At 43.0% G+C, this 115,343-nt stretch carries 88 protein-coding genes and 1 tRNA gene (1 of these 89 running past the window's edge); 41 read left to right on the top strand and 48 right to left on the bottom strand.

Annotated features, from left to right (window positions below; genetic code table 11):
• The 7 genes from lpxK to rsmG form a co-directional block, all read right to left on the bottom strand.
• A protein-coding gene (gene lpxK, locus PG901_RS00445; RefSeq protein WP_271133078.1) for a tetraacyldisaccharide 4'-kinase crosses the window boundary here: on the bottom strand, nucleotides 1–36 show its 5' end (the start). 1,083 nt of this gene lie to the left of the window's left edge; 36 of the gene's 1,119 nt are visible here — the first part of the coding sequence; it begins with the start codon at nucleotides 34–36; its stop codon lies beyond the left edge, outside the window.
• A 48-nt stretch (nucleotides 37–84) separates the two neighbouring features.
• Nucleotides 85–1,872, bottom strand: coding sequence for a lipid A export permease/ATP-binding protein MsbA (gene msbA / locus PG901_RS00440; RefSeq protein WP_201564904.1), 1,788 nt, complete (start codon nucleotides 1,870–1,872; stop codon nucleotides 85–87).
• A 144-nt stretch (nucleotides 1,873–2,016) separates the two neighbouring features.
• Nucleotides 2,017–2,460, bottom strand: a complete 444-nt coding sequence (locus tag PG901_RS00435; protein WP_183617733.1) for an ExbD/TolR family protein — start codon at nucleotides 2,458–2,460, stop codon at nucleotides 2,017–2,019.
• A 144-nt stretch (nucleotides 2,461–2,604) separates the two neighbouring features.
• Nucleotides 2,605–3,345 carry a MotA/TolQ/ExbB proton channel family protein gene (locus PG901_RS00430; RefSeq protein WP_271133077.1) on the bottom strand — a complete coding sequence of 247 codons (741 nt, stop codon included), beginning with the start codon at nucleotides 3,343–3,345 and terminating at the stop codon, nucleotides 2,605–2,607.
• Between the two features lie 80 nt (nucleotides 3,346–3,425).
• Entirely contained in the window at nucleotides 3,426–4,586 is a 1,161-nt protein-coding gene (locus PG901_RS00425; RefSeq protein WP_271133076.1) for a ParB/RepB/Spo0J family partition protein, read from the bottom strand.
• A 140-nt stretch (nucleotides 4,587–4,726) separates the two neighbouring features.
• Nucleotides 4,727–5,506, bottom strand: coding sequence for a ParA family protein (locus tag PG901_RS00420; protein ID WP_271133075.1), 780 nt, complete (start codon nucleotides 5,504–5,506; stop codon nucleotides 4,727–4,729).
• Between the two features lie 191 nt (nucleotides 5,507–5,697).
• Complete coding sequence (rsmG, locus tag PG901_RS00415; RefSeq protein ID WP_271133074.1) at nucleotides 5,698–6,414, bottom strand: 16S rRNA (guanine(527)-N(7))-methyltransferase RsmG; 717 nt, start codon at nucleotides 6,412–6,414, stop codon at nucleotides 5,698–5,700.
• Between the two features lie 387 nt (nucleotides 6,415–6,801).
• Between rsmG and PG901_RS00410 the strand changes: the two genes are divergently transcribed.
• From PG901_RS00410 to PG901_RS00400, 3 genes are all read left to right on the top strand, one after another.
• On the top strand, nucleotides 6,802–9,735 hold the full coding sequence (locus tag PG901_RS00410; RefSeq protein ID WP_271133073.1) for an ATP-binding protein: 2,934 nt from the start codon (nucleotides 6,802–6,804) through the stop codon (nucleotides 9,733–9,735).
• A gap of 113 nt (nucleotides 9,736–9,848) precedes the next feature.
• Nucleotides 9,849–11,003, top strand: coding sequence for a helix-turn-helix transcriptional regulator (locus PG901_RS00405; protein WP_271133072.1), 1,155 nt, complete (start codon nucleotides 9,849–9,851; stop codon nucleotides 11,001–11,003).
• Between the two features lie 123 nt (nucleotides 11,004–11,126).
• A complete protein-coding gene (locus PG901_RS00400; RefSeq protein ID WP_271133071.1) occupies nucleotides 11,127–11,786 on the top strand; it encodes a TerD family protein in 660 nt (219 codons plus the stop codon).
• Between the two features lie 193 nt (nucleotides 11,787–11,979).
• On the opposite strand, the gene PG901_RS00395 is transcribed toward PG901_RS00400, so the two are convergent.
• The gene (locus PG901_RS00395; RefSeq protein ID WP_271133070.1) at nucleotides 11,980–12,960 is read right to left on the bottom strand and encodes an ion transporter; all 981 of its coding nucleotides are present in this window, start codon (nucleotides 12,958–12,960) and stop codon (nucleotides 11,980–11,982) included.
• Between the two features lie 659 nt (nucleotides 12,961–13,619).
• On the opposite strand from PG901_RS00395, the gene PG901_RS00390 reads away from it, so the two are divergent.
• A complete protein-coding gene (locus PG901_RS00390) occupies nucleotides 13,620–14,282 on the top strand; it encodes an OmpW/AlkL family protein (RefSeq protein WP_271133069.1) in 663 nt (220 codons plus the stop codon).
• Between the two features lie 163 nt (nucleotides 14,283–14,445).
• On the opposite strand, the gene PG901_RS00385 is transcribed toward PG901_RS00390, so the two are convergent.
• Nucleotides 14,446–16,221, bottom strand: a complete 1,776-nt coding sequence (locus PG901_RS00385) for a 2-oxo acid dehydrogenase subunit E2 (protein ID WP_271133068.1) — start codon at nucleotides 16,219–16,221, stop codon at nucleotides 14,446–14,448.
• Between the two features lie 39 nt (nucleotides 16,222–16,260).
• On the bottom strand, nucleotides 16,261–19,074 hold the full coding sequence (gene aceE / locus PG901_RS00380; protein ID WP_271133067.1) for a pyruvate dehydrogenase (acetyl-transferring), homodimeric type: 2,814 nt from the start codon (nucleotides 19,072–19,074) through the stop codon (nucleotides 16,261–16,263).
• Between the two features lie 587 nt (nucleotides 19,075–19,661).
• Here aceE and PG901_RS00375 point away from each other — a divergent pair.
• From PG901_RS00375 to PG901_RS00355, 5 genes are all read left to right on the top strand, one after another.
• Nucleotides 19,662–21,734, top strand: coding sequence for a hypothetical protein (locus tag PG901_RS00375; protein ID WP_271133066.1), 2,073 nt, complete (start codon nucleotides 19,662–19,664; stop codon nucleotides 21,732–21,734).
• Between the two features lie 269 nt (nucleotides 21,735–22,003).
• The gene (locus PG901_RS00370) at nucleotides 22,004–22,468 is read left to right on the top strand and encodes a hypothetical protein (RefSeq protein WP_271133065.1); all 465 of its coding nucleotides are present in this window, start codon (nucleotides 22,004–22,006) and stop codon (nucleotides 22,466–22,468) included.
• Between the two features lie 70 nt (nucleotides 22,469–22,538).
• Nucleotides 22,539–24,635, top strand: coding sequence for a hypothetical protein (locus PG901_RS00365; RefSeq protein WP_271133064.1), 2,097 nt, complete (start codon nucleotides 22,539–22,541; stop codon nucleotides 24,633–24,635).
• Between the two features lie 142 nt (nucleotides 24,636–24,777).
• Nucleotides 24,778–30,102 carry an SdrD B-like domain-containing protein gene (locus tag PG901_RS00360; protein WP_271133063.1) on the top strand — a complete coding sequence of 1,775 codons (5,325 nt, stop codon included), beginning with the start codon at nucleotides 24,778–24,780 and terminating at the stop codon, nucleotides 30,100–30,102.
• A 153-nt stretch (nucleotides 30,103–30,255) separates the two neighbouring features.
• A complete protein-coding gene (locus PG901_RS00355; protein ID WP_271133062.1) occupies nucleotides 30,256–31,056 on the top strand; it encodes a hypothetical protein in 801 nt (266 codons plus the stop codon).
• Between the two features lie 120 nt (nucleotides 31,057–31,176).
• Here PG901_RS00355 and PG901_RS00350 read toward each other — a convergent pair whose 3' ends face one another.
• The 4 genes from PG901_RS00350 to glpK all read right to left on the bottom strand — a co-directional run bounded on the left by PG901_RS00350 (nucleotide 31,177) and on the right by glpK (nucleotide 36,087).
• Nucleotides 31,177–31,869 carry a TetR/AcrR family transcriptional regulator gene (locus PG901_RS00350; RefSeq protein WP_201619525.1) on the bottom strand — a complete coding sequence of 231 codons (693 nt, stop codon included), beginning with the start codon at nucleotides 31,867–31,869 and terminating at the stop codon, nucleotides 31,177–31,179.
• Nucleotides 31,870–32,082: 213 nt separating this feature from the next.
• Entirely contained in the window at nucleotides 32,083–33,111 is a 1,029-nt protein-coding gene (locus PG901_RS00345) for an endonuclease/exonuclease/phosphatase family protein (RefSeq protein WP_271133061.1), read from the bottom strand.
• A gap of 334 nt (nucleotides 33,112–33,445) precedes the next feature.
• Complete coding sequence (locus tag PG901_RS00340) at nucleotides 33,446–33,916, bottom strand: hypothetical protein (protein ID WP_201564951.1); 471 nt, start codon at nucleotides 33,914–33,916, stop codon at nucleotides 33,446–33,448.
• 578 nt (nucleotides 33,917–34,494) lie between these two features.
• Complete coding sequence (gene glpK, locus PG901_RS00335; RefSeq protein WP_271133060.1) at nucleotides 34,495–36,087, bottom strand: glycerol kinase GlpK; 1,593 nt, start codon at nucleotides 36,085–36,087, stop codon at nucleotides 34,495–34,497.
• Between the two features lie 414 nt (nucleotides 36,088–36,501).
• Here glpK and PG901_RS00330 point away from each other — a divergent pair, with 414 nt between their 5' ends.
• The 4 genes from PG901_RS00330 to PG901_RS00315 all read left to right on the top strand — a co-directional run bounded on the left by PG901_RS00330 (nucleotide 36,502) and on the right by PG901_RS00315 (nucleotide 42,123).
• Entirely contained in the window at nucleotides 36,502–38,172 is a 1,671-nt protein-coding gene (locus PG901_RS00330) for a TolC family protein (RefSeq protein WP_442966832.1), read from the top strand.
• A gap of 106 nt (nucleotides 38,173–38,278) precedes the next feature.
• On the top strand, nucleotides 38,279–39,559 hold the full coding sequence (locus PG901_RS00325; protein ID WP_271133058.1) for an HlyD family secretion protein: 1,281 nt from the start codon (nucleotides 38,279–38,281) through the stop codon (nucleotides 39,557–39,559).
• 3 nt (nucleotides 39,560–39,562) lie between these two features.
• A complete protein-coding gene (locus PG901_RS00320; RefSeq protein WP_271133057.1) occupies nucleotides 39,563–40,912 on the top strand; it encodes an ABC transporter permease in 1,350 nt (449 codons plus the stop codon).
• The gene (locus PG901_RS00315; RefSeq protein ID WP_271133056.1) at nucleotides 40,912–42,123 is read left to right on the top strand and encodes an ABC transporter permease; all 1,212 of its coding nucleotides are present in this window, start codon (nucleotides 40,912–40,914) and stop codon (nucleotides 42,121–42,123) included. Before PG901_RS00320 ends, PG901_RS00315 begins: the two co-directional genes overlap by 1 nt.
• A gap of 121 nt (nucleotides 42,124–42,244) precedes the next feature.
• On the opposite strand, the gene sthA is transcribed toward PG901_RS00315, so the two are convergent.
• Together sthA and ppsR are read right to left on the bottom strand one after the other, a co-directional pair.
• A complete protein-coding gene (gene sthA, locus PG901_RS00310) occupies nucleotides 42,245–43,888 on the bottom strand; it encodes a Si-specific NAD(P)(+) transhydrogenase (protein ID WP_271133055.1) in 1,644 nt (547 codons plus the stop codon).
• A 185-nt stretch (nucleotides 43,889–44,073) separates the two neighbouring features.
• Nucleotides 44,074–44,970, bottom strand: a complete 897-nt coding sequence (gene ppsR / locus PG901_RS00305; RefSeq protein WP_271133054.1) for a posphoenolpyruvate synthetase regulatory kinase/phosphorylase PpsR — start codon at nucleotides 44,968–44,970, stop codon at nucleotides 44,074–44,076.
• A 636-nt stretch (nucleotides 44,971–45,606) separates the two neighbouring features.
• On the opposite strand from ppsR, the gene ppsA reads away from it, so the two are divergent.
• From ppsA to PG901_RS00275, 6 genes are all read left to right on the top strand, one after another.
• Nucleotides 45,607–47,991, top strand: coding sequence for a phosphoenolpyruvate synthase (gene ppsA, locus PG901_RS00300; RefSeq protein WP_201564929.1), 2,385 nt, complete (start codon nucleotides 45,607–45,609; stop codon nucleotides 47,989–47,991).
• A gap of 256 nt (nucleotides 47,992–48,247) precedes the next feature.
• Nucleotides 48,248–49,231, top strand: a complete 984-nt coding sequence (locus PG901_RS00295; RefSeq protein WP_271133053.1) for an RDD family protein — start codon at nucleotides 48,248–48,250, stop codon at nucleotides 49,229–49,231.
• Nucleotides 49,232–49,541: 310 nt separating this feature from the next.
• Complete coding sequence (gene rpsF, locus PG901_RS00290; RefSeq protein ID WP_193012851.1) at nucleotides 49,542–49,946, top strand: 30S ribosomal protein S6; 405 nt, start codon at nucleotides 49,542–49,544, stop codon at nucleotides 49,944–49,946.
• Between the two features lie 16 nt (nucleotides 49,947–49,962).
• Complete coding sequence (gene rpsR / locus PG901_RS00285) at nucleotides 49,963–50,193, top strand: 30S ribosomal protein S18 (protein WP_010198808.1); 231 nt, start codon at nucleotides 49,963–49,965, stop codon at nucleotides 50,191–50,193.
• Nucleotides 50,194–50,219: 26 nt separating this feature from the next.
• On the top strand, nucleotides 50,220–50,729 hold the full coding sequence (gene rplI, locus PG901_RS00280) for a 50S ribosomal protein L9 (protein WP_183617694.1): 510 nt from the start codon (nucleotides 50,220–50,222) through the stop codon (nucleotides 50,727–50,729).
• Nucleotides 50,730–51,044: 315 nt separating this feature from the next.
• Nucleotides 51,045–51,269 carry a hypothetical protein gene (locus tag PG901_RS00275; protein WP_201619516.1) on the top strand — a complete coding sequence of 75 codons (225 nt, stop codon included), beginning with the start codon at nucleotides 51,045–51,047 and terminating at the stop codon, nucleotides 51,267–51,269.
• 141 nt (nucleotides 51,270–51,410) lie between these two features.
• Here PG901_RS00275 and PG901_RS00270 read toward each other — a convergent pair whose 3' ends face one another.
• The 3 genes from PG901_RS00270 to cobT are packed head-to-tail and all read right to left on the bottom strand — an operon-like array spanning nucleotide 51,411 to nucleotide 53,960.
• Nucleotides 51,411–51,965: a histidine phosphatase family protein gene (locus tag PG901_RS00270; RefSeq protein ID WP_271133052.1), complete on the bottom strand. Its 555-nt coding sequence runs from the start codon at nucleotides 51,963–51,965 to the stop codon at nucleotides 51,411–51,413.
• Nucleotides 51,966–52,002: 37 nt separating this feature from the next.
• A complete protein-coding gene (cobS, locus tag PG901_RS00265) occupies nucleotides 52,003–52,902 on the bottom strand; it encodes an adenosylcobinamide-GDP ribazoletransferase (protein WP_271133051.1) in 900 nt (299 codons plus the stop codon).
• Nucleotides 52,902–53,960, bottom strand: coding sequence for a nicotinate-nucleotide--dimethylbenzimidazole phosphoribosyltransferase (gene cobT, locus PG901_RS00260; protein WP_442966831.1), 1,059 nt, complete (start codon nucleotides 53,958–53,960; stop codon nucleotides 52,902–52,904). The genes cobS and cobT overlap by 1 nt, the downstream gene beginning before the upstream one ends.
• A 118-nt stretch (nucleotides 53,961–54,078) precedes the next feature.
• On the opposite strand from cobT, the gene PG901_RS00255 reads away from it, so the two are divergent.
• The gene (locus PG901_RS00255) at nucleotides 54,079–55,215 is read left to right on the top strand and encodes a glycerate kinase (protein ID WP_271133049.1); all 1,137 of its coding nucleotides are present in this window, start codon (nucleotides 54,079–54,081) and stop codon (nucleotides 55,213–55,215) included.
• A 240-nt stretch (nucleotides 55,216–55,455) separates the two neighbouring features.
• Nucleotides 55,456–56,283 carry an enoyl-CoA hydratase gene (locus PG901_RS00250; RefSeq protein WP_271133048.1) on the top strand — a complete coding sequence of 276 codons (828 nt, stop codon included), beginning with the start codon at nucleotides 55,456–55,458 and terminating at the stop codon, nucleotides 56,281–56,283.
• A 103-nt stretch (nucleotides 56,284–56,386) separates the two neighbouring features.
• On the opposite strand, the gene PG901_RS00245 is transcribed toward PG901_RS00250, so the two are convergent.
• The 4 genes from PG901_RS00245 to PG901_RS00230 form a co-directional block, all read right to left on the bottom strand.
• Nucleotides 56,387–56,809 carry a tetratricopeptide repeat protein gene (locus PG901_RS00245; protein WP_201564935.1) on the bottom strand — a complete coding sequence of 141 codons (423 nt, stop codon included), beginning with the start codon at nucleotides 56,807–56,809 and terminating at the stop codon, nucleotides 56,387–56,389.
• Nucleotides 56,810–56,974: 165 nt separating this feature from the next.
• Entirely contained in the window at nucleotides 56,975–57,313 is a 339-nt protein-coding gene (locus PG901_RS00240; protein ID WP_201628645.1) for a RidA family protein, read from the bottom strand.
• A 94-nt stretch (nucleotides 57,314–57,407) separates the two neighbouring features.
• Entirely contained in the window at nucleotides 57,408–58,655 is a 1,248-nt protein-coding gene (locus tag PG901_RS00235; protein ID WP_271133047.1) for an NAD(P)/FAD-dependent oxidoreductase, read from the bottom strand.
• Nucleotides 58,656–58,986: 331 nt separating this feature from the next.
• Nucleotides 58,987–61,176 (bottom strand): ATP-dependent helicase, encoded by a 2,190-nt coding sequence (locus PG901_RS00230; protein ID WP_333780644.1) that lies wholly within the window; start codon nucleotides 61,174–61,176, stop codon nucleotides 58,987–58,989.
• Nucleotides 61,177–61,484: 308 nt separating this feature from the next.
• On the opposite strand from PG901_RS00230, the gene ychF reads away from it, so the two are divergent.
• The 3 genes from ychF (at nucleotide 61,485) to PG901_RS00215 (ending at nucleotide 65,019) form a co-directional block, all read left to right on the top strand.
• A complete protein-coding gene (gene ychF / locus PG901_RS00225) occupies nucleotides 61,485–62,576 on the top strand; it encodes a redox-regulated ATPase YchF (RefSeq protein WP_201564938.1) in 1,092 nt (363 codons plus the stop codon).
• Between the two features lie 166 nt (nucleotides 62,577–62,742).
• Nucleotides 62,743–64,161, top strand: coding sequence for a deoxyguanosinetriphosphate triphosphohydrolase (locus PG901_RS00220; protein WP_271133045.1), 1,419 nt, complete (start codon nucleotides 62,743–62,745; stop codon nucleotides 64,159–64,161).
• A 177-nt stretch (nucleotides 64,162–64,338) separates the two neighbouring features.
• The gene (locus PG901_RS00215; protein ID WP_201564940.1) at nucleotides 64,339–65,019 is read left to right on the top strand and encodes a TetR family transcriptional regulator; all 681 of its coding nucleotides are present in this window, start codon (nucleotides 64,339–64,341) and stop codon (nucleotides 65,017–65,019) included.
• Nucleotides 65,020–65,066: 47 nt separating this feature from the next.
• On the opposite strand, the gene gspK is transcribed toward PG901_RS00215, so the two are convergent.
• The 8 genes from gspK to PG901_RS00175 all read right to left on the bottom strand — a co-directional run bounded on the left by gspK (nucleotide 65,067) and on the right by PG901_RS00175 (nucleotide 73,207).
• On the bottom strand, nucleotides 65,067–66,170 hold the full coding sequence (gspK, locus tag PG901_RS00210) for a type II secretion system minor pseudopilin GspK (protein ID WP_271133044.1): 1,104 nt from the start codon (nucleotides 66,168–66,170) through the stop codon (nucleotides 65,067–65,069).
• Nucleotides 66,171–66,209: 39 nt separating this feature from the next.
• Nucleotides 66,210–67,130, bottom strand: coding sequence for a type II secretion system minor pseudopilin GspJ (gene gspJ, locus PG901_RS00205; RefSeq protein WP_271133043.1), 921 nt, complete (start codon nucleotides 67,128–67,130; stop codon nucleotides 66,210–66,212).
• Nucleotides 67,127–67,606 carry a type II secretion system minor pseudopilin GspI gene (gene gspI / locus PG901_RS00200; protein ID WP_271133042.1) on the bottom strand — a complete coding sequence of 160 codons (480 nt, stop codon included), beginning with the start codon at nucleotides 67,604–67,606 and terminating at the stop codon, nucleotides 67,127–67,129. The genes gspJ and gspI overlap by 4 nt, the downstream gene beginning before the upstream one ends.
• 3 nt (nucleotides 67,607–67,609) lie before the next feature.
• Nucleotides 67,610–68,317, bottom strand: a complete 708-nt coding sequence (locus tag PG901_RS00195; RefSeq protein WP_271133041.1) for a prepilin-type N-terminal cleavage/methylation domain-containing protein — start codon at nucleotides 68,315–68,317, stop codon at nucleotides 67,610–67,612.
• 209 nt (nucleotides 68,318–68,526) lie between these two features.
• Entirely contained in the window at nucleotides 68,527–69,210 is a 684-nt protein-coding gene (locus tag PG901_RS00190) for a TetR/AcrR family transcriptional regulator (protein WP_068405549.1), read from the bottom strand.
• A gap of 232 nt (nucleotides 69,211–69,442) precedes the next feature.
• Nucleotides 69,443–70,231 (bottom strand): TatD family hydrolase, encoded by a 789-nt coding sequence (locus PG901_RS00185; protein ID WP_271133040.1) that lies wholly within the window; start codon nucleotides 70,229–70,231, stop codon nucleotides 69,443–69,445.
• A gap of 218 nt (nucleotides 70,232–70,449) precedes the next feature.
• On the bottom strand, nucleotides 70,450–72,237 hold the full coding sequence (locus PG901_RS00180; protein WP_271133039.1) for a GspE/PulE family protein: 1,788 nt from the start codon (nucleotides 72,235–72,237) through the stop codon (nucleotides 70,450–70,452).
• Between the two features lie 88 nt (nucleotides 72,238–72,325).
• The gene (locus tag PG901_RS00175) at nucleotides 72,326–73,207 is read right to left on the bottom strand and encodes an SAM-dependent methyltransferase (RefSeq protein ID WP_271133038.1); all 882 of its coding nucleotides are present in this window, start codon (nucleotides 73,205–73,207) and stop codon (nucleotides 72,326–72,328) included.
• Between the two features lie 454 nt (nucleotides 73,208–73,661).
• Here PG901_RS00175 and PG901_RS00170 point away from each other — a divergent pair, with 454 nt between their 5' ends.
• Together PG901_RS00170 and PG901_RS00165 are read left to right on the top strand one after the other, a co-directional pair.
• The gene (locus PG901_RS00170) at nucleotides 73,662–74,435 is read left to right on the top strand and encodes a ferredoxin--NADP reductase (RefSeq protein WP_201564947.1); all 774 of its coding nucleotides are present in this window, start codon (nucleotides 73,662–73,664) and stop codon (nucleotides 74,433–74,435) included.
• 137 nt (nucleotides 74,436–74,572) lie between these two features.
• Nucleotides 74,573–74,659 (top strand) — tRNA-Leu (locus PG901_RS00165).
• 355 nt (nucleotides 74,660–75,014) lie between these two features.
• Here PG901_RS00165 and PG901_RS00160 read toward each other — a convergent pair.
• Complete coding sequence (locus PG901_RS00160) at nucleotides 75,015–77,069, bottom strand: alkyl/aryl-sulfatase (protein WP_271133037.1); 2,055 nt, start codon at nucleotides 77,067–77,069, stop codon at nucleotides 75,015–75,017.
• Nucleotides 77,070–77,356: 287 nt separating this feature from the next.
• On the opposite strand from PG901_RS00160, the gene PG901_RS00155 reads away from it, so the two are divergent.
• A complete protein-coding gene (locus tag PG901_RS00155) occupies nucleotides 77,357–78,442 on the top strand; it encodes a helix-turn-helix transcriptional regulator (protein ID WP_271133036.1) in 1,086 nt (361 codons plus the stop codon).
• Between the two features lie 11 nt (nucleotides 78,443–78,453).
• Here PG901_RS00155 and PG901_RS00150 read toward each other — a convergent pair whose 3' ends face one another.
• The 8 genes from PG901_RS00150 to hppD form a co-directional block, all read right to left on the bottom strand.
• Entirely contained in the window at nucleotides 78,454–79,806 is a 1,353-nt protein-coding gene (locus PG901_RS00150; protein WP_271133035.1) for a hypothetical protein, read from the bottom strand.
• Between the two features lie 901 nt (nucleotides 79,807–80,707).
• Complete coding sequence (locus tag PG901_RS00145; RefSeq protein ID WP_271133034.1) at nucleotides 80,708–81,508, bottom strand: nuclear transport factor 2 family protein; 801 nt, start codon at nucleotides 81,506–81,508, stop codon at nucleotides 80,708–80,710.
• A gap of 44 nt (nucleotides 81,509–81,552) precedes the next feature.
• A complete protein-coding gene (locus PG901_RS00140) occupies nucleotides 81,553–82,980 on the bottom strand; it encodes an aminobutyraldehyde dehydrogenase (protein WP_271133033.1) in 1,428 nt (475 codons plus the stop codon).
• A gap of 842 nt (nucleotides 82,981–83,822) precedes the next feature.
• Nucleotides 83,823–84,527 (bottom strand): hypothetical protein, encoded by a 705-nt coding sequence (locus PG901_RS00135; RefSeq protein WP_271133032.1) that lies wholly within the window; start codon nucleotides 84,525–84,527, stop codon nucleotides 83,823–83,825.
• A 249-nt stretch (nucleotides 84,528–84,776) separates the two neighbouring features.
• Nucleotides 84,777–86,201 (bottom strand): Na+/H+ antiporter NhaC, encoded by a 1,425-nt coding sequence (gene nhaC / locus PG901_RS00130; RefSeq protein WP_201624175.1) that lies wholly within the window; start codon nucleotides 86,199–86,201, stop codon nucleotides 84,777–84,779.
• Between the two features lie 92 nt (nucleotides 86,202–86,293).
• Entirely contained in the window at nucleotides 86,294–86,635 is a 342-nt protein-coding gene (locus tag PG901_RS00125; protein ID WP_201565875.1) for a 4a-hydroxytetrahydrobiopterin dehydratase, read from the bottom strand.
• A 141-nt stretch (nucleotides 86,636–86,776) separates the two neighbouring features.
• A complete protein-coding gene (locus PG901_RS00120; RefSeq protein WP_271133031.1) occupies nucleotides 86,777–87,757 on the bottom strand; it encodes a phenylalanine 4-monooxygenase in 981 nt (326 codons plus the stop codon).
• 290 nt (nucleotides 87,758–88,047) lie between these two features.
• Nucleotides 88,048–89,148: a 4-hydroxyphenylpyruvate dioxygenase gene (gene hppD / locus PG901_RS00115; protein ID WP_271133030.1), complete on the bottom strand. Its 1,101-nt coding sequence runs from the start codon at nucleotides 89,146–89,148 to the stop codon at nucleotides 88,048–88,050.
• A gap of 160 nt (nucleotides 89,149–89,308) precedes the next feature.
• Between hppD and PG901_RS00110 the strand changes: the two genes are divergently transcribed.
• The 4 genes from PG901_RS00110 (at nucleotide 89,309) to PG901_RS00095 (ending at nucleotide 93,834) form a co-directional block, all read left to right on the top strand.
• Complete coding sequence (locus PG901_RS00110) at nucleotides 89,309–90,238, top strand: LysR family transcriptional regulator (RefSeq protein WP_271133029.1); 930 nt, start codon at nucleotides 89,309–89,311, stop codon at nucleotides 90,236–90,238.
• Between the two features lie 188 nt (nucleotides 90,239–90,426).
• Nucleotides 90,427–91,623, top strand: coding sequence for an amino acid aminotransferase (locus tag PG901_RS00105; protein WP_271133028.1), 1,197 nt, complete (start codon nucleotides 90,427–90,429; stop codon nucleotides 91,621–91,623).
• Nucleotides 91,624–91,822: 199 nt separating this feature from the next.
• On the top strand, nucleotides 91,823–93,124 hold the full coding sequence (gene fahA / locus PG901_RS00100; RefSeq protein ID WP_442966830.1) for a fumarylacetoacetase: 1,302 nt from the start codon (nucleotides 91,823–91,825) through the stop codon (nucleotides 93,122–93,124).
• Between the two features lie 134 nt (nucleotides 93,125–93,258).
• Complete coding sequence (locus tag PG901_RS00095) at nucleotides 93,259–93,834, top strand: VOC family protein (RefSeq protein ID WP_193007454.1); 576 nt, start codon at nucleotides 93,259–93,261, stop codon at nucleotides 93,832–93,834.
• A 62-nt stretch (nucleotides 93,835–93,896) separates the two neighbouring features.
• Here PG901_RS00095 and PG901_RS00090 read toward each other — a convergent pair whose 3' ends face one another.
• Nucleotides 93,897–94,769, bottom strand: coding sequence for an IclR family transcriptional regulator (locus PG901_RS00090; RefSeq protein WP_271133027.1), 873 nt, complete (start codon nucleotides 94,767–94,769; stop codon nucleotides 93,897–93,899).
• 196 nt (nucleotides 94,770–94,965) lie between these two features.
• Here PG901_RS00090 and maiA point away from each other — a divergent pair, with 196 nt between their 5' ends.
• On the top strand, nucleotides 94,966–95,604 hold the full coding sequence (maiA, locus tag PG901_RS00085) for a maleylacetoacetate isomerase (RefSeq protein ID WP_271133367.1): 639 nt from the start codon (nucleotides 94,966–94,968) through the stop codon (nucleotides 95,602–95,604).
• An 85-nt stretch (nucleotides 95,605–95,689) separates the two neighbouring features.
• Here the strand turns inward: maiA and PG901_RS00080 are convergent, their stop codons facing one another.
• Complete coding sequence (locus tag PG901_RS00080; RefSeq protein WP_271133026.1) at nucleotides 95,690–95,935, bottom strand: hypothetical protein; 246 nt, start codon at nucleotides 95,933–95,935, stop codon at nucleotides 95,690–95,692.
• 424 nt (nucleotides 95,936–96,359) lie between these two features.
• Here PG901_RS00080 and dinB point away from each other — a divergent pair, with 424 nt between their 5' ends.
• The 7 genes from dinB (at nucleotide 96,360) to infA (ending at nucleotide 104,954) form a co-directional block, all read left to right on the top strand.
• Nucleotides 96,360–97,445 (top strand): DNA polymerase IV, encoded by a 1,086-nt coding sequence (gene dinB / locus PG901_RS00075; RefSeq protein WP_271133025.1) that lies wholly within the window; start codon nucleotides 96,360–96,362, stop codon nucleotides 97,443–97,445.
• Nucleotides 97,446–97,633: 188 nt separating this feature from the next.
• Nucleotides 97,634–98,908, top strand: coding sequence for a tRNA preQ1(34) S-adenosylmethionine ribosyltransferase-isomerase QueA (gene queA, locus PG901_RS00070; RefSeq protein WP_271133024.1), 1,275 nt, complete (start codon nucleotides 97,634–97,636; stop codon nucleotides 98,906–98,908).
• A 111-nt stretch (nucleotides 98,909–99,019) separates the two neighbouring features.
• Nucleotides 99,020–100,681, top strand: coding sequence for a type IV pilus assembly protein FimV (locus PG901_RS00065; protein ID WP_271133023.1), 1,662 nt, complete (start codon nucleotides 99,020–99,022; stop codon nucleotides 100,679–100,681).
• A 51-nt stretch (nucleotides 100,682–100,732) separates the two neighbouring features.
• The gene (locus PG901_RS00060; RefSeq protein ID WP_271133022.1) at nucleotides 100,733–102,352 is read left to right on the top strand and encodes a FimV/HubP family polar landmark protein; all 1,620 of its coding nucleotides are present in this window, start codon (nucleotides 100,733–100,735) and stop codon (nucleotides 102,350–102,352) included.
• A 206-nt stretch (nucleotides 102,353–102,558) separates the two neighbouring features.
• The gene (locus tag PG901_RS00055; RefSeq protein WP_271133021.1) at nucleotides 102,559–103,644 is read left to right on the top strand and encodes an asparaginase; all 1,086 of its coding nucleotides are present in this window, start codon (nucleotides 102,559–102,561) and stop codon (nucleotides 103,642–103,644) included.
• A gap of 88 nt (nucleotides 103,645–103,732) precedes the next feature.
• The gene (gene truA / locus PG901_RS00050; RefSeq protein ID WP_271133020.1) at nucleotides 103,733–104,572 is read left to right on the top strand and encodes a tRNA pseudouridine(38-40) synthase TruA; all 840 of its coding nucleotides are present in this window, start codon (nucleotides 103,733–103,735) and stop codon (nucleotides 104,570–104,572) included.
• A gap of 160 nt (nucleotides 104,573–104,732) precedes the next feature.
• Complete coding sequence (infA, locus tag PG901_RS00045) at nucleotides 104,733–104,954, top strand: translation initiation factor IF-1 (protein WP_021814850.1); 222 nt, start codon at nucleotides 104,733–104,735, stop codon at nucleotides 104,952–104,954.
• Between the two features lie 434 nt (nucleotides 104,955–105,388).
• Here the strand turns inward: infA and PG901_RS00040 are convergent, their stop codons facing one another.
• From PG901_RS00040 to leuC, 6 genes are all read right to left on the bottom strand, one after another.
• Entirely contained in the window at nucleotides 105,389–106,594 is a 1,206-nt protein-coding gene (locus PG901_RS00040) for a L,D-transpeptidase family protein (RefSeq protein WP_271133019.1), read from the bottom strand.
• A gap of 483 nt (nucleotides 106,595–107,077) precedes the next feature.
• Complete coding sequence (gene leuB, locus PG901_RS00035; RefSeq protein WP_271133018.1) at nucleotides 107,078–108,181, bottom strand: 3-isopropylmalate dehydrogenase; 1,104 nt, start codon at nucleotides 108,179–108,181, stop codon at nucleotides 107,078–107,080.
• Nucleotides 108,182–108,420: 239 nt separating this feature from the next.
• Nucleotides 108,421–109,191: a hypothetical protein gene (locus PG901_RS00030; protein ID WP_271133017.1), complete on the bottom strand. Its 771-nt coding sequence runs from the start codon at nucleotides 109,189–109,191 to the stop codon at nucleotides 108,421–108,423.
• 199 nt (nucleotides 109,192–109,390) lie between these two features.
• Nucleotides 109,391–110,041, bottom strand: a complete 651-nt coding sequence (gene leuD / locus PG901_RS00025) for a 3-isopropylmalate dehydratase small subunit (protein WP_201564702.1) — start codon at nucleotides 110,039–110,041, stop codon at nucleotides 109,391–109,393.
• A 47-nt stretch (nucleotides 110,042–110,088) separates the two neighbouring features.
• Nucleotides 110,089–110,553, bottom strand: coding sequence for a hypothetical protein (locus PG901_RS00020; RefSeq protein WP_271133016.1), 465 nt, complete (start codon nucleotides 110,551–110,553; stop codon nucleotides 110,089–110,091).
• A gap of 25 nt (nucleotides 110,554–110,578) precedes the next feature.
• Entirely contained in the window at nucleotides 110,579–111,997 is a 1,419-nt protein-coding gene (gene leuC, locus PG901_RS00015; RefSeq protein ID WP_271133015.1) for a 3-isopropylmalate dehydratase large subunit, read from the bottom strand.
• Nucleotides 111,998–112,414: 417 nt separating this feature from the next.
• Here leuC and PG901_RS00010 point away from each other — a divergent pair, with 417 nt between their 5' ends.
• Both PG901_RS00010 and putP read left to right on the top strand, forming a co-directional pair.
• Nucleotides 112,415–113,287 (top strand): LysR family transcriptional regulator, encoded by an 873-nt coding sequence (locus PG901_RS00010; protein ID WP_271133014.1) that lies wholly within the window; start codon nucleotides 112,415–112,417, stop codon nucleotides 113,285–113,287.
• Nucleotides 113,288–113,798: 511 nt separating this feature from the next.
• Nucleotides 113,799–115,298 (top strand): sodium/proline symporter PutP, encoded by a 1,500-nt coding sequence (gene putP / locus PG901_RS00005; protein ID WP_201564710.1) that lies wholly within the window; start codon nucleotides 113,799–113,801, stop codon nucleotides 115,296–115,298.
• Nucleotides 115,299–115,343: the final 45 nt, after the last annotated feature.

Raw genomic sequence — 115,343 nt, 5'->3', positions numbered from 1 at the left:
TTGCCATGCACGCGTCATTGTGGTTTCAATACTCATGATGATTTGTTACTTATCCTATTTATACAGCAAATTTATTCAGTACATTTACTCAAAGTCACGCGCATACATTTGCGCATAATGACCCTGCAATTGCATCAGCTCAGCATGCGTGCCTAGCTCAACAATCTGACCACCATCTAGTACAGCAATACGGTCAGCGGACTCAATCGTCGTTAAACGATGCGCAATCACTAGCGTCGTGCGGTCTTTCATAACATTATCAAGTGCTTGCTGAATGTAATATTCTGACTCATTATCTAGAGCACTGGTGGCTTCATCTAAAATCAAAATCGGCGCATCTTTTAGTAATGCTCGAGCAATAGAGAGGCGCTGGCGTTGACCACCAGACAGCTGCAAACCTTCAGCGCCTATTTCACTTTGATAGCCATTTGGCATTTTCATAATAAAATCATGGGCAAAAGCGTCTTTTGCAGCCCGCTCGACCTCAGCCTGCGTCTTATCAGCCAGACTGCCATAGGCAATATTATTAAACACCGTAGTATTAAACAGCACTACTTGCTGATTGACCATCGCAATCTGCGCACGCAAGCTTTCAAGCTTAATATCTTCAATCGGCATACCATCAAGGGTAATTTGCCCAGAAGAAGTATTTAAGGTACGGGTAAGTAAATTGACTAAAGAAGATTTACCAGCGCCGCTACGTCCAACCAATGCCACGGTCTCGCCTGCACGCACATCTAAAGTAAAATCACGCAGCGCCACAGTTGAATCAGGATAAACCAAACTGACATTATCCAGTTTAATCTCACCTGCCAAAGTAGGACTAAGTACACCGGTATCTGCTTCTTCCGGCTCATCTAGTAAAGCAAATATTGATTCACCGGCCGCGAGCCCTCTTTGCAACTGTTGATTGACATCAGTCAATGAACGCACAGGCTTACTTAGTAATCCTGCGGCAGCAATATAGGAGATAAACTCACCTGCTGAGATATTATCTATCACTGCAGGGCGCAGCGCGAGCCACACCACCACCGCCATGGCTATTGCCATCAGCAGCTGTACAGCAGGAGTATTGATGCTATTGGTGACAACGACCTTCATCCCTTGGCGCAGGTTTTTCTTCGACGTTGTATCAAAGCGCTTAGATTCATAGGCTTGTCCGCCGTAATTTTTCACCACTTGATAGCCATTAATCACTTCATTAGTAATATGGCTGACATCGCCCATGGTTTCTTGAATACCCTTTGAAAGCTTTAAATAACGCTTTGAGGCTACCCTTATGAGCCATAAAATCGGTGGTAGCACGACAAACAAAATCAAGGTCAAACGCCAGTTGCTATAAAGTAAAAAACCTATCAAAGCCACGACCGTCAAGCCATCGCGTAATAGAGTCTTCATCGAATCGGTGCTGGCTGCAGTTACCTGCTCAACATCAAAAATAAGCTTGGACGAAATCGTCCCTGCTGGATTCGCTAAATAAAACGAGCTTGGCAAACGCAGTAACTTATTAAACACCTGCACACGTAGCTCATACACAAGATTGCGCGAGACCAACGCCGTATAGTAGTTACCTAAAAAGCTTCCTACACCTCGCACGAAAAACAACAGGACAATAATAAACGGAAATAAATCCTGCTTACTTTGATCATTTTGATTGATGGCATCAGTGATATATTGTAATAATTTTGCAATCCAAATCTCTGTCGCCGCATTAATAGCAAAGCCTATTATGACTAATATTAACGCCCACCAATAGGGTTTAAGGTAGCTTAATAGACGTAATAAAGTCTTATGTTTAGGCGTACTTGATGGCGCTGCTGATAGCTTTTTAGCAGAAGTTTTTTTAGAGTCAGGTTGATTAGCTTGGCTCATAAAAGCCTCAATTTAGGTATAAAGAAGGAATAAATGACACGGATGTAGCAGTAGCGCTTGGTTATAAGATAAAGCATCAAGGGCTTTTAGTTTAATGGTGGTAATGCTTAATACGCTTTACCACCTTATCAAATATCATAAAAATTATTGTGGTGATGATTGCGGTAAAGGCTGACCAAGGGGCACCACCGTACTGATATTTAAATTTAAAAAACCCAATTTACCAGCGATATCCATAACGCGTACCACGGATTGATGCGTGGCATTCGCATCGGCAGCAATCACAAATAGCATATCACGATTACTTCCCGCCTCTTGCTGTAGCATACTGGTCAATTCAGCCTCGTTGCTACTGGCAAGCGTAATTCCGTTAACTAGATAACTGCCATCTTCTTGCACGGCCACTTCAATACTGTTTTTCTCTTCTGTCAGCGCCACACCTTCAGCTTCGGGAAGAATGATATTTAAACGACTGAAATGATTAAACGAGGTCGCCAAAAGTAAAAATACAATTAAAAACAATAAGCAATCAATCATTGGCGTGAGATTGATTTCAAGCGGCTCAACGGTCGGTTTTCTAAAGCGCATATCAGTCTCTTTAATGTGCTTAAAGGTATATATTTAATAAGCAGTGATTCATACTATTATTTTTATCATTAATTAGGGCGTGTCCTCATTTTTATCACCATTTTTAAAATGAGGACACGCCCTACCATAATACAAACAATAGAATTAAGTCGCTGCCGCCGTATGATTTAAATCTGAGGTGTCAATCGAAAGCTCATTACTTACATGACTCGATTTATCATCTACTGCTGCATGAGTCGTCAACTGAGACATAGCGGAACTGTTGATATTATCTAACAATTGATAGTCATATAACTCTTGAATCATTAGTCCCGCTTGCGTTTCAAACTGCGCATTGATATCGATAATACGGCGCTGAAAATAACGATAAGCAACCAGAGCTGGGATAGCCACAATCATACCAGCAGCAGTGGTAATCAAAGCCTGTGACACGCCAGCCGCCAACATCGTTGGGTCTTGCATCGCGCCATCCGTAATCGCCAAAAACGACGAGATAATACCCAACACCGTACCCAACAGACCAAGCAATGGCGCAATCGCACCAATGGTGCCAAGCATATTGATATTTTTCTCTAACTGATGCACCTGCACACTTGCGCGGTTTTCCATATGCATTGTCATCGAGTCTAAGCCGTATTGGCGGTAAAGCAGGCCGGTCGCTAGAATATCACCCAAAGGGGTTTTTTCTTTGACATTCATCAACTGCGTACGACCAATATCACCGTTTTCACGTAGGCGGGTTATCAGCTGTTCGCGCAATCTATTGGGCGCAATCTTATTAAATTGTAAAGTATGACTACGCTCGATAATAATAACCAATGCCAATATTGAGCACACCACGATAGGTGTCATCAGCCAACCACCTGCTTTTACCAGCTCCCACATACGGACTCTCTTCTATGTTTTTATTAATTATTAAAAGATGATTTAATATTTGTATGGTTAGTACAAAACACTTAAATAAGCTAAGCCTGAGCTTCTATATGCTTAATTAAGGCTGCTAGCTGATCTTGGCTATGGAAGAATATCTCAACACTACCCTGCCCGTCTTTTTTGTGTTTGAGCTTGACTTCCGCGCCTAACATATCGGTTAAACGCTGGGTTAAGCGCTCAACATCGCGAGACTGTACTTGCTCAGGGCGACTGGTTTTTGGCGCTGGTTGTAAAATGGATTTGACTAACTTTTCAGCTTCGCGCACTGTCATACCAGCATCGATGATTTTTTGCGCAATGATAGGCTGCTGTTCTGATGATAACGCTAACAATGTACGGGCATGCCCCATATCTAAAGCACTGTTTGCCAAATGGTCTTTGACCGTATCATGGAGCTGATTGAGACGTAGCAAGTTTGAGACCGTGGTACGCGCCTTACCAACGACTTCGGCAATCATGGCGTGACTCATACCAAACTCTGTATGGAAACGCTGCAGGGCAGCCGCCTGCTCAATCACCGATAAGTCTTCACGCTGGATATTTTCAATCAAGGCCAGCGCAATTGCCAGCTCATCAGATAACGCGCGCTCAATCGCTGGTATAACCGATTTACCCGCCATTTTTGCCGCACGCCAGCGGCGCTCACCGGCGATAATTTCATGCGTAACCAAGGCCTCACTTTTGTCTTCATTCGCCAATAATGGACGAATAACAATCGGCTGCATGACGCCATGTTGTTCAATAGAAGAGGCCAATTCTGCCAGCGCCGTTTCACTCATATCACGGCGCGGTTGATACTTACCGGCTTGCAGACGCGTGACATCGATTTGCACCAAACTTATTTGGTCTTCAGAGGCGCTATTGTCTATCACATTGGTACGGGTTTTATTAGCAGGGCTTTTCTTAATCGTCCGCGCTTTACGATTATGACTGTCAGTAGATTGCTCTGTCACTGGCGAGGCAGAAGGCTTTTTAGTCGCTTGTGTATCAGCAGCTTTGCCTGCCACGCGGGCATCCTGCTCTTGTTTTTTAGCTTCAGATATGTCAGTTTCTAGCATTGCAGCTGACGCAGTAGGCTCGCGCACCACCGTATCATCTTGTAAGGCAGAGGCGGCAATTTGTTTTTCTTTTTTGATTGACCCTAATAAGGCATCTAAGCCTCTATTGGCAGCCAACCCTCTTTTCTTTGCCATGATTACCTATCCTCTAACGCTAAAATAAAAAGCCCAATGCTTACTACTGCCGGCTTACTGATAAATATAATTTGCTGTTTTTAATGTTTACACTAAACAAGCTAATTGATGACTAGCAGCTTATGACTAGTAACTTATGATTATTCACTTTGCTTCATCACTTCAGCGGCCAGTTTTTGATACGCGCGCGCACCTTTTGACCATCTTTCGTACGCAATAACTGGTAAGCCATGTGCCGGCGCTTCTGCTAGACGAATATTTCTTGGAATATGAGTCTTGTACATAATCTCGCCAAAGTGCGCCTCTAATTCAGCAGACACATCACGCGCTAAAGTATTACGCGCATCAAATAAGGTTCTGACCACACCGCGAATATAGAGCTTAGGGTTGAGTTCAGTGAGGCGCTCAATCGTCTGTGACAAGTCCGCCAAGCCTTCTAGCGCATAATATTCACATTGCATCGGAATAATAACGCTGTCGGTGGCAACCAAGGCATTAATCGTTAGCAAGTTTAAGCTCGGCGCACAATCGATAATCACATAATCATAAGCAGGTTTTTCGGCGGCGATTTGATCGTTGACCAACTGCGCCATCGCCGTTTTAAACAACTCATGGCTGTTGGTCTTACTCATCAAAGTGATGTCCATACCCGCCAAATCACGATTGGCACCGATGACATCAAAGCCAGCTGGACTATTCACAATCGCCTCAGACAGCGATACACCATCGAGCAGCACATCAGCGATGGTCAGCTCTAATTGGTTCTTATCCACGCCCGTGCCACTGGTGGCATTACCCTGTGGGTCTAAGTCAATCAGCAGTACGTGCTTGCGCTTGGCCGCTAAGCTGGCGGTCAAATTCACTGCCGTCGTGGTTTTACCCACGCCGCCTTTTTGATTCGCAATTGCTATGATTTCCATACACTCACTCAATTTAATTAGGATCTGTTACTGATTTTTACTGAAGCATTTTTGCTGCTTTTACTTATTATATTACTCAAATACCTGACGCTTACCTATAAGGGTGTTTAAACACCTGCGTACAAATGAAAAGACCACTTACTCATATTATAGAACAATTGTTGCCTTATGGTGCGTCGCGTGCTCATAGCTTAGACATTTTTATAAGATAATTCAATTAAATGACGACTATCTTGTAAACGCGGCACATTTAAGGGAATCGTCTTTATCTGCCAAGCGTCATTTAGCGCTTGCAACTCTTCGTAGCTTGGGGCTTTACCCTTCATCGCGCATAAATAACCATTATCGGCCAAGCGTGGCTGAGCCACTTCGACAAAATCAATCAGACTGGCAAAAGCTCTCGATGTTACCACCTCATAGCTGGCTTCATGCGCTTCAATACGCGAGGCGATTGGGTGCATGTTACTCAAACCAAGCTCGCTACTGATTTGCTTAATAAAACGAATTTTTTTCTGATTGCTATCAAGGGCGGTACATTGGCGCTCAGGCTGACAAATAGCGATAATCACCGCTGGCAAGCCCGCTCCCGTACCAATATCTAGCAGTGACCCTGACGGTAAATGCGTTATAATAGCCAAACAATCGATGATATGTTTGATAAGTGCTTCGATTGGATCGGTAATAGCGGTCAGATTATACGCTTTATTCCATAATAAAAGCTGGTCTAAATACAATAATAACGTGCGCTGCTGCGTCGCGCTTAATGCAAGACCCAGCTCATCTATTGATTGCGCCAAGATATTTGCAAGTGTTGGCAATTGCGCACCGAGCTTTACAAAACCTGTCGGGTCAATATGAATTTTACCCGTGCTAGCAGATGATGAAGAGGTTTTAGTAGAATCTGACATACGGGTTATCCAGTTTTGACATGTGAACCGTCTATTTTATCATGCAGGCTGCCCATTGAATAGTTGCAGATTGCGCCAATGTACGCCATCTTATACTATCTACGCCTATATTGAAGGCTTATCTTCTTGGACCGTCAGCAATTTAACGTAGCAAAATGAATATTGCCTCAACCTAATTAGTAAAAACCCCCATCTCTCTATGATACAAAACTGCGCCTAATGTCTTATCTAAAACGCGCCTATATCTTGTAAGATGTCCTGATACATTATTAAAAAGATTCATTATTAAAAATGATTGATTGTTAGAAGCGCATCCTTACACTTAGCGCTCAAACAACAAAAGCTCAATAACCATTCCGCCCTCTTAAAACGACTTACTATATAACTATGACCGAACCGCAAAACACACCTATGAATAAAGACCCAAAAGATACCAATCCTATGGTAAGCCCTGTCAATAAAGTAACAGAGACAAAACCATTAGCAACGAATCTGCCTAAAAAAAGGCCATCTAAAACCAAGCTACCCAAAAAAGAGCTGGCACGCAAAAAGCCGTCAGAAAAAGCTCAGCCAGATAGCACAGTAGATGTGCCTAACACGCCTCATCCGATATTTATCGATGTTAATGAGCGCTGCCTTATCGGTGCCGAGCAGCTTAAGCGTTATACTGATCTGGATGAGCTACCGAGCGATACCCGCACTGCCCCCGATTTAGATGTCGGCTTTGGACAACAGCGCGCCCTTAAAGCGTTGCATACAGCACTGGATATTCATGCCAGTGGCTATCACGTATTTGCCGCTGGAGAAAATGGCTTAGGTAAACGCACCGTTATAAGTCGTTTATTGCAACGAATTGCCGCCGATGCACCAACGCCCGATGATTGGGTTTATGTGTATAATTTTGCCGATCCACGTACACCGCAAGCATTACGTCTACCTTCTGGGCAGGCGACCATACTACAACAGCAGGTCAATCAATTATGGCAGCAAGCCAAAAAACGACTTAGCCAACGCTTTCGTAGCGACCAGTATCAAAGCAAAATCGAAGCCATCAAAAATGATACCCATCAAAAAGAAAGTCAGGCTTACGACGACCTAAATACCGAAGGCAAACAATACGATTTAGCACTAACGTTTCGCGCATTTGACAATAAAGCGGTATTTGTACATCCTAGCCAGCTACCAAAAGAAGAGAGCAATAGTGAAGTTAAAGATGACAAAATCTCTAATAGCCAGAAAAATAAGTCAATAAAAGAGGAAGGTCAAAGAGCCAGTATTCCTAATGACAATATTCCTAATGACAATATTTCTAGTTCCAGTATTTCTAGTGCTGATGATAGCGTTAGCAAAGATGCTAACCACGACTACGGCAAGAGCGAATATGAAGCTGAGCTGAATAATTTTGCACAAAAAAACCATATGCAAAAGCGCCTAAGTCAGCTGACCATCGCCTTAGAGCAATTAGAAGACGAAGCCAATGATGCCATTGAAGCTCTGCATCGCAATATTGCACGCCGAGCGCTGCAGCCTTTATTTGCGCCTATTTATGAGCAGTTTTCTGATCATCCATTGGTCGTCGAGTATTTAAAAACCGTATTTGCCGATATGGTTACGCATGTCGAGCGCATCGTCAATGGCGATGATGAGGAGTTTGTGACGGCAGTGCTTGCCACAACGCCGAGCCGCTATGCAGTCAACGTCATTGTCAGTCACGCGCCCGATAGTGGCGCACCGGTCATCTTTGAAGATTTGCCGACGCATTTAAACCTATTGGGTCATGTCGAGCAAATCACCCAATTGGGCACAGTAACCACCGATGTCAGTATGATTCGAGCAGGCGCCCTGCACCGTGCCAATGGCGGCTATCTATTGTTAGAAGCCAGTCACCTGCTTGAGCATCCTTACGCGTGGCAAGGTCTTAAGCGCGCCTTGCAATCTCGCAAAATCAAACTCTCAAGCCTTGAGCAGATGCTAACCTTAACGGGTAGCTTATCGCTCGCGCCCGCACCCATTGACCTTGATATCAAAGTCATCTTGCTTGGCGAAGCGGATTTATATTACGAACTACTAGAGCTGGAGCCGGAGTTTGATGCAGTATTTAAAGTACGTGCCGATTTTCACGACGATGTAACTCGTAGCCCTGAGCACGAATTGGCATTGGTAGCAAAAATGGCAGACATCATTGATTATGCCAACCTTTATCCTTTTGATAGTAGCGCCCAAGCCGCTCTACTTGAGCATTTAAGCTTACAAGCAGAAGACCAAGACCGTTTAAGTTTGCATAGTGATTTATTGATTAAGCTCTTACATGAATCCAACCGCCATGCACGTTTGAGCGGTAAAAATATTGTTAGCGCCATTCACGTCACCCACGCTATTGACGATATGGACGAGCGCTCAGGATACTTGCGCGACCTTTATTGGGATGAGCTAAAAAATGGCCAACAGCTTATTCAGACCCAAGGCGATGCTGTCGGGCAAGTAAATGCGCTCACCGTCGTCAGTTACGCCGATAGCGAGTTTGGTATGCCCGCTCGTCTGACCGCAGTCATTCAGCCAAATATTGGCGCGGGCGAAATTCTCGATATCGAGCGCGATGTGGATTTGGGCGGTAGCTTACACGCCAAAGGCATGCTGATTATGACCAGCTATTTGCGCGCCTTATTTAGTCAGCATCATGCGCTAAACTTTAGTGCCTCACTCGCTTTTGAGCAAAGTTACGCCCATATCGATGGTGATAGTGCGACGGTCAGTGAAGGCTGTGCGCTACTCTCCGCCCTAGCAAACGTTCCTATCAATCAATCTTTTGCGATTACCGGCTCGATGAATCAGTTAGGCGAAGTCCAAGCAGTTGGCGGTATCAATTCTAAAATCGCTGGTTTCTTTGACGCTTGCCGTGAGCAAGAGCTGACGGGACAACAAGGCGTGGTTATCCCAATGGCCAACGTCAAACAATTAATGCTACGTGACGACATCATTGCCGCCGTTCAAGCAGGGCAATTTCATATTTATGGTGTGCATACATTAAGTGAAGCCTTGACCTTAATGACCGGCTTACCTGTCGACACCATGAATAAAAAAGGTCGCTACCGTAAAGAAACCTTATTTGGCAAAGTACTAAGCCGTTTGATGCTTTGGGATGAGAATCAGAATACTGATGACGAAGTCGATGATAAAAAGTCGAAAAAGAAAGCCAAGGAAAAGCGCCAAGCCAAACGTCAGAAAAAACAAGATAAACAAAAAAAAGCCAAGAAAGAGAAAGGTGACATAGATACAAGCCCAGACGCAAATATAGAGGCAAATACAGAAGTGCATCCCTAGACGTTGTCATGCTTTTCTGCGATGATTGGCTTTTTATGATGCGCTATGTTAATTAATAAAATGCTAATAAACAGCTAGCAACCAAACCCGTGACTGAATAAAGGTTATCTTTAATGACTGCACATTCTACTGACGCCGATAGTATTCAAGCTCAAGCAGCTGTTGATAAATCAGCAACTGCGCTAGTGACTGAAGAAGTTACTGAGCAAAATGAAGAAATTACTGCAGATAATAAAGCGTCTGAGGAAGCAGCAGATAATCGTCATGGGGCAGCGACGACAGCGCGTCAATGGCAAGTGTTGTCGCAGTTGCAGCGCAATCGCTGGGTAGGTACAACCCATGTTTACGAGCAGCTTATATTGGCAGGCTTTGATATCAGCTTGCGTACGGTGCAACGCGATTTAAATGCTCTTGCCAAACGCTTTCCTATCGAAAAAAACAATGCCAATCCACAAGGCTGGCGCTGGAAAGATGATGCGCCGCTGCAAAGCTTACCACATATGAACTTATCACAAGCGGTTGCCTTTAATATGGTCGAAGCCAATCTAAGCCAGCTGCTACCGCCGGTTATTTTAGATGAGCTATTTCCGTGGTTTGACTTGGCACGCAGGCAGCTCAAAAACAGTAAAGTCACCCATTCCTGGATTGACAGAGTGCGTATCGAGCCTGCAACTCAGCCTTTAATTGCACCGCATATTGATTTAGAAAGCAAAGACAACATTTATCATGCCTTATTTTATCAATTACAAATACAAGCCAGCTATACCCGCAGTGATAAATCACAAGCCAGCGAATATACCTTAAACCCTATTGCTATCGTCCAGCGTGGGGTAATTATTTACCTACTGGCAACGCGCACTGATGATCCAGAAGTGATTATTCGTACCTTTGCTTTGCATCGCTTTACCAGCGTTGAGATACTAGAAAGCGCGGCTAAAACCCCAGACAATTTCCAACTAGATACCTATTTAGATGCAGGCGGCATGGGCTTTAGCCATCCTTTATTTAGCCAGTTACCTGATCATGGCAAACATACTGCGGTTGAGCTACAATTTACCAAACAAGCGGGCAAAAGCTTAACGGAAAGTAAGCTTAGTGACGACCAAACCGTTACTATTAATAGTGATGAAACTCTAACCATACAAGCGACCGTTAACTTAACCTCGCAGCTGGTTTGGTGGTTACGTGGTTTTGGTAGCGGTTTATTAGACGCCAAACCCGCGCTACTGTATCAAGCCGTATTAGACAAACCAATAAATGATGAATAGCGACAATAAAGAAAAACAGCTCATTATTAATGATGATAAAAATCTAATAGCCATACTCAAACGCACCAATGCTTATACTATTTAAAATAACCATTGAAAAAATTAAAATCCAAAAGGAATATTATGTCGACCACTATCCCATCACCACTACTTTCAGACAGTTTAAGAGGGCTGGGTTTAGATACGGGGACGTTATTCTTTGCGCTAAATTATGAATTTACCAAGATTGAGCAAAAAGGCTTATTTAAAAATTTAAAGAAGCGCTTCAAGAAAAATGAAGGCGCGATTGATATCGATTTGGCCTGCGTGCTGTATGACGATAACTGTACCATCAGCGATATTGTTTGGTTTAAGCAGTTACGTGATAAAGCAGAATCGGTCAAACATCAAGGCGATAGCCTCAATGGCAAAGACCGCGGTGAGCAAGCCATGTATCTTGCGCCGCTTGACCAAGAGCAAATCCGGCTTTATTTGGATAAAATACCCGCGCACATCACGCATATCGCTTTGATTGCCAATTCTTATCATGGGCAGCCTTTTAGCAGAGTCAAAAAAGGGGAGATTCATTTAAGCGATGATGAAGGCAATCGCTCTTTTGAAGTTAATTTAAAGCAGCTGCCGCGTGACTGCGTTACACTTTGGGTCGCACACTTGCGCCGAGAGGTGGACGATTGGCATCTGACTTTACAAAATCTGCCACTGCCAGCGACAGATTTATCGACAGCCGCGCAAGAAGTGGCGCATGAATTGGCACGCGCCCTGCCTGTTCCGCAAGGAATTTAACATTAATGTAGAAAGCTAAGATTGGTTTTTACCTATAAATAAAAAGGGTGAGACGCTATTTAATAACGTCTCACCCTTTTTTTACACTAAAAACTTTTGATTTAAGAATCACCTTTAAGAACTGCCTTTAAGAACTGCCTTTAAAAACTGCTCTTAAGAATCACCTTTAGGAAAAAAAGCTTAAATGACAGCTTTACTCTAACGGCTCACCGCAATGCGGGCAAAAATTCTTTTGCCGCACTTCCCTTTCACGGCGTTCTAGCTCTTGCTCACGCAATACTTGCAGCACAATCTCTTGTGCCTGCTCCTTATCCAATCCAAGCTCGCGGCGTATTTTCTCAATCATCATCTGATTCTGTACCAAATCAAAATCGCTATCGACCAATTGCCCGCGGAAATCTTGCTCAAGCTCTTCACGGCGCTGACTGAGCTCATTTGCCAAGCCCGTCGCCAAAATACCGGCCGGTAATGCAGCTAGACCGACGCCCAATATGGTGATAATCGCCCCCAATATTTTACCGGCATTGGTGATAGGCGTTACATCACCATAACCGACCGTCGTTAGCGTAACCACCGCCCACCACATGGCCTTGGGTATCGACTCAAACTCCTCTGGCTGCGCGTGGTTTTCGACCAAATAAATCCCACTCGATGCCGTCACAATCATAATAATTAAGATAAAAAGGACCGCTTGAAACGAGCCCTTCTCCTTACTGATAACCACCAATAAAATACGTAAGGAGGCAAAATAACGGGTAAGTTTAAGAATGCGAAATAAACGCAAAATACGTAAGAAACGCAAATCGATACTGACAAAGAAATTCAAGAATGCGGGCGCAATCGCAATGATATCAATCAACGCCGACGGACTTTTTAGCCACTCCCAGCGCTGACGCCACGTGGTATTGTCAGGCTTCGCTTCAGCGACACTCCATAATCTGAGCAAATACTCGATAGAAAATATGATAATCGAGAAATTTTCAAACCAAGTAAAATACTCTTGATACGGATAGTACCAGTTATCTACAGACTCAGCGATGACCGCCGTGACATTCGCCATGATTAAAAAAATGAGAAAGTAGTCAACACAGCGACTAAAGAGCGTATCATGCTCATCGTTTTGTAGAATATTATAGACGAAAAGACGCAAGCGCCGTATAGATTGGAGTAGCATGGCGTCCCTATATACGGTGCGATGTAACACCGGTCTTATATTAATAAACAGTCTTCTAAAAAGCGCTTATGCCTAAATTCAGACCAACAAAGTTGATGGGCATATTTAGTTTATGCATCAGTAATAATGATTATACAAAATTTAGGTAATAAATGTAGGTCACTGCCAACAATATCACGGCAATCGCCAAGAAAACGAAGCGTAAAAATTGCTCATCAGCCCGTAATTGATTGCTTAAGTTTTGCGCCGGTAATAAGAACAAACCACATTTAGGGCAACAAGAATCTATTTGGTTTAAGAGCTTGATGGAACGGGCATTTTCACAACGAAGCGGAGAATTACTACAATAACCGAGCATAATGTCTAACCGTCCCCTTTGATAAATAGCAGCAAAAACCGCTGAAAATTGCAAATTAAAATAACAAGCGTAATTAAAAAATTATTCCTAATTTAGTCTATCTATTCAAGTAGATGGGTAACTTAAGATATAAACATTACCGCTTTCTATTTAAAACCTTACTTTTATTAGGGTTTTTGTATTATAATAGAGAGATAATGTTACAATTTAACCATAACCATAACATTGTGTAATCAGTCACTACTGTCATCCCTCATTAGCGACTGACCAATAATCATCTATTATGTTGAGGAATCAAACGATGAAACTACAATCCCTAGTTTTAGCTGCTGCAACTGCACTTACCATGACCACTGCTTTCGCTGTACCTGCTGGTACTTGGTCTGTGGCTGCTGGTGCTCACTATGTTGATCCAAAAAGTGATAACGGTACTCTAGCAAACAGTGATCTTAATTTAGTTGCTAATGTCGATGTTGATGGCGATGTACGTCCAACCATCAGTGGTGAATACTTTATCGCCAATAACGTTGGTATTGAACTACTAGCAGCGATTCCATTTCATCATGATTTCACTTTAAATGATGCTGATGGTAAAGAGATTTTTACAGGCAAGACTCAACATTTACCTCCTACTCTTTCTCTACAATACCACTTCGACGGCTACAACCTGCCTATGAATGTGAAACCTTTTGTTGGTGTTGGTGTGAACTATACAACTTTCTTTAAAGAAAAACTTAATAACAACTTAGGTCTTGAGTTAAAACTTGATGATAGCGTTGGTGTTGCTGGTCATATCGGTCTTGATATTCCATTCGCTCCTACTGAGTCTTTGCGTATTGATGCCCGCTATATGGACATCAAAACTGATGCTACCGTAGTAAATGGTGCGGGCGTTAATTATGAGCTTGGTGAAATTGATATCAGCCCTTGGGTATATGGTGTTGCTTTTGTAAAACAGTTCTAATATAGCCCATTGCTATAAACTGAACACCATAAATAAAAGAAGCCAGCTTAATAGCTGGCTTCTTTGTGTCTATGAATAGATATTTTTGTAATAAAGGATATAAAAAAGACCATCCGTAGATAGTCTTTTCTATTAACCATGCTATTTTTACTTAACCCTACAACTATAGCAAAATACGGCGTGGATCCGCCAATAAAGTTGCGATATAACGGGTAAATACCGCAGCATCAGCGCCATTAATCACCCGATGATCATAAGATAACGATAACGGCAGCATCAAACGCGGCTCAAAGGTTTGCTTACTAGCATTCCAACGCGGCTGCATACTGGCTTCTGATACCCCTAAGATACCCACTTGTGGCCAATTTACCAGTGGCGTAAATGCGGTACCACCTAAGTTACCTTGGCTTGATATCGTAAAGCTTGCGCCTTGCAATTCTTTAGTCGTCAGCTTCTTATCACGCGCTTTAACCGCAAGCTCACCAATCTCAATAGCAATCTGCTTAAGCCCTTTATCTTGCACACTTTTGATAACAGGTACAATGAGGCCGTCATCAGTCGCTACCGCAATACCCATATTGACGCTCTTACGTAAAATAACTTGGGTATTATCGTCGCTCAAATGACTGTTAAAACGCGGATGCTGGGTTAACGCATAAGCAGTCGCTTTGACAACAAAGGCTAAAATAGTAAAGCCGATACCTTCCGCTTTCATAGCACCTTTGAGCTCACCACGTAACTTTTCAGTTTCTGTGATGTCAGACAAGTCAAACTGCGTCACTTGCGGCAACAAGGTATTATAATTAAGCTGCGGTATTGACACTTTTTGTAGGCGGCTTAAGTCTTGTACTTCGGTCTCACCCCATATTTCAGTATTACTCATATCAGGTAAGCTTGGTAGGCCTGAGCTAACTCCATTGCTACTTGCAGGTGCTACTTTTTGCGTATTCAAGCTATCTTTTACATGCGCAAATAAATCTTCTTTTAAGATACGATCATTAAGCGCCGAACCCGTCACTTGGGAGATATCAACCCCTAGCTGACGCGCAAGCTTACGCACAGCAGGACCGGCATAGATATCGACCATTTTTTCGTTGACTTGTGCTTCGCTCAGCTTGGCATTTGCAGCGCCAGTATCTGTTGTAGATTTAGCGGCTTGTTTAGGCTCGGCTGTTGGTTGCGACTTGTCAGACTGCTCAGCTGATTCCGTTTTGCTAGTTGATTCAGCTGGCTTTGATGCTTGCGATTCAGAAGTATCGGCCTTAGACTCACTAGCATTATTGCTGGCGCTATCTGAACCCTCACCAATAATGACAATAAAGTCTTGACCATTGGCAACCATATCGCCCGCTTGCACCAATATTTTTTCAACCTTGCCCGCTTCTGGCGCCGGCACTTCAACCGACGCTTTATCAGATTCAATCAGCAAAATGGATTGATCAGCAGTAACCATATCACCGACACTGACCATAATCTCAGACACTTGCGCTTCATCAACACCTAGGTCTGGCAAGGCATGAGTGGTTGCCTTTCCTACTTGTTCGCCTGCTTGCTCACTTGCTTGTTTGGCAGGCTGAGAAGTATTTTCCTCAGCTGCGTTAGTATCACTTTGCTTCTCTTCTTGCTGATTATCCTGCGGCTCATTTTTTTTGTCAGCGCCAGATTCTGTTTTGTTTTCTGTATCAGTGCTTTGCTTATCGTCTTTAGCATCGGCTTCGCTTTCAAGCTCAATAAGCACCATACCTTCGCTCACTTGGTCGCCGACTGCCACGCTTATTTTAGTTACTTTACCAGCAGCCGAGCTTGGTACTTCTACTGACGCTTTATCAGATTCTAATAAAATAATATTGTCGTCTTTTGCAATAACGTCGCCAACTTCGACCATAATCTCACTGACTTCGGCGCTATCGACACCCAAATCGGGGGCTTTAATGTCCATCCGTAATTCTCCTTGTATTATGATTGCCTTGTCTTTTGGCTATTCTTTGACGTCATCATCATTGAGTAAGGCGGCGTCAGCTGGGTCTTCTGCGCGACCTTCGCTACTTATTTCATCATCATCTTCATCGACAAACTCTGGTACAGGGCTCGGATTAACATTGTCAGGGGCTGGCGCGTCTGGGAAATGATCATAATGAGGCTGTTGTTGCCATGCAGGCGGTTGATCCGCTTCGATACCAAAGCTTGAAATCGCATCTTTTACCAGACGCATCTCAACTTCACCTTCATCGGCTAAGCGTTTAAGCGTGGCGACCACGATGTGCGCGGCATCAACATGGAAGAAGCTACGTAGATTCTCACGGGTGTCCGAGCGACCATAGCCATCAGTACCAAGCGTGGTATAAGGACGGTTATCCGGTAACCATGCGCGGATTTGTTCTGAGTAGTTACGCATATAATCTGTTGCAGCAACTACGATACCTTCGTGCGGAGCCAACTGTTCAGTAACCCAAGGTACTATTTCTTCTTCCATCGGATGCAGGCGGTTATAATCATCACAAGCCATACCATCGCGAGTCAGCTCGTTAAAGCTGGTCACGCTCCAGACGTTGGAGCTGATGTTAAACTCGTCGTGTAATATTTGTGCCGCTTTTTGAACTTCACGTAAAATAACACCTGAACCGAGCAGCTGAACTTGGCTTGAGCCATTGTCTTCTAGTAAGTACATGCCGCGCTTAATGCCTTCTTCCACGCCTTCTGGCATGGCAGGCTGTTCGTAGTTTTCATTCATTAAAGTTAAGTAATAATAAACGCGCTCGCCCTCTCCATACATGCGGCGCAGACCATCATGCATAATCACTGCCAGCTCATAACCAAAGCAAGGATCATAAGTCACACAGTTAGGTACGACGTTAAATAGAATTTGTGAATGACCGTCTTGATGCTGCAAGCCTTCGCCATTGAGCGTAGTACGACCAGCCGTTGCGCCGAGTAAGAAGCCTTGCGCCTGACAGTCACCTGCCGCCCATGCAAGGTCACCAATACGTTGGAAACCAAACATCGAGTAGTAAATATACATCGGAATCATCGGTAACGCGTTGACAGAATAACTGGTTGCCAATGCAATCCAAGTACTCATCGCGCCCGCTTCGTTAATCCCTTCCTCTAACATGTGACCATCGATGGCTTCTTTATAACCCATCAATGCTTCACTGTCCTCAGGCGTATATTTTTGCCCAGAAGCTGAGTAAATACCCAATTGACGGAACATACCTTCTAGACCAAAAGTACGCGCTTCATCAGGAACGATAGGCACAACGCGGTCTTGAATGTCTTTATTTTTTAGCATGGCTGATAGCAGGCGTACAAACACCATGGTAGTCGATTGCTCTTTACCATTACTGCCTTTAAGCACACGATCAAAAATAGACAAATCTGGAATATTTAATGGAATATGACCACTACGGCGATTGGGCAGATGACCACCTAAGGCTTCACGGCGACCTTTTAGGTACTTCATCTCCAGTGAATCTTCTTTTGGACGATAAAACGGTAACGTCTGTAACTCGTCATCGGTAAATGGCAAGTCAAAGCGGTCACGGAAATACATCAAAGCTTCATGGTCGAGTTTTTTGATTTGATGCGATTTATTTACCGCTTGTGCTTGGGTAGATAAACCATAGCCTTTAACAGTTTTGACCAAGACAACAGTCGGTTGGCCTTTGGTTTTCATGGCTTCACTAAAGGCGGCATAGACCTTCATCGGATCATGGCCACCACGGTTTAGGCGCGAGATATCATGGTCAGACAGCTCGTTTGCCATTTCCTCTAGCTCAGGATACTTGCCAAAGAACTCTTTACGCGTAAACTCAGGGGTACGGGCTTCATATAACTGGTACTCACCGTCAACCGCTTCTTCCATACGATGTTTGAGCACGCCTGTTACATCTTTATCAAGCAAGGTATCCCAGTTACCGCCCCAAATCACCTTAATCACGCGCCAGCCAGCACCGCGGAAGACGGATTCAAGCTCTTGAATAATCTTGCCGTTACCACGCACTGGGCCATCAAGCCGCTGTAAGTTACAGTTGACCACCCAAATTAAATTGTCCAGTTTCTCACGACCGGCAAGCGAAATAGCACCCAAGCTTTCTGGCTCATCGGTTTCGCCATCACCCAAGAACGTCCAAATCTTGCGATCTTCTTTTTCTAATAAACCGCGGTTTTCCATATAACGATGCACGTGCGCATGATAAATGGACATAATCGGACCCAAGCCCATCGACACGGTTGGGAACTGCCAATAATCTGGCATTAAGTACGGATGCGGATAGCTCGAAAGCCCTTTGCCGCCCACTTCACGGCGGAAGTTTTCTAGCTGTTCTTCGGTCAGACGACCTTCTAAATAAGAGCGCGCATAAATACCAGGCGCTGAGTGACCTTGATAATAAATCATGTCACCGCCGAAATGGTCGCTCGCCGCACGGAAGAAATGGTTAAATCCTGTCTCATAAAGCGTCGCACTTGAGGCAAAAGTCGCTAAGTGACCGCCTAAATCATCATCGTTCTTATTGGCGCGCATAACCATTGCCAACGCATTGTAGCGAATCAAAGCCCGAATTTTACGCTCAATCGTCAAGTCGCCTGGATACATTGGCTCATCTTCAACCGCGATTGTATTGATATAAGCCGTATCGAGACGGTTAAATGGCAGTCCTTCTTGTACCGCCATGTTGTATAACGCTTTTAATAAAAACTGCGCCCGATCCTTATCGGCATGTTTGATAACGGACTCAAAGGCTTCCAGCCATTCTTGGGTTTCGGTGCTATCAGCATCCTTATAATAATTCATCTTTCTTAATCCTTTTTATCAGTCAGCCCTGCGCAATGACAGGGTGTTATTAAATCAGAGTGTGGTACGTATTTTAATGAGCAATCACTTTACTTGATGCTTTCCTTATAACGTCCTTGCTGCATCTAAGCATTGCATTGTATTTTGTGGTGATGACAGAGAATTCTAAATAAATCGTATCACTGTAGATTAGCATAGGAGCAAATAAACATCGTTGTAAAATTAAACGATATCCGCTACGCGATTCTCACTATCAAATGATAATGACACTCTATTATAGGTACTTATTGAGGGTTTGTTTATAGCTATGGAGAAATGCCAATATGACAAGTATTTTTGAAATAAATAGTGATTATTTTTTTAGGGGTATCGAAGCTTCTGTTTATTTTATTACGCTCATCAATTTTAAACTTCTAACAGAAAATTATTTTTACTGAATATCTTTATATAATTAAATAAAGATATGAAACTAACCATCCATACCATTAAAAGTGACGTTCGTCGTGCTTTTGTATATTAATTGTGATTTAAATACTAATATTACATTAAAGTCTTATTAAGATTTTGCGATCACTATTGGAGTCAAGATGAGCTTATTTACTAAACTATCAGATACGGAGTCTAAAATGATAGAGAAATGCTGGATAATAGTATTTTCACTATTAATGGTCTTTTATAGTTATGAAGCACTGGCTGCAGTAACCTGTGACGCTGGATTCGAAACTGATAGTTTCTTAGCAGATGATTATAATAAATTAGCACCCAGCGCATCCCCACCTTCCCTTAAAATTGACCAAATTATTAGTGGGACTGGTAATGAAAGTTATTTAATTGCTTCTAATAGTTGGAATCTAAATGGCTCTTTGACTCCTAACGGAACTAATATTTATAGATCAACTGATGTTGCAGGCTCTCAAGTATTCCAGCTCTCTCAAGATTATGCTGATAGAACTAGTTTCCGTACAGTTTCTTACAACTTCAAAAATAAATTTACTCAGCAAGCTCAGCCACTGAATAAATTGAGTTTGAGTATTTATGATATTGATACTAGTATTGCAGGATCCTTACAAGGTACACGTTATTTTAGATGGTTTGATCAAGTTACAATAAATGGATTTACTAGTGATGGCAGTTTAGTTACTCCTATTGTCGAATTCAAAGGGCCAGGAATAACCAGTAATGCGCCTTACCGTCAAAACACTGTTACAAGTGCGGTTGCTTGCTCCGGTCTAGATGATAATTGTAAAGTTTCAGTTGCTTTCACAGACCCTGTAGTCCGAGTAGATGTAGTTTATGGTAATGATCCAACTCTAAATTATTCATCTAACAATTTAACTAACAATGACCCTAGCAGTCAAATTATCAACATAAAGTTTGATAGTTACTGCTATAAACCACAACCACGACTAACTTATAAAAAAGAGCTTTCAGATCCTCGTAAAGCAAATACTGATCAGTTTACTGTACAGATAAAAGATAATGCCGATAATTCATTAGTTACTAACAACATTACAACCACCACAACTACAGGTGTAGGTAGCACGGTCACAAATGGTACAGGGACTACTGGAACGTTTAAGATTAATCCTACCAAAACTTATACATTGACTGAAGCTGCTTCGGCAACTAGTATCTTATCGAACTATATGCCTATTTATGCTTGTAAAAAATCAGGGCTAAATGGCGCAACCATTACCACATTGAATCCTAATAGCTTACAGCTTACTTATGGTGACGACTGGACTTGTACAGTAACGAATGGTCTGAAGCCTTATACTTTCACTGGCTTTGTCTTCAACGATAACGGTGGAATTACTGCTAGAGAGAGTACCAGACAGGATACTTCTTCGACGTTTACTAATAACGTAAACTATTTCAACGGTATTTTTAACATCAGCGGTAACAACACAGAGTCAGGTATTGGTGCCAACGACCTTCAAGTACGCTTGACAAACTGTGGTCCTAATGGAGGTACTGACATTGCAGGCACTGTCGCACAAAGTATTCCAACATCAGCACCTCAAGGTCTGCTTTTAGGCCAATATAGATTTACTGTCCCTGCAAGTGTGGTAGCGACATTATCACCTCAAAAAGTTTGTGTCGTGCAAGTAGAGCCAAGAGATTGGGAATATAGCGTTGACACTACGCCAAATTTTCGAGAAGTTTCTTTAACACCCAATAGATTCGATTATAAAACTGATAGTACACTCAATCTAGACTTCGGTGAAGTTCAAGCCAATAACGCTTCTCTTGTGTTAGTTAAATCACAGTACGTCAATAACTGTGATATCAACGCAAACTATGACGGTACTAATGGTACTCCTTCTCAAACCCCTATCTTTAGTAGGGATTCGATCACAAATATAGAGCCTGGTAAATGTATCGCTTATAGAATTGAAGCCTATAACCGAGGTCATGTTGATTTAAAAGACATTAGAATTAGTGATGAATTGCAGACTAAAGCACAGGGTGGCTTAGTGAATTCTGTTTTCGCTTTGCCAGTTCCTAAGGGAGATCCTGCCTCTCTCTATACTGGTACAACTCTACCAACAGGTACAATTACCTCTGAGCCGTTTAAATTAGATAAGCTTACTGGAACAGTTCCTACTAAAGCCACGCTATATTTCAACACCAAATACGGAACAACCGTAGACCCTTAATATCAATTACCTCTTGCATTATTCTTAATATTCAAAACTCAATTATTTCCAACAAAAGCCCTATCTTCTCAGATAGGGCTTTTACCGTTCAGCCACCTCAAATACCCTTTTGTCGCATTTGTAGTGACAATATGTAATTAGTTTGTAAAAATCCATTCTAAGAGTTCAGTCGATATTTTTCTGCTTATCGAAAGTCCAAGAACTATCCAGTTTGTAGTCATAACAAGTAAAAACATCTCTGATAGTGATGATTTAATAAAGGATTTCATATGAAAGGTTCTAATTTTTTACGCAACACCTTATTAGCTAGCTTAGCATCGGTATTCTTATTAGGTACGGCCAATGCCGATGACGCCTTAAAGATGGATTTAACTGCCAACAAAGTCATCAAGAACGCTGAAGGTAAAACTACTTATCTGCCAGTCCGCAATGCGCCAGCTGGTACGGTTATTCAGTATAAAGCCACCTATAGCAATACGATTAATAAAGACATTCAAGACTTGGCGGTTGTACTGCCTATCCCTGCGAACATGACCTTCACTGGTGAAGCCATTCCTTCAACCGCGCAAGCCAGTATCGATGGTAAAAACTACGCTGATATGCCACTAATGCGTAAAGTCGATGGCAAAATGATAAAAATCCCTTTTTCTGAATACCGTACCCTGCGCTGGAATATCAAGCTGTTACCAGCACAGAAGTCAGCAGCTGTTGCTCTAAATACCACTGTTAATTAATCAAGCTATTTTAACCTTGCTTTCTTTTCAACCTTACACATAGTTTTTATCATCACTTTTGGAGCAATACATGAAATCAAACACTTTTAACTATAGCTTACTTGCTGTCGGCGTCGCCGCGGTGATGGGCGTCTCAACTGGCGCTAATGCTGGAGTTGATTCAGGAAATACTAGCAGTGGTGCAGCTGCTATTAACAACCAAGCTAAAGCAACTTACTTTGTTGGAACTGTTAAACAACCTGAAGTACAGTCTAATACAGTTAGCGTTAGTGTTACAGAGACAGCAAGATTTACGTTGCTTGCTATTGATGGTACAAGTCCTACTGATGACAAGAATGAACGCATAGCTACTACTCCAAAGGGTAGTGCTACGTTCCGTCATACTTTAAAGAATGATGGTAACGTTCGGGATACTTATACTATTACTACTACAGGTGATAACGATGGACCAATCACAACGGCAGATCCTTCATACGCCCTTGCCAGCGCTCCAATTTCATACACTATCGATGTAACTAATCTCACTTCAGAACAAAGAACTTCAATAATAGCTTCAAACTCAGGCATGGCCATTAATGGTAATTCAGCTACTGGTACTATAAATAGTGGTGCAACAATTACTTTATTACCACAGCTAATAGCCGTTCTTAACTATTCGGTAACCACACCTGATGCCATAGGTGGTTCTATTGGCGTTGGTACATTAACTGCTACTAGTGCTTTTATTACTACTGCAACTTCTACAGATACCAAGGTTCCTAAGCTAGTCAACGAAAACCAGACTATCGTTAGATTACCTGTATTTGCTATTACCAAAACCGCTGCTTGTCAAGGAAATACAGACTGTACTAACCTTAATTTAAACGGCACAAATACTGATATTACTTATAGTATCAAAGTAGAAAACGTCACCACTGATTATAGTGCAAATGCTACAAACGTTGTCTTTAAGGATCAATTACCTGCTGGTATGACCTTGGTTCCAGGCTCAGTTAAGGTTGGTACTGTAGCTGTAGCTGATAGTGCTCTTACGATAACTAAAGAGGCTGGTGAGGCTGGTCGTCAGACTCTTCAAGGTACCTTACCTTCTTTAAAAGTAGGCGAAAAAATTACTGCTGAATTTAGAGTCACTACCAACAAAACCATACTAAGTACAGCAGGTAGCGCTACTAACGACCTAACTCTGTATGATAATTATGATGACACAATACCAAATCCTAATGGTGCTTTCGACTTCGCTGATAGTACTAATGAAAATAGTCCTGATAACAAACCACAAGTTCCTGCTGACGGTCCAAATACTGTCGGTAAAGATACTCGTTCTACTATTACTTTCATTGATCGTAACTTAACTATCGTACAAGACGCTGCAAAAGAAATCGGTGTTAAGGGAGACACAGTTACATATACGCAAATGATAACCAATAAAGGTAACGCACCTGAAGGCGGGACGACTCGTCCAATTAATATAAAAATTACTGATCCAGCTGGCGATGTACTTAAAACTACAACTCCTTATTATGTTGCAGCTGATGGGTCTAAGATTCCTCTAACTGCTGGTACAAATGCTGGTGAATACATCATACCTCCAGCAGTCAGTCTTGAAAAAGATCAAAGTGTAGTTATAGGTTATACCGTAGTATCTGACGGTAAATCCGAAGGTTCTATAGGCAGCGCTAATAATGATATTGGTAAATTAGAAGCTAATGTAGTGACGTTGACCCCAGGCGGTACTACTGCACCTACTGCTAGCTCAATCACTAATACTACGACTATTCAAGGTCTTAAATTAGTCAAACTCGCAGCCGTAGTTCAAGCTAATGGTAATCAAAACCTCTCTTGTCCTATTGGCACTGCTGCCGATAGCTTAACATTCTCAGATGGTTCAACTACTGCCATTAACGCAAAACCTTTTGACTGCATCGTGTATAGAATCCAAGCGACTAATACTTTTAAGACTAAAGAATTAAGCACTATTGTTTTAACGGATGAAAAGGCACAGTGGGATAGTCGAGCGACTTACCAAACTGATGTTAGAGGTTTATCAAATGCAACCTCTACTGGCGTAACAAGCAATGATACGGGTAATTCAATTACCACAACTTTAGCTACTTTACCTGCAGAAAAAATCGGTACGATGACCTTCTCTATCAAAGTTAAACCATAATCGATAAAAAATATTTTTCTTAAATCTATAAGCAGTAAATGCTGCTTATAGACCGACGCTCTAGCTTGACCTAAGTACATCTAATTAGCCAAGCTAGAGCGTTACTACCCCACCCCTTTATGTTTTATTGGATAAGCGACATATGACTCTATCTCTCATGACACCGTCTAATCGTACCGCATTGCGTACAGCGAAGATCTCTGCGCTGTCATTGGCAATGTTGCTTATGCAATCGAATATGGCGTTTGCAGCGACTGATTCAAATTCAGCAGCAAATCCTAACCTACAAATTATCAATAACATTGCAAACGCTACCTATAACGTCAATAGCCAGTCTGACGCCACTATCTCTAGTACCTCGAACCAAGTACAAGTTAAAGCCTCTGCTCTACCTGAATACGGCATCAGCTTAAGCCAGCAGCCTTTACTTACTGTCATGCCAAACGCCTTAGTGAACTGGATCAATGTCTTAAATAATACCAGCTATAGTAATCAAACGATTGAGTTAACACTTAACATCGCGCCAACCCTCTCTAATATTAAGGTCTATCAAGATCTAAACAAAAACGGCATTATTGATGGCGCTGACAGCGAAGTTGTTTTTGATAATTTACGTGCCCAAATTAAACTTGGACACAGCGAAAGCATCCAACTTATTGTACAAGCATTGTCAGATTCCAATGGTAAGAGTGGCGATACTGCTAATATAAAAATCGGTGCCGTAGTCTTAGAAGATCCGTCAGTAGCAATGGTTAATGCCACTGATAAATTGATTATCGTTGAGCCTGAGATTAACTTTACCACTCCTAAGTTTGATGATAATAAAACCACTTCACAATTGAATGATAATGTTTATATCGAAGCCAGCTACGCGCAGTGTAATGTTCAGTTAGATAAGCCTGATCAAGTATGGGTCACGATTACCTCCTTATTGACTGGTGATAAGTATTCATTAAAAGGAATTGAAACCGGTAATAGCACAGGTAGGTATCAGCTTTCAGCACCGACGCAAAACAATGCCAATGCTATCAATGATAAAATCATTCAGACTTTAAAAAATGATACTTTGACCGCGAGTTTGGACGCTTGTATCGCGCCTTCTGTTGGTACTGGTGCTGAGCAGTTGCCAAGTAGCGATGCTGATCTTACTGTTCGTATCGATAATCTGGCCACGCAAATCAGTATCATCGATGACAGCGCAAGTTTAATAGTAACCAAAGAAGGCGATGTCAAAACTGCGGCTTTTGGCGATTATGTAAACTATACGATCAATATCAAAAATGACGGTGCTACAACCGCCTACGATGTGCAATTAAAAGACGCCCTCCCACGTGGCTTTGCCTATGTGGATAGCAGCGTGCGTATTGATAAAGCACAAACGACCGAATTTAAAACGGACGGCAAATACCAAGTTTTAAGTTTAGGTAATATGAATGCCGGCGAAACGAAAGACATTACTTATCGCGTTCTTATTGGCTCATCGGCATTAGGCGGTGACGGTATTAATCGCGCGACTGCCGTTGCTACTACTGAGCAAGGTCAGAGCCTAGTATCACGAGAAGCCCAATGGAAGATTGAGGTTGAGCGCGGTGTCATGAACACTGACGGCATCATCATTGGGAAGGTTTACCACGATATCAACCGTGACGGTATTCAACAAAAAGAAGATGGCGAGCTTGGCGTTGCAGGCGTGCGCATCTATATGGAAAACGGCAACTTCGTCGTCACCGATCCTGAAGGTAAATATAACTTCTATGGCGTCAGTGCAAAAACTCACGTCCTAAAAGTCGATCGCACCACTATCCCTAACGCCACCGAAATGGTTACTCAAAGCAACCGCAATGCTGGCGATGCGGGCAGCCGTTTCGTTGACTTAAAATATGGCGAGCTACATCGTGCTGACTTTGCTATCGTTGGCGGGTTGGGCGATAGCACTGAGCGCTTAAACGCAGAGCTGGTCGCGCGCAGCAAATCTGTCAGCGCTAAAAATGATAGTTTAGAACAAGCGGTAAAAACCGAGCTGGTGTTAGAGCCTGATTATAACCGCGACAATAAAGATAATGTCGATGCAAGTGGTTGTAAATCTAACGATGTCCTAGATGCCGGCATACAGTGCGACTCCGCCATCGTCAACGAAATGGTCAAGCCAGCTGCCAATTGTGTCGATATGACAGTGACGACTATTGCTCCTCCGCTAGAAAAAGAGCTTGAAGAATACTTAAAAGAAGTTTCTAGCAATGACGTTGCCTTTATTAATCTTAGCGAAGGTCAGCAGCTCAGCACCTACAAGCAAATGGTACAAGTACAAGCGCCACTAGGTTCTAACTTTACCCTATATACCAATGGCAAAGCCGTATCCGCAGAGCAAATCGGCAAAACCGCTGAGCAAGAAAAGCAAAAGGTGACGGCGTTTGATTATTATGCCATCGATTTACAACGTGGCACTAACACCTTACGCGGTGTCGCGACTGACATTAATGGTAAAGTCATCTCTGAGCAAACTATCAAAGTTCTAACACCCGATAGCTTGCAAGCCATTGATTATCGCACGCAAAAACAATTGGTCGCCGCAGACGGCATCAGCGAATATCAAGTGGTGATTAGCCTAAAAGACCGTGACGGTCGCCCTTATATCGCCTCAACGCCTATTACAATTGACACCAATATCGGTCGTATCAATCTTAGCGATAGCAGTAAGGATCAAGCTGGCACTCAAGTCACCGTCTCTGGCGGCGAGCTACTGATACCCATCACCGCTCCAAGCGTACCGGGTAAAGGTGAGCTAGTCATTAACACGGGCAGCAGCAAACAAGTGATTCCGCTACAGTTTACCGCTCAGTTGCGCCCTCTTATCGCTGTCGGCATCGTCGAGGGTGCCATCTCGCTTAAAGACTTCGATGGCAGTAATATTACTGATGCCCAAGGTGCTTTTGAGCAAGAACTGCGTGAAATCGCTGGCAATGATGACTATTCAGCAACGGGTCGCGCGGCGATGTTCCTAAAAGGTAAGGTGCGCGGCGATTATCTACTGACACTAGCTTATGACAGCGATAAAAAAGGCGAACGCCTATTCCGTGATATCGAGCCGGGTGAATACTATCCTGTCTATGGCGATTCTTCTGCTAAAGGTTTCGACGCCCAATCGACGAGCAAGCTTTATGTGCGCATCGATAAAGGTCGCTCATTTGCAATGTATGGCGATTTAAAAACTCAAATCGATAATGACGAAGGTATCAAGCTTGGTCAATACAACCGTACTTTAACGGGTTTAAAAGCGCAGTTTGAAGATAGTAACACTCGCATCACCGCGTTTGCCGCTGAGACCAGTACTTCACAGCGCGTTAACGAAACTCGTGGTCTTGGAATTTCAGGTCCCTACCCACTTGCCAATGATTTCGACGCGGTATTAGAAAATTCAGAAACCATCGAAGTCATCACCCGTGACGCCAATAACCCGGGGCGTATCGTGCGCCGTGAGACCTTGACGCGTTTTGCTGATTATGAAATCGACCCTATTAGCCGCAGCTTATATCTAAAGTCACCGATTGCCAGCCAAGATATCGATGGCAACCCTATCTATTTGCGCGTGACGGTCGAAGTCGACGAAGGCGGCGAGAAATATTGGGTTGGCGGTATCGCTGCCAAGCAGCAAGTGACGGATAAAGTCTCCATCGGTGGCAGCTATATCAATAGTGATGACCCATTAAATAAAGAAGAACTTGCCAGTGTCAATACGGTCGTTAAGTTTAATGACACGCTAAAATTGGTCGCAGAATATGCCAAAAATAAAGCAGAAAATCCAAACTCGCAGCCAAGCGATCAGATTAATACCAAAAAGCTAGACGGTAAAGATACTGAAGGCGATGCGCTACGCATCGAGCTTGACTATGACGATAAGAAAAACACGCGTGCCAAAGCCTATTATAATGATACCGATGAAGGCTTCGTTACCGGTGCTTCGCCTCAAACCGCTGGACGCACTGAATCTGGCATCGAAGTCACACATACGTTAAATGAGAAAAAAACCGCACTTAAATTGGAAGGTGTGCGTACAGAAGACCATACTACCGAGGCCAGTCGCCAAGGCCTACAAGCCAGTATTGAACAACGCTTAAGTCAAAATATCGTTGGCGAGATTGGCGTACGCTACTATAAGCAAGAGGCCACTGCCGCCTCACGCAATACTCAAGCTGCAACCGATGTCTTAGATATTACTAACGATACCATCTTTAATGACGACATCATTAACCAATCAGCGCTTAATGGCGTAAGTAGTGCTGAAAAAGACATCGAAGGCACCACTGCCCGCGCCCGTCTCACCGCGCGTTTGCCAAAGCTAAATAACTCATTGGTCTTTGCAGAATACGAGCAAGATATTGAGCATAGCTCGCGCAATGCCACTTCTATCGGTGGCGAAACGGCGCTTGGCAGCCTAGGTCGTTTATACGCCCGTCATGATTTAATCAATAGCTTGTCAGGCAGCTACGGTTTAGATGATTCTGAAGAGCGCCAACGTACCGTTATCGGCTTTGATGCCACTTATATGAAAGACGGCAAGGTCTATAGCGAATACCGTATGCGTGATGCAATCAGCGCCCGCGAAGCCGAAGCCGCTATTGGTTTAAAGAATAAATGGTATGTGCAACAAGGCTTAACGCTCAATACTTTGTTTGAGCGTGTCGAATCTTTAGAAGGTGAAAAAGACAATACCGCGACTGCTGCTGGTGTTGGCGTTGAATATCTTGCCAACGAAAACTATAAAGCCTCAGGGCGTCTAGAAAAACGCTGGGGCGATACCAGTGATACGCTGCTCGCTAGCGCAGGCGTTGCTTATCGTTATAGTGATGAGATTACCTTATTAGCCAAAGACATCTATTCACAAGTTGATTACGATGATGGTCATCGTACTATCAATCGCTTTCAGCTAGGCGCCGCTTACCGTGATTACGATAGCAATCAGCTCGATATGCTTGCCAAGCTTGAGTATCGCTTAGATGATAACGCAACAGGCAACGATCCGTATCAAAAAGATGCCATTGTATGGTCATGGAGCGGTAACTATCATCCAACACGCCCATTGACGCTATCAGGGCATTATGCCGGTAAATACACAGAATATGATGCCCAAGGAATTGCTAGCGACAACACCGCACATGCTGTTTATGCACGCGGATTGTATGATATCAGCGAGCGCTGGGATATCGGTTTGCAAGCAGGCACCTATTGGAATAAGCAGGCGGATGATTTATCTTACTTGGTTGGCGCTGAAGTTGGCTATAGCCCGATGACCAACCTTTGGCTGTCACTTGGCTATAACTTCATGGGCTTTGAAGATGAAGATATTGCCTATGACGATACGACGATAGAAGGTGCTTACTTTAGATTACGCTTCAAATTCGATGAAAACTTATTCAAACGCGAAGATTCACGCAAAAATAAGCCGCTCACCGCCCGTTCTACGCTATAATTTAGCCTTGTTATCATTTATCCTAGTTGTCGTAAGCCATGCTTACGGCATTTTTGTATTGACTGGGCGACGGTTTTTTATTGAATGATAAATTAACCTGCCTATTTACATACAAACTTTTCATACTTACTACCTTACTTTCAGGTTTATCTTATGCCTCATTCTGCCCTTCAAGCAGCTCCCTATAAAAAATCTCTATATGCTACGCTATCCGCTGTACTGCTTCTGTCCACCGTTTCTTGTGTATCGACTACTAGTCTTACGCCAAAAGACGCTACGCTAAAGACTACGGACTACTGCCTTAGCAGCAACCATACTGAATCTCAAGCCCAGACAGCTGATGATAAAGCCCAAAGCGTACAACAGCGCGCCATGAAATGCATGCTGAACGAATTGCAAACTTATCAGCAAAAAGACATGAGCGCCCGTCAACAATACTTTGCTTACAAAGCCCAAGCTTGGCTGAACTACGCCACTCATAAAGACAGTATGAATAGTCGTTCAGACGCTGCTGTACAAGCCGCCCAAGCGGCAGAAACCATCTTGCAGGCATTAAAAAATAATAAAGTCGAAGCGCTTGAGCTTATCGAAGATATCCCATCGACCTCGACGCTCATGAGACCTGATTTATGGGCAACTTTAAATGCCCTTAAAGATAGTGGCGGTATCGTGAATGCGCCGCGCGAAATGGCCTTTAGTGAAGTGGCATTAATATGGGCAGCTACCGACCACTGTGAACGTGGCGCAAAATCATCAAACAGTCATTTTCGGATGGCAGATCGCTGGCTTGAGCAAGCACGCGAAGCTTTCGTCAATGCCCATGACTCAAAAACCAATGTTGCTTTAGAAGCGCTTATCGTGCGTTATTATGAAGAATACGCGCCTTTAGATTCAAGCGATGACAGTTGTAATGGTCAAGTCCTAACAGCGATTGATAAAAAGCAGGCGCATTAACTACACAATAAAATTTCAATCAATGTTTAATAAACGTTTATTAAAAACGCGCAAAAAAAAGCCGACATCATGTCGGCTTTTTTACGTTTGGATTTGGCTCAAACTCTAGCTCAATAAAAATTAACGATTTTTACGCGGTAATTTTTCTGGCAAATAGCAGCGCAGATAAGCGATAGAAGCGGTATTGGCTTCTTGCAAATATTTATCAGTAATGCTCTGATGACGGCGATAAGAGACAGTAAAGATGGCGTTAATAATACTAAAGGTAATCAATAACACATCTTGGATATCTTCAAATTTTGGCACTTCATAACGCTCTGATAGGCGTTTATATACCAATTGCACCACTTGATTGTCCATATGCTCACCAAAACTGTCCCCTTCAAAATCAGGAGTATTGGTGTCATAAATCAATTTGGCTTTGGTTTGGTCTTCATCAAATATTTTTACACAGCGCTCAATCAGCGCGGTCAAATACGCTTGCCATCTATCATAATCAACTGTTTCGACAGTGGTCAGCACTTCTAAGATATCGATGGCATTTAAAAAGCGCAATGCTAAAAATATCGCTTCAATATTTGGAAAGAAATGATAGGCAGAAGCTCTTGGAATACCCGCTTCTTCGCAGACAGCAGCCAAGGTAATATCATTAATCGCTTGAGTTTCACTCAATTTTTTCGCGCCCATCAATAGCTTTTGACGGCGTGCGCGGCCTTGCTGACTGGTGAATTTAAATTTATTAGGGACCAGCTTTTTTGCCAGCTCCGAATCTACCAGTACATCTTCAATTTTGTCGTCTTTGTTTTCACTCATTATAAATCTCTTAATGTTACGCCCCATCTTTATAAATATAGTCTTCATCGGATAGCATCTGTCCTAAATCGAAGGACATTCTATCAACCGGTCATTTGGGCCAATAGCACCGCTACTATACTCAACGAAGAGGCATGATAAACGCTTGTACACAGTCAAGCAAGGGACATGAATAGGTTAAAAAATAATTCACCAATTAACCAAAAAACGGGGTTAATTATGAAGTTTTATTTTCGCTCGTATAATACCATGATCGATGACTCTATCGGCATAATCCCACTTTAAGTGGTCATTAAAATAGTCAACTCGTTCAACCTGACCAAGCGAAAACTTACTATCAGGTAAAAACTCTTCAGAAACAAATAACTGATCAATAACTTCTGGCATACCCTGATAAATATGGGTATAAGCAACATCTTTCATCCAACCATAACGGGCTTGGATACGAGCGGCATCAAACAATGCCACATCACGCATACTTTTATCGTAATTGACTTCGCCGGTTTCGGTCATCAATTGGGTGGTCACGCTACCGGTAACATCATTCATATCACCCAATAAAATCAGCGGCTCGCGCGTATGATGTAAGCGCTCAATGATAGACATACGAATAGAGGCGGCTTCTGCGGCGCGCATACATAAACTACGCAGTTTGGCACGAACACGAATATTCGGATCGTTCATATCCTCTAACAGATTGCCGTTTTCATCACGTAAGAAAAAAGCACGTTTGCTTTTAAGGTGGGCGGTAATAATCGTTATCGGCTGCCCATAAGCATTCACTCGTAATATGAGTGGTGGACGATTAAAACGCTCATAAGGTCCTATATCAGGAATATCGATGACCGCTTTTGGCTCTACGGCTTGTAGCAACGTGCTCTCTAACTGCTCAAAGCGCGTGATAATACCAACTGCGGGTGTATTCTGCGCACCTTTGCCTTGAGTATAAGGGCTTGCGCTGTCATTACTTGCTAGTGGAATCACCACATGCTCAGGCTTAAAACCCAACGATACCGCCAACGCTTCAAGCGCATGACTATCCCATACTTCTTGTACAGCGATAATATCGGCATGGGCTTTTGCTAATAAGTCGGTAATGCCACGCAGCTTATGTTCGTATTCTTTATTGGTATAAGCGGGCGCATTTTCGTAATAAATTCGATTAGGATTGGCAAAATTCAGTAAATTGGCAGTTGCTATATAAAACTGCTTTGGATCATTGCCTTCTGCATTATGAATCATAAATTACCTATTATTATTATTTTTGATAATTATGTCTTATCATTAAATATATTTATACATAACAATATTAAGTATATTCACACTTAACAATATACACTAAAAAAGCCTCCAAAGAAATCTTTGGAGGCTTTAAAGTAGCATAAAACTCGCTTATTTTGTCTGATAGCAGAGTAAAGTCTACAATCAGACTAATTCTAGTAATGAGAGAGTAAGCTTTTGTATTGTTTATTTACTTATATCAAATAAACGATTAGTTTATTTTAATGATGAAGCTTAACAAAGGAATCTTATCGATCATTACTTTAATCATCATAGCTTAAAAATATAACGGCTATTAAGACACACGGTTCCATGCATCACGTGTTGCACGACGAGCCTCTTCCCACTCTAGACGCGACTCACCCTTCACTTCATGCCATGAACGCTCTAAATCTGATTCATGATCTTCAAAACGGGCATCAGCCGGATAGCGGGCGCGATTGGCATAACCAACGGCATACGCTGGATGTAAATCACGATCAAACTCATGACCTTCGCGGTAATAATCCGCATTGGCATGTTGAGCACGCCAGTAGGCTTCTTCACGAGTTGGGTCAATGGCTTCTGCGGCTGCATGACCGGCACCGCCACCAACGATAGCACCAATAGCGCCACCGATTAAGGTTCCTAATGGACCTGCCATTGTTCCAATAGCCGCACCTGCTGCTGCGCCGCCAATACCACCAATACCTGTACCTAGTGGGTGTGAGCCTGGCTCACCTGTGATTGGATCAGCATTCAGATCTTCTCTGCTCTCTTTTGACATGTGCTTCACGGCATTACGATCAATGGCGTCGTGATCATCAATGATATTATCATTTTCATGTCTAACGACTCTATTACCATTGATATCAACATCGTTATCAGTTAATCGACGTGCATTGTCATCGATGATGCGCTCTCTATCGCCGACTTCAAGATAGTCATCAGCGATTACACGGTTATTAGGGTCTGTAATGCGTCCATCGTTATTCATAATATTATCCTTAAATTATTTGTTATATATTAGAGTTATTCATTGCTAATGTACTAATCGCTCATTTCTCAGCTGTAAATCTAAGCTATTAATTTAACGCCTATTAATGACATGATTATGAATTAATAATTATGGATTAATAGAAATTAAATAAGAGTGATTAGCGCTATGATTTAATTCATCTAAAGTATAGGAATTTATGGATACCAACAAATAGACAGGTTATGTAATTTGTGTCCAAATTACGATTGCCTTGCGTTACAGCCTGTATCTTTATCACCAATTTGCATGGATTTGTATGTCAGCAGAGCGCTTTAAGTAATCTTTGACTGAGTCGTTACAGCACTTAAATACCTCAAGTTAGACAATTACATGACTTTTAACGCTCTATCGACGGCTTGTTGCCATTTATTAAGATGCTGCTGCCGAATATCGGCGGACATTTCAGGCTCAAAAATCCGGTCGACTTGCCATGATGCTTGCATCGTTGCTTCATCGTATAGACCGGTTTTCAATCCCGCTAATAAAGCCGCACCTTTGGCAGTGATTTCTGTGTCTTTGGGGCGCAGTACCGGCACTCCCAATAAGTCAGCTTGAAATTGCATGAGTAAGTCATTATTAGCCGCGCCGCCATCGACTCTTAGCTCAGTCAATGGATGAGGACTGTCTTTTTGCATAGCGATGAGTACATCATAAGTCTGATATGCCACCGCTTCCAATGCGGCGCGCGCAATATGGGCTTTGGTCGTACCGCGGCTCATACCAGTGATACTGGCACTGATATCGGAGCGCCAGTAAGGAGCGCCAAGACCTGTAAATGCGGGCAATAAGACCACCTCTTCACTGCTATCTACTTGCCGCGCTAAACTCTCAACCTCAGCGCTTTGTTGAATCATACCGAGATTATCACGCAACCATTGCACGATAGCACCAGCCATAAAAACACTGCCCTCCAAGGCATAAGTGACTTCCTTTTTGGGCGGTTGTAGCATACGCCTGCCAGACTGCACGATTTGATCAAATGATAAATTGTCTGGACGCATTGGCGTTGATTTACGTTGCCAAGCAATGGTCGTCAGTAACTTATGCTCACTCAGTTTTGGCGTCTGACCGATATTCATCAGCATAAAACAGCCCGTGCCATAGGTATTTTTTGCCATGCCTGCATCAAGGCAGCCTTGCCCAAATAGCGCAGCCTGTTGGTCGCCCAATACCGCCTGAATAGGAATTTGTTTGGCAAATAGTCCTTTTTTAGTTTTACCAAAATCTCCATCAGATGCCAGAACCTTGGGCAATATATTCATGGGTATGGCAAAACAGGTACATAGCTCCTCTGACCATGCCAACTTATGGATATCGTATAACAAGGTACGACAAGCATTGGTCACATCGATGACGTGTTCGCCGCCGGTTAATTTATAGATAAGCCAGCTGTCTATGGTGCCGACAGCAATCTCCCCTTTATTGGCGCGTACTCTTAATTTAGGGTCGTTTTCTAACAACCACGCGATTTTACTGGCGCTAAAATATGGGTCTAAGCGTAAGCCTGTGATACGTTGTATCTCGCTTGCCATATCAACATGCTTATCATCAGTCTTACCGCTCGCGCTTTCTGCAGCAAGCGTTTTACAATAACTTGCGGTACGGCGGTCTTGCCAAATAATAGCAGGCGCTAAAGGTTTGCCCGTTTGCTTATCCCACATCACGATAGACTCACGCTGATTGGTAATCGCAATGCTAGTGACATCGGTCGCAAGCAACCCTGCCTGATTAATCACATCATGGGCACAGCTAATCTGTGTCTGCCAAATCTGCTGGGCATCTTGCTCGACAAAACCTGCTTGCGGCGTCTTTAAAGTTGTCGGCTGCTGTACCATTTTAATCGGACGGGCATGGTCATCGTACAAAATCGCGCGGCTCGATGTTGTACCTTGATCTAGCGCTAAAATATATCCTGCCATTACTCACATCCTATTTTAGATAGTGTTGTTTTTTATCTGCTAATTTTTATCTAGCTTTATAGCCATACCTTTATTAATTAAAGCTATTGCATGTACTACTAAAAGTTACTGCATGGTTTAGATTGTTATTTCAACGATCTTTTATCTTCAATGACTTTTTATCACTAACCCATAAATAATGCTATTATTTACCTTATAATGAGACACTTAACATAAAAACAGTGCGTATTCAATGTAAAACAAGCGAATAGTGAGCATTGACCCGTCACCATTGTGGCACTACAGTGTACGCTTTGTTATGAATAACCAATTTTTGCTTTCTATTAATAGTCTATAATATTGCCCAGTTTGGCTACCTTCTACACACTTTACGTTCTAAACACTTTGCATTCTAATTAATGGCTTACGTGACTTATGAAATTTGCTTTATCGACTCTGTCTACTGCTGTGATGACGGTTATGCTCATGAGCTTAGCCGCGTCTCACTCCGCAAACGCTAACGATGATATTATCACGTCACAAAATGAAGTAGCGCCAGTGGTAGTGACGCAAATTATTGATGCAGATAATCAAAGTGTCACTCAAGAAAGCAGTCTACAAAACAAGGCAGCAACGACAGAAAAACAGACAGCTAAAGCTGAGCCCAATACTGGCTTAAGCACCCTTATCGACCCCATCACCCATAAAAGCATTGATAATAGCTATCCCTTAGAAGTGTCTAGCCTGCTAAGTCTTGAGCAAGCGCAAAATATTTTATTGCAAGTTTCACCAAAAATTGCCGCCAATCAAGCCGCGATTGCTGCCAGTGAATACGAAACGGATGCGCTAAAAACAATCGACCATCCGTTAGTATTTGCGCGCGTCTCCGCCAATGCTTATAACTTGGATGCCGATGTTGACTTATCGTCGATTAAAACCGGCATTATCAACGATGTAAATAGTAGCGTTGATAGCATCGACCCGCCCATAGATATAGAAAATTTGCCGGATTTTGGTGAATTGGTCGGTGACCGTATCCCAGATAATTACGATTTAAAACGTTCAGGTTCAACGACGGGCGCAGGTCTGGGTGTAGTATGGCCCATTTATACCGCTGGACGCACAGCAGCATTAACAGGCGCTTCTACTGCTCGTACCCAAGAAGCCGTCGCAGATAGCATACTGGATACCAACGAGCTTTATAACACCTTAGTTGAGCGTTATTTTAAGGCACAATTGGCGATTATTGCCGCCTACTTACGCGAAGATGCTTATGATACGGTGCAGCAAGTTGACCATATGGCACAGCGCCTTTTTGAAGAAGGCTTTATCTCACGTGTCGATCGCTTAGAAGCCCAATCGGCGCTTGCCGATGCAAAAAGCGAATCGGTCAACGCCAACAATGATGCGCGTCTGGCGATGATGGCGCTACAGCGTCTCTTGCGTACCGATTATCGTATCAAGCCGACCACGCCCCTATTTGTTTCTAGTCGTCCTTTACCTGATGTCAACTATTTTCAAGATTTGGCACTGAGCAATCATCCAGGTCTGCAAAAAGTCGCCGCTAAACGAGCCCAAGCTCAGCAGCTACATGCGCTGTCAGATACGGGCTACAAACCTACGGTTATGCTTTATGGCTATGGACAACTTGAAAAAGACCCAAGCTGGGTCGCTGGTATTTCAGCAAGTTGGAAGCTTTGGGGTGGGCTCGATAAAACCGCTTCTCTAGCCTCTAGCAATGCCAAAATACGCCAAGCGGATTTGTCTGAGATTGAGGTTAGTGACAATCTATTATTGTTGGTCGAAAAAAACTGGCACGATGTCAATAACGCCCAATCTCGCTATCAGGCACTACAAAGTAATGTAGATTTGGCAGCAGAGGTATTGCGCTTGCGTCGCCTTGGACTACAAGAAGGATTAAATACGCCTATCGATGTGGTACAAGCACAGACACAATACCTCAAAGCGCGTACGGAACAGGCGCAAGCGGCGAATACTTATGTACAGTCGCTTGCCGCTCTAATGCAAAGCTGCGGTACGCCTCTCGCTTTTAATGCTTACCTAAACGCTGCTGATATTCGACTACCAACTTTATATGACAAATAGCCAGTTCAGTAGAAAATATTAAATAATAAGATTAAATGCCAAGATTAAATAACGCCAGACCTATTCTGCTTATTACCGACTTTATCGCTTTAGGAATCTCACTGTCATGACTGAATCTAATAACGAATCAGGCGACTCACGCAAATTAAATGCTTCAGACCAAACCGCTGAATCAAACAGCAGTCATCATGAGCAAACGCCCGTCGATGCTATTGATGCTATTAATGGCACTAAACCGACTGAAGCTTTCGTCGATAGCGCTGATAGCATCGATAACGCTGATAGCGTCGATAGCGCTGACATGGACCAAGAGCAAGCGGTGCCGCCTTATAAACGCGAGCCTGCAAAAGCGGATAAATCTGCCGTGATTAAAAAGGCGATTTTGGTACTCCTTGTGCTGCTTGTTTTAGGGGCAATTGCTTATGGTTTGTATAAAAGCAATCAACACAATGAGCCTGAAGTCATCACCTTACAAGGGCAGATGCAAATGCAGCAAACGTCCATCGCCGCAAAAGTACCAGGACGTATTGCACAAATCATGGTCACAGAAGGCGATGCCGTGACGGTTGGTCAGCAATTGATTGAGATGGACTCACCTGAGATTAACGCTAAGATTAATCAAGCTCGTGCTGGCAAACAAATGGCCCAAAGTCAGCTTGATAAAGCAGAAAATGGCGCCCGTCCACAAGAGATTGCGCAAGCAAAAGCGGCTTGGCAAGCCAATAAAGCGGCGTCTGATTTGGCAGAAAATACCTATCAGCGCGTCAATCGTCTTTATGAAGAAGGACTGATGGCGCGGCAAAAACGTGATGAAGCCTACGCGCAGTATTTGGCCACCCAAGATCAAACAGAAGCAGCGCGCTTACAGTATGACTTAGCAATGGAAGGCGCACGCAGTGAAGATAAATCTGCCGCGACGGCACAAGTTGCCCAAGTCGATGCGCAATTAGAAGAAGCACTGGTCGCAAAAGAAGAAGCCAATCTAAGAAGCCCGATTGCCGGTATCGTGGATAATGTCATCGTCAATGCTGGCGAAGTGATTGGTCAAGGTGTGCCGCTCCTTACCTTGGTGAATACCAATGATCAATGGGTGGTACTCAACGTCACTGAAACCTACTTAAATCAATTTGCGATTGGTCAGCGCTTTATGGGTACGATTCCTGCTTTATCATCGCCCGAAAAGCCTTATACCAAACAGTTTACCGTTTACGCCACCTCAACATTATCTGACTTTGCCACTTGGCGTCCGACCAATAATAACGATGGTTTTGATGTGCGCACCTTTGAGGTTAAAGCGCGACCATCGGCACCTGATCGACGTATTCGCTCGGGTATGAGCGTGATTGTCAGTATCAATCCAGCTCTTGCTAATCAGACCCAAGAGTAAGCCATGCGCTTGAATAAGCAAAAGAGGCTAAGTGGGCAAAAGGGGCTAATTGGCGCTTTTGTACGCAGTGCTGGCTATGAGCGACGTTTTTTAGCCAAAAATCCATGGGATTTGAGCATGGTACTGTGGATACCGCTTGCAACCGTGCTGTTAATTTGGTGGATTTTCTCACAAATACAAATCACCGATTTACCTATTGGGGTGATGGATAAAGACCGCGGTCCTATTGCCAATACTGCCGTGCGTTATTTGGAAGCCAATCCGAACCTGACGGTCAGGCAGCTGTATCATTCACCGGCAGCGGTAGAAGCAGCGCTCCTGCAACGTGATATTTATGCGGTGGTCATTATTCCTGAAGATTTCTCGCGCAATATCTCATCGAGTAAACCTGCGCCCATCGTGCTGCAAGTAAACGCTCAATACGGTACTCACTCTGGCATTATCCAAACCAGTGTCCAATCAGTGATTGGTACGCTATCGGCAGGCGTTGAGATACAGCGTTTGGTGAAACAAGGTATGGCACCATCACAAGCGGCGATTGCTTACTCGCCCATTGGTATCCAGCGTATTAGCTTATTTAATGCGGCTACCGATTATCAGCAGTTTTTAGCGTCAACGGTTATCCCGGCGCTGCTGCATATTTTAGCTATGGTCATAGGTGCTACGACCATTGGACGCGAGCTACGCGATAAGCAAATCGGTCGTTGGTATGATTTTATTGAAAGCGGTCATCCTGACTTAACCAGCATTGAAGCCAATATTAAAAACGACATTGAAAACGGCAACATCATAGCTGCTTCAACCTCTGCTGCAGACAATAAAACCTCTGTTATAGATAGTAAGCCTAGAAAAGCCAGTATTTCAGTCTTGCTCTTTGGTTTATTAGGTAAATATTTTTGGCCAACGCTGGCTTATAGCTTATGGTCAATTCTAGCACTCTGGCTTGCCACTCCACAGCAAGCAGTCGCTATTAGCTCTATCATGGCTACTTATGTCGGTCTTGTATTACTGATGATGTTGTCATTCTGGCTTGGCGCCATATTTACCCTAACCTCATTTTCATTACGTATGGGCTTATCGTCCACCGGTTTTATTTCAGCACCTTCTTATGCGTTTGCAGGGGTTACTTTTCCTTATATCGCCATCAGTGACAGCGCCAAGCATTGGTCAGATGCGCTACCACTTACCCATTATCTTAAGCTGCATATTGCCCAATTACAGATGCAAGCACCCGTTGCCATCTCATTACCGATAGTTTATGGACTGACGCTAGCAACCGTTATTGCTATGTTCTTAGCCGCATTATTGAGCAAACGCGCGCTCGCCCATCCTGAACGCTGGGGAGCACGCTAATGTCTATACTACAAAAAGAGCCTGCCTCACCAAAAGACAAGCTATCTAATACGCCATCAGGTTCAAAAGACTATTCATCACAAAGTTTTTTGCACAGTTTTGTGCAAACGATTAAAGACGTTTTTTCTGATAAAGGCGTGCTGTTACTATTACTGATTGCGCCGATTATTTATGGCTTCTTTTATCCTTGGCCGTATTCAACAGAGGTGGTCAACCATGTGCCAGTGGGAATTATCGATAAAGATAATAGCAACCTATCTAAAACCATCGTTCGCTATGCCAGCGCCAGCCCGCAGCTAGATACCAAGCGTTTTTTAAATGAGCAAGATGCCATCGAGGCCATCTGGTCGGATGACATCGCCGGTTATATGATTATTCCAAGCGGACTTGAGCAGCAAGTATTGTCTGGAAAAGCGGCAAGTGTCAGCGTACTGGGCAATGGCGGCTATTTCTTACTAAATAAAAATGTCCAAATGGGATTTTTGCAGGCGGTCAGTACGGTATCGGCAGGGGTTGAGATTAAAAAAAGCGTGGCGCAAGGGGCATATTCTGCAACCGCAGCGGCAAGCACCCAAGCAGTGCCCCTAAAAATTATTCCTTTATATAATCAAACCGAAGGTTACGGTGCTTACGTGGTGCCAGCAGTAGCGATTCTTATTTTGCAGCAAACCCTTTTGATGTCTACAGCGATGTTGATTGGTACTTGGTATGAACAACGTCGTCATGCTACCAGTATTCGCGGCTGGCTTGGCCGTATTGCAGCGCTCAGTATGTTCAGCTTTATTATCGGCTGCTTCTATTATGGCTGGACCTTTGAGCTGCATCATTATCCACGCGGACAAAACATGCTCGGCAGCTTGTTATTTTTACTGCTGTTTTGCCCGACTGTGGCCACGCTTGGCTGTGTGTTTGGACTGTGGTTCCGCCAGCGTGAGCGCAGTATGCAAATTCTAATTTTCAGCTCGCTACCGATGTTTTTTGTCAGTGGTTATCCGTGGCCTGCCCATCAATTACCAGAGTTTTTACAAATCATACGCTGGTTAATACCGACGACGCCTGCGATTAACACCTCTGTCCAGCTCAATCAGATGGGTGCCAGCGTGGCGCAAGTCGCAACGGGGTTTTATGCGCTTGCAGGATTGTGGGCATTTTACTTTATATTACTGCTGCTCTTTCGTTGGCGTACCCCGCAAAGTAAAACTGGCTATTAATTTAAAAAAGTCTAGTAACCTTTATTCTGCTAGAAAAAATGCCATAAAAAAAGCGCCTACTCATTAAGCAGGCGCTTTTTTATGTCTCTTACTTTACGGTTTACGCATTAAAAAATAAGCGTTAGAAAACGCGATTTAAACCGTTAAGGGCTGCCACACGATAGGCTTCTGCCATCGTTGGATAGTTAAAGGTGGTATTTACAAAATACTCTAAAGTAGCGTTACACTTCATCACTGCTTGACCGATATGAATAATCTCTGACGCGTGATTGCCGTAACAATGAATGCCTAAAATCTCAAGCGTATCACGATGGAACAAAATCTTTAACACACCTGAGCGTTCACCAATGATTTGCGCGCGTGCCAAATGTTTAAAGAACGCCTGCCCGACTTCATAAGGGACTTTTTCATCGGTCAGCTCTTGCTCTGTCTTACCAATACAAGAGATTTCAGGGATGGTATAGATACCTGTTGGTACGCTTGATACTGGCTCTGCATCACTATCGCCAACCATAAAGGCCGCCGCACAGCGTCCTTGGTCATAGGCAGCAGACGCCAATGATGGCCAACCGATAACGTCACCGGCAGCATAGATATTTTCGACACCAGTACAATAGGTATCATCAACTTTTAGCTGACCACGGCTATTGGCTTCAAGCCCGATGGCTTCTAAGTTCAAACCTTCGGTGTTACCTGAGCGCCCATTTGACCAAAGAATGGCATCCGATTTAATGCGCTTGCCGCTTTTTAGATGCAAGACCACATAATCATCATGCGTCTCTAAATGGTCAATCTCTTCATTGCTACGAATCAATACGCCAAACTGTCTAAAGTCATGGGCGATAGCATCACTAATCTCGCTATCTAAATAATTAAGCAGCTGATCTTGGTTATTGATTAGGTCAACTTTATAGCCAAGACCGGTGAAAATAGAAGCGTACTCACAACCAATCACCCCGGCACCATAAATGATAATTTTTTTGACCACATAATCCATTTGCAAGATTTTATCAGAGTCAAACACACGTGGATGGTTAAAGTCTAGAATATCAGGACGATATGGGCGACTACCAACAGTAATAATAGCTTTATTAAAGGTCACAGTTTCAAAGATACCGTCGTCTTTTTCGACGCTTAAAGTATGCGCATCAATAAAACTTGCCCAGCCGTGAATCACGTCAATACGATTGCGCTCATAAAAGCGCGTATGGGTACTTACCTGATTGCGGATAACTTTACGAGCATTGGCCAGCACTTTATTGAGCGGTACCTGTTGATACTCCATTGCCTTGGTGAACATAGGATCACGGCGAAAGTTAATCAAGTTAAAGACTGATTGACGCAATGCTTTACTGGGAATGGTGCCGACATGAGTAGAGTTGCCGCCGACCTGTTCGCGTGGGTCAATAACCGCTACTTTTTTACCCGACTTCGTCAGCTTCATGGCAGCTGCTTCACCAGCAGGACCTGCGCCTAAGACAACAACGTCATACTCATACTTATGCTTATCGCCTTTGATACGCTGCGAGTCTTTGGTAAAAGGGGTTTTAATATCAATACGGATGTCATCTAGCGGATTGACCAAGTCAGGATGATGCATGATATCGTCAGTGACTTGCTCATGGGTTTGCTCAATTCTTGCTTTTTTGTTTTTACCCTCAGTATGCTCAGGGTTTGGCGCGCGGCCGCTCTCTTTATTAGACACTTCGGTTTGAGTGTCTTTACCAGTATCGTTGGTCGCGTCGCTTATAGGTTTGCTTCCCATCGTATCCTCTTTATTAATTTATGAATCTATTTTTTCAGCCCATGAGTGTCAGCAGGTTTAAATGCCGTCAGGGTCATGGCGCTAAAGTGGGCCTACCATACGTTGTGATAGGATATTTTGCAATATTGGCGACAGTTACGTTATCGCCTTAGCCGTTATTCGTTATGCGCTGTTGATTAATCTCTTTAACCAATCCGGCGCTTAAGACCGGTCATCTGCAAGATACGCGTGGCAATCTCTTCAACAGACATCTCTGATACATCAAGGCTTGGAATACCTTGCGAGATATAAATTCCCTGTATCGCCCGCTGCTCTTGCTGGCATTGTTGGTAACTAGCATAACGACTGCCAGCGCGGCGTTCTTGGCGAATTTTCACTAAGCGATCCGTATCGATTAATAAGCCAAACAGCTTATGCTTATGCTCACGTAAGGCTTTAGGCAGCTTATTGTCGTTTAAATCTTCTTCGGTTAAGGGATAATTTGCCGCTCGAATACCAAATTGTAGCGCCAAATACAATGAAGTCGGCGTTTTTCCAGAACGCGAAACCCCGATAAGAATAATATCTGCCGCATGATAATGGCGAGTGCGCGCGCCATCATCATTGTCTAAAGCAAAATGCACCGCATCAATACGTTCTTTATACGTCTCAGAGTCGACATCATCATGGGCATGGCCTGAATGTCCGTCCGGCTCAACACCCGTCTCTTCTGCTACCCGACCGATGAGACCTTCGTACATATCCAAATTACAGCTATGCGCTGAATTGATTTTCTCGCGAATATCAGGACTGACAATCGTATCAAACACCAATGGCAATAAACCATCACGTTGATAAGCAGTATTGATTTGTTCGACGGCATCTTCGGCACGCTCTAAGCTATCGACATAAGGCAGTACTCGGGTTTCAAAAGGCACTGAGGCAAACTGACTTAAAATAGCACGTCCAAGGGTTTCAGCGGTAATCGCCGTACCATCAGAGATAAAAAAGGCGGTTCTGATATTTTGGGCGTTATCTACTTTTAATGCTTGTTTGTTTTGAATAGTCGGATTGGCTGGTTCGGGCGGATTGTTTACAAACATAACGTGAACACCTTTGTTAAAACGTTAAAACTTCAATAATCGCTTTTGCATAGCGCTGAAAAAACTTCAATCGACTCTTAATAGCCGTTTATAACAACTTATAATAAAAATTTCTTATAGCATTGCTATGCTCTTTATTTGCCATGCTCTTTAATAGTCATTGGCTGTGAATTCGCTGCTAAAGAGCATGGTCGCGTCCAGAACATATCTATGCGCTATATTATACGCATAATAGCCATCTAATAGAAATCAATGTTACAGGCGTACACTTAGATGCATTTGTATAAAAGTTAGCATAAAAACAAACCTTACTTTTAAATCAATAATCAAACCAGTTATCAATAATTCAATAGTCACCTATATATAGAAGCAAATTTTAAAAGTGCTTTAAGCAAATTTTGGAAGTTTTATCCAACATTAGCTATTGTGAATACATTCATGAAAACTCTCACATTCCCATTTTCAATATATTCTAGCAGCCAAATATTACTTTCTTGGCGCTCAAATATGTAGCAATCCCCACAATTTGTATCTTTTTGACGAATTTTTTGGTTCTAGGTATCGAAATTATCCAAATATAGGGGTATAATCGACCGTTATAATCTTTACTAAATAACCTTATTTTCTGGAGTTATCATGGCAGCGCAATCTACAGCACTTGTAATCAATCTTGATCAGCTAGGAAAAGATGACATTGATATGGTTGGCGGCAAGAATGCCTCGCTTGGCGAGATGATCAGCCATCTATCTGATTTGGGTGTCAGCGTTCCAGGTGGCTTTGCGACCACTTCAAATGCGTTCAATCGTTTTTTGACAGAAACAGGCTTACTCGACAAAATCAACAGCGAGCTTAAAACACTTGACGTTAATGATGTCAACAAGCTTGCTGAAACGGGTAAAAAAATCCGTACGTGGATTATTGAGCAAGAGCTGCCAAGCGACCTTGAGCAAGAAGTGCGTCAATCGTTTGAAACCATGAGTGGCGGCGAAGACATCGCTGTTGCGGTACGTTCTTCTGCTACTGCTGAAGATTTGCCAGATGCGTCATTTGCCGGTCAACAAGAAACTTTCTTGAACATTCGCGGCATTGATAACGTCCTCATTGCGATTAAAGAAGTATTTGCCTCTTTATATAACGACCGTGCTATCTCTTATCGTGTGCATAAAGGCTTTGAGCACGAAGGCGTTGCGCTATCTGCTGCTGTACAGCGCATGGTTCGTTCAGAAACTGGCGCTGCAGGCGTTATGTTCACCCTAGATACTGAAAGTGGTTTTGATCAAGTGGTCTTTATCACGTCAAGCTACGGTCTAGGTGAAATGGTCGTGCAAGGCGCGGTTAACCCAGATGAATTCTACGTATCCAAAAAATTACTTGCTAACGGTAAACCTGCGATTATCCGTCGCAACCTAGGTAGCAAGCATAAGAAAATGATTTATGGTGATGAAGGCAGCACCACTAAATCAGTTAAAACCGTCGATGTTGAAAAACAAGACCGCATGCAGTTCTCTTTATCGACTGAAGAGCTGAATTCACTTGCCAAACAAGCCATGACCATCGAAAAGCATTACGGTCAAGCGATGGATATCGAGTGGGCAAAAGACGGCGACAGCGGTGAAATCTTTATCGTTCAAGCACGTCCAGAAACCGTTAAGAGCCGCCAAGACAGCAATGTCATGGAACGTTATATCATCAATACTGGTGATGCTAAAATCCTATGCGAAGGTCGTTCAATCGGTCAACGTATCGGCGCTGGTAAAGTACGTATCGTTAGCAACTTAAACGAGATGGATAAAGTACAAGACGGCGACGTATTAGTATCAGACATGACGGATCCGGATTGGGAACCAGTTATGAAGCGTGCTTCTGCTATCGTCACCAACCGTGGTGGTCGTACTTGTCACGCTGCTATTATCGCGCGTGAGCTTGGCGTACCAGCAATCGTTGGTTGTGGTAATGCCACTGAATTATTGGTTGATGGTCAAGACGTCACCGTTTCTTGTGCTGAAGGTGATACTGGCTTTATTTATGAAGGTCAGATTGACTTTGAAGTACAGACCAACTCTGTTGAATCTATGCCAGAGCTTGCATTCAAGGTAATGATGAACGTTGGTAACCCAGATCGCGCCTTCTCATTTACCCAAATGCCAAACGAAGGTATTGGTCTTGCGCGTTTAGAGTTCATCATCAACCGTATGATTGGCGTGCATCCAAAAGCGCTACTGAACATGAACAGCTTACCACGTGAAATCGCCCAAGCTATCAATGAGCGTATCGCCGGTTATGCGTCACCAGTTGATTTCTATATTGATAAATTGGTCGAAGGTATCTCAACCCTAGCCGTTGCCTTTATGGATCAGCCAGTTATCGTGCGTATGTCTGATTTTAAATCAAACGAATATGCTAACTTGCTTGGCGGTAAATTATACGAGCCATCAGAAGAAAACCCAATGCTTGGTTTCCGTGGTGCGAGCCGCTACGTTTCTGACAACTTCCGTGACTGCTTCGAGCTTGAGTGTAAAGCATTGAAACGCGTCCGTGATGAGATGGGTCTGACTCACGTTGAGATTATGATTCCATTCGTCCGTACCGTTGGCGAAGCCAAAGAAGTCATCGAGTTGCTAGCGAAAAATGGTCTAAAACGTGGTGAAAATGGTCTGCGCGTCATCATGATGTGTGAGCTACCAACCAACGCCTTATTAGCAGATGAGTTCCTAGAGCACTTCGATGGTTTCTCAATCGGCTCAAACGACTTGACCCAGTTAACACTTGGTCTAGACCGTGACTCAGGTATCGTCTCACATCTATTTGATGAGCGTGATCCTGCGGTTAAAAAGCTATTGTCTATGGCGATTGAAGCTTGTAATAAAGCTGGCAAATACATTGGTATTTGTGGTCAAGGCCCATCAGATCACCCAGATCTTGCTTACTGGCTCATGGAACAAGGTATCGACTCAGTCTCATTAAACCCTGACTCAGTATTAGATACTTGGTTCTTCTTAGCGGGTGAAGAAGCGAAGTAAGCCGTAACGTTCAGTCACAGCGTTAATTCACATCGTCATGTAAGATATAATCATTAGGGTCTATTTGATTTTTTCAAATAGACCCTAATATAATGTATTACCAAAAGTGACTTAAAAGTAGCTTTAAAGACCGTTTATTGAAGATTTTTTTAAATTATTAAAGATAGCTTTTTAAAAACATCTCTTTAAAGACCGCTCTTTAAAAGCCGCTACTCATAAAAAGTGACTTGAGATATGACTAACTATGTAGGCAATTATGCAGATTTTCCTTGCTCGAAATAACGTACAAGCCGGTCCATACACTTTGGATCAGCTCAATATCATGCTCACCTCTGGCGAAGTCGTATTAGATGATTTGATATGGCATGAAGGCTTAGATCAGTGGCAGCGTGTTGGTAACTTAACTAACAATCAGACTTACTACCGTCCTGCTCCTATAGTGACGGCGGATAATAACGACTCTATTATTAATAATGTCACTATCTTTCCAGAAGATTCTGCTAGTAGTACGGGTCAAGATGACAAAGCCGTATCGCTCGACAGATTATATGGCAAGCCTGAACGTCCAGCAGAAAATGCTAAAAACAGCAAAGTGGACATGACAACCAATCGTCAATACACACCAAATAGTAATGTGTCATTAAATAAGTCTGGCGCCAAAAAGATTTCCGACAACGATAAAGTCGTCGGTGATGTTGTGCTTGCGCCTATCATGTCGCGGGTATTGGCAACTGCGCTCAATGGCTTGCTGTATGTATTAGCGATTTTTCCGCTAGTCATGGCACTGACCAAGATGGACGTGGATTATACCAAGTTTCAAAACATTCAAGATATGGATGCCGCTTATCAGTACTCAATGACGTTGATGGAAAGTATTCCAAGCAGCACCTTGATGATGTCACAAGTGATGGTATTTGGTTTGTTTGCGCTGCAACTGGTATTTATTACCTTGCGCGGGCAATCACTTGGTAAGCTGATTACCGGTATCCGCGTCGTCGACCAAACGACCCATCGCCTGCCATCTTTTACCAAGCTTATTGGCATGCGTACCTTGCTGCTGTTTATTATTTATAATTTGTTGTTTTCGTTTACCAGCTTCTTAGGGTTTGTGGTTATTATTGTTCATTATTATATGGCCTCAAAAAGCCCTGAAAATATCGGTTGGCATGACAAACTTGCTAAAACCCTAGTGGTAAAAGCGGATAGCAGCCAATTGGTCAAAAAGCCAAAAGTAAAATAATTAACTTAATAATTAATTTATAGCCTTGTTATAAACAGATTATTATAAATATCATAAAGTTATATTAAAAAGTGGCGTTTAGGCGCTGCTTTTTTATTAGTAGAGCAGTATTTTCTGCTTTTATTGTTTATTAACAGCCGCTTAGTGATTAACCTTTGTGTTAAGCACCGAGTACTGTTATAATACGGCGCTTTATAAACTAAGCTTATCCCCTATTGTTTTTATAGAATTCGATAAAATTTGGGCTTACCTTATAAATCTCCTTGCTATTAACATAGGGTTAATAGCTACTAATCCGTAAGGAGTCATAATGCGACATTACGAACTGGTGTTACTTGTACACCCAGACCAAAGCGACCAAGTGGTCGGCATGGTTGAACGCTATATCAAGTTGGTTCAAGACAACAACGGCACAATCCATCGTCTAGAAGATTGGGGTCGTCGTCAACTGGCTTACCCAATTAACAAGATTCATAAAGCTCATTACGTTCTTTTCAACATTGAAACTGACGGTGAAACTTTAGCTGAACTTGAAGAATTATTCCGTTATAACGACGCGATCATTCGTAGTCTAGTTATGCGCCGTGACGACGCTGTCACTGAAGAGTCGCAGTTAGCCAAGAATGCCGATGAAAAACGCGCACGCAAAGCAACTACTCGTCGTCCAGACAGTCGTGAAAACGATAATGACGACAACGACAACAGTGAAGACTAATTAAAGGAGAATACTCATGGCACGTTTCTATCGCCGTCGCAAATTCTGCCGTTTCACTGCTGAAGGCATCACTCACATCGATTATAAAGATGTTGAATTGCTAAAACAGTACATCAGTGATAATGGTAAAATCGTACCAAGCCGCATTACCGGTACGTCTACTAAGTATCAGCGTCAACTAGCGACTGCTATCAAGCAAGCTCGTTATTTATCGCTACTTCCATACACTGATAACCATCAGGGTTAACCGTTAACTTTAACTAGGAATGACTCATGCAAATTATTTTGTTACAGCGTATCGTCAACCTTGGTAAACTCGGTGAAACTGTCGATGTGAAACCAGGTTACGGACGTAACTTTCTTATCCCTTTGGGTAAAGCACTACCTGCTACTGCAGCTAACATTGAAAAGTTCGAAGCACGTCGTGCTGAGCTTGAAGCTGAAGAAGCAAAAGAAGTAGCTGTTGCTCAAGAACGTGCTGACGCCTTAACTGACGTTAATGTTATCATGCGCGCTAAATCAGGTGACGAAGGCAAGCTATTTGGCTCTATCGGTACTCGCGATATCGCTGAAGCATTGACTAACTCAGGTCTAGAAGTAGACCGTGCTGAAATCAAGCTTCCTGAAGGCACTTTACGTCAAGTTGGCGAATATAATGTTGATATTCAGCTACACCACGACGTTACTGCTAGCATCTTAGTCACCATTCTTTCAGAAGATGGCGACAACCAAGATTCAGCAGAAGAAGTTGAAGACGAGAACGAAGATTACTCTGAAGAGTAATATTTAGTACACGTCTAAAGAAAAGCCAGTAACGTCATGTTGCTGGCTTTTTTGTTTGTCAAATTATTGAATATTTATCAAGCAGCTCGGATTTATAAGTTATTTATAATAAACACTTATAATGATATATAAGCGCAATAATTGGTAATAAAACACCTGTACAACCTATACTTAACAATAAAATACTGTTTATAAAGTCATCTTTAATAATAGCCCCTCAATTGTTACCCTATATTCAGATATTTATATGGCTACTAAAATGTCGACTAACCTATAGGGCCGTTTATTAAATAATGATGGATATAACGGGACGATATGATAAACACTGATGACAAATTAATCTGTATCCAAGGTAATGAGTTTTACGCAGAAGGCGAGATATATACCGTTGGTAGAATCGTGAATAATAAATATTTTCAGCTACTGACTGGTAGCAACGATGATCACTGGTATGCGACTTTAGATGACGAAGGTATTTATGTTAGCTTTGATTCTATGAGCCCTAAAGACAATAAAGCGTGGTTCGATAAGATGGCTTAGGAAGTTTTCATTGCTGCATTTATCAAAGGTACTTGTTTAAGAAAGATCTGTGCTTAAGAAAAGCTTGTTTTTGAAAAAAACTATATTCTTGAAAAAAATTATCCAAAAAACTGGTCATTATAAATGGTCAGTTTTTTTTGGCTAAAAATCCAGTTGACGATGCTCTAGATAATTTACAGGTCGTGGCCACTCAGCGGCTATCTTTGGCACCTCTTGCCCAGCGACTATCATACTTGCAGCATTTATCCAGCCTGCATGACCGACTGCCAATATTGGTCTATGACTGCTATTTTGCCTAGTCATCTCATTTATCCAATTCTCGATACGCTCAAATAACTGCTGTAAACTTTCGCCGCCCTTGGGTGCAAAGTCAGCAAAATTAGCGCACCAGTCATCAATCTGTTGTTTTGGTATTTGTGCCCAAGGCTGACCGTCCCATTTACCAAAATCAATCTCTGCAAGCGCAGGTGCGATATTATATTGAAAGCCGCGCTGCGCCAGTATCTCCCCGACTTTTAATGAGCGCTGTAACGGGCTGACCCAAATCACCTTTGGTAATTGATGTAGACGCACAAAGCGCTGTATTTTATTAGCCAGACGCTTAATTTTGCGTTTATCGACATTGATATCCGTCTGTCCGATGCAAAACCCATTAGCTGCAAGGGGCTTTGGATGACGCCAAATATGAAACATCATTTGCTGTTACTATCCTATTTTGACCATGACTTTTATATCAGATAAGCGGTATAGAAGCAGCAAGTCCAATATAAATGGCAATCTCACTTAACTGCTGCGTGGCGCCCAAGCCATCACCCGTATAGCCTTCTAAACGTCTACGTAATAAACGGCGCATATAGTCTGTCGCTACGATACCTAGCAATAAAGCCAATAACCATTGCCAAATACCAATCTGCTGCACGGTATTAGGAAATAGGAGTACGACAAGCACGCCAGCCAATAGCAACCAAGCACTGCTCAATAGCCCTTGAAAAGGCGTCAGCTGCTGCGCCATCGGCTTGGCTTTGGCATGCTCAATCTCACCGCCATAAGGCAATAGCGCCAGTAAGCTAATGCATAATAAGCGCGAGGCCGTATGTGCAATAATCAGCGCCACGATAGCCACCGATAGCGGCGTAGAAGCTAATAAACTGATTTTGATTAATAAGGCTGAGACCAAACCCAGTACACCATAAGTCCCTAAACGTGAGTCCTTCATAATCTCTAAAGTGCGCTCTCGGGTCAGACCACCGCCAAGCCCATCGCAACTATCGGCAAGTCCATCTTCATGAAAAGCGCCAGTAAGCTTAATCCCAAACGCGGTACTTATCACTGCCGCGACCAAGGGTGTAAATAAAATACTGCCCAGCCAAAATACGCCAGCGCAAAGCAGCCCAACCAATAAACCTACCCCAGGGAAATGACGGCTGCTCTGGTGCAACCACTGCGGATTATAATTGGCAAATTGCGGTACGGGCAGACGCGTTAAAAACTGCACCGCCACCAATAATAGACGCCAATCATGTTTTATAAATTCACCAACACTTGGTTTAGACGATGGTTGCTGTGGCGGCTCTGATTGATTCAATGACTGATTTAATGGTTGTTTTGATGGCTTTTTTGATAATTGTGACATTAGCTGTTTTGTCCACTAATACCTGCATCACTAAAACTTGCCATCTCATTTATAATGGCACAAGCCGATTGCAATAGTGGATACGCCAGTGCCGCACCGCTACCCTCACCTAGGCGCATACCCATATTGAGTAATGGCTCAGCATTGAGCAGTTTTAATAAATGCGCATGCCCGGGTTCAACCGAGTGATGGGCAAAGACAGCATATTGAGCAACACCGGGCGCTAGGCGCTCAGCAGCCAACAACGCGCTACTGGCAATAAAACCATCGATTAAAAGAATGCGGCGCTCACTGGCGGCCTGAATCAGCGCCCCTGCCATCATAGCAATCTCAAGCCCGCCCAACGCAGCAAGTATGTCGAATGGCGCTTTTGCTTCGCTATGACGCGCCAACACTTGCATTAAAATACTTGTTTTGTGCTGCAATCCTGCATCGTCAAGACCGGTGCCGCGACCGATACAATCATTAATCGGTGTATCGCCCAATCTTGCCAGCAAAAGACTTGCCGCTGAGGTGTTACCAATGCCCATCTCTCCGACGATAAGCAAATTACCCGCCATGCTCTTGACCACGTCCATGCCGTTCTCTAAGGCAGCTAAACATTCTGCTGCGCTCATCGCAGGCTCGGTTAGCGCATCACGGCTACCGTGACGGACTTTATAATCGAGCAATTGCGCGTGGTCTTTAAAAGGAGAATTGGCAAAGTCGGCATCGACACCAGCATCGACTACTTTTAGCTCAATATTATGCTGACGGGCTAAGACATTGATAGCAGCGCCGCCTTGCAAAAAGTTATAAACCATCTGCGCAGTGACGGCACTAGGATACGCGGATGTGCCATGCTTGGTTAGACCGTGATCGGCGGCAAACACTCGAATCTGTGGCTGATTAATATGCGGCGCGGTCGTACCTTGAATCATACCTAACTGCACAGCGAGCGTTTCTAAACGTCCAAGGGCGCCAAGCGGCTTGGTCTTTTGGTCGATGATTTGCTGCAACTGCTGGCGCAGCTCATTATTTTTGATATTGGGAATAGTAGGCGCGGTAAAGGTGGTCAAGGCAATCATCCTAAAGGTTATAAATGAAACAGGAGACTATGGTAGCAGATTATCCAATTTATAATGATATGATTGGCTTAATTGCACAATTCCAACTTACATAATCGTAGAGTATTTCATGAAAATTTTAATCGCCCCTGACTCATTTAAAGAAAGTGTAGAGGCATTAGATGTCTGCCACGCTATCCAGTCTGGATTCAGTCAAGTGTTTCCTGACGCTGACTATAAGCTGCTACCCATGGCAGATGGCGGTGAAGGAACTTCTGCAGTATTGTCTTACGTGCTAGGTGGGCGCTGGAAAGAAGTGCGAGTCCATGACCCCTTAATGCGACCAATCAATGCTAAATATCTGCTATTAGAAAATGAGACAGCCGTAATTGAAATTGCTCAAGCCTGCGGTCTGCATTTATTGACGACTGAAGAAAGAAATCCGTTAATTACGAGTAGCTACGCAGTTGGCGAACTTATTGCGGATGCTTTAGATGAAGGCGTTAAACGCATCATTATCGGTTTGGGTGGTAGCGCCACCAATGACGCGGGACTTGGTATGCTAATGGCGCTTGGAATGACGTTTCATGATAGTGCTGACAATACGTTAGCCCAAGGCGGCGGCGCGCTTGCCAACTTGCAACGATTAGATGCTACAAACTTCCATACTAGTTTGCTGGAGACAGTATTTGAAGTAGCCTGTGATGTCACCAACCCTTTATGTGGCGAGTTGGGTGCCAGTGCAATATTTGGCCCTCAAAAAGGCGCCAGCCCGCAGCAAATCAATGATTTGGATAAAGCGTTAAATCACTTTGCGAGTATATGTGCTCAGCATGGCTATCAAGACCACCAAGACATAGCAGGTGCTGGCGCAGCAGGTGGGCTTGGCTATGCGTTAATCAGCTTTTGCCAAGCTGAGTTAAAATCAGGCTTTGATACAGTGGCAAAAGTTACCAACTTATCACAGCATATTGCCGATGCAGATTTGGTCATTACTGGTGAAGGCAAGCTTGACGCGCAGTCTGCCATGGGTAAAGTAGCTGGCGGCATTAGCCAAATCGCCAAAGCCAGCCATACGCCAGTGATTGCTATTTGCGGCAGTGTTGATGGGTTAGAACCTGCTCAAACCAGCCAGTTTGAGGTCATTATGCCCAGTATCCAAAAGCTAGAGTCCATCGATAATGTCTTTAAAAACGCTTATCATAATATTGAAATTACCGCTGCCAATATTGCGGCGGCGATAAAATTGGGTCAATGCATAAAATAGTATTTAGAGAGCTACTTTATATTTTCTCATAGCCATTTTTGACTGTATTAGCGTTAAATGGTGCTCTTATCATCTAAGAGCGCTATTTTTATGTGAGCTATCAACAATACTGAGCTGTTGCATAAGGAAGTCACTTAAGGAGTTAGGCATGCTACTATTTGGGTTATGATTTAAGTCTCTTTTTTATTTTATTCTAAATTTAGCTAGTGCTTATTAATTAGCAGTTATCAAGGACGATAAATGAATAACCATAACCTCAAGCCATCAGAACCTTGCTCCTCAATGAATCCCAGCGAGCCCTTGGTTATTAGAGAAAACTTAAGCAGTGTTGTAACGTTGACACTCAACTGTCCCAAACAATTTAACGCGCTATCAGTAGATATGTTATCTGCTATGCAAACAGAGCTTGACAGCATCGCCCAAGATAGCAGTATTCGCGTGGTCGTCATTGCCGCAAACGGTAAGGCCTTTTGTGCCGGTCATAATCTAAAAGAGATGCGCGCCAATCCAGAAAAGGCTTTTCAGCGCGCCTTATTTGAACAGTGCAGCCAGATGATGCTGGCCATCAATCGCATGCCACAAGTGGTGATAGCTAAAGTAGAGGGCATCGCTACTGCTGCTGGCTGTCAGCTGGTGGCAGCCTGTGATTTAGCTGTCGCCTCGGACAATGCCAAATTTGCCACTTCTGGTATCAGCGTAGGCCTGTTTTGTTCCACCCCTGCAGTAGCAGTCAGTCGCAACCTCTCTCGTAAGCAAGCATTTGAGATGCTCATCACCGGTGAATTTATCGATGCTCATACTGCACTGCAACAAGGACTCATCAACCGTGTGGCAAGCGCAGAGCAATTAGATACGACTTTGCAGTCTTTAATAGATAGCATTACCGCCAAATCCTCAGTCGCTTTGACCACCGGAAAAACCATGTTCTATAACCAGTTGGATATGACATTGGCAGAGGCTTATGAGTATGCCAGCGAGGTGATGAGCTGCAATATGATGGCAGATGATGTGAGTGAAGGGATTGATGCCTTTATCGAAAAGCGTCCTGCCGTATGGACAGGGCACTAAGAGCAATATCAGCATTTTATAACATAAAATACTGATATCGGCACACGCGACTTTTTAGATAATACAATACGCTTTGCTCAATAAAGAAGGACAATAACGAAAACTACTCTGCTAATAATTTCGCCAACAACTCATTTATCTCAACTTTAAATTCTCTGTCTTCGATTTTATTGGCGCTAATTTTAGCATTTTGTAGGTTTTCGATAGCCGCCTCTGTTTGACCCAATTCGATTTGCAGCTCAGCCATAGAAAATGCAATCGAGGCCAAATGGTCTTTTGAATTAATCGCCGCGGCTTTATCTAACGCTTTTTGATAGATAACCAATGCTTCATCCAAATCTTCGGTAAAGTCAGCCAATGTCTCCCACTGTTCAGGATGGTCTTTATCGCTCTTTTCATTTTCGTTACAAAGATCCTTTAACTGCGCATATAGCATATCAAAGGTTTTTTGATCGTTTTTACTGTCCGCTTCTAGCAGTTTTTCTGCTAGCACATAAATGGATTTATATATTTTGGTATTAATCATGATGGATAACCCTGTTTGATAGTTCGTCAAATACGTTAATGGTGTTGATTATAGACTAGTTTGCCTGAATAGCTCATAGAAAAGGGCGTGATATCGATATCACACCCTTATACTGTATTTAGCTAATAAAATAAGCAGTTAATATAGCTAATGAAATGGCAACGTTTACTCAGCAGCGATGGCAATCATCTCAACCAATAGTTCAGGACGTGCCAACGCCGACTCGCCGCAAGCACGAGCGGGTGGCTGCACGCCTTCAAACCATTTATCCCACACTTCATTCATTGCAGCAAAGTCTGCCATATCTTTTATCCAGACTGTCACTGACAATAGCTTTGATTTATCGCTGCCCACTTCCTCTAACAGTGCTTGTATCTTCTCTAAACACGTCAATGTTTGCGCTTTGATATCGTCTTCGCTATTGCCCACTTGACCACATAAATAAACGGTCTGGTTATGCACTACGATTTTACTCATACGTTGATTACTATGCAGCTTTTGCATGGATTATTATCCTTAATTTTTTAATGGTCTTAAATACATGAGCTTTCAAATTTATAAATAACTCACGTTTTATTAAACAGTGCTTGGCAAGAAATTAGCGAGAAAAACGATTGGCGCTAAAGGGCTTAATATCAACGAGTGTTGGTTTGTCATGAATCATCTCTTCGACGATACGACCGGTCATTGGCCCCAAAGTAAAGCCTTGATGGCTATGACCAAAGGCAAACCATAATTTGTCATGCTTAGGCGCAGGGCCGATAACTGGCTTCATGTCCGGCATACAAGGACGTGAGCCTGCCCATGCTTCACTTTCAACGGCATCTTCTAGCGGTAGAATTTTGCGCGCAAGTTTTAACACGGTATTTAATTGACCAAAGTTCTTTGGCGCATTCATCGTGGTCATCTCAGCACCGGTGGTAATGCGGATACCTTGTTGCATTGGACCCATGACAAAGCCTTTATCCATATCAAACATACTATGATGAATGGTATTTTTTTCATTCACTTTAAAATGCTGATGATAGCCACGCATCGGGAACAACGGCAAATCATAACCAAGCGGTTTGATTAAATCATTCGACCAAGGTCCAGCGGCAATGACCAATTTATCACTGTAATAAGTGTCATTGTCGGTAACGACTTTCCAGCCGTTTTCTTCTTGTACAATTTCTTTGACGCTGCTTTCTTTGATGGTACCTTGCATTTCTTGGAAGTTTTTGGCATAAGCTTTTACAAGCGAGCTTGGGTTTGACACTTGCCAAGAGTTGAGCCAATGAATCGCACCAACGAACGCGTCAAAATTGGCGCTAGGCTCCATGGCTTTTAATTCTTCAACCGTCAAGACGTTATGTTCAACACCCTGATTGCGTGCGTCAATAGCGGCAGCAATGGCTTCTCTAAACGTCTCTTCAGAACGATGCAGCTGCAACCAGCCATCACGGGTAATCAATTCATCAGCACCAGAGGCTTCAATCATGGTTTGGTGCTCGCTGGTACAATGCTCAATCAGCGTCTGCCATTCCGCTTCTATTTTTTTGACTGAAGCAGGTGTAGAATATTTCCAATACTGCAATAGCGCCTGATGATAGCGCAAAATCGCCGGAATTCGATAGCGAATATCAGTCCCTTGGTTCGGCAATACGCGTATCATTTCAGTCAGATGGCGCGGAAACGGATGGGTATGAATCGCCTCACGCTGAATCAACCCCGCATTGCCGTATGAAGTCTCAGAGCCCGGTAATTTTTTATCTAACAGCAATACTTGAGCGTTATTTTTTTGTAGATGCCAAGCAACTGAGGTGCCGACCATCCCTGCACCGATAACGATCACTTCATAGCGCATAACTTGTCCTTTTTTAAGGTCTTAATACAGAATGTCAAATATGAGAAATAAGAGATAAGGGAGTAATAGTAACGCATTGCGCGCCAGATTAAACCCTTATGATATAAATATTTTTGCTATTAAATACTTTTGGTTATGGATTTCAATGGAAGGTATTTTTGATAGGAATAATGGAAGTATGATTGAAAAAATAGTGCTGATGTAAGTAGATTAAAAACAATAAACGATTTCAAAAATGAGGCAGCTAAACGTTGCAATGTTAGCTGCCTTTTAGAATTAATGACTATTTTAGCGTTAAGAGCGATGCATATCCTACATTTATCACAAGCTATCACCACCAAATCGGATCTTCACTCGCTAGCGTCTCTAAAAGCCTTTTATTAGTCTCGACCGTTAACTTATCAGCAGGTAGCTCAGCGATAAATCTTGCGGGCTTATCAAAGTATCCTGAATAGCTTGAGAAGTACTCTGGCGCGGTTAAAAACAATCTGCTCTTAGCACGACTACAAGCAACATAAAACAGCTTACGCTCCTCCTCTAACTCTTCAAAATCACTGAGCGAGCGATAGTGCGGCGTCATACCATCGACGAGGGAATTGACAAAAACCACTGGCCATTCAAGTCCTTTGGCACTATGAATGGTAGAAATGGTGACTTTATCATTACTATCTTCGCCTTTTTCAGATTCGCCTGCGGTAGCAACTGAATCATTGGGCGGATCAAGGGCAAGATTTTCTAAGAATTTATCAAGGCTGTCGTACTCTGTCGCTAAGTTTTTGAGCACGCGAAAATCTTCACTACGTTCACGCCAATTCTCTTCAATCGTTTTTAGCAGAGGAATATAAAACTCTAAAATCCGCTCAATCACCATTTCGACTGACTCTGCCTGACTGGCTTTGGTCAAAGTCGTATGCAATGATTTAAGCTGTGGGCTTTTTTTCGCAAATGAAGGTAATAGTAGCGGCTCGAAAGTATTGTTGTTAACGTTATTATTCACATTGCTATCGGCATTAATTGCTTGGGTCAAACGCGTTGCCGTTACTGCCCCCACCCCTTTAAACAAGGTTAAAATACGGTGCCATGCAATCGTATCATTTGGGTTATAGAGTATTTTAACAAAGGCTAAGACGTCCTTGATATGGCGTCTTTCAATAAAGCGGATGCCGCCTACGACAATAAAGGGAATATTGCGCTCCATAAATTCAAGCTGAACGTAGTTGGATTGAAAGGACGTGCGGCACAAGACGGAAAAATCTTGATAATCGTAATCCGGTTTTAATTCGATAATTTTATCAGCGATATACTTTGCTTCTTTGGTTTCATCGCTTAAACGGCGAAAAACTGGCTTTATGCCTTCTATAGATGCGCCCGAGTACAATTGCTTTTGATAGCCTAACGTGATTTGAGCCGATAAAGCATTGATATAATCAAGCACCGCTGGCGTACTGCGATAATTTTGCTCTAGCTTAATCAGTTTTGCTTCGGGATAGCTTTCGCCAAATAATAAGATATTTTCATAATTGGCACCGCGAAAGGCATAAATACTTTGGTTATCATCACCAACAACCATCAGCGACACCGATATAGGCGCACAGATGAAGTCAATGAGTTCTTTTTGCGGAATATTGGTGTCTTGATATTCATCGACCATGACATAACGATATTGCTTTTGTAGCAGTTGACGAAAAGTGTCATTGTGCTTTAGATGCCGCACCACTTGGCTAATGATGTCATCAAAATCGTATAAATGGTTGGCGCGCTTATACTCATGAAAGTCGACGGCCAATTGCTCAATAACAGGAATATGCACGGCGATATCAGGATAACTGCTTTCAATTAAGTCACGAATATGAATGCGCCGATTTCTAGAGGTTGAGAAGATATTTTGCAAGGTTTTTTTGCGCGGAAATGCTTGATTGGTTATTTTGGCCGGATACTTTTTTTCTTTATTAATCAAATCAATAGCGTCTTCACTGTCGCCGGTATCTAAAATAGTAAAGCGCGGATTGATACCAAGTAGCCCAGAATATTGGCGCAATAACATATTGCAAAATGAGTGAAAAGTGCCGCTAGTGATATCATTTAACGCCTTACCGTTTATGTGACTATTATCATCTAGACGGCTAGCCAACAAAGTTCTAGCGCGACTTTTAATCTCATTGGCCGCTTTACGGGTAAAGGTTAATAGCAGAATCTCTTTTGGCGCTACACCATTTTCTATTAGGTAGCTGGTTCTGTAGGTCAGGGTTTTGGTTTTACCAGAACCTGCACCGGCGATAACCAACACCTTGCCCTCAGTTGTGGTAGCAGCCAATAACTGATTAGGATTTAACTCACTGGCATAATCCACTTGCAACCCTAAATGACTGGCAAGCCGTTGCTCTAATATTTCAGTATCCGCATTTATCAAGTTGGCCTCGAGCTTTTTAATCGCCTGCTCAAGCCGCGTAAGCTTGGGTTTCATGTCAACGAAATTTTGCGGATAATTATAATGGTGGGTAGCAAAAATGGTGGTCATTATTAACAATTGCCTTTGGTATGGTTTATCGTGCTAGCTATTGATGACAGCGTAGCAGCATGCATCATCATTTGTAGGTAGTAGCTTATCATAATAGGCAAAGCTCTGAGCTTCGTTGATAACGAACATTGATATTAAATGGCGGTATTAAATGGCGTTATTAAGTATTGTTATTGACCATAAAAATTGAAACAGCAAGCACAACAACCTCACCCATTTTGGCTGAAATTTGCTACAATATGCCCAATTTTGAGTTACTATTTTACGAAGTCTTATACTGACTGATTTTATTAATATATTGAGAGCATGTTATGGGTTTTAATTGCGGCATTGTCGGTCTACCAAACGTGGGTAAATCCACCCTGTTTAACGCCTTGACCAAAGCGGGTATCGCCGCTGAAAACTTTCCATTTTGTACCAAAGATCCCAACACGGGTATCGTTCCAGTACCAGATCCACGCCTGAAAAAACTGGCTGATATCGTCAAGCCTGAGCGCGTATTGCCTACGACCATGGAGTTTGTTGATATCGCAGGTTTGGTCGCTGGCGCCTCAAAAGGTGAAGGTATGGGCAACCAGTTTTTAGCCAATATTCGCGAGACCGATGCGATTGCTCACGTAGTACGCTGCTTTGATGATGACAACGTCGTCCACGTTGACGGCCGCGTCAGCCCTATCGATGACATCGAAACCATCAATACCGAATTGGCATTGGCAGATTTAGAAGCCGTTGAGCGCGCTATCCACAACTTAAGCAAAAAAGCCAAAGGCGGTGATAAAGACGCCTCTGCTATGCTCGATATTTTCAAAAAAATCGAGCCATTATTAGCAGAAGGTAAAGCGGCTCGCGCTGCCAATTTAGACAAAGACGAACAAAAACTGATCAGAAGTTATGGTCTGATTACCCTAAAGCCAACCATGTATATCGCTAACGTTGCTGAGGATGGTTTTGAGAATAATCCATATCTTGATGCAGTGCGTAACTACGCGACTGGCGAAGATTCTATTGTCATTGCCCTATGTAACCAAATCGAATCTGAAATTGCTCAGCTTGATGAAGATGACAAAAAAGACTTCCTAGCTGAAATGGACATGGAAGAGGCTGGCCTTGATCAAGTTATTCGCGGCGGGTATGAGTTGCTTGATATGCAGACTTATTTCACTGCGGGCGTCAAAGAAGTCCGCGCTTGGACAGTCGCTGTTGGTGCAACGGCTCCTGAAGCCGCTGGTGTGATTCATACTGACTTTGAACGTGGCTTTATCCGCGCTGAAGTGATTGCTTATGATGACTTTATCGAATACAACGGTGAAAAAGGCGCAGCTGCGGCCGGTAAATCACGCTTAGAAGGCAAAACCTATATCGTACAAGATGGCGACGTGATGCATTTCCGCTTTAACGTTTAACGTTTAATAAAGCGGATTGCGTGTTTACACAGTCTTATTAGAGAACAACCAAAAGCCAGCTTCAAAGCTGGCTTTTTTTATTATAATAAAGGGAAGAACGTTAAAATAATTAACCTCTCTAAAAACAACGATAAAATAAAATGATAAAAATAACGGACTATAACCTATGACTGCTTCTGTTAATCAAGTGCTTAATTCCAGTGACCATTGGGCAAAATTATTTAATGCCCAGCGTTTAGGGAGTCATAAAAAAGCCCCTGCCGAGGACAGCGCGCGCTCCTCCTTTCATAAAGATTACGACAGACTGGTGTTTTCACACTCCTTTCGCCAGCTTAACCAAAAAACCCAAGTCCATCCCCTGACCAATCAACTCGGTATTCATACGCGCTTAACACACTCGCTCGAAGTTTCTTGTATTGGACGCTCCTTGGGCATTATGGCAGCAGAAAAGCTGCATGATAAATTAGATGGTGGCTTACCAAATGGCGTCGCGCCCGCTGATGTCGGTGTTATTGTACAAGCGGCATGCCTTGCCCATGATATCGGCAATCCACCGTTTGGTCATGCCGGAGAGTACGCCATTCGTGACTGGTTTATGCATCCTGACCGTCAAAAGGTTTTGCACAACCTGAGTAGCAATGAGCAGTTGGATTTGCTGGCTTATGAAGGTAATGCGCAGGGATTTCGCATCCTTGCCCGCAATGAGCACCATCCTGACTTAGGCGGTATGCGTTTGACTTGCGCCACTTTGGGCGCGTTTATGAAATACCCTTGGCTTGCAACCCATAGCAACCTCATTTATCAAGGCAGTCCCACCACTAACATGCAAAAATTTGGCTGCTTTTATAGTGAGGCAGCTCAATTAGAAGAGTTAGCAGCACGTTTACATCTGCCGCGCTCCGAGCAACACGATGGCTTTGCTCGTCATCCGCTGGCTTATTTATTGGAAGCGGCAGACGATATCTGCTATGCACTGATAGATTTGGAGGATGGCATCAATTTGAATATGCTAAGCTATGCGGAGGTTGCGGCTATTTTTTATGAGCTGATTGGCGAGCGCCCTGATACTCTTAATCTACCCACTCATGTGTCAGTCAGGCAGCATTTGGCATCGCTGCGGGCACGGGCAATGATGCGTTTGGTCAATGCCGTCACCGATGCTTTTGTAGCCAATAGTAACGCTATGCTAGCAGGGACGCTACAGGGCAGCCTGTTTGCCCATTGTGATGCAACTGTGCAAAGCGGCATCGCTCAAGCTAAGCAATTGGCGCGTGAAAAAATATTTAATCACCCAAGTAAAGTACGCATGGAGCTGATGGCCAATCAATGCCTGCAGCGCCTGCTCGATGCTTTTATGCCATTGGCTTGGACAAATGAGACCAGTGCTTCCATAACCCAAATGTCCTTTGAGCAGCAGCGTCTGCTAAAATTGCTACAGCCGCATCTCGATGAGCATCGTCGCGTTTTATCCGATGACACCTATGATAATATGCTCAATGTCTTAGACTTTATAACCGGTATGAATGACCATGAAGCGTATCGATTGGCGCAAGAGCTACAAGGACATTGGGGCACCATTGTTTAAACAACATTTTTAAGCAGCAAGCTTAAAAAGAAGTCTAGAATTAATTTAAAACCAAGCTTAAAATTCAGTCTAAAACCAATTCCAAAAACTGGACAATCAACGATAACCGTCTATTTCATTCGTATTTTCGCAATGAAATGAGTATGATAGACATCTATCAGGTAATTTTGAAATATTATGAGTAGTCGCGAACAAAAGAAACTTCAAACTCGGCACGCTTTTTTTAATGCGGTGCTCGATTTATGTATGACGGGGCAATCTTTTAGCTCAATCAGTCTCAGGCAAGTCACACGTGAGGTTGGCGTGGTGCCGACCGCCTTTTATCGCCATTTTGATGACATGGAATCGCTCGGCCGTGCCTTGGTTATCGAAGAGTTGGGCGGTACGCTAGCAACTTTAAGTGACAACCTGCAAATTGGGCGCAAACGTAGCTTTGAGCGTCAAATCGCTAAAAGTATCCAGATGTTTTTATATATGGTCAGCGAGCAGCCGTGCTATTGGCAATTTTTAGTCAGTGAACGCTATGGCGGCTCAGAAGCGGTACGCAAAGCCATCAATGAGCTGATTAAAAACCACGGGCAGAGTCTAGCAGACGATTTAGCCCTACAACCTGCTTTTGCCCATATCAATACTTATGACCGTAGATTATTGGCTGAGGCTGGGGTCAATATGTTCTTTTCCTGGATTATTGATTGGCTAGAGCTGACCTATACCGAAGACCATGATGATGAAGTCGACTTGGCTGATATTGAAGATAAAAAACAGCTGATGCTGCATAATTGTACACGGCAAGCACAGATGCTGTTTTATGGTGCTTACAACTGGAAATCTACTGAAGAAACCCGTTTAAGTGATTAATTGGGCTTAATTTTTGCACGTTATTTAGCACTGGCTATCTATAACCATTAGAAAACTGGCCTAAAAGCCCAAAGTCGCTGCGTCACCACGCGTACCTCTTTGGGCTTTTTATTGTCAGTATTTTTAGGGTTTTTCGCATTACTATCAGCGTTATTAGCATCATTGCTATTTTCATTACTGTTATTACTGCTATTTGCTATTTCACCCTCAGCCGCCGTTTTACTAATAACAATGGTCGCAAAGCGTTGTCTTGCCTGACCACCATCTGCATTATCACTAGCGGTAATAAGTGCCATAAAAGCTTGGCTATCAACCGCTAATAATGGTGTTAATGCCTTACGCTGCTCTGCTTTTACACTACTTAATATCGGCAACTGCCAGATATCATCAATAGAGCCAAATGCTTGCTTTGCTCGCAGCTCAACGATGCTCTGCATTTGCTGACTGCTCGCACCCTCTAGCAAAGCGGCCAGCAAAACGGGGCTGGCGGTATTGATATTAATGGGTAAATAATACGGCACCGCTGTGATATAGGGACGCAGTGCCGCTAATACTTGCGCATTAAGACCCTTCACTTCTGCTAATTGATCGATACTGACCAACGCTTGATTGGGTAAAATGTTGTCCACGCCGCTATTAGTCTGCTGAGCATAAACCACGCTTTCATCACCGCCATCTTGATAGACCTCGCTGTCGCCATCTTGATAATCAAGGACGGCAATGGCGATATCAGGCTCTAAATTTAGCTGCGTGAGTAACCTTTGAAAGACGGCCAATGCGGCAGTATCAACGGCGCCATTGTGATATAAATTATTAATATTAAAACGACTGCCCTCATCGCGTAATTCGATGCCGATGCTATGTGCGCCTAGCGTATAAGGCGGTATTGGCTGCGCCCAAATATCCTGCGCGCTATCGGTATCATTTAATTTAGCATCAGCACGAATCAAGGTAACGGCCAATTGCTGACCTGCGTTGATATCTTGTAAGAGCTGGTTTTGGTCAAACAATAAGCCGCTACGCCTAATGGCAATCTTTTGGCTGGCCAGCATCGCCCCTGCAACCACGGTAATACTGACCACCAATAGCAAAATAGTCAGCAGCGCGACCCCACGTTGAGAGTTGGCTTTCATAGAGGTTATAGGCATCATTGGCCTCATTTGTGGCTTAGTTGGCATAAACAGTCTCTATCATTGACCAAATGGGGCATTTTCAGTAGCGTTGCCTGAGTTATTATTTGCTACATTGCAATTGGCTGCATTATCGTTATTGGTGCCGTCATTACTGTTGCCGTTATTGTTGTTATTACTACCGTTATCATTGCCATTAGGATTGTTAGGAATATTTTTATTGCTGGTATTGGTACTTATATTTGGGATTGGCTGCGGAGTAAGTGCCCATTGCCAAGTAATGGGCATATCCTGATAAGTAAAGTTGAGCACAATCCCTTTTGGCAGTAGCATAATCTCAGAGGGCGCATTGGCTGAATTTGCCGTCGGCGCTGCTAAAGCATTGTTATTGATGTTGCCGCTGTCTTTATTGGGGAATTTGGCACTTAATTCAGGTAAATAAGCTTGCCAATGCCCAGCCGTAACACCTTCAAGCAACACACTATCTAGACTAATGCTGTCACTGCCACCGGCAAGACTGGCATATTGACGGCGAATTAAGCGCTCATCAGCAAAAATGTATTCGATATGCTGCACACTCGCGCTGCTTTGATAACGTGGGTCGGGGTCGGCAAAACGCACAAAGCTGATACGTGCGCCGTCTAGGCTCATAAAAGGTTCAGGCGCTGGTGCATTTTCTTGATTGCTATTATTAGTATTATTTGCAGTGCTGTTAGTTGCAGCATTGTTGGTTGGAGCGTTATTAATTAAGGAATTAGCACCTTGCGTATCCACTGCCTGATAAGGAATCATTTGGTTCATATCTTGCTGTAACTGCAGATAGGCATATTGCAAAACCGCTAAATTATCCGCATGAAATTGCGCCCGTTCACGCGCACGGTTAACGCCATCAAATACTTGCCAGCCTGCAACTGCTAACATGGCAAATATCGCCATCGCAACCATCAGCTCTAGCAAAGTGAATCCATGATTTGATTTCATGGATTGCCTCCATTAGGGTTTAATCGGCTCAAATCCAAACTGCCGACTTCTTGCTTAGCGTTACTTAGCATCACGTTGATATCCGTTACTGCGCTGCGTGTCTGTCCGTCTATAATGGGTGCAACAGTAATATTTACCTGCTTTAATGCGGGTGTGATGGCATCTGTGGCAGTCATTGTCACTTGCCAATCGCGACCTTGGGCATTGATAGTTTGGGTTTTGTTGGCCGTCAGCCACGTATCTTGAATACGCAAGTCCGCTGCCGCGTTTTGTGCAACAAACTGCGCTAGCGTACGAGTGCGCAAAACATCGACAGAGCTTAAATACGCACTACTTGCCCGGCTCGCGGCAACGGCAACGACCGCCAAAATCGCTAAGGCAACCATGACCTCAATCAGGGTAAATCCGTGCTCATATTTTGATAGAGCGGGCTTTAGGTTTGTATAGGTATGTTCGGCCTTATCATTATCTATCATAAGTTAGCGCCCTTGCCCTATCGACATACTGCCATCAGGCATAATCGTAATCACCTCACCCACCAAACGCGAATTATGGCGTACCTCAATCGTTACCGGCGTGGCCTGACCTGTCCCAAACCACAGTACTTGCGGTACGTTTTGGTCGGTAAACCACGGCTGCAGCGCTTGCGTTTGGCCTGCGTTTGTTTGATTACCCGCATCCAAGCTTTGCACGCTTAAGCTCACACCCGTAGGCAGTGCAGGCAAACTAACTTCTGGCTCAAGCTCCCAGCTTGGTGTGGGTGCTTTATCTGCAGCAGCACCTGACATGCTCGTCAAATCCGCTGACAGCTCCATGGCGTTCTTAGGTGTGCTGCCTCCACTAGAAGAGGTGGAAGCCTGAGTTTGATAAGCAACATAAGGATTAGATAGAGTGACAATGACGGGCGTGACTTGACCTTGTTTATCAGCTTGTAAGCTCAAACCCATGGGCTGCATACGCTCAGCGGACAACAATCGTACATAGCTCAATGAATCCGTTAAATGCTCATAAAAAGCACGGTTTTTGCGCGATTCACTACTACCGACCGACAAACTCATCATGCCAGCAAATATGGATAGAATGACGACCACCACTACTATTTCTACAAGGGTGAAGCCCGCTTGCCTGATGTGGCTGTGCGCGTGAGGAGCTGCTATTGAAGAAATTGAGGAAGTCGGTTTTGACATACAAAAGTCATCTAGAATGGTGTCATTTTATTAAAAATGACACTGAATTGGGTGGTATGAGTATGATGGAGATAAAACGATAGATATGCCTGATTAAAAAATAAATCTGTACACATGTTAGAAGATAAATTTAACGTGCTGCCATACAGAATATAACAACACGGATTTTATAAAAAAATAACTCAATACATTAAAAATATAATAGGAATCTAGTAATTGGTATTACGGTGCTCTTCTGACTCAGTATCGATTTGCTCCACCAATTCTTGCATATCCTCATCCATCACCTCATCATCGGCCGCTGGATAATGGCTTGGCAATTCAAGCATTTGCTGCACAAAGGCATAACGCAAAGTATCACGGCGACCTAAGTAGCGCTGATAAAAACTTGAGTTTAATAATCCTGCGCCGCCCTGACCCATCGCCCAAATCGAGGACAAATAATCGCGCGTACTTAAGCTACTATGCTGCTCTTGCAAATACGCACTGATAATATCAATCAAACGCTTCATACGCTGACGACGAATATCGTAAAGCTCGCCGAATAAGCGATTCAAACCCGTCACCGATGCCGCCAAACGCTCTTCGATTTGGTTAAGAAGCATGGCTTTTTGTGGATTAAACAATTGCTGAAAAATCATACGTGCGACACCTGCCGACGGGCAGTCATCAATACGGTTAATCTCAAATAACTGCTCTTCATAACGAATAATAATACGCAGGTAGAGCTCATCTTTACTGGAGAAATGCTTATATAAGGTGCCTTTAGCCAAATCAAGCTGGTCGGCCAAACTGTCCAAAGTGATATCACCATCGCCTGACTCAAGTAGCAATTGCTCTGCCATCGCTAAGATATTCTCTTCTCGTGCCTTGAACTGGTGCTGACGACTCATAATCTCTCCTAAAATCTGACAATATCATGCATATGACCATCATTTACATCGGTATATCGGCAGCGCATGTATAAGTCATGCAACGGCTACGCCAATATCATCCAAGGAAATATGCTTATGTTTGCTAAATAGTCATTTATAATCATAAGGTTAAGTTCAGTATTATGAATACTTATAGAACAGAACCAGAAGACTAGCTAATAAATGACTGAGTGGTCATAGCATAACCATTTTAGTGGTACTGTGCCAGTAAATTCTCAAAGTTTTTTGCAGTCATTGCACCTACTTCCTCGCTACTACAGCCGTACATCTCAGCAAGATAGCTTGCCACATATGGCACGTATGCTGGCTCATTGGGTCTACCACGTTTAGGAACCGGTGCTAAATACGGGCTATCGGTTTCGATAAGTATTCTATCTTTGGGCATATTTTTTGCAGCATCTTGAATCATTTGTGCACTTTTAAAGCTAACAATGCCTGAGAATGAGATATAAAACCCTAAGTCTAATGCTCGTTTTGCGGTTTCCCAGTCTTCAGTAAAGCAATGAATGATACCGTGTTCAGCGCCTTCCGCTTTTAAGATATCAAGCGTATCTTCTTTAGCATCACGCATATGCACGACTAGAGGTTTCTTCAAGCTTTGGCTAGCATGAATATGACGCGCAAGGCTGGCTTTTTGCTCTTTTTTATTGTCTGTCGACCAGTAATAGTCCAGCCCTGTTTCCCCTATCGCCCATACATGGTCAGCATCAGCAGTTTCTATCAAGCGCTCAACCGTCGCTGATTGTAAGACGCTGATATCTTCACAAGGATGAATGCCGACGCTCATACCAAGATTTAGCGTTTCATCCCCATAAGTGTTGACGATATTGGCAATCTCATCATATTCAGCGAAATCACACATAATGGCCATCGCACGGGTGACATTGGCTTCTTTCATCGCGGCAATTGCGCCGGACAATTGACCATCATACTTGGTTAAATCTAAACGGTTTAGATGGCAGTGGCTATCAGTAAACATAAACAATCTCGTTAATAAAAATCAATAAGTAGAATTATCTTATAATATGGATTTGGTAATCGTAATAGTATTAATTGCTCTAAATAGCACTGTTTTCAAGGGGTGTTTAACAAACGCCTATATACGTGCTTCTAAACCCTTTTCTCATCAGCGTATATTTTTCAAAGAATATACTTTTTAAAGAGATTACATTTAAAGGGCAGTTATCAATGCAGTTGTCAATGTAACGGCACCACGCGCATCACCTCTTCTATGGTCGTCACCCCTTCACTGATACGCTTTGCCCCAGATAAGCGCAGCGGCTGTACGCCTTCACGGTAAGCTTGCTGCTTAAGCGCATCTAAACTGGCATCAGCGGCGACCAGTTTTTTTAACTCATTTGATAACGGCATGATCTCATACAGACCAACGCGACCTTGATAGCCGGTATGGCGACAGTGCTCGCAGCCTTTCGCCTGATAAATCTGTGCTGGTACGGGTGCACGCCAAGGCTGTACCAATTCTTGCCACTGAATAGCAATCTCACTATCTGCCGCAACATCAACGGCTTGCTTACAATGGGGGCATAATGTCCGTAATAGACGCTGTGCCATCACGCCCAATATAGTTGCTGAGGTTAAAAATGGCTGAATACCTAAATCGTGCAGACGGGTAATAGAGCTTGGGGCATCGTTGGTATGTAGCGTTGAGAGCACCAAGTGCCCTGTCAAAGACGCTTGTACTGCCATATTGGCGGTCTCAGCATCACGAATCTCACCAACCATAATAATGTCTGGGTCTTGACGCATCAAAGAGCGAATACCATCAGCGAAATGTAAATCAACCCCTGGATTGACCTGCATTTGATTAAAGGCGGGCTCAATCATCTCAATTGGATCTTCGATAGTACAGACATTAACTTGCTCAGTGGCGAGCTGCTTCAACGTACTATATAAAGTGGTCGTTTTACCTGAACCGGTCGGACCGGTAACCAATATAATGCCATTTGGATGCGCGGTCAGCTCATGCCACGTCTCAAGCTGCTTACCCGACAGGCCAAGCTGGGCAAATGAGCGTACCAGCACTTCTGGGTCAAATACCCGCATGACAAGCTTTTCACCAAAAGCAGTCGGCATGGTAGAGAGACGCAGCTCAGTCTCTAAGCCTTTTGGCGTACGGGTTTTTAGGCGTCCATCTTGCGGCTTACGTTTTTCTGCGACATTGAGCCGTCCCAAGATTTTGATACGTGCGGTCACCGCCACTATAATGGCGAGTGGCATCTCATACACGCTATGTAGCACCCCATCAATACGAAAGCGCACCTTGCCTGTCTCGCGGCGTGGTTCTAGATGAATATCACTCGCTCGCTGCTCAAAAGCATATTGCAATAGCCAATCGACCACTTTGACAATATGTTGGTCATTGGCATCTGGATTGGTGTTATCGCCCAGCTGCAATAAAGCTTCGACATTGGTGACGTCCGCCGCTGCACGCTTATGTAGGGAGTTCGCGCCTGCAATCGCTTGCGTGACTTGATAAAACTCTTGCCGATAGCGATTGATTTGTTCAGGATTAATAAAGACTGTACGATAGCTTTTTGACTTAATAAGCTTTTCAATATTGCTATGCCAATCGGTATAAAATGGTTGATCAGTACCGATAACCACTTCATCAAGTGTCACTTCAATCGGTAAAATATGCTGCGAGCGCGCATACTCAAACGACATCAGCTGCGTCACCGCCGGTACATCGACCTTTAACGGGTCAATACGCACCAGCGGCATATCTGCTTTGGCAGCCAACCATTGATTAAGCCATGCCAGCGTTAATTTATTCTCAGAATTACTATCAAGCGCGTGACCATTTGGCAGCCCAAACTCACTAATCGTTAAGAGCGGATGCTGCGCCTTATTACGGCGACTGGTAATAACGAGATTATAGCCGCGCTGATCAATCACCCTATCTGCCAACAATTCATCTAGGCACCAACGTAAATCAATCACTATCGAATATTTTTGAGCAGGCATAGTTTTATTCTTCTATAGTTGCATTTTTCTATGGTTTAGGTCATTTGGTCGGCGGTGATGTTTACTATAACTCTGATATTTACTTTAATTATACTGCGACAATATTCTTTATCTGTAATTCACCCGATTCCAGCAATTGAAAGCTGATATCGACAGATTTATAACGCATGACAAATGACGTATTTATCTCTTTACGCCGATAAGCAGGGCGTGGGTCTTGTGCTATTAACGCTTTGATAGTATCAAAATCAGACCTTAATAACTGCTGTTGGATTTTATCAATGACTGCTTTGACTGATGATTGCTTATTTTGAGCATTTTCTGCTGCTATATTATCTGCACTTTGATTGGCAATAATTTGCCCAAACTGCCCATAGGCAAACTCAGTAATCGTCACATCCAATAAGTGGGGCGCAGAGGGCGCAAAACCGCTTTGGGCATCAGGCAATGCATCACTATAAGCCACATAAGGCTTGATATCGATGATGGGCGTGCCATCTATCATATCAGCACCGCTAATAATAAGTAACACCCGACCTTCTACAATCTCAATGCGTTCAAGCTTGACCACAGATAACCCAAGCGCGGAAGGTCGATACATACTGCGACTGGCAAATACGCCTATTTTTTGATTGCCACCCAAGCGCGGCGGGCGAACTTGCGGGCGAAAAGCGCTCTCGACCTTTTCTTGCGGATTATGATTATCTAAACCGGTCTGCTTGTCTTTATGCAACTTGTCTTTATATAAATAGTTATGATGAAACTGCCAACTTACCCATATATGGCTAAAATCCTCCAGCCCGATAAATGCCGCTGGCGTATCATAAGGCGCGAGCATTTCAATCACGCTGGTGAGTGCCACCAGATTTGGCTGCCTTGGTGCACCGAACTTTTGCGACAGCGGTGCACGGTGGTAGCCAATAATAGGTGAGATATGATGGCTTAAAGGTGCCGTAGTCTGACAAGTCATAAATCCAATCCCAAAAAAATAAATGGCTGATAATAAATGGCACGCGCCAATCATAGAAAATTATTCGCTAACGATATTCCATTTTATCATGCTACAGACAGGCAGCCAGACGGATTTTTACTTTAAAGTTTGTTATGATGAGCGAGAAATTTATTGAGAATGGCTTGCATTCATATAGCAGGATTCACAAACCTGTATTCATAGACCTGCATTCATAAAGTACGGCGTCAGCATTTACGGTTATAGGCAGGGCTGTCATTTAGTAAAACCTGACGTCTTATAAAACCTGATAATAATGTTAAAATAACGGTTTTTTGCAGCTTGCATTTGCTAGTCTGACTAAATAAACGCTTTATTTTATAAATACTTTGCATAACGTTAAATCCATTAATATTTTTATCCCAAAAATATTTTAATTGGCGACTACACATTACCACTTACTAACGAGGGCTTTATGTCAAAACTCCGCACCGAAACGGTCACAGAGGTTCATCACTGGAACGATGCACTATTTAGCATCAAAACCACCCGCGACGACGGTTTACGTTTTCGTAATGGCGAGTTTGCGATGATTGGTATCGTTGTCGATGGTAGACCGCTACTGCGCGCTTACTCGATTGCCAGCCCTAACTACGAAGAGCATTTGGAATTTTTCTCTATTAAAGTACAAGACGGTCCATTAACCTCGCGTCTGCAGCATATCAAAGTTGGCGATGAGCTATTGGTCAGTAAAAAGCCAACAGGCACTTTGGTACTGGACGATTTATTACCGGGTAAGCATTTATATATGCTGTCAACAGGTACAGGGCTGGCGCCATTTTTAGCCTTAGCGCGTGACCCTGAAGTTTATGAGCGTTTTGAAAAAATCATTTTGGTACACGGTGTGCGTCAGGTCAAAGACTTAGCTTATCGTGAAATGTTCGAAGAAGAGCTGCCAAATGATGAAATCTTTGGTGAAGATTTCCGTAAAAAATTCATTTATTACCCTACCGTCACCCGCGAAGAGTTTAGAAATACTGGCCGTATCACTGACCTGATGAAATCGGGCAAATTCTTTGAAGATATTGGTCTGCCTCCGATGAATAAAGAGGATGACCGTGTCATGATTTGCGGTAGTATGCCGTTTAACGCTGAAGTGTCATCGATTTTAGATGATTTTGGCCTGACCGTCTCTCCACGCATGGGTGTACAGGCAGATTATGTGGTTGAACGTGCCTTCGTTGGTTAAAAATGAATTTTTATCGTAAATATGATAAATAATTCTTGACGGCTAAAAATAGCCTGCTATAATACGCAGCCTATACAGAGTTAACCCTGTAGCCCAATTCGATAATGTTTTGCAATATAAACTTTATCACCTAACACGCCGGTGTGATGGAATTGGTAGACATGACGGATTCAAAATCCGTTGCCTTTAAAAGCGTGTCGGTTCAAGTCCGACCACCGGTACCAATACCTAGTTCTATACTATCTTATAGAGCCGCCAAAGCCCCTGATATCAGGGGCTTTGTTGTATCTGGCGTTCTATACTGTCTTATTAATCTGTCCTAATCCATGCACTTTGAGTACACTGTCATGTACACTGGTTTTTAAATGTACATTGGGTTGGCAGTTATGGAAGCACGTAAGCCTATCAGCAGCAAGTGCAAAGGTTAATAACAGCATCTCTAGAATAATAAAATAAGTCCCCTTCCTACTAGAACCGTCATGTCAGGAATGGTTTGACAACTAGTAGCTAAATTACCTACGGGTATCAAAGGCTATTAGAATCGTTATCACTTTAACGAATATTAGAAATCCGAGAGCTTTAGGCCTCTGGCAGTACTATACCGAAAGATGTCGGCGGTTTCTCAAATAGACTTAAGAACCTCACTAAATCTATCTTGCTCCCATCAATAGTCAACTCATCAGACAATAGTATTTTTTTAACCCCTGCTTCACCGATTAACATATCAATAAACAAAGGATGAGTAAGACTGAGCGTAGCATTGACTTCATGTTGTAATGGAATCTTGTTATCTAATAACCGATGATGTAGAACGGCATTCTCTACCCATAATAAATAGCTTTCATTCAAATCAGTAAAATTGATCTTGATACGCCAGTCTTTATCAGTAGCGTCCTCAGATTTTAGGCGAACTGCTAGGGTATCAAAGAAATTCGATACGGGTGTTTGCAAGAAAACACCTTCCATAGAAGCCATGTCAATACCTGTATTAGGAGTGCCTTGACGAAGCTCTAGCGCTGCTGTCAAATAAACATCGCGCCAAGGTCCCGACTCTGCTTGATAGCCAAGCTGATCGTAACTGCTAGCTAGTAGTTTTCGGGCAGCCGTATTATTGGGTTCAGCAAATACCAGATGGTTCAATAATTCAGCACTCCATCGATAATCTCCTTTATCAAATGCAGTCTGTGATTGTGCTAGCATCTTTTCACTACCAATCATCGCTACATAAGCACTCGCTCGCTGCGAGTCAGGCAACGGATCTAAATGCGCAGGATTGGCATCATACCAGCCAAGATAGTTCTGATAGACAGCGCGTGCATTATGTTTGACCGTGCCATAATATTCACGATTAGAGAAAACTTTGGCTAAACTCGGCGGTAACTTTATATCTTCTGCAATCTCACCAGGCGTCATACCCTTATTCATTCGACGTACGCTTTGGTCATGAATGAATTTATACGTATCACGCTGCTGGGTCAAAAAGGTTTGGATTTTTTCTTGACCCCACATAGGCCAATGATGACTAGCAAAGTAAATATCAGCGTCGGCAAATAAGTTACGCGCCTCTTCAATGTAACTGCTCCATTTCATCGCATCACGAACTTTCGCACCTCGTAAAGTATAGAGGTTATGCATATTGCGTGAGACTAGCTCAGCTCCGCCAAAAGCCTTGTATTTAGGCAGATAAAAAGTCAGCTCCGCTGGTGCTTCTGATTCTGGGGTATATTGAAAATTAAAATCTACCCCATCTACTTTTAGGTTCGTAGGTGTAGCATTAACGAGTTGGGTAGGCTTAGTAATACTAAATTGACCAAAGGCTGGACCTTTACCTAAACCTGTATCGACATGACCGTACTCATCACGTGCTAAATCTTTACCGTACATATAAACGGCACGACGACTCATCGCGGTACCCGCAAGAATATTTTCACTGGTCGCTTCTTCCATAAATCCACCAGGAGCAATCACTGGAATGTTCTGTTTGGCAATCTCTTCTTGACTGATAATACCTAATATCCCACCGAAGTGGTCAATATGACTATGAGTAAAAATAATAGCGCTAATGTTAGTCGTATTTGGATAACGCTTAGCCAGATGCTTCATGGCAAAATCAAAAGCGTACTTTGCCGTTTCTTTTGAAGTCATCGTATCGACTACAATCCAGCCACTATCTCCTTTGATAAGGGTCATGTTAGACAAATCGAAACCACGCAACTGGTAAATACCGGGAGTCACTTCGAACAATCCCTGAATATTGTTAAGCTTAGCCTGTCGCCATAGACTAGGATTAACGGTGTCTGGAGCATCGCCTTTAATAAAGTCATAAGCGGCCATATCCCAAACGTTTTTAGTGGCATCAGATGAAGATGCTATTTGCATGCCCTCTATACTAGCAATTAGGCCACGACGCGCATCTTCGAAGTCCTGCTGATCCGCTATATTGAGCTCATTAGCGACTTGACGGTTTGCTTCTATTGTACTGGCTGTTGCAGCACGTTCGCCGTCATTAACGGCTATTTTAGTTGTTGATAAGTCATTACAGGCTACTAGCAGCATACTACTACAAAGTAGTAGCAGTCGACTTGATCTCAAAACATTAGGACGAATCCCATTTAAGGAGATGGGGTTTACCATTACAAATTCCTTTTTTTTAGTAAACTTCATTAGTTTAAATTTTAATGACACAATGGTTCAAAGTTTGGACAATATTTTCTCTATTAGGGCGTGTCCTCATTTTAAAAATGGTGATAAAAATGAGATAAATTGACGCCAAACAAGGAAAATAGTGCAGTTAATATCGGGATATTACCCAGCTATTTGACGAAGTTTGGCAAAATTTAGCCATTTTTAGCCCATTTAGATGTCCATAGATTGAATTGAGGACACGCCCTAGTTAAGCGCATAGATAAACGAGAATGAATATGGAAGACAAAAAATTTAGTGTGCATAAAAGCATGGTGCTTTCTAATCGAAAGGCGCTAGCTTTATACTTATTTAAGATTAATCGTGCTGATGACATTCCTAAAATCATGGCATTATCAGTAGATTTAGATACTTTTATAGGTGATCGTGTTCCCTTGGAGATTGTCACCCGTGAAATTGATTTAGCCGTACAGCTCCTTCAAGAAGAGTACATAGGGCTAAAAATAATGGAACTCACTGATGTAAAAGCACTACCTTTATATAAAGGTATAAAACTTTGCATTAATCCTTTACTAAAAGCTGAAATAGAGATTCCATTTATTGTGCTTTGCCGTTTGGTTAGCCGTTACTTCAAAATTATCACCGAGTCCATACAAGTTACTTTAGTGATAGAGAAAAGCTTATTACGGTTAGACTTTAATCCAAGTATGCCAAAGCTAGCTAATAACCATCAAATTGATGGTGTCATACTCGCTGTACATAAAATATTAGCCGAATTCAGTGCTCTACAGCCTGTAAGACTTACTATCGCGCATCGGAACTCAACACACGGCAGTGAGCTCTATAAAAAACTTTTATGCATCCCAGCTGAGCTTGCTAGCAAAAAAAATAGTTTATATTATCCATTAATAAAAAATTATAGCTCTCAATCAAATTTGAACTTATCGGCAGGTGCTGACATATCAATTGAAAGTAGCTTTTTCATTGGGCCGTTGCACTATATGCTTGATAAAGAGTTTCCTGATTTGAGCTACGCTGAGCGCTGCCAACATATCTTGATGACTATCATAGGACTTAGTGAAGCAACCCGTGAGACTGTAGCGCAAGTCCTAAATATCAGCGTCAGTAGCTTGCAAAGACGGTTACGTGAAGAGGAAACCTCGTTTCAAAAAGTACTACTACATACGAAAAAGGTGATGGCTGATAAATTCTTGGTGGAGCAGAACCTCTCAGCTACTGACGTGGCTTTTCTATTGGGGTATCAGTCTCATAGTCAGTTCTTCCAAGCTTTTAAACGCTGGTATTCAATGACTCCGATGGCTTATCAAAAGCTGCATCGGAGTCATAGTAGATCAGATTATTGAGCTGTAGCTACCTATTGAGGTAAAGACTTATAAGCATCACAACCTAATGCTTCAAACTCGGATTTGGTAAAGTACTCAAGCTTTGGTAAAAACTCTCCTAATACTTCTACTTCGTCTCCCGGTACTGAAGTATTCTGAATAGCATTGTCAAAATCAGCAGCTGGCAGCATATGTCTCATAAGTAATAACCCGTCTGTTTTATTGTCCTGTCTACCAGCAACAATAGAGAAGCCATCGCCTTTATCCGACCAAGGTAGGAAGCCTACGCCACATTCATCAGTAGCATTAACTGGACGATCTGACGGTAAACTGGTAGCAATCGTATAGTAACCATCTGGATTGATAGTGACTTGCTCATCGTATAAGCAGCCCGTTACTTTTTGGGAATAAAATTCATTTTGACACATAGACCAATAGCGTACTTGAGCGTCACTCTCGTCAAATATTTCATCGCCATTAACTGTCGATGGAACCTTTGGAATTTTACCGCGTATGACAGCAATATGTTTAATATCTCTATCTATGTAAGTTCCAACGTATTGATTATCTAAATTGGCATACCAAGGCACTTGTCTGACAGGATTACCGTCACACTGTCCCAAAAACCCACATCTAAGAGTAAACTGGATGTTATAGACCGCACGCCATATTGGATTTAGTGTTGCAGGGTTGTTTTGGCGAAGACTTGCATAAGTTTGATCAGGTAAAATTGGGATTTCTATCAACTCTTGCTTAGACTGAAGAGTGTCACACACTGCTTGACCTGTTAATACTTGACCATTACCTAAGGTCAACTCTGGAGTAGGCAGACCTACACCACCGGTAACATCTTTACCTTTATTAGGAACATAGACTCGATAAAGTAGTAGCGATTCGCCATTATCTTGGACATAGTCATACAAAGTATTATTTAGCGGTATTATCGGAGCCTCGCCACTAGCCAATTCAATTTCATAACCCCGTTTATTACTATTACGCTGAGCACCCTGAAGGAAAGGATTAATAGAACCCATATTTGCAATAATGTCTTTGTCTTTCAATGCAAATGCTGGAGAGGCATCTTGTCTATAGCTATTAAACGACATATATCGGGCAAAAGGATACTCACCTTTTAGCTTTAAGGTTGCGTCTTTAGGTAAGGTATATTTTGCATGCCAGTAGGTAGCACCAGTATCAGGATAAGCGAAGTTTGCATCTGGATTATCGATACTGTAAGGACCTCCCCAAAAACAAGCCTCAATACCCTCGGGGGGATTGGGGTCTGGAATAGTAACAGTGGTTTCATTATCGTCACCACAAGCAGCTAGTAATCCAACACTAACTATTATGGCACTTGTTAAAGTAAGCCTTTTTATATTAAGCATAAGTACTCCTGTTTATCATAGTTACATCCTTGTTTAGCGTTATACCGACTAACTTAATAAATCTAACAGAGTCATTACTTACTCAATAGGTGCATCCGAGTCAGCTATTATGACTACTATGTCATTTCGGGTCATAGTTTAATTACTGTGCATTTATAGTTGAAAAATAGCCTTCTAATTGATAGTTGAGCGGCTGATACCTGTATATTCTATGACTTTTTTGACGCTAAGTAGCTGCGGTATATGATTGCATTGCTCGATTGCTGGCTGTGTTGCGTTTAAAGTTTCCATGATTTGCTCCTTATAAGTGAATGAGAGCGTTTCCTCTCATACAGTTAGGGAGTCCCATATTTTTTTACGGCATCCTATACGCTCCGTCCTTTAGTCTTGTTTGAAGCAATAAAAAAAGGAGCTGAATGATCAGCTCCTTTTTATGTCACCTATCTGTCTTGATAGGTTTAACTTACCGCCGTCACACTTTTGCGCAGGCCTTGCTCGATATTACTGACGCTGTGCGTAGCAATACCATTATTAAAGCTTTGCTGACTGCTACTATCCTCTGTCTCCATGGGATAAAACTCTTCGACCACATCCGTTTGATATTATTATTTTCAAATTAATTGAACCATATACTATTTACTAAAAACCGCTTTTAAGCGATTTGTATTACAATTCTTGGTTCGAATATTAAACACTGGATATATGATTAAAGTTACGATCTATGAGGAAACCATTTTCTGGAGCTTTAATTAAAATGCTAATTCTCGATACTAACTAGACTCTATCGATCAGAAGAAACTTAATACACTAAGTTCTTGAAAACGAGCGGCATAAGAAAAGAGGTGATTACACAAGCGTACTCAGCTCCATCATTCTATTTGCCTCAAATAAACGCCTACTCTCAGGATTCCGTCGAGGTAAACGCGCCATGGCGATGCGCGAGTTCACTATCGGGTAGCACAGGCGCAATCGCATCCCACAGCTCAACCATGTGACCATCCTCAATACGCCACAGCTCGCAGAACGAATGGCGCTCACCGCCGATAGAGCCTTCAGAATGTGTCAATACAAAGTTACCGTCGGCAACAGTACGATGCAATGTATCATAGGTCAGTGCGCCGTCGTCTTGTTTCAGCTTCTCCAAAAACTCAATCATGTTCGTAACACCATCAGCGATATCACCGGAGTGCTGCGTGAATGTGCCATCTGGTCGAGCAAATCCGATCATAGATTGGTAATCTTGCTCATGTAGGAAAGTGTGCCACACCTTCTTCGCAAGTGCACGATTAGCCTCAGTGTCCGCTGACCTATCTACTTCAGTCGGTCCGTCTAATTGTGTGTGTCCAGACTCATTGGGAGGTGTCTCGGTCACAAGCCCATCCCAGTGTTCAACAATCTTGCCGCCTGCTACTCGGTAAATGTCAAAGCCGACGTACAACTCATCCGGATCTAGCCCTGGGTACGAGCCGTGGAAGGCGACTAACCCTTTAGCCTCATCTACTAATACACGTGCCACGTCATGGCGCATATCGGGAGCCCCTGCAACAAGATCTCTTAAACCTTGCAGCCCATTAGCAACGAGCGGTGAATGCTCGATATAATCGGGTGAAAAGTTTCGATCTAGAGTAGTCACATCGTGTTCGGTGAATAATTCTCGGTCAGCAGTAACCACAAGTTCACGAATATCAGTCCTGTCCGTCATGTCGATTTTCTCCTTCTATATAATATTCTATATTACATTTGCAGTTATTCCATCGAACTCATGACATGCTTGAGTCGGGTGTACTCTTCTACACCATACCTAGACAAATCCTTGCCGTAGCCAGAGTTTTTAAAGCCACCGTGGGGCATCTCTGCGACAAGGGGGATATGGCAGTTGATCCAGACACATCCAAAATCTAAGTCTCGCGATACTCGCAACGCTCTAGCATGATCCTTCGTCCATACTGAAGATGCTAGACCGTACTCCACGTCGTTGGACATGCGTACCGCCTCTTCTTCCGTCGAGAACGTCTGCACAGTTATAACGGGTCCAAAAATTTCGTCCTGAATGACCTCGTCGTCCTGACGCAAACCATCGACCACGGTAGGCTCGAAGAAGAAGCCTGACATATCTTTAACCTGCTTACCCCCAGTCATTATCGTAGCATGGTCAGGCAGACGCTCTAGTAAACCCTCAATCCGCTCAAGTTGGCTTGCGTTATTGAGTGGCCCGTACAGAATATCTTCTTTCTCAGGTGTTCCGTAAGTCGTAGCTTCGGCGGCCTTGACTAGCTTAGCGAGGAAGTCATCATGGACGGATTCCTGAACGAGGATTCGGGTAGATGACGTACAGTCCTGACCGGCGTTGAAAAAACCAGTTTCAGCGAGATTCGTAGCGGCTGCGTCAAGGTCAGCATCATCAAAGACTACACACGGAGCCTTACCACCCAACTCCAAATGCACTCTAGTCAGATTCTTCGCTGCAGTTGCAGCGACTGCCATACCCGCTTGTACGGAGCCAGTAATTGCCACCAGCCCAGGTACCTTCGAGCTTGATATTAAAGCACCGGTCTCGCCATCACCTAGTACGACGTTAAACGTACCTTCGGGCAGAAACTCTGCTGCAATCTCCGCCATCAATAGCGTGGAATCGGGCGTAGTATCTGACGGCTTTAGAACAATCGTGTTTCCGGCTGCAAGCGCAGGCCCTATCTTCCACACTGCCATCATAATCGGATAGTTCCATGGGGTAATCTGCCCAACAACGCCGATCGGTTCGCGACGAAGTGCCGAATTGAAGCCTTCCAAGTACTCGCCTGATGGAGCACCATTGAGCATACGCGCAGCACCCGCAAAGAATCTTAATTGGTCAATACCAGTATCTACTTCCTCCGAAGCAACCAAATACTTTGGCTGGCCAGTATTACGCACTTGCGCCTCTACTAGATCATCACGACGTGCCTCTAGAGCATCAGCGATTTTTAGCATTGCTGCTTGCCGGTCTGAAGGAGTCGTACGTCCCCATGTGGCTGTAGCAGCTTCGGCTGCAGCGTATGCTTCCTCGACGTCTTGTTTATTGGAGATTGGAGACTTACCAATACTCTCTCCTGTCGTTGGATCAATTAAATCGAAGTTAACTGAGCTATGTGACTTAACGTATCGGTTGTTGACGAAGTTCTGACGCTGACTCATTATGTACTCCTGATATATATATGATTGATAATATCAAAGCTAGCATGGTTCATATAGAGTTGCAAACAATAGTCAAATACACCCTTAAACCTTTTAAATTCAAATAGTTAAATATTTATTGTCTAAATAAGATAAGTTTAGCGCCCAATCTTATAAAATACTTTACTGCCACAATAAAGAGATACTCTCATCTCTCGTATCTGACTCGAGAAAACCTCGACAATAGATGGGCGCTCAATTACAGACGAAACTTAAAGATAGGTTTAGAGGTTATTTATATTATTTCCATACAGTCAAATCTTGATAAATTGAATATAATATCAATTACTTTTTATTCAATTTAGTTACCATCTCACTCAACTGTAAACAAAATTACCTATACTAGTAATCTATAAGACAGCTTGTGAACTGAAAGCAAACGCAATTTACCTGTAATGTGAGTCTAGCTTAGAAGTGGTTATTTAGAATTGAAATGTGAGATAACTGAGAATAGCAGCGTACCAAAGATACTTATAAGTAATAATAAAGAGCCAAAATAAGCCAGTGGATTTGTAAAGAATACGAGTAAAATTACTAAAAAAACCCCAGTTTCATTTAAAACAAACGAGGTGTAACTAAGACTAAGAGATCATAAAGAATTTAGGATGGTCTCTATAAATCATTCAATGAATTAACCCCCTATACCTGTTCCAACCACTGGTTCAATATACGAAACCCTCGCCAATCTATCGATTACGAGGGTTTTTTATTGCCTGTTATTTAAAATTGGCTGTCCTATCGAAAAAAACCACGCTAATAAACTTAGAGTGGTCGTTTTTTAACAGTAAACGATATATTCAATGCTACTCGGCTTCATCCAACAACTTATTAACTGCTTCTGCCATATCATCATCTATAAGGCTGTCTTCTATATAGTCCACTAGCTCATGAATAGTAGTCAAATCCATTTCTCGAATACCCAAGCTTGCCAGTTGCTCATTAATAGATTCCAAGCTCTCTGTAGCATCAGAGTTATCTAATAACTGCTCATCAAAACTGTCACTGACAAACCAGTACATTTTTTCTAACAAGCTATCTCTTTTGGTCAAGGTAGAATAACTATCGCCATGGATAAACAAATTAAAATGATAAGGCATCTCTATATCATTAATAAAAAAAGTACGCTTACACTCTAGGGTATAGGCTTGTACTTGTTCCTCTTCAGCGCTTTCGCTCTCTACTTCGCTTGCGTCTGCTTCAATCTCTTCTTTTACCAATCCTTCTAATATCTCATAACGCCCAGCTTTGACTTTATGATTATAAATAATACAAGAGTCAGCAATCGCATCGAAAATAATGGCGCTGACATCTAAGGTATGGTTATCAATATCATAAAAAGCTTTTAAAAAAGGCAAGAATTCTGTGAGTTTATCTTCTGGCACTTCGGTCAAAAACTGCTGCTCGTAAATGGTAATCATGTCTTCAGGTGAATAAGTATTGGCGGTATTGGTTTCATTTCTGCCCGTAGGTTGCAAGGGTATCAGGTTATATGGATTATTATGGGTCATGCAGGACTGCCTTTTTATTTAAGTAAAATGTATAAGATTTCTGCGACTACAAAGCGTTAGTAGTGTCTAAATGCACATTTCTTGTTCATTTAGTGATTAGAAATCTATATAACCTATTATCTCTTATTCAGCCACTTTTAGATATATCGTTTAATGGTTCAAATTGCCCAAAAAAAACCACTCTAATCGGGTTAGAGTGGTTTTTTAGACCGCTAATGCTAGCTCAATTTACTTTAAAATAGCCTATCGTTAATTAGCAACTTGTGCTTTTTGGTGCTTACGGACATTGGTGCCATCTTTACGCGTGATGGTTATCCCTGTAAAGCCAAATAATATCGTTAATAGTAGCGATAAATAACAGAAGAAGGCATAAGGCAGATAATCAAGTACGGGAACGCCCAACGCTTGGCTGATAAACACGCCGCACACACTCCAAGGTACCAATGGATTGATCACCGTACCGGCATCTTCAATGGTGCGCGATAGGTTTTTTGGGTGTAAGTTTAAACGCTCGAACGTCGGTCGGAAGGCGGTTCCTGATAATAAGATACTCAAGTACTGCTCACCGATAAGTACGTTGATGCTTAAAGCCGACATGGCAGCAGCAAAAATAGCACGCCCTGCTGTCGTTAAATTGTCTTTAATACCTGATAATAATGCTGGCAAGATACCTAATGCCGTCAGCAAGCCACCAAGACTGAGCGCCAATATCACAATCGCTTGGGTAAAGAACATGCTTTGGACACCGCCGCGCGATAGCATACCGCCTACCTCGCCCAGCTCTAATGACTCAGCAGGAGCATAACCTGCAAACAGATAACCGCCCAACTGACCAAAGCTTGGCGAGCTATGTAAGTAAGTAATAATCAATGCCGCAGCGATGGTACAAATGATGGTATAAATGGCATTAACACGAAATATCGCCAGTCCTACTAGCACGACGAAAGGCAGTACGGCATAACCATGTACCAAGCCACTTTCGATTAACTGTCCTTGCAATACCCTCACTTGACTTAAGTCCGAGCCAGCCGTTTGCCCAGAGAAAAACCAGAACAGTATCACTGTCAGTATCCACGCCGGTACAGTGGTATACATCATATTGCGAATATGCTCAAACAAATCAATACCCACAACCGATGAGGCAATGGTACAAGTATCCGATAACGGCGACATTTTATCACCAAAAAACGCTCCTGATACCACTGCACCAGCGGCAATCGCCACATTGGCATCAAAGGCATTGCTCATACCAATAAAAGCCACGCCAAGTGTGGCGGCAGTGGTCAAACTACTGCCCAAAGCAATACCGATAATAGAGGTCAATACAAAGGCTGAGATATAATAATACTCTGGCGATATCAGCTGAAAACCAAAATACATCAGGGTCGGAATAGCACCAGACATCATCAAGGCGGCGACCATCAAACCAATAAAGAAGAATAAATAAATCGCACCGATACCACGCATAACGCCAGACGCCATTTGCGCTTGCATATCATCGAAGCTTAAACCTTTGAACAGACCGATGGCCAGTAACACACAGATAGCAAGTATCAATGATAAATGCGGCACCCAGCCAAAGCCAATCATGGTAACGCCCATGATGGCGATGACAATGGCAGAAATCATAAACGCCAGTTGCGGTGAAATTTGGGTTAGTATTTTTGGCGGCATCACACATCCTTAGCTTGCCAGTGGATTCTGGCGTTGGGGTTGGCTTTGGGTTGGACAAGTTTAATGAGTTGCAATGATTATTGCTACCCTCATCACTTACCCAGTAGGCTATCGGTCTTCGCGGCCATGACAAAATCATTGCGATGCAGACCTTTAATGCTATGTGACCACCAAGTGACGGTGGCCTTGCCCCACTCTACCAAGATACCCGGATGATGCCCTTCTGCTTCAGAAATCTCAGCAAGCTCGTTGGCAAATGCCATTGCTGTGACAAAGTTTTTGAATTTATACTGGCGCTGTAGTTGCTTGATGCCATCGACTTCAATCAGCGACCACTCAGGAATTTGTGTTAATAGCTCGCGCGCTTCGGTATCGTCAACGGTCGGTGCGCCGATACGGCAGGCTTCACAGCTGGCTTGTGATAATGTAGTCATTATAATTTCCTTTTATGTTAACTATTATTTTTAATAAACGAACGTCCATGTTGACGCTATTACTTCAGTGCTAAACCATTAGTGCTAAACCATATAAATGGTGCAACCTCTTAAATACTACTAAGTATTCTCCTGAATCGTTTAGGAGTTTTTTGCCGCATAAGTGGGTTCAAACAATCCTAGTGACATCGCCTGCTTGACCATGCCCATGATGTCGCTATCGACGATATCAAATAGCGTATTCAAATCATCAATCACATAATAAATCGGCTGAATATGATCAATGCGATAAGGCGTACGTAACACATCAAGCAAATCAAACGCTCTATATTCTGGTTGTTGGTAATGGGTTTGCTCGTATTGAGATTGTGGCTGACATTGGGGCTGGCATTGGGACTGCTGATGTTCTGCTTGCTTATCCGAAGTACCACTCAGCGCATAAAGGGTTTCAGAAGGCGAACTTAAAATACCGCCGCCATAGATACGGCGATTGTCAGGACGGCTACCAACCAAGCCAAACTCGATGGTAAACCAATAAAGTCGTGCTAAAAACCACCTTTCTTCTTTACTGGCATTCAAACCCAGCTTGCCATACGTCTCATTAAAAGCCGCAAACGCAGGATGGGTCAGCAGCGGGCAATGGCCAACGATTTCATGAAAGATATCAGGCTCTTCGATATAGTCCATGTCTTCGAAGCGACGGATAAAGGTCGCCACAGGGAAGGATTTATTTGCCAACAGCTTAAAAAACTTACCAAAGCTGATAAGCGCAGGAACCGCCGCGGTTTGCCAGCCAGTCGTCGCTTGCAGTACCTCATCGATATCATGTAGTTGCGGGATGTACGTCGATGGCAAATTCAGTTTTTTAAGGCCCTCTAGATAGGCTGAGCAGGCACGATTGGGTATTTGCGTGGCTTGACGTTCAAGCAGCGCCTGCCACATGGCATTTTCATCGGTACTATAATGAATATGCCCCTGACTGTCTGGCTGACGCGAGACGTAAGGCTGCTTTATATGAGTTGAATGGTCGTGATGAGATCCATCAGCTGCTCGCGGTGTTAAAACCACACTATTGGCACTGACGGTTTTACTATAAGACGTTGTCTGTGATAGGCGTTCCATGCCTGTATTCCTTTTATTACCGTGGGTTACATTAACTTTGCATCATTAACTTGTCTTAAGCCACCTCAGTTAAACTCAATTAATCTTAGTTAAACTGAACCGATACTTTAAAGTGACTGTCGTAATAATGAGGGTTAATGAAGACAAGACGTTATCCTTTCGTCTTGTCCATTTTCTTATTCTGAGCACTGATCTTATTCTGAGCACTGATATATAAGCATGGATACATAAGCACTTGTATATCAGCGCTAACAGATAAACTTTAGACCAAGTTACGGTGTTGAACTAAGTTACGGCGTTTCGGTCTCTGACTGACCAATCGCGCCGCGACGGACTTGGTCACGCTCGATAGACTCAAACAAGGCTTTAAAGTTACCTTCACCAAAGCCTTCTTCGTAATCGCCTTTACGTTGGATAAATTCAAAGAATACTGGGCTACCCAAGATAGTTTCAGAGAAAATCTGTAGCAGTAGACGTGGTTTGCCACCCTCAGTGGTGCCATCTAGCAAGATACCGCGCATTTGCAGCTCAGAGACATTCTCGCCGTGGTTTGGTAAACGCTCGCTTAGCATGTCATAGTAGGCCGCGTTTGGTGCGGTCATCAATGGAATACCGGCAGCTTTTAGCTTATCGATACTGGCAAATAAATCATCACTGGCTAAGGCAATATGCTGAATACCTTCACCGTTAAAGTGCATCAAATATTCTTCGATTTGGCCGCCGCCTTGCTTAGACTCTTCATTTAACGGGATACGAATTTTCCCATCAGGGGCGGTCATCGCTTTACTGGTCAGGCCGGTGTACTCGCCTTTGATATCGAAATAACGGATTTCACGGAAGTTAAAGATGCGCTCATAGAAGTTTGCCCAATACGCCATACGGCCGCGGTAAACGTTATGCGTTAGATGGTCAATGACTTTAAAGCCATAACCTACAGGGCGTCTATCAACGTTTGGTAAGAATTCAAAATCGACATCATAGATAGACTCGCCATCTTTAAAACGGTCAATCAAATAGATGAGAGAGCCGCCAATGCCTTTGATAGCAGGCAGTCTTAATTCCATCACCCCTGTTGGCACATCTACTGGCTGCGCGCCTTTTTCAATCGCCAGCTCATAGGCTTGTTTAGAATCCTTGACGCGAAAACCCATGCTACAAGCCCCAGCGCCATGCTCTTCAACGAAATAGCTGGCTTGGCTTTTTGGCTCACGATTGATGATAAGGTTGATATCACCTTGACGGTATAACGCCACGTCCTTTGAGCGGTGATTGGCCACATGGGTAAAACCCAGCTGCTCAAATAACTCTGCAACAGCTTGTGGTTGAGGTGAGGCGAATTCAACAAAGTCAAACCCTTGCAATCCCATTGGGTTTTCAAATAAATCGGCCATTGTAATCATCCTTAATTTCAATTGGTGGTATAAAAAACAGTAAAAATATAATGCTAAAAAATAACTTCAATCAATAATTCTTATTGACGATGCATTTATATTAGATTAGCTTGATTTATAAGACTAATCGTATTTTTTGATTTATTTATCAGGTTTTCTTATGAATATCAGTATTCGCCAATTGACCGCTTTTATCAGCGTTGCCGACAATGGCAGTTTTACCCGTGCCAGTGAGCAGATGCATTTGACCCAATCTGCCGTCAGTGGTTTGATTAAAGAGCTAGAATCTAGCCTCGGTATCGTGTTGTTTGATCGCACCACACGCCAGCTTTCTTTGTCCGTTGTCGGGCATCATTTATTGCCCCAAGCGCGGCGTATCTTAAATGAGATGCAGCTGTTTGAAAATGAAGCCAGTAGTTTGACAAGTTTGGCACAAGGTCAGGTTAGGCTTGCGGTGTCGCAATTTGCCGCCTCCTCCATGCCAGCGGTTATTGCCCAGTTTGCTAAAGAATATCCAGATATTAGCGTGTCTTTGCTTGATTGCTCAGCTGAAAATGTTTTAGAACACATTCAAAACATCGAGGTAGATTTGGGCGTCGGGACTGAGCTTGGTTTTATGGAATCTGAGGATGACATCAGCGCCGATTTGTTATATCAGCTGCCGTTTTGTGTGGTGATGCCTGACAGCCATGCGCTGGCACAAAAATCAGAGGTTGTCTGGCAGGACTTGGTAGACATTCCGCTTATTACCTTGCAAGGGCCATTTATTGAGCAGGTGACCGCCGAGCTTGATGAGAGTATTGCCAGCCATATCCAGCAGGCGCGCTATAAAGTTAACTTTATGTCCACCGCCCTTGAGATGACCCGCCAAGGTTTTGGCATTACCTTGTGCTTGCCTTATATGCCGGAGGTGATAGATTGGGTAAGCGCCAATGGCTTACAGATGCGCCCCTTGGCACAACCGGCCAAAATGCGCCGCTTTTTTATTTACCAACGCTCGTCACGGGCATTATCACCCGCCAGTATTGCCTTTAAGCAATTCTTGCAATCTTACTTTGCCAGTCACTTTGATGATTTACAGAGTATTTAAGTGTATTTAAGCCTCCTTTAACCAACTCGTTACTTAAGTTTGGCAAAGGCTTAAATCTGTCCAAAAATTTGCCAATAAACAAAAAAATGCGTTAATTAATCAGTATCGCTGAATCTAACGTTGAGTTAATCGCCAAACTGGTTTATGCTTTTTAACGCCTTAACTCATCTCCCTTGTAAGGAAAAAAAATGTTTGAACGTATCGATTATTATGCCGGTGACCCGATCTTAGGATTGATGGACAAGTTTGCCGCCGACACCAACCCAGATAAAGTCAATTTAGGCGTGGGCGTTTATTATGATGAGGATGGCAAATTGCCCGTCCTTGAGTGTGTCAAAACGGCTGAACAGCGTATTGCCGACCCAATCTCTCCTCGTCCTTATTTGCCAATGGCCGGCTTACCCGGACACCGTAAAGGTTGTCAGGAATTGCTGTTTGGTAAAGACGCGCAAATCTTACAAGACGGTTTGGTTGCGACCATCGCCACTATCGGCGGTTCTGGTGCGTTAAAAGTGGGCGCAGAATTTATCCATGAATGGTTCCCGCAGTCTAAGTGCTACGTCAGCGACCCAACGTGGGGCAACCACATTGCTATCTTTGAAGGCTCTGACGTCGAAGTCGGTAAATATCCGTACTACGACAAAGCGACCAGCAGCATCAAATTTGATGAGATGATTGCTTTTTTTGAGACTTTAAATAAAGATGATGTCATCTTATTGCACCCTTGCTGCCATAACCCAACCGGTATGGACTTGACTCGTGAGCAGTGGGATACTGTCCTAAACGTCATTCAAGCGCGTGAGCTGATTCCATTTATGGACATCGCTTACCAAGGCTTTGGCGAAGACATGGACAGCGATGCTTACGCGATTCGTAAAGCCGTCGATATGGGTCTGCCACTGTTTGTGAGCAACTCATTCTCTAAAAACTTATCGCTATATGGCGAGCGTGTCGGCGGTTTATCGGTCGTTTGCCCAACAGTAGACGAAACTGAGCGCGTTTTTGGTCAACTAAATGCAACCGTACGTCGCATCTACTCAAGCCCACCATCACATGGCGGTCGTGTGGTCGATATCGTCATGAACGACGAAGCGCTACATAAGCAATGGGTTGGCGAAGTTTATGCGATGCGTGACCGTATCAAAGCCATGCGCTTAAAGCTCAAATCAGTATTGGAAGAGAAAATCTCTGATCGTAACTTCGATTACTTAACTGAGCAAAACGGCATGTTTAGCTTTACGGGCCTAACGCCTGAACAGGTTGAACAACTCCAAAGTAAGTTTGGTATCTACATGGTATCGAACTCGCGTATGTGTGTTGCCGGCTTAAACAGCAGTAATATCGATTATGTTGCCAATGCGATGGTCGACGTCTTAAAAGACTAATCATCTAACGCGATTTCATAAAAACCATGTGAATAAAAAGGCTGAGTTATTGCTCAGCCTTTTTTTATGCCTGATATTTTCTTATTCTCTAAAAAACACTGCACAAAAAACCTTGCAATCTGTTTGGCTATAAATTACATTATACGTAAGTAGTTAATTATAACGTAATTCAATATGCGCTTTAGCAAGGAGCTTCCCCATGTCAACGATTGACAAAAACCTCACCTCATTTATCGATATCGCCACTGATTCTGACTTTTCTATTCATAACCTACCTTATGGCATTTTTAGTGAAACCAAATACGCTGCTGGTAATAACAACCGTCGCGCTGGCGTCGCTATCGGTGAGCAGGTATTAGACTTGTCAGTACTCGAAGCAGAAGGTTTATTAAGTTTGGCTGACGGTCCATATTTTGATCAACCAACCCTAAACGCCTTTATTGATTCTGGTCGCGAAAACTGGACCAAGGCGCGCACCACCATTCAAACGCTATTGTCTGCTGATAATGATACCTTGCGCGACAATGCAGACTTGCAGCAAAAAGCCCTGTTTAAGCAAGCAGACGTCACCATGCATCTGCCGGTGCAAGTGCCCGGTTTTACCGACTTTTATTCTTCTAAAGAGCATGCGACCAACGTTGGCACTATGTTCCGTGACCCAAATAACGCCCTACTGCCTAACTGGACTGAAATGCCAGTCGGCTATAACGGACGCGCCAGCACCGTTATCATTAGTGGTACGGATGTGATACGCCCATCGGGTCAGCTAAAACCCAATGCTGATGACCGTCCTATTTTCTCACCTTGTAAGCGTCTAGATTTTGAGCTTGAAACCGCCTTTGTCGTCGGTAAAGGCAATAATATCGGTCAACCGATTGCAGTCGATGAGGCAGCTGACCATATTTTTGGCATGGTATTACTTAATGATTGGTCAGCCCGCGATATCCAAAAATGGGAATACGTGCCTTTAGGTCCTTTTAATGCCAAAACCTTTGCTTCTGAAGTATCGCCATGGATTGTGACTATGGATGCTTTAGCACCCTTTAAAACCTCATGCCCAACGCAAGAGCCAAAACCACTGGCTTATCTCAATGAAAAAGCCTCTGATAGCAGCTTTGATATCACTTTATCAGTCGAGTTATTGCCTGAAAATGCAGACGAAGCAACGGTGGTTTGTGAGACTAATTTTAAATATATGTATTGGTCAATGGCGCAGCAGCTAACCCACCACACCATCACGGGTTGTAAAGTAGAAGTCGGCGATATGATGGGCTCAGGGACGATTTCAGGACCGACGCCAGATTCTTATGGCTCGATGTTAGAGATTGCTTGGAATGCCACCAAACCTGTCACTTTAAAAGGCGGCGAGACACGCAGCTTTATCGAAGATGGCGATACCGTGATTATGAAAGGCTATAGTGAAAAAGACGGCATTCGTGTTGGCTTTGGTGAAGTACGCGGTAAGGTCTTGCCTGCGCTCACATTCGATTTTGACAAATAGTTCTAGTATATAAAGCACTTACAAATAAAACAGGCGTAAAAAAATTACTTAGGCTGTCGGACAACTATCACCATTTAGTTTAATACAGGTTTGACAGCTTATTAAGTAGCACGCTTTATCAAAAGGAGTTTGATATGAGTTTTAAAATTGAAAAAATCCATCATGTAGCCTATCGCTGCAAGGATGCTAAAGAAACCGTTGAATGGTATAAAAAATACCTCAATATGGATTTCATCTTAGCATTTGCTGAGGACCATGTACCTTCGACCAAAGCCTTTGACCCTTATATGCATGTGTTTTTAGATGCCGGTAATGGCAATGTGTTGGCGTTTTTTGAAGTGCCCAATCAACCGGAAATGGGCTTTGACCCCAATACGCCAAACTGGGTGCAACATTTAGCCATGAAAGTAAAAGACCGTGATGCGTTAATGGCCGCAAAAAAGCATTTAGAAGCAAATGGTATTGACGTGGTCGGCGTGACCAATCACGGTATCTTCCATTCTATCTATTTCTTTGATCCTAATGGCCATCGTATGGAGCTCACCTACGATGATATTACCTCAGAAGAAAAGGTCTCGATGATTACGGAAGAGATGAAATATGAGATGTTAGAAGAATGGTCGCGTACCAAGCGTGCACCCGCTCATACTCAGTTTTTACATGCAGAGGAACTGGCGCAAGCACGAGAAGTCGCGCCTGCAGGTGAGTAATAGCGTTAATTTATTGGATGGTTAAATTTTACTTTATTAAGAAGTTAAGTAGCGAGTCTTGGCTACGCTATTTGATAACGCTGCGCGATTGCCAGTATTTGCTCAACCACGTTATATTGCTCACTCATCGGCAACTGCTCGGTGGTACCAATGATAGTAATGGCATATTCTAATGGCAAATTATCAAAAGATGATTGGTTATTAACAGATAACTTGTCATTGGTAGCGGACTGAATAGCAGCAGTGTTGGCGGATTGAGGCACAATCACTGGAATGGTAATGGCATTAATCCCCATCAGCATATCACCGGTCACCGTAGCATAGCCTTGGGTGCGAATCTTGGCTTGCATCTGGTTAAAGTGCTGCCACTTTTCTGCGATGACTGCTTTATCCTCTATACGCCATTCAGCCGTCACCAATGGCTCGATAACGGCATCTGGCTGATAGCTGGCAAATAATTGCCCTGTCGCCGACGTTGTTAGCGGCATACGCGAGCCGATACGAGTGATGATGCTGATAGGGCTATCTGGCTCAACCGATTGAATGATAATCGGACCTTCGCTAAACCATTTGGCAATTTGCACACCGCAGTATAGCGTGTCTTTAATCTCATTGGCGATATGGGTTAGCCGCTCCAAGATATTGTTTTGATTAAACCCAGTCTGCCCCAATGCTGCCAGTGCATTAACGCGCACGCCAAGTCCATAACGACCATCGTTCAGCTGCCGCGCATAATTTTTGCGAATAAGACTGACCAAATAACGATGACACTTAGCCGGATGCATTTGCACATTTTGCGCAATATCCTTTAGCATCATAGGCTCGTTGTGATTGATTAGAACGTCTAATACTGACAATCCAATTTCAAGTGACTGCACACCACCTTGGTTTTTATTGCTAGTAGGGTTGTCTCTCAGATTTTCAGATACGGGCATGTTTTGCTCAATCAGTGGTTTGTTCAATTGATGGTCTACTTTGTTAATGTATTATTTATGGAAATCCCATAACAGTACTATTTATAACATTACGACTTAACATTACTTATTTGGATTATATAACATAAGCATGGTATCAATAATTATAACCACTTATGACACAAACAACCTACCATTATAAAGGGAATTGATAATGATGAAGTTATATAGCTACTTTCGTAGCGGAACATCGCATCGTACTCGTATCGCGATGAATCTTAAAGGTTTAGCGTATGAGTATATCGCGGTTAACTTGGCAAAAGATCAGCAGCTTGAGTCAGCGTTCAAAGCCATTAACCCACAAGGATTGGTGCCTGTATTGCAAGCAGATGATTTGCTGTTGTTTCAAAGCCCGGCTATTTTAGAGTGGTTAGAAGAGGTTTATCCTGAGACGCCGCTATTGCCTAAAGACGCTGCCCCTCGTATGCAGGTACGTGCGCTAAGCGCCATGATTGGCTGTGATATTCATCCTATTAACAATCGCCGTATTTTGCAGTATCTGCGCAATGAGCTATCAGTAGACGAAGATGAAGTCATAAAATGGTGTAATCGCTGGATAAGTGAGGGTTTTGCAGCGTTAGAAAAACGCTTAGCGCAAGATAAAGCTCGTGGGAAATTTTGCTATGGCGACAGCCCTACTTTTGCAGATTGCTATTTGATTCCGCAAGTCTCGTCGGCACGGCGCTTTAAAGTAGACTTAGGTGCTTATCCCAATATCGCCGAGATTGACGCACATTGTCGCACACTAAAAGCCTTTGCTGACGCCGATCCCATGGCTCAACCTGATGCAACCTAATGCACTAAGCGCTTACTGTTGACAAAAAAATAGCCTCTAAATATGAGGCTATTTTATATAGGTGATTTACTACTTACCATGCTACTCAAACGTTCACCTCATACTGCGTGATTGCACTTATCTTGACTGGCACTGCATATGCCCAAGGTGTGCCGCAGCTACAATAAAAGTAGCCATCTTTAAATGATACGATATAGGCGGTAAAATCATTACCATCATGATCCATCATCGCTTGTTCATCACTTTCATCATCAACTGCACACCATATTGGTTTATCACTACGTTTAAGTAATGCGCGGGTCAAATCGCTCCCTGTTAACTCACCATTCATATCCAGCTCCCTAACTGTCCTGTACTATCAGTAAAAACCAGTGTTTTTCTGCTAATACCTTGCATCATTGCTCGTTCCATGAGCATGACATGAGCTATACAAACATCCATTTCTGCTGAAAAATAAAATCATCAAGTCGTACTCATTTAACAGCCACTAACCTCTTTGGATACTTTATTGTAAAACAATAGCAGCAAAACTGTAACATCGAAAGTACTTCTTGCCGATAAACGGTAGGAATATTCGGATAAACGTTAAATGAAGCTGATTAATTTTGCCAAATATCTCATTGATAACGTCTGCTAGCATGCTTAGCGCTACCTGCTCGCCTTATTCTAACAATAGTATTCATCTCCTTATAAACAATTTTATACCCAATAACAGAGACTAAAATTAAGAAGCCAAATCAGGTAAAATAGTGGTTATGACTGCTCTTATCACACCCAGCCCTCGCAAGATTATTCACATTGACATGGATGCTTTTTATGCCAGTGTAGAACAGCGCGACTTTCCTGAGCTACGCGGCAAGCCGTTAGTCGTCGGTGGCGACCCCAATGGTCGCGGGGTGGTTGCAGCTGCCAGTTATGAGGTGCGTAAGTTTGGCGTACGCTCCGCTATGTCCTGTTATGAAGCTCGTAAACGTTGCCCCGATGTCATATTTGTTAGGCCACGCTTTGATGTCTATCGAGCGGTCAGTCAAGATATTCGCCGCATTATGCACAGTTTGACGCCGCAGGTTGAGCCATTATCGTTGGATGAGGCGTATCTTGATGTGACAGGACTGAGCGTGCATCACGGCTCAGCCACACTAATGGCAAATTGGCTACGGGCGCAAATTTTAGCGCAGACAGGACTCAATGCCTCTGCGGGCGTGTCCTTTAATAAAATGCTCGCCAAGATTGCCTCTGATATTAATAAACCCAATGGCACGGCGGTAATTACGCCAGCGGATGCTGAGGCGTTTATTAGCACATTGCCTATTGAGCGTTTCCATGGGATTGGCAAAGCAACAGCGAAACGCTTGCATGCGATGGGTATCAGTAAGGGTGCTGACCTACGGCGCACCCCTGCTGCCATTCTAGTCAATGAATTTGGTAAACGTGGACAGTTTTATCATGACATCGCCCATGGTCGTGACGAACGACCCGTCAAATCGCAGCGTATTCATAAGTCGGTTGGTTCTGAGACCACTTTTAGAGACAATTTAAGTCACGATGAAGAGCTACGTATACAAATATACGAGCAAAACGCCGATGCTTTTGAGCAGCTGCATAAAAAGCAGCTAGTCGCCTATACCATTACCCTTAAAATCAAATACGCCGATTTTACCCAAGTCACGCGTTCGCACACCTTATCCACGGCTTTTGATAGCGCCGAATCTGCCCATTACTGGCTTGATAAGCTGTTTTTAGATATTCCACGTCTGCTGCCTATCCGGCTTGTCGGTGTGACTTTTTCTTCGTTAACGCCTGCCACGCAAATACTGCCGCAGCTAAATTTATTTGAATAAGTCATTAAATCTTTGCAAACAAAGCTATTGGAAACAAAGCCATCACTTTGTCATACCTTAATTTTTTGCTTAGGCTATTTTATTTGCCATTCGTCATTTATGAACGGCTAATGCTTAGGAAACCGTTCTTTCATATCCGCATTTCTGCTACAATTACCTCGAAACTTCTATCTATTGAAAGACCGACTATGACTGACTCTCAACCTATAAACCCAGATGTTAATCTCACTGATACGCCCAATAATAATACCGACAAAAACTTCAACAACAGTACTGATAAAAACCTAAATAACGATATTAATAAGAACGATGACGTTTTAGACTATCTTAGTGTTGACGATTACGATTATGAGCTGCCAGACAGCTTAATCGCTCGTTACCCATTGGCGCAGCGTTCGGCATCAAAGTTGCTATATGTAGCTAAAAACAATCAAGAAAATACTGACAGTCAGATTTTAGACAAACAATTTTCTGAGCTGCCCGACCTGCTAAACACGGGCGACCTAATCGTCTTTAACGACACCAAAGTCATGAAAGCGCGCTTGTTTGGGCAAAAAGACACGGGCGGTAAGATAGAAGTACTTATTGAGCGTTTGGTTGAGCTATCAGATTTAGATGGCGTGACCTTACATTTACAAACGACAGACGGTGCAACCGTTAGCCAAGAGCATATTGCCCTTTGTCATGTTAAAGCCAGTAAAGCACCCAAACTTGGGCAACGATTGCAGATTGCCGACGGTCATATGCACGCTGTGATGATTGGTCGCCAAGATAACTTATTTATTTTAGCTTTTGAGGCGTCTATTCTGCCTGATTTAGAGCGTTATGGTGAGCTGCCTATTCCGCCCTACTTTGAGCGCCACGCCGATGCGACTGACAATACCCGTTATCAGACGGTTTTTCATGACCCTGCCAAACTTGCCAGCGTCGCTGCACCGACCGCCAGCTTACATTTTGATGAGCTCGTGTTAGACAAGCTTGCCGCCAAAGGTATTAATACCGCTTTTGTCACCTTACATGTTGGTGCCGGTACGTTTGCCCCTGTAAAAACAGAAAACTTGCTCAATCACACCATGCATAGCGAATATGCTCACCTGCCCCAAACCACTGCTGACCTCATCAACCAAACGCATGCCAATGGTAAGCAAGTGATTGCGATTGGAACAACGGTCACACGCGTGCTTGAGACTGCGTATCAAAAAACAGCGGTCAATGGACAAGCGCTTTCTAGTTGGGCGGGTGATACCGATATCTTTATTTATCCAGGGTTTAAGTTTGGTGTTATAGACAAACTGTTTACTAATTTTCATCTACCAAAGTCTACGTTGCTGATGTTAGTCTCTGCATTTGCAGGCAAAGCCGCTATCGAGCAAGCCTATCAACATGCCATTAATACCCAATATCGCTTTTTTAGCTATGGTGATGCCATGCTGCTTGATAAAAAGATTCAGTTGCAAGAATAAACATTAAGCAAACAATTAATGCATTGTTCACAACAGCGGTGAAATAAACTGGTAAACTAAACAGTATTTTGTTATAACAACACAGATAACTCTCACTCTAAAGGGCTGCACATGTCTTGTCACTTATCTCATCGCTTGACTACTGTACATCGCTCAGTATCAATGGCGCTGCTTTATTCAGTCGGCTATGCAGCTTTTATGTCTCATGCCCAAGCCGCCACCATTGGCAAGACAGTCATTACCTCGGCGCAGCATGAACCTTTAGCTGCCAGTATTATGGTCACTGATATTAAGACCGCTGATTTTTCAGCCAGTTTGGCAAACTCTACTATTTATCAGCAAATGGGCTTGACGCCAACTGACTCAATGACCGTCCGTTTCCAACCGACGTCAGCCACCAGTGGTCACGTTCTTATCACGACGACCAAACCTGTCTCCAAGCCTTTTGCAGATGTGGTGTTGTCTATTAATGATGGTACTCAGCGCAATGTTATTCCTAAAACATTACTGATGCCTCTAAATAACAGCTTGCCGATTACCCCTACTCAAAGTATCGTTACAGGCGCAAAAAAGCCGAACTTACCTGAGGTTTCTACCACGAATGCGCAACCGTTAATTGTTAAAAAGGGTACGCCGCCACCATTATTATTGGCACCTACAGCCGTTATCACGCCTGCCACGCAAAGTACGACTACGGTATATTCTCCCAATAGCTTAGAGAACAGTCGCTTAGATAATGAGCGTTTGAATAATGATGCTGATAAGCAGAGCAATCCTACGATGACAGCTGTCAATCATGCTAATAATCATGCAACAGGGAATCTAGATGGCAGTGCATCTGCTACTGGGCTTACGGATAATCAATTTGATATCTTGAATATCCAGATTACCCGTCAGATACAGCCTAACGTTTCAAACAATACAAGCAATGCAAATAACACGAATATGATGGCTGCCACGCCAACACCTGTTAACCCTTTGCCAACTGCTAAAAACAAGTCAGATGGTGCAGAGCTCTATAGCACTACCCCATCTACCCAGATTGCTTCACAGCAAACCCTATCCTCTGGAAATCTATCTACGCTAGGTTCCAATGATAAAGGCGCTAGTATCGCTTCTGCTAATAATGACACGAGCTCTGAGTTTAACTATACAGTACAGCGTAACGATAACTTATGGATCATTGCCCAGCAAATCGCAGAGAAAAACAATCTTGATGTACAAACCGTCATGAACGAGATTCAAACCCAAAACCCAAATGCCTTTATCAATAAAAATGCGGATCAGCTAAAAGCCGATGCTCAGCTAAGTTTACCCAAGTATGATGTCGTGCCATCTCAAAAAAAGCTACAGGCCGCTATCAGCGAGCAAAAACGGCATAATAGAAAAGCAAATACACCCATAGTTAAAAAACCTGATGCAGCGAAAGCTGCCTCTAAAACAAAAACTGAAAGTGCTAAAGCGACAAAGCGTACTGAGAAGCCGGTTATAAAGAAAACACAAACCCTGCCAACCGCTCAGTTTTCTGTTCTCGCTCCTGGCCATGACGGTAGCGCAGATGGCACTAAAAATAAGACAGCTATGGCTACGGGTAACGGACTTAGCTCAGATGTGTTAGATATTCTTAAATCATCAAGACAAAGTACAGTAGCGGAGGCTCAGCGTTTATCAAAAACCAACAGCACGCTTGGCGGTTATACTAAAAAGTTGCAATTACAAAACCAAAAACTGGCGGAGCTACAAGCTCGTCTCGAAAAACTACGCAATCAATAATTGCCTAACCGATCAATGCACTATGCTGTGATCGTGGGCGCAGGAGTAACTATGGACAATATGCTATATATTATCGCCGGATTGGTATTTATTGTACTAATAGCGGTTTTGGTCGTGCGTAAAAATAAAGCACAAAAACCATCAGGGCAACCAATTGTAAAGGCAGGAAAAACTGCGCTTAAAGAAGCACCTAGTGAAGCCGACAGCACTAATGACAAAAAATTTAATCCTATTGAGATTGCGCAACGTTTTATGGATCAGCAGCGCTATGACAAAGCCATTGAAACGCTCAACCGCGGTCTTATTGAAAAACCTAATGATAGCCAATTATCTCTTAAGCTGCTTGCGATATATGCCACGATAGATCAATCTGATAACTTTAATAAAGTTTATGACTCTATTAAAACTCATGCTGATGCAAAAAGTATCGCTCAAGCAGATGAATTAAAAGCATTACTGACTGAAGAACAAAATCAAGCAGCCAAACATGCTCTACCAGCTGAAAATGACCAAGATGCGGGTTTTGAGAGTATCGATTTTGATATCCCTGCGGACAAAGTCGACAGTCAAAACGCCATTATTGATAACCATCTTGATGATGATGCGGTTCAACCTACTGCCTATAGAAACGACTTAGCAGACAGCTCTGACACCACTTTAGCTCCTTCTCATGATTTCGATAATATCGAGCAAGATTTTGACCTGAGCCTGAATGACTTAGAAAACGATATTAACGAGCCCGCCGCTACTAGCATGACACCGGTCACTGGGCTAGATATCGCTGATGCTGAAATTTTATCTGCTTCAGCTGTTATAAGCAAAAATGATAATAGTGGCGATAGTAACGCCAGTGACTCCGATTTTGATTTTGATTTCGACTTAGCAGAGCCACAAGATATCTCTACGCAAGCGCCTACTACCACTCTATCTAATGATACGTCTAATAATACTACATTAGATGACAATGAAGACTTTGTCTTAGATTTGGCAGATTTAGAAATTGAAGCTAGCGATGATAACGTTTATGCTGATGTTGATGAAGTCACTACAGAAGCAACTCAACTAGAGCAAGAAGACCTTACTTTATCTCTCGATAATGTTGATAATATCAATGATATTGATACTTTCAATGCACCAGTTGAAGCAGAGACGAAAACACAGCCATCAAGTGAAACGCCTATTCTTATTGAAGACAATTTTGATGACTTTACTTTTGAAGACAATGCAGCGCAGGAAATAAATGAAGTCCCTCATGAGACAGCAGCTCATGAAACAGTAGCTCATGAAACAGTAGCTTCTAACACTGCACCAACGACTGTTACGTTCGATGAGAATACCCTGATTGATGATGATTTTGACTTTGATTCTTTAGCAAGTGCTCCAACAGCGACGACGCCAGTTGACCTTGCAAGCGAAGTTGAAAACAATGTTGATAGCGGAGTTACTGCTGAGACTGAGGTTGAAACTGCCGAAGACTTCTCATCACGCTTTGCAGCTGACTTTGATTTCGTCAAAACGTTAGACAGCAATCAAGTCACCTTAGACTTAGCCAGTCAGTATGTACAGCTGGGTGAATATGATAGTGCCAAACGCTTACTCAATGAAGTCATAAGCCAAGGTACGAGCGAGCAACAAAGCCTAGCGCAAACTCTACTAGATCGCACTGCATAACAAGTAGCACCTTCTCTTATCAGTAAGTATTCTACTATCCTAAGAATACTTGCTGATTTTTTTTGCATTTAAGCTTGATACTCTCTATTATCATTCACTCTATCATTACTCATTATTTTTGCTAGAATGCGCCCTAAGACTTAGCGGCGCTTTCTGCTCTCATTTCTCTTCACTGTGCTAATACTATTACTATGCCCTCCTCTATTATGACAAAGACACGCTCCAATCCTATTCGTCTCATTTATGCTGGTGGTACTTTTGGTAGCTACGGGCGACCCTTAGCACCGTTATCGGCAGATATTTTTTTACCGACCTTGCAACACTTACTGGCTGAGCAAAATAATGCTAATAATCTGCCTCAGGTTTCATGGCTTGATAATACTTTAATTAAAGACAGTAGCCAGCTTACCCCTAGTGACTTTGTACATTTTTATCAGCTTTTGCTATCCGCCTATGCCCAAGGCGACAGACGGTTTGTGCTTATTACTGGTACGGATACTTTGAGTTATTTGGGCGCGTTTTTAGCAGAGGCTTTTGCTGGTAGTGATATTTGCGTGGTTATCACCGCTAGTATGCGCCCATTATTAGACAGTAACGTGTTGCACTCTTACACCATTGACGCAAATAGCGATGCTTGGGATAACCTTACCGATTCCTTAAAATTGGCGGCAGCTGGTGAATCAGGTATAAAGATTGGTTTTGGCGGTGAGTCTTGGCCGGCGCAGACAGTGCAAAAAATTCATAGCCACGATTTGATGGCATTTACCGGTCACTCTCGAGCGGCGTATCCTGCCAATAGTTATATCAAAAGCTTACCCGATACCCGCCGCCAGCACTGGCTAGATGATCAGCAAGAATTGGTCGACTTTATTGAAGCTCGGGCTAAGCAAGCGCGTATTCATGCCTTATATTGCCTGCCGAACGACACTGAGGTGATGAGCAATCAGCTACAGGCATTATTATCACAGCCGCCTTGTGGGATTATTTTATTAGGTTTCGGCGCAGGCAACGTTCCTTATTCGCCAGCGCTAGCACAAGCACTAGAACTTGCTTATAAAAACGGACACATGGTGGTATGCGCTAGTCAGTCTCCATTTGGTGGGGTCAGTGAGAGCTATGCTGCCGGTAGTTGGCAATATGATTATCATGTAATTAGTGGCGGACGTTTAACAATTCCCGCTATTTATGCACGGCTGTTATGGCTTTTACTGCGTTATGATAGTCCGGCAAGACGCCGTCAGCGCTGGCTCAACAATGTCAATCAAGCTGGCACTACTATCAAGAAACATTAGCCTAGCGTTGAATATGCGTACTTTATAAGCGCCAATACTAAAATATCCAATACTATAATGCCCAATAACACCCATGTCCGAGATTAACATGTCCGAGATTAACAGCATCGAAGCTAAAGCTCCCCCAACTTATACATTAGCTATCGCCATTGAGTTTTTGGGTACGCACTATCATGGTTGGCAGCGGCAACGAGAAGTATTGGGCGTACAGGAAGCGTTAGAGACAGCTATCGGTAAAGTCGCTAATGAGACAGTAGAGGTCGTCGCGGCTGGTCGTACCGATGCAAGCGTCCATGCCAGCAATATGATTGCCCATTTTACCACTCATGCCTATCGACACCCTCATAACTGGCTGCGCGGCGTCAACAGCTTATTGCCCGATGATATCGCCCTACGCTGGATACAGCCGATGCCTGACGACTTTCATGCCCGTTTTGGGGCTATTGCCCGTCGTTATCGCTATATTACGCTCAATCAAGCCCAGCGCCCTGCTATTTTAAATCACCAAGTGACTCATATTTATGAGCCGCTGGATTTAGCAGCGATGCAAGTAGCGGCGGCTGATATCGTTGGTACTCACGATTTTAGCAGCTATCGTGCCGCTGCCTGTCAGTCTAATCAGCCCGTCCGCTCAGTCAGTCATGCAAGACTCTTTGCCCACGGTCAATTTATTGTTTTTGACATTCAAGCAGACGGATTTTTGCATCATATGGTACGTAACCTCATGGGCACTTTATATGCCATTGGTCGACACGAATTGCCGCCAGAAGCATTTTTGGATATTTTAGCCAAAAAAGATCGTACGATTGCGCCGCCGACAGCTTCTGGGGATGGCCTATACTTTATCAACGCCTATTATCCTAAGCGTTTTCAACAATTACTGCCCGATGCGCCCTTAACACCTATTTGGCTCAACCTACCCGATTAAGCTAATATAAGCGGGCATAATGCCTATGTACTACAGCCCCTCGTTAAAAGATAACATACATATCACTTACAGGCTGTCAAGCAAAAATCAGGTTCCGTATTGCTTTAATCCGCTAAGTTACGTATAATATGGGCTTATTTTTAATTGATTGATACAAATTATGGCAAAAGACGATATTATTGAATTTGAAGGCGAAGTCATTGATACCCTTCCAAATACATTGTTTAAAGTTCGTTTAGAAAACGGACACGAAATCATTGCGCACATCTCAGGTAAGATGCGCAAACATTACATTCGCATTTTGACTGGCGATAAAGTTAAGGTTGAGATGACGCCTTACGATTTATCAAAAGGTCGCATTACTTACCGTGGTAAAAACTAAATTCTTATTGGCTAAAATGGTTATAACAGCATTAATATAAATGCTTGAGAGGTTTAACTGATAATAATAATGATACTGCTAGCCTACTCATTATTGCCTATCATATTTTAGTCTATTAATATTGTTTTTTGCTTTTACCATAAAAAATACCGCTACTTTTAGCGGTATTTTTTTGTCTTCATTTTAAGACCGAAATCTTAGGACTTAATTGTTTTCTTAATAACGACTTTTCAATAGCCGTTTTTAAATAACGATTTTTAAATAATAACCTATAAATATAGTGAATTCACTTTGCAACCGATATAGTACGACTGCGATGAATGTTTCGTAGCCTCTGTGATAGCAGCAAGCAAGGAAAATTTATACCAGTCGCACGTAACTATCAGCGTATCTAGCGCATCGATTTTGTTGCTAACTATAGCGATAGTGATGACCTATTTAAACTCAACGGTTGCACCATTTTGAATCACACCTAACAGTGCAAGCGCGTCCCAGTTAGTCAAGCGTATACAGCCTGCTGATGCTTGACGGCTGATACGGGCAGGATCTGGTGAACCATGAATACCGTATGAAGGCTTACTCAGTCCTATCCATACCAGCCCGACTGGATTATTAGGACCTGGTGGAATGATAGCTTTGCTGCCATCATTGCCTGTGTAGGTATAATTAGGCTCATGTACCTTTACTTCTACCGTATGCGTCCCTGTTGGCGAGGGCGTCGCTGTGCTGCCTACCGTGGTCGGATAACTGGCTATTAAGTTATCTTTAGCATCATAAGCGTATAGCGTTTCGGTGGCTTTATCAGCGACGACTCGGCTCACAGGCTTCATATTAGGATTGCCAGGGTTATAAACAGTGATGGTTTCACCCGCGGTAAATTTAGCGGTAGGATTGAGCGTTTTAAGATATTTTTCACTGATATGGAACTTTTCTGCCAAGCCTTCCGTCACGCTTTCATAATACATACCATCGAGCTTAGCCTTGGCTTCTGCGCCTGCTGGAATGCTCGTGGTTTTAATATTAACATCCGCCTCACTCAGCTGATAACTGACCAATACTGGCTGAGTCATCAGTTTTTCATTTTTGGTTAATGCTTGCCAAGTCTCATTATTCAAATCATTAGTTACGGTCAAGCCATTGGCTTTTTGAAAAGCTTGCATGGCCTTAATGGTGTTTTTACCCCAATAACCATCTACCGGACCAACGCCATTTTGGTTCCAGTTCAACAAGGCTTGTAGCTTAGTGCCGACATTACGATCAATTTTAGTGCCTTTCTTCCAAGCAGCGGCATTTATCTTTTGCGCGACTGCTGGCAGATTTTCTGTCGTATATTTAATGGTCGGTAAAAACTTATTCAACGATACGGCAGCTCTACTGTTACCCGCAACTTTTTGGCTTACCCCATTGGTCACTGGGCTGATATCTGTGGCATTGTTAGCAGCAGCTTGTTTATTGACAGTGTTGGACGCTGCCTTACTTGCAACGGTTTCATTGTTGGCGTTGCTTGTCGCATTTGCACTATTATCATTAGTAGCATTAGTATTATTGTCATTAGTAGCAGCAAAGCTTTGGCCCATCAATAAAAATGTCGATAAACCAAGGGCTGCCAGTGCGCTGCTAATTTTGGTTAATTGGTACATGTAAAACTCCTAGAGTAGTTATTGTTATTAATATTGTTTTTTATTAGAAATTTAATGATAAAAACTCACTATTAAGACGTTTGTTTTGAGTGATTTTTAATGTCTTAAGAAAATATTTCTTTCGTAGAAAAAGTAAGGTTAATAAATAGTGCTTATTTTAATGACTTAGTATTTTAATAACTTAGTAAACTCGCCTATAGTGACATATTAGCCTGTCAGCATATAACAGCTTTATGTTAATAAAAGCCTTATCCTGCGGCATCTGTGTTAAAAAAAGTCCTTTTTTGCGACCAGCTTATTGAGTGTGTTACGGTGAATAAATCTTTTAAATAGGTATAAAAAAACCCATAACTTGCTAAGCAAATTATGGGTTTCTCACTATAAGGATTTCTCTTTATCATGCTTTCTAGTCTTTAAGATTTCTAGCTATTAAGGCTTCTAGTTAACAATATTTGAAAAATCCGCTTATATTAAAGCTCATCACTAAACCAATTTTGCCAGTACCGCCTGCCCCATTTCTTGACAACCTACTTGTTTGAGTCCTGTCTCGCTACGATCGAGGATATCAATGGTACGTAAACCATCGTCAAGTACGTCACTGACCGCTTGCTCAATCGCTTGCGCGGCAGCTTCTTGTTTAAAGGTATAACGCAGCATCATTGCCACAGATAAAATGGTCGCCAATGGATTGGCTTTGTCTTGACCAGCGATATCAGGGGCTGAACCATGGCAAGGCTCATACATGCCTTTACCCGCCTCATCGAGGCTTGCTGACGGCAGCATACCGATAGAACCAGTCAGCATCGCCGCTTCATCAGATAAGATATCACCAAACATGTTGCCAGTGACCATTACATCAAACTGCTTAGGGTCTTTAATCAGCTGCATACAAGCATTGTCAGCATACATATGCGATAACGCCACATCGCTATAGTCCGCTTGCTGCATCTCAATCATCGTCTGCTTCCACAGCTCAGTGACTTCTAAAACATTGGCTTTATCGATTGAGCAAACCTTAGCTGGCGTACCTGCTGCTTGTGCACGAGTTTTCGCCAATTCAAAAGCGACTTTACCGATACGTTGAATTTCACTGGTGCTATAAACCATGGTGTTATAGCCTTGCTGCTCACCATTCGCTAAGGTACGAATACCACGCGGCTCACCGAAATAAATACCACCGGTTAATTCACGTACAATCAGCAAGTCTAGACCCGAGATAATCTCAGGCTTGATGCTTGAAGCATTAACAAGCTGCGGATAAAGTTTGGCTACGCGCAGATTGGCAAATAAACCAAGCTCACTACGAATTTTAAGTAAACCACGCTCAGGACGTTTGCTACGCTCAATACCATCCCACTTAGGACCACCCACCGCACCCAATAACACCGCATCTGCTGCACGCGCACGTTGTAGCGTTTCTTCTGGCAATGGTTCACCCGTGGCATCAAACGCCACACCACCAATTAATCCAGATTCAAGGGTTAAGCCTAATTCAAACTTATTATTGACAGCATTAAGCACATCAACGGCTTGAGTCATGATTTCAGGGCCAATGCCATCGCCTGCTAATGTTAAAATCGTTGCCATACTGATCCTTGTGAGTAAATGGTTAAGTAAATATTCTTTATGGAATTGATGTTTATGCTACTAATACTTAAGGTATTGCTATTTAGGGTACTGCTAACAAGCTTATGAGAGCCTGTTAAAAAATGACTTCTTGTGTAATGCTTTACACAAGAAGTCAGGGTCTATCTGTTTAAATAAGTTTCTTTAAATAAACTTCTTTAAATAAACTTCTTTAAATAAGCTTCGATGTAAACGCTTTTTTATGAAACTTTGGCTTTTACTTTATTTTTTGCTAGTGGCTTTGATGGCGACTGAGTAGGTTCAGCTTTAACAACACGAGTTTCTACAAACTCTCCTTGATGCTCAGCCCCTATCTCTTTGCAAAAGCGGCGCTGGACACTATTGCCTTGATATAGCTCAACACATAACGGCTCTGGCGAAGCACTATCAAGCAAACTGCCTGAGTTGTTGCTAGATTTTTTTTGATAAGCGCGCAGCTGATAGGTTCCTGCCTCAGCAAAATCGTGAATCATCGCGAAACGCTCGACATAGCCCAAGTTATTTTCTGGATAGAAATTGACTTGTACCTCACGCTTGCCAGGCTTTACTCGCGCATAATAATTGGTTAGCCCAGGCATAGCAGATGCTGACAAGGGTACAATTTTTATCGCTTTTTTATGAGTAAGCAGCGTCATATCCATCGCCACTGGCGCTTGTCCATGCTTATTACCAGTACGGCTCTTACCGTTTGCATTCACCGCTTGCATCGCAACCAGCATGGTAGGATTAAGAGGCTCATGAGTATCACTACCTATAATGCGCGTCTGGTCAATGCGGGCAATTTCGCAATGATAAGTACCGACACAGGCAATATTTACTTCACCGGCGACAGGGGTTATTTTCCCAGTCCATACCTTGGCATTTTCTGCCGAGTCTATTTGTTGATAACCCGTCAATACCTGACAGCCAGATAATAATAAACTTGCGGCAATAGCCGTACTTGTCCATACAACAAAGCGTGTTTTATTCATAATGGTGGCTACTATTTATGAGGTAGAAATTACGATAAGGTAAAAATACATTATCATTCATTTTAGCCACTTAATTACCATAACTCAACGCTGTATTAGCGTTGAGCACTTTTATATGTTGAATAATATTTTCTACTAAAAAAATTTTATCAGTCCTTTGAATACTAAGGACTATTCTCTAATAGCTGTCCTCTAATAACTATGCTCTAACGTCGTTAAATATCCAAGGCGTTTTTTGCATCATTTTATGCTCATAGTCTTTAATCGCATCGCTTTGCTGCAAAGTCAGACCGATATCATCAAGACCATTTAGCAAGCAATGCTTACGAAACTCATCGACCTCAAAAGCATACTCTTCACCGCTTGGGGTAATAACCACTTGACGCTCAAGGTCGGCGGTTAACTCATAGCCTTCATTGGCAAGCGTTGCTTTCATCAAGGTATCAACGATGGCTTCATCCAAGACGATTGGCAGCATGCCATTTTTAAAGCAGTTATTATAAAAAATATCAGCAAAGCTTGGTGCAATGATAGTACGAAAGCCGTATTCTGAAAGCGCCCAAGGCGCATGCTCACGGCTCGAGCCACAGCCAAAGTTTCTGCGTGCCAACAATATAGTGGCACCTTGATAACGCGGCTGATTCAAGACAAAATCTGGGTTAATCACGCGGGTGCTATTGTCTTGACCCGGATAACCTTCGTCGAGATAACGCCAATCATCAAATAAATTGACGCCAAAGCCCGTACGTTTAATGGATTTTAAAAACTGTTTGGCGATAATTTGGTCGGTATCGACGTTTGCGCGATCGAGCGGACAAACGATACCGGTTTGAGTGTTATAAGCTTGCATAAGATTTCCTTAAAATATCGATTACTAACGTAAAATTTTCTGGCTGCTTAATACAGCTTAAAAGAGCGTGCCATTTGCTTAACTATCTTAGTCATCCTATCTTTTTCACTCTCAGGATAGTTCAGATGTAATACTGCTTCCTGACCATCCTTAACTTTAATAACATGATAAAAAACTTGACCGTCTTTTCTATAGCCGCTTGCTGTATAGGTTTTGTCTTTTAACAGCTCGTAAGTAACTGTCATGCCAGCTTTATATTGATGCTGCTTCTCTTTTAGATAATCACTATCTGTATAAAAGAAAACAATTGGTGTATTACTCCCAAAGACCAAAATAGTGGCATTAGAGTTGGGTAACTTAAAATGACGACCATCACCATTATCTGCCTCAGGCAACCATGTCAATTGATTTGGCACATCGACACAATAGGCAAATCTTCCATTACAGTAATCAAGAGCCATCGCTAGCTGAGAGCTACCCAATAAGCAAAATAAAATAAACAGCATTTTCATTTTTATGCTCTATAGAAATGCAAAGTTAAAACGTACGCACATCGACAAAGTGACCGGCCAATGCTGCTGCTGCTGCCATCGCTGGGCTGACCAAATGCGTACGACCGCCATTCCCCTGACGACCCTCAAAGTTACGGTTGGACGTTGAGGCACAATGCTCTTGCGGCTCTAGCTTATCGGCATTCATGGCTAAACACATCGAACAACCCGGCTCACGCCATTCAAAACCTGCATCCATAAACAAAGCATCTAAGCCTTCTGCTTCTGCCTGCAATTTCACCTGACCAGAACCGGCTACTACAATGGCTTCTTTAATATTATCGGCAACTTTACGACCTTTAATCACTGCTGCTGCATCACGCAAATCTTCGATACGTGAGTTGGTACACGAACCAATAAAAATACGATCAAGCTGAATATCGGTGATTTTTTGCCCAGCTTCTAAACCCATATAAGTATAAGCACGCAACCAGCCTTCTTCTTGCGCTTCATCAGCCGCTTGGTCAGGGGTTGGCACCGATTGAGTGATATCAACGACCATTTCAGGAGAAGTGCCCCAAGAAACTTGCGGTGCTATCTCGCTACCATCAATCTCAACCACGGTATCAAATACGGCATCATCATCTGAGTACAAGGTGCGCCAATAAGCTTCCGCTTGCTCCCACTGCTCCTCAGTCGGTGCATAAGGACGGCCTTTCACATACTCAATGGTCGTATCATCGACGGCAACCATGCCGACGCGTGCGCCCGCTTCAATTGCCATATTACAGACGGTCATACGACCTTCCATGCTCATGTCTTCAAATACTTGTCCGGCAAACTCAATCGCATGCCCCGTCCCGCCAGCGGTACCAATTTTGGCAATGATAGCGAGCACCACGTCTTTTGACGTCACGCCAGCGCCAAGCTTACCGGTGACCCGGATTTGCATATTTTTTGATTTCTTTTGAATCAAACACTGGGTTGCCAATACATGCTCAACTTCTGAGGTGCCGATACCGTGTGCTAAGCAGCCAAGAGCACCATGGGTCGCGGTATGTGAATCACCACAAACGACCGTCATACCAGGCAAGACTAAGCCTTGCTCAGGACCGACCACGTGCAAGATACCTTGACGCGCATCATTAATGGTAAATTCAGCGATATCAAACTTGGCACAGTTTTCATCCAAGGTTAGTACTTGTAAGCGCGATACTTTGTCTTTGATACCAGCCACGCCTTCTGAGCGCTCTTTAGTCACTGTCGGTACATTATGGTCAGGGCTTGCGATATTAGCCGACAGACGCCACGGTGCACGGTTGGCAAGCTCTAAGCCTTCAAATGCTTGCGGGCTTGTCACTTCGTGTAGCAAATGGCGGTCGATATAAATCAGGCTCGAACCATCATCGCGCTTGGTGACTTCGTGAGCATTCCAAAGTTTGTCATATAACGTTTGACCGGCCATGTTGCTATCCTTTTTTAGTTGCTAATTTCTGAATGACTGCTTTAATAATGAGTGAGTGACAAAATATTTTTGTCTACTGACGCACTTTAATTTAATACTTGGTTAATACCTGGTTATTCATTTATGTTTTATAGAGCCTTATTAAGACGTTATAGGCCCAAAGAATAAACACAGATATTTTATAATATTTATCCTCTATTGTATTAATAGCTACCCAAAATACGCCATATACTGCCAATCATGACGTTAACAGAATAAATATGTGACAATACGTCTAGATGTCTTGTGATTATAGCAGGCTAATCCTATAATAATAATTGATGATTTTTGCATAGTCACAAACTTTTATTTCTAATTCATTATGATTAGGCTAGCCAACTTTTATTTATAGCTCGTTATGTAGCTAAGGACATCGGTGTGAATACCACAAATTTGACGACATTTGTCACTGTTATGAAGACAGGCAGCATCTCAGGTGCAGCAGAAAAGCTATTTATTACTCAGCCTGCGGTCAGTAAGCGCATCAAAAATTTAGAAGATGAGTTTAATATTACCCTATTTGATACGGTTGGTCGCGGCATTGTACCGACGCAAGCCGCCAGTGAAATGCTGCCTCATGCCAAACGCTGGCTTGAAGATTATGAAAACTTTAAAATTAACCTACAGCATTCGCAGCATATTGTGTCCGGTAAGCTCGTTATCGGTACCAGCCATCATATAGGCTTGCATCACCTAGCCCCTGTGCTTAAGCATTTTATCCAAGCTTATCCTGCCGTACAACTAGAAGTGCATTTTGTCGATTCAGAAACTGCCCATAAAGCGGTGCTCGATGGCGATTTATCATTGGCATTTTTAACGCTGCCGCCCGTCTATGATAAGCGTTTGACCTATCATACCTTATGGTCAGATCCACTCTACTTTATGACTGGCACCTTATCGCCTTTAGCGACCAAATCCAATGTGACGCTCGAGCAATTGGCGCGCTATCCTGCAATCCTGCCATCTGCCAATACCTTTACCAGTCAAATTACCTTGGCGGAATTTGCTAAGCACAATCTAAAACCTTACGCCACTATGAGCACCAACCCGCTTGAGTCTATTCGGATGTTGGTTTCTGTTGGGCTTGGCTGGTCGGTATTACCACAAACGATGGTCAGTCAGGATTTAGAACGTATTGATATGGCAGACAATATCGAATTGCAACGTTATTTGGGCGTGGTCATCAATCCAAAACTAACACCATCAAGCAGCGTGACGGCATTATTAGAATTGCTAGCGCCCATTGAATAGAGATTAAGTAGACTCTTTATGAATATTGGCTAAAAGAACTGCGTTATTCAGCAAAATAGCGCATTCGCATTTGTGCCATTCATACGTTATAATACATTTGACGTTGTTTAGATAACATAAATTTACCTTAAGCACACTGATAGTCATATATTGAACACTTCTAGTAATATATGATAGTAAACAGTAGGTTTAGTGGTTTTAAATGATTGGTTATATAAACGACTGAGATTTATACATGATAAGCAGATGCGAGCGATGAAATTATAAAATTGACAGATGAATTTGCCGTTTGCGTTGAATCATGACTTTATAGATAGCAGTCCTAGAACAGCATCAATCATATAAAACTAACAGAAGATTTTGAATAAAAGCCATTATGTCCTACTTAATGGCTTTTTTCGTCTTTAGATTCTTTCATCTTAAGACATTGTTTTCGAACAGCGTCTTGTAAGACCTAATTTTTATCATTCAAAATAATGACAGCCAATTATGTTGGTTAAGGACAGTTTATATGAACGGAGTTTCTAGTGGCGTGATGATATCACTTGGCGCCTATTTCTTAGTGATGATTGGGATTGGCATTTATGCTTATTTTAAGCAAGCCAATGATACTGAAGGCTATATGCTTGGTGGTCGTAGTTTAGGCCCTGCAGTCACTGCCTTATCAGCAGGCGCATCGGACATGTCAGGCTGGTTACTACTTGGTTTGCCAGGTGCTATGTACGCTGACGGTGTCGTCAGTGCATGGATTGCCATTGGTTTAACCTTGGGTGCTTTTCTAAACTATCTTATCGTGGCGCCGCGCCTTCGCGTTTATACCGAAGTCGCTGACAACGCCATCACTTTACCGGATTATTTTGCCAACCGCTTTGAAGACAAGTCGCATTTGCTACGTGTCATCTCTGCCGTGGTTATTATCTTATTCTTTACCGTTTATACCGCTGCCAGTTTAGTCGGTGGTGGTAAACTTTTTGAAAGCTCGCTCAACCTTTCTTATAGTACAGGTTTATGGGTGACCGCTGGTGTCGTCGTTGCTTATACGCTATTTGGTGGTTTCTTAGCGGTATCGATGACTGACTTTGTACAGGGTATCATCATGCTGTTTGCCATGGTGATTGTGCCTATTGTCGCCTTGACCGACCTTGGTGGTGTGTCGGCGACGACCAATGCTATTAGAGCCATTGACCCTAGTATGCTAGATATTACCAGCGGTATGACGGTACTGGGTATTGTATCGCTACTCGCTTGGGGGCTTGGTTATTTTGGTCAGCCGCATATTATCGTCCGTTTTATGGCCATTCGCTCAGTAAAAGATATCCCCACTGCGCGTAATATCGGTATGAGCTGGATGATTATCAGCCTTATCGGTGCTTGTGTGACAGGTATCGCTGGTCGCGCCTATGTACAAAAAACGGCAATGACATTAGACGACCCTGAAACCATCTTTTTGGTCTTTACCCAGTTCTTGTTCCATCCACTGGTATCAGGTTTCTTATTAGCCGCCATTTTAGCCGCTATTATGAGTACGATTTCCTCGCAATTACTCGTGGTATCAAGCTCATTGACTAAGGATGTTTATAAGCTATTCTTTGATAGAGATGCGCCAGAAGCGCGTCAAGTATTGGTTGGTCGACTCTCAGTTGTCGTGGTTGCTGTAGTCGCAATCTTACTTGCTTCGAACCCAGAAAGTTCTGTACTCAGCTTAGTATCTAACGCTTGGGCAGGATTTGGCGCAGCATTTGGACCACTGGTTATTTTCAGCCTTACATGGCGTCGTATGAACCGTAACGGTGCCGTTGCTGGCATGGTCGTCGGTGCATTGACTGTTATCTTATGGGTTTATGGTCCTTTCCAGATGAATGGCGTGCCATTAAACAGCTGGTTATACGCTATCGTTCCAGGCTTTATCTTAAGTACCATCGCTATTTTTGCCGTGAGTATCATGACTGGTGGTCCAAGACCTTCAGTATCGGCGAAGTTTGAAGAGATGGAAATGAACTTAGATAGATAAGTAGTTTTTATTTATTATTGTATGACAAAAAAACCTCGCTAATTG

This window comes from Psychrobacter sp. ANT_H3 (assembly GCF_027919975.1).
Classification (GTDB): Bacteria; Pseudomonadota; Gammaproteobacteria; order Pseudomonadales; family Moraxellaceae; genus Psychrobacter; species Psychrobacter maritimus.
This window is presented reverse-complemented; position numbering and strand designations above follow the sequence as displayed.

Coding starts and splice junctions, on each gene's coding strand:
- PG901_RS00240 (WP_201628645.1), bottom strand. CDS start 57,313: ATGCAAAAGCTGCATAGTAATCAACGTATGAGTAAAATCGTAGTGCAT.
- gspK (WP_271133044.1), bottom strand. CDS start 66,170: ATGATGCCTATAACCTCTATGAAAGCCAACTCTCAACGTGGGGTCGCG.
- PG901_RS00150 (WP_271133035.1), bottom strand. CDS start 79,806: ATGCTTAATATAAAAAGGCTTACTTTAACAAGTGCCATAATAGTTAGT.
- PG901_RS00410 (WP_271133073.1), top strand. CDS start 6,802: ATGACCGAACCGCAAAACACACCTATGAATAAAGACCCAAAAGATACC.
- gspI (WP_271133042.1), bottom strand. CDS start 67,606: ATGATAGATAATGATAAGGCCGAACATACCTATACAAACCTAAAGCCC.
- PG901_RS00170 (WP_201564947.1), top strand. CDS start 73,662: ATGTCAAAACTCCGCACCGAAACGGTCACAGAGGTTCATCACTGGAAC.
- dinB (WP_271133025.1), top strand. CDS start 96,360: ATGACTGCTCTTATCACACCCAGCCCTCGCAAGATTATTCACATTGAC.
- PG901_RS00140 (WP_271133033.1), bottom strand. CDS start 82,980: ATGAGTCAGCGTCAGAACTTCGTCAACAACCGATACGTTAAGTCACAT.
- PG901_RS00360 (WP_271133063.1), top strand. CDS start 24,778: ATGACTCTATCTCTCATGACACCGTCTAATCGTACCGCATTGCGTACA.
- PG901_RS00425 (WP_271133076.1), bottom strand. CDS start 4,586: ATGGCAAAGAAAAGAGGGTTGGCTGCCAATAGAGGCTTAGATGCCTTA.
- PG901_RS00435 (WP_183617733.1), bottom strand. CDS start 2,460: ATGCGCTTTAGAAAACCGACCGTTGAGCCGCTTGAAATCAATCTCACG.
- PG901_RS00400 (WP_271133071.1), top strand. CDS start 11,127: ATGTCGACCACTATCCCATCACCACTACTTTCAGACAGTTTAAGAGGG.
- PG901_RS00055 (WP_271133021.1), top strand. CDS start 102,559: ATGACAAAGACACGCTCCAATCCTATTCGTCTCATTTATGCTGGTGGT.
- msbA (WP_201564904.1), bottom strand. CDS start 1,872: ATGAGCCAAGCTAATCAACCTGACTCTAAAAAAACTTCTGCTAAAAAG.
- PG901_RS00090 (WP_271133027.1), bottom strand. CDS start 94,769: ATGCCCGTATCTGAAAATCTGAGAGACAACCCTACTAGCAATAAAAAC.
- PG901_RS00295 (WP_271133053.1), top strand. CDS start 48,248: ATGCAGATTTTCCTTGCTCGAAATAACGTACAAGCCGGTCCATACACT.
- PG901_RS00375 (WP_271133066.1), top strand. CDS start 19,662: ATGAGCTTATTTACTAAACTATCAGATACGGAGTCTAAAATGATAGAG.
- PG901_RS00420 (WP_271133075.1), bottom strand. CDS start 5,506: ATGGAAATCATAGCAATTGCGAATCAAAAAGGCGGCGTGGGTAAAACC.
- PG901_RS00145 (WP_271133034.1), bottom strand. CDS start 81,508: ATGACGGACAGGACTGATATTCGTGAACTTGTGGTTACTGCTGACCGA.
- PG901_RS00120 (WP_271133031.1), bottom strand. CDS start 87,757: ATGGAACGCCTATCACAGACAACGTCTTATAGTAAAACCGTCAGTGCC.
- PG901_RS00365 (WP_271133064.1), top strand. CDS start 22,539: ATGAAATCAAACACTTTTAACTATAGCTTACTTGCTGTCGGCGTCGCC.
- PG901_RS00350 (WP_201619525.1), bottom strand. CDS start 31,869: ATGAGTGAAAACAAAGACGACAAAATTGAAGATGTACTGGTAGATTCG.
- PG901_RS00155 (WP_271133036.1), top strand. CDS start 77,357: ATGGAAGACAAAAAATTTAGTGTGCATAAAAGCATGGTGCTTTCTAAT.
- PG901_RS00315 (WP_271133056.1), top strand. CDS start 40,912: ATGTCTATACTACAAAAAGAGCCTGCCTCACCAAAAGACAAGCTATCT.
- PG901_RS00175 (WP_271133038.1), bottom strand. CDS start 73,207: ATGACTTGTCAGACTACGGCACCTTTAAGCCATCATATCTCACCTATT.
- ppsR (WP_271133054.1), bottom strand. CDS start 44,970: ATGTTTGTAAACAATCCGCCCGAACCAGCCAATCCGACTATTCAAAAC.
- sthA (WP_271133055.1), bottom strand. CDS start 43,888: ATGGGAAGCAAACCTATAAGCGACGCGACCAACGATACTGGTAAAGAC.
- PG901_RS00340 (WP_201564951.1), bottom strand. CDS start 33,916: ATGTCAAAAGAGAGCAGAGAAGATCTGAATGCTGATCCAATCACAGGT.
- fahA (WP_442966830.1), top strand. CDS start 91,823: ATGTCAACGATTGACAAAAACCTCACCTCATTTATCGATATCGCCACT.
- PG901_RS00235 (WP_271133047.1), bottom strand. CDS start 58,655: ATGCGCTATGAAGTGATCGTTATCGGTGCAGGGATGGTCGGCACCTCA.
- PG901_RS00255 (WP_271133049.1), top strand. CDS start 54,079: ATGAAAATTTTAATCGCCCCTGACTCATTTAAAGAAAGTGTAGAGGCA.
- rsmG (WP_271133074.1), bottom strand. CDS start 6,414: ATGTCAGATTCTACTAAAACCTCTTCATCATCTGCTAGCACGGGTAAA.
- PG901_RS00390 (WP_271133069.1), top strand. CDS start 13,620: ATGAAACTACAATCCCTAGTTTTAGCTGCTGCAACTGCACTTACCATG.
- PG901_RS00325 (WP_271133058.1), top strand. CDS start 38,279: ATGACTGAATCTAATAACGAATCAGGCGACTCACGCAAATTAAATGCT.
- rplI (WP_183617694.1), top strand. CDS start 50,220: ATGCAAATTATTTTGTTACAGCGTATCGTCAACCTTGGTAAACTCGGT.
- rpsF (WP_193012851.1), top strand. CDS start 49,542: ATGCGACATTACGAACTGGTGTTACTTGTACACCCAGACCAAAGCGAC.
- PG901_RS00080 (WP_271133026.1), bottom strand. CDS start 95,935: ATGAATGGTGAGTTAACAGGGAGCGATTTGACCCGCGCATTACTTAAA.
- aceE (WP_271133067.1), bottom strand. CDS start 19,074: ATGAATTATTATAAGGATGCTGATAGCACCGAAACCCAAGAATGGCTG.
- queA (WP_271133024.1), top strand. CDS start 97,634: ATGACTGACTCTCAACCTATAAACCCAGATGTTAATCTCACTGATACG.
- PG901_RS00405 (WP_271133072.1), top strand. CDS start 9,849: ATGACTGCACATTCTACTGACGCCGATAGTATTCAAGCTCAAGCAGCT.
- putP (WP_201564710.1), top strand. CDS start 113,799: ATGAACGGAGTTTCTAGTGGCGTGATGATATCACTTGGCGCCTATTTC.
- PG901_RS00105 (WP_271133028.1), top strand. CDS start 90,427: ATGTTTGAACGTATCGATTATTATGCCGGTGACCCGATCTTAGGATTG.
- leuD (WP_201564702.1), bottom strand. CDS start 110,041: ATGCAAGCTTATAACACTCAAACCGGTATCGTTTGTCCGCTCGATCGC.
- cobS (WP_271133051.1), bottom strand. CDS start 52,902: ATGTCACAATTATCAAAAAAGCCATCAAAACAACCATTAAATCAGTCA.
- gspJ (WP_271133043.1), bottom strand. CDS start 67,130: ATGAAATCAAATCATGGATTCACTTTGCTAGAGCTGATGGTTGCGATG.
- PG901_RS00430 (WP_271133077.1), bottom strand. CDS start 3,345: ATGTGGGAGCTGGTAAAAGCAGGTGGTTGGCTGATGACACCTATCGTG.
- PG901_RS00110 (WP_271133029.1), top strand. CDS start 89,309: ATGAATATCAGTATTCGCCAATTGACCGCTTTTATCAGCGTTGCCGAC.
- PG901_RS00195 (WP_271133041.1), bottom strand. CDS start 68,317: ATGTCAAAACCGACTTCCTCAATTTCTTCAATAGCAGCTCCTCACGCG.
- PG901_RS00330 (WP_442966832.1), top strand. CDS start 36,502: ATGAAATTTGCTTTATCGACTCTGTCTACTGCTGTGATGACGGTTATG.
- PG901_RS00395 (WP_271133070.1), bottom strand. CDS start 12,960: ATGCTACTCCAATCTATACGGCGCTTGCGTCTTTTCGTCTATAATATT.
- rpsR (WP_010198808.1), top strand. CDS start 49,963: ATGGCACGTTTCTATCGCCGTCGCAAATTCTGCCGTTTCACTGCTGAA.
- PG901_RS00215 (WP_201564940.1), top strand. CDS start 64,339: ATGAGTAGTCGCGAACAAAAGAAACTTCAAACTCGGCACGCTTTTTTT.
- hppD (WP_271133030.1), bottom strand. CDS start 89,148: ATGGCCGATTTATTTGAAAACCCAATGGGATTGCAAGGGTTTGACTTT.
- PG901_RS00065 (WP_271133023.1), top strand. CDS start 99,020: ATGTCTTGTCACTTATCTCATCGCTTGACTACTGTACATCGCTCAGTA.
- leuB (WP_271133018.1), bottom strand. CDS start 108,181: ATGGCAACGATTTTAACATTAGCAGGCGATGGCATTGGCCCTGAAATC.
- PG901_RS00320 (WP_271133057.1), top strand. CDS start 39,563: ATGCGCTTGAATAAGCAAAAGAGGCTAAGTGGGCAAAAGGGGCTAATT.
- PG901_RS00355 (WP_271133062.1), top strand. CDS start 30,256: ATGCCTCATTCTGCCCTTCAAGCAGCTCCCTATAAAAAATCTCTATAT.
- PG901_RS00250 (WP_271133048.1), top strand. CDS start 55,456: ATGAATAACCATAACCTCAAGCCATCAGAACCTTGCTCCTCAATGAAT.
- PG901_RS00030 (WP_271133017.1), bottom strand. CDS start 109,191: ATGAATAAAACACGCTTTGTTGTATGGACAAGTACGGCTATTGCCGCA.
- truA (WP_271133020.1), top strand. CDS start 103,733: ATGTCCGAGATTAACAGCATCGAAGCTAAAGCTCCCCCAACTTATACA.
- maiA (WP_271133367.1), top strand. CDS start 94,966: ATGAAGTTATATAGCTACTTTCGTAGCGGAACATCGCATCGTACTCGT.
- PG901_RS00345 (WP_271133061.1), bottom strand. CDS start 33,111: ATGATTCATAATGCAGAAGGCAATGATCCAAAGCAGTTTTATATAGCA.
- glpK (WP_271133060.1), bottom strand. CDS start 36,087: ATGGCAGGATATATTTTAGCGCTAGATCAAGGTACAACATCGAGCCGC.
- PG901_RS00185 (WP_271133040.1), bottom strand. CDS start 70,231: ATGTTTACTGATAGCCACTGCCATCTAAACCGTTTAGATTTAACCAAG.
- PG901_RS00060 (WP_271133022.1), top strand. CDS start 100,733: ATGGACAATATGCTATATATTATCGCCGGATTGGTATTTATTGTACTA.
- PG901_RS00190 (WP_068405549.1), bottom strand. CDS start 69,210: ATGAGTCGTCAGCACCAGTTCAAGGCACGAGAAGAGAATATCTTAGCG.
- PG901_RS00275 (WP_201619516.1), top strand. CDS start 51,045: ATGATAAACACTGATGACAAATTAATCTGTATCCAAGGTAATGAGTTT.
- nhaC (WP_201624175.1), bottom strand. CDS start 86,201: ATGCCGCCAAAAATACTAACCCAAATTTCACCGCAACTGGCGTTTATG.
- infA (WP_021814850.1), top strand. CDS start 104,733: ATGGCAAAAGACGATATTATTGAATTTGAAGGCGAAGTCATTGATACC.
- PG901_RS00095 (WP_193007454.1), top strand. CDS start 93,259: ATGAGTTTTAAAATTGAAAAAATCCATCATGTAGCCTATCGCTGCAAG.
- PG901_RS00160 (WP_271133037.1), bottom strand. CDS start 77,069: ATGGTAAACCCCATCTCCTTAAATGGGATTCGTCCTAATGTTTTGAGA.
- PG901_RS00370 (WP_271133065.1), top strand. CDS start 22,004: ATGAAAGGTTCTAATTTTTTACGCAACACCTTATTAGCTAGCTTAGCA.
- ppsA (WP_201564929.1), top strand. CDS start 45,607: ATGGCAGCGCAATCTACAGCACTTGTAATCAATCTTGATCAGCTAGGA.
- PG901_RS00020 (WP_271133016.1), bottom strand. CDS start 110,553: ATGAAAATGCTGTTTATTTTATTTTGCTTATTGGGTAGCTCTCAGCTA.
- PG901_RS00180 (WP_271133039.1), bottom strand. CDS start 72,237: ATGCCTGCTCAAAAATATTCGATAGTGATTGATTTACGTTGGTGCCTA.
- PG901_RS00220 (WP_271133045.1), top strand. CDS start 62,743: ATGACTGCTTCTGTTAATCAAGTGCTTAATTCCAGTGACCATTGGGCA.
- PG901_RS00040 (WP_271133019.1), bottom strand. CDS start 106,594: ATGTACCAATTAACCAAAATTAGCAGCGCACTGGCAGCCCTTGGTTTA.
- leuC (WP_271133015.1), bottom strand. CDS start 111,997: ATGGCCGGTCAAACGTTATATGACAAACTTTGGAATGCTCACGAAGTC.
- PG901_RS00135 (WP_271133032.1), bottom strand. CDS start 84,527: ATGACCCATAATAATCCATATAACCTGATACCCTTGCAACCTACGGGC.
- ychF (WP_201564938.1), top strand. CDS start 61,485: ATGGGTTTTAATTGCGGCATTGTCGGTCTACCAAACGTGGGTAAATCC.
- PG901_RS00125 (WP_201565875.1), bottom strand. CDS start 86,635: ATGACTACATTATCACAAGCCAGCTGTGAAGCCTGCCGTATCGGCGCA.
- PG901_RS00385 (WP_271133068.1), bottom strand. CDS start 16,221: ATGGACATTAAAGCCCCCGATTTGGGTGTCGATAGCGCCGAAGTCAGT.
- PG901_RS00270 (WP_271133052.1), bottom strand. CDS start 51,965: ATGATGTTTCATATTTGGCGTCATCCAAAGCCCCTTGCAGCTAATGGG.
- PG901_RS00245 (WP_201564935.1), bottom strand. CDS start 56,809: ATGATTAATACCAAAATATATAAATCCATTTATGTGCTAGCAGAAAAA.